The organism is Paenibacillus sp. FSL H7-0737 (assembly GCF_000758545.1).
GTDB lineage: Bacteria > Bacillota > Bacilli > Paenibacillales > Paenibacillaceae > Paenibacillus_AQ.
In genome coordinates, this window is sequence record NZ_CP009279.1 from 230,686 (window position 1) to 346,028 (window position 115,343).

Below are 115,343 nucleotides of genomic sequence, written 5' to 3' on the forward strand. Positions count from 1 at the left end.
ATTAAGCTGGCACCTAACACGGAACTCCAACCCAGCTCCCCGCCGCCACTAGCGGCATAAATACTGACAATCGCACCAAGCGGAACATAAGATGGACCTTGCGCGATAGGAAGCTTCATACAGAAATAAGTCTGCACAATCGTTGCAAGTCCAGCAGCAATAAAGGTAGATTGAATCAACGCGCTTGACTGATTCGGTTGTAAGCCGATTAACATTGCAATCAGGAAAGGAACCACATAAACGTCCATTGCCAATACATGTTGAAAGCCTAGGATGATGGATTTACCGAAGGAAACTTTTTCATCGGGTAGAACGGTTAATAGTTGTGACTTCAATGGCGCTTGATCTTGTACGTTTGCTTGTGTTTCCACTCAGATGCCCACCTTATATTTTCTAGTTTTATCGATCCTTAACGTGAATGAACCTTTTCACCCTGTACCCAGACTTCACGGATATTCTCAGGTCGAGCTAAATACATCATCTTTTGAAACACGTCCTCTAAATCTTCATTCCCATCAAAAATAGGCAATCTAGCCGATGGTAATTTCGTATCAATAATTTGAACATCCCATGTATAGCCTTCTAGTATCCGACCGATAGGTAAGCTTAAACTTTTACCACCGCCAGCAGTAGCAAGATAGAAAGCTTCATCAATCTTAATCCGTGATCCTAGTAATCCACGCTCTTGTGCAGGAAGGGAAGGATTAACGCCATCCTCTAGCATTCTTGAAGACATTACAGCCTGTCTTATGTTATCGAAGAGACTAGGTGAAAAACCGCCAGAAATATCAGACCCTAAACCAATCTCTACACCTTTGGCGTGGAAATGAGCGATAGGGATGACACTATTGGCAAAATAAGCGTTTGATATTGGACAATGCGCAATAGCCGTTCCTGTCTCCGCAAATAACTCTACATCCTCTTCTTCTAAAAAATTACAATGTGCCATTACAGATTTATCACGGAGTAGACCGAAATCATGCAAGGCAAAAGCATCGTTCTTCTGGAATCGTTCTTGTACATAACCATGTGCCCAATCACTTTCACTACAGTGCGATTGAATATGAGTATCATATTTGGCGGCTAAGTCTCCTAGACCTTGCAAAGCCTCATTTGTACAGCTAGGAATGAACCTAGGTGTCACTACTGGATAAACACCTTGCTTAGTAGATTTGGCTAGTTCTTTTACCGCTAGTATAAATTCTTCTGTATCTTTAATTGCGGTGTCGGTGTCAGTGTCGCGATAGTATTCTGGATTTCCTTGAGGGTTGTCCATTACCACTTTTCCAACGAGTCCGCGTTGCCCTTTATCCGCACATATTTGGGCTAATAGTAAACTGGCTTCTTTATGCACCGTTGCAAAATAAAGGGCTGTAGTAGTTCCGTTCGCGAGTAAAGTATCAACCGCATCAGAGTAGACCTTTTTAGCAAAATCCAGGTCCGAAAACTTAGACTCCAGTGGGAAGGTGTACGTATTTAACCAATCATAGAGTGGAATATCTAATGCAGTTCCAGATTGAGCCCACTGCGGGGCGTGAACATGCAAGTCGATAAAGCCAGGCAAAAAATACTGACCTTCAGCTAATCGATGGAAGTTGTCTTGGTCTTGATAAGTAGCTAGTAAAGTTTGATAGTCGGGTTCTTCTGGTGAAACGATCTTTTCTATCATTCCATCTGTATTAATGCAGTAGAGATGGTCTTTTAAAATTTGAATTTCCTTTGGTGATTTGCTTGAAAATGAAGTGCCTAGGAATATTTGCATATATTCAGTCATGATTTCCGCCTTAATGTTCGTCTTTTGGTGTTCGTTTGTTATTATAATCCGTAAAAAATGATAAGTCTATACCTAAAGTCGAACGAACAAAGGGGTTGGGCGCTGAATTATGCTCTGATTAGATCAAAATTGTTAGGATTACGTAAAATGTATGCGGTTACTTACTTATGCTATAATACATATAGATAAATAAGGTTAAGCGCTTAAGAAAAATGGGTTAGGAGTGTTACTGAAATGAGAAGATATAACTTTTGGCGTCCGATCATGCTAATTATTGTCGCGTTGCTTACGAGAAGCCTGGTGACTAACGTATGTATTTTGTTTGGTATGCAGACTGAAGTAGCGAGTAGTATAGGTACGCTGGGCATGGTCATCGCCGGTTTAGTGATGTATAATCGCATGAACATTCGTCGTCGAAAATAACGAACAGATTTCTAGAATCCGATCTATTTGGTTAATTAATAAGATATGAAATTAGCGCAGGAGCATTTGCTGACCCGTTATACATAAAAATAAATCCATCGGGATTTGTTTTTAGGACATAGCCAGTATCATAGAAAATAATGAAAAGGACACCCTTAAGGGTGTCTTTTTTGGGTTGTTCAAGTAACTATACAAAATAATTATAGTCATTCTTTCATCTTTACCACTGTAAATATATGTGAGTAAATAGGTGGGTAAAGAAAGGGGAGAAAAAGAATGCCATATGTTGATAAACTTCCCAAGTCTATAGAAATGCAGCTTACGGAACAACCGTTATTCCACTTTGGATCTGATTTAATGAAAGATGGACAGTTCGGTGAGCAATGGCTTGTATTGACAGAGAAGGAAGTGTCCGTTTGGGGAACGGACGGGAGAATGGTTTCGAAGTTTTTTGTTTCGAGCATAACCGATGCTCGAGTTGTAGGTGGGGTAGGAGGCGGTTCGTTACTTGTAGATACTAAAGAGGGTCCAATCATTCTTATACGTTATACCGCATCGCTTACCTCTATATTTGGATATGCGTCTAAATTAATTGCTGCTGTAGCTAAAGGGGAGGAGCGGCCAACGGCTTCTGAAAAAGAATTTCCAAGACATTGTCCGAAATGCCGCAATCCGCTACCTGACGATTCTCAGACCTGTCCGGTGTGTAAAAGTAACGGCAAGGTTCTATTTCGAATGTTAGGTTACGCTAAGCCGTATAAAATCCAAATGATCGCAGCAGCGATTATGCTGATTTTCACTACATTGATAGAGCTTGTTCCACCTTTTTTGACGAAAATGATTGTAGATAACGTGCTAACAAAAAAGGACATGGGTTCAACGTTGCTATGGATTGTAATTGGGCTTGCAGCCACCTCTCTGGTGGTTACTCTAATGCAGACTGTACGTGGACTTATCGGAGTATGGATTGGCTCAAAAATTATGGGTGATCTGCGTCATGATGTGTATCATTCCTTGATGAAATTGTCGTTATCTTTCTTCGATCGAAGACAGTCTTCGCAATTCATTGGACGGGTAAATAATGACTCTGAGGCGATGCGGCAATTCATGACAGATGGCGTAATATGGGTCTCGGGTGAATCATTAAGGGTGATCGCAATCTTCGCCATTATGTTTAGTATGGATTGGAAGCTAACACTGCTAGCCATGCTGCCTATGCCGCTTATGGTCGTACTATCGACTGTATTATGGCCGATGATTGGCAGACGGTGGTACCAGCAGTGGAGATCTATTTTTAGACTAAACGCTCTGGTTGGCGATTCTTTGCAGGGGATTCGTGTGGTTAAAGCATTTGGTCAGGAAACTACGGAAATGTCACGTTATACTGTCGCTAATAAGGAATTGGTGCGGCACAATATCCGGATTGAAGGCTTGTGGCAGGGAATGTTTCCCGCCTTTGCGTTAGTTGCTGGCGTAGGTACGCTATTAATTTGGTATTATGGCGGCAGAACGGTGCTTGATGGACAGTTATCTATTGGTACACTAATCGCTTTGGTGACTTACCTCGGGATGCTCCTCGGACCTTTGCAGTGGGTAAGTCAAATGATCAATTGGGCCAGTCATGCGATTTCAGCTGCAGATCGGGTTTTTGAAATTATGGATACACCATCCGATGTGCCTGATACTACGAACCCAGCTGATATTGGTCGTGTTAATGGTGAGGTAGAGTTTAAACAGGTCACTTATGGATACGAAAAGCATCACCCTGTGCTCAAGAACGTGGATTTAAAAGTAGCTGCAGGAGAGATGATTGGTCTGGTCGGACATTCAGGTGCTGGGAAGTCGACCTTCATCAACATGATTTGCCGATTCTATGACACAGATGAGGGTACCATCACCATCGACGGGGTGGATATCCGAAATATTAGCCAGTCTGACCTTCGGAGTCAGATCGGTGTAGTGCTGCAGGAGACATTCCTGTTCGACGGCACGATTGCTGAGAATATCGCTTATTCTAAACCGGACGCTACAGAGCTGGAAATTATGCGTGCTGCTAAAATTGCCAATGCACATGACTTCATCGTTCAGCTACCTGATGGCTATGACACAAGGGTAGGTGAACGTGGGCATAAGTTATCCGGAGGGGAGAAGCAGCGAGTGTCTATTGCCCGAGCAATAATTCACGATCCGCGGATTCTAATTCTGGACGAAGCAACGGCTTCTGTGGATACAGTGACTGAGCGGCAAATCCAAGAAGCGATCTCGCGTCTGGTTAAAGGTAGAACGACATTCGCCATTGCTCATCGATTGTCCACTTTAAGAAATGCCAATCGGCTCGTCGTGCTGGAACGCGGTAAGATTATTGAGGTGGGTACGCATGAAGAATTGCTAGCAGTAGAAGGGGCTTACTTTAAACTGGTCGAAGCACAGAAAGAAATGTCCCAGATCAAGGGGGTAGAAGTGCATGAGTGATCCAATCAGCGTCAGTGATGAATTGAAAGCTCAAGATAAAGATCCCTATGAAATTAACATTTTTGAACCGGGTCTGATTTCCTTTAGCCGTAGTCAAGGTGGGGTGTTTCAAGGGGTAATAGAAGGTAAGGTTTATGAAGAACTAATCCTTTTTCGTATATTTCCTTTTCAATACAACACCCAGTATATTTCTGTGAGAAATTCTAAGAGTGAGGAGATTGGTGTCATTCGTGACATTGATCAGCTGGATGAGGAAAGTCGGGGGGAAGTGGACAAAGAATTGCAGCTGCGATACTTTCTTCCCGTTGTGACCCGAATTGATTCCATCAAACAGAAGGCAGATATGTGGATTTGGGAGCTGCAAACGAATCTGGGGCAGACCCGTATCGTTATGCGTAACCTGCATGAGCATATGCAATACCCGAGTCTTTACCGCATCATTCTTACTGACGTCAACGGAAAAAGATGCGAAATTCGTGATTATTCCACTTTGGATATTCAGAGTCGGAAAAAGCTGAAAGACGTTTTATAGTGGAAGAAGCAAAGTGCTTGGTAGTTTATACTACTGAGCACTTTTTTGAACTGTGTAAACATCCGCGGTTATCCCTTCTTTATGATGAGGAAACGCATTAGATTGGAGCAAATTTGTCACTAAACTTCCAGTATATGTGGTAATATATTACAACTAGATGATTACAATATGGGAGGTATGTGAGTGAAGCATAAATGGATGAACTCGCCGTACACCTTTGCTTTAGGGATGTTTGCGATGATGGTTCCCAGTCAGGCTTTTAGTTCTTTTTACAGTTATTTTTATGTGGAGAAATTGGGCTTGGGCATTGGACTTGCTACACTGGCCAGAACAATCTTTCTGATCTGGGATGCGGTGAATAATCCGCTGTTTGGATACTGGTCAGACCGCACAAATACCCGCTATGGTCGGCGTAGACCCTGGGTGTTCGGCTCGATTCCGTTATTTATGCTGGCGTTTGTGCTGGTGTTCTCTCCTCCTGGCGGTTTATCCGAGAATGGACTCTTCACTTGGTTTCTAGTGACACTTATTTTCTATGAGGCTGTCGCTACGGTCTTGTGGGTGAACTATGGCGCACTGCTTCCGGAGCTGTTCCGTGGAGATCGTATTCGGGCAAAAGCCTCGGTGATTCAGCAAGGGTATCAAGTGGTTGCTCTGTTAATCGGTACGGCTCTAACGCCAAAACTTTTCGCAGCAATTAACTTCTCTAATATGGCTATTGTGTATGCCTGTGTCTTCGGCGTGTTTATGTTTTTATGTATGATGAATGTCCAAGAGAAGAAAGAGACCACTAAGACTGAACCGTTGAAGCTCATCCCGGCTTTTCGGGAAACGATTCGGAATAAGAAGTTCTGGGTGTTTAATATTTCGAACTCTTTTGCCCAAACGGTTAATGGACTTATAAGCTCGATGATTCCCTTTTATGCAAAATATGTTCTACATATTTCAGAAGCACAGGTATCTATTATGCTCGCGGCTGTCTTTGTCTCGGTCATTCCATTAGTGTTCGTGTGGTATTGGATTATTCGTAAGATGGATGGGGTCAAGGCATGGCGGCTATCGCTTATCCTATATGCTTTATCTGTCATTCCGCTATGGTTCGGTTATGATCTTGTAAGTGGTGTGGCCGCTGGCATTGTTGTTGGTTTCGGACTAGCAGGATTTCTAGTAACCCCGGCAATCGTAGGTGGCAAAATTATTGATGAGGATGCGGAGAAGACAGGTCTGAGAAGAGAAGGCATCTATACCGCGGTAAGTGGATTCATCACTCGCTCGAGCGGATTAATCTCGGCGCTGGCTTTTTTCATTGTAGGGATGATCTTTGGTTACAAGAGTGGCGATGACCCAGGGTCTGATCCAGAAGCAACGTTCCGGTATTTAATAAGCGTGGTGCCGTTATGTCTGCTAGCGATATCTGTTGTCATATCTTTTACTATTAAATTTACATTTACGGGGCAATTGAGAGGTGATGCTGACCATGATCAGAAAATTAATCATCAATTGTGATGACTTTGGGCAAAGCCCTGCCATGAATCAGGCGATTATGCATCTATTAGAAGAGGGAAAAGTATCTTCAGCGACGATCATGGCGGTGGCCCCTGGATTCGAGGAGGCAGCTAGATGGTGTAGCCGTAGGCAACAACAAAATGTGGGCCTTCATTTGACGATGACTAGTGAGTTTGAGGCTTTACGCTGGAGCAGCCTGACGGGGGACTCTTCACTACATGACGATGGCGGGCATCAATATAAGACGGTAAAAGAGTTTGAGCAGGGGGCGCAGACAAAAGCTGTGCTGAAGGAGATTGTTGCGCAGTATGAGAGAGTGAAACAATCGGGAATAGTGATTAGTCATGTAGACAACCATATGGGAAGTTTATATGGCATGGAAACGGGACGTAGCTTGCTCCCGCAGACGTTGTGGAGAATTTCGCGCTGGGGATTGCCATCACGGTTCTTTCGATACATCCATCCAGAGGATCCTCTTCTGGGATCGCTGAAAAATATTGAACGTCCTGTTGCACTTGGATCCGGGCTGGCCGATACACTTGGAGTCCCGATTCCTGATTACTTGTTGTCGCATCCTTTTGGTGTGGAAGAGGGTGAGACGTACGATCGTTTCAAACAATCCATTATTGCCAAGATGTATTCGCTACCTGATGGTGTTAGTGAAACCTATATTCATCCCGGAATCGACGATCCGTGGATGCTTGCAAATATACCACATTGGGAGAAGCGAGTCTGGGAATACCGTCTACCCTTTGATGATGATTTTACCTATGCGATTCGTGATGCTAGTGTTGAATTAACGGACTATCGCTATGTACAGGAGCATTTAAAGCGCCCACGAGTAAAATCTGCGGGGAGACTGTTGAAGAAACTGATAAGTTCATGAGGAAAAATAAAAAGACACCTTGAGGGGTGTCTTTTGACTATCCCATTAAACCCTTCAGTCCATTCAAGAATGGGGAAATAGATTTAATCATATTGTAGCCCATTTTCACAACCGGCATTGTTCTTTGGATCATCCCTACGAAGCCCATAATTCCACCGAATCCTGAAGCGCCTGAACTTGCAGACTCGGCAGCCCCTGCAGCTCCTCCTCCCATTCCGAAAAGTGAGCCGAATAATGGCATGAGTCCTGATACGTTCGCTTTCCGGGAGCGGGAAGAAGAGTGTTTTTTTGATTTTTTGTTTTTATTTTTATTTTTACGTGGTTTGGAGAGGGTCAATCCATCCTTATCGAGGCCAGTTATCCATCCTACATACGTACGTCCATCATGAAGCGTAACGCACACAGGTCTACCCTTGAGCTGTTCAGCTCGCTTGCGAATTTTTGCTCTGTTTGACATTTGTGGATCACCTCATTGGTCTATTTAATTATATATTACTCAGATATTCCGGTGTTGCTTGTGCGGGTTCATCATTAATATGAAAAGAAAGTCCAAAAAATTGGATGAGGAAACGACGTTATACATAAATATCGATTTCCAAGTATCTCTCGTGAAAGTCCATTGCTTTTATAAAGGTGTTCTTCCGCTTATACGATTCGAATACCAATTAGTGAAGGGGGTGGAAGGATGTTATCTGCATGGATTGGGAGTATTACTTTTGCGGGAGCGGCGATTCTTTACATATTACTGTCTTTAGGATTACCTTATGGTGAATTTGCAATGGGTGGCAAACATAGAATCATGCCCTTACAGATGAGGATTGCGTGTGCGATCTCAGTTGTTATACAACTGATTGCAATCTTGTACTTGTTGCAGGCAGGCAACGTGATTTCTATTGGATTACCTTTTGATAGAGGCGTATGTTACTTTTTTACAGTCTATCTAATTCTCAATACCGTAATGAATATATTATCGAAGAGTAGAAAAGAAAGACTTGTGATGACACCTTTGTCTTTAATCACGGCAATTTGTTTTGGGTTTACTGCCATCATGAGTGGGTCTTGAGAGAGTTATTATCAGATAAAGATTCGACGTGTTTTGATTTTATGTATGCGCTTTCTTAGGACGCACCTATATAAGGTGTGTTTTTTTATATGTCTAGAGACTCTTGATCTAATAAAATAACAATGTGACCTAGGTCTTTCTTCACACGTTAATATATTTGACACGAATTTATATTAATTTTACAATCCTATACTTTTTCGTCATGTTTGTGTGATATAATATCACCGAAATTATGTAAAAATTACTAGGGGGAATAAATCTTTATGGGATGGAAGACACGATGGAACAAGCCTCTCGCTTCTGTACTAGCAACTGCAGTGCTTTCAGCACAGGTACTAGGTGGAGTCGTTTTGGGTACGGTTTGGAGTCCGGACAAAGCCGAAGCCGCATCTGATGCCACAGCCAAACTCCGGTTGATGAGCACTACGGACGTACACACCAATGTCTACGGCTGGGACTATTTTAAGAATGCAGCCTCTACAACTGTAGGACTCGATCGGACAGCTACGTTGGTTACTTATGCTAGGAGCGAATATCCTGATAATAATCTTCTGCTCGACAATGGGGACTTGATTCAAGGTACGCCATTGGGTACTTACATCGCGAATGAAAGTAATTTAGTAGAATCAGAGACTAAGCTACACCCTATGATTGCGGCTATGAATATTATGGAATATGATGTTGCGACTTTTGGTAATCATGAATTCAACTATGGGCTGGATTTCTTGAAACGTACTATTAAGGGCAGTGCTAATAATCCATTGAGTGGTGCCGACTTCCCCTATGTAAATGCCAATATATATATTGATGATAAAGATGGTAACCCAGACAATGACGTAAATGCTTTTAAACCTTATGTCATTCTTGATAGAGAAATAATGGACAGCGATAACCAACTCCGTGATATTAAGGTTGGTGTGCTTGGTCTTGTGACCCCTCAGATTATGGAATGGGACAAGGTTAATCTAGAAGGCAAAGTCATTGTTAAGGACATTGCTGAAACAGCAGCAAAATATGTTCCTATTATGAAGAGTGAGGGTGTCGATGTAATCGTAGCAATGGCACATACTGGCTTCGATGCAACTGCAGTTGCAGGTACTGGTGCAGAAAACGCTATCAATCTTTTAAGTAAGGTTGACGACATTGACGCGATTACCTTCTCACACACTCACAAGGTGTTCCCAACAGTTGATAATGCAACGCTTGATGCTTCTTTTAAAGATCCAATAACAAAGCTACCATATAATAATGCTCAATCCGTTGTTGATAATGTTTATGGGCATATTAATGGTACTCCTGCCGTGCAAGCAGGTTATGGTGGAGGTTATCTGGGTCTAATTGATCTTAATTTGGTAGAAGTAGGCGGCAAATGGGAAGTAGATAAAAAGAACTCTAAAGCCTCGACCCGCTCCATAGCCAATGCTATACCGGATACTGCTATTGATGCTGCTGTTGCGGCAGACCACCAGGCTACTATTGACTATACAGGCCAAGAGCTAGGCGTTACTACCGCTCCGATGAACAGTTATTTTGCAATGGTTCAGGACGATCCAACCGTGCAAATTGTTACCAATGCCCAGAAGTGGTATGTGGAGAAGTATATTGAAACCAATCTACCACAGTATAAAAGTCTTCCGATTCTTAGCGTAGGTGCTCCTTTCAAGGCTGGACGTAACGGTCCTTCTGAGTATACGAGTATTGAGAAAGGTCCGCTGACTATTCGCAGTGCGAGTGACTTGTACCTGTATGACAACACGCTGAAAGCTATTAAAGTCAAAGGCTCTGTTGTTAAGGAATGGGTTGAAATGAGTGCGGGCGCATTTAATACCATCGATGTGAAAAGTGCAGCTTCACAAAGTTTGCTCAATGGAGATTTTGCGGTTTATAACTTCGATGTCATTGATGGCATTAAATACACAATTGATGTAACTAAACCTGCAAAATATACCCCTACCGGAACAATTAACGATGCTTCATCGAGTCGTGTGAAGCAAATTACGTATAAAGGTAAAACTTTGGATCCAAACCAAGATTTTATTGTTGTGACTAACAATTACCGCGCAAGTGGTGGTGGGAACTTCCCGGGTGTGAAAGGTTCAGAGATGGTAGTCGATTCACAGGATGAGAATCGCCAGATCCTCATGGATTACATCAGAGAAGTAGGTACCATTGATCCTTCTGCGGATGGGAACTGGTCTTTGGCTCCTATTTCGGATGATGTGAATATCACCTTTACTTCGTCACCAGAAGCGGCAAAAGTTGTGCCATCCAACATTAAGGACACTGGTGCAAAAGATATTAAGGGATTTAGTATTTATAAACTGGCTCTCCCAGTTAAGGATGTAGAAGTTCACCTTCTGGGAATCAATGATTTCCACGGCCAACTGGATACAGTTTCTACAGTAAGCAACAAGAATGTGGGAACAGCTGCTATTCTTGCGACTTATCTGAAGGAAGCACGGGCTAAATATGACAATGCTCTACTCTTCCACAACGGAGATTCCGTAGGTGCATCTGCTCCTGTATCCTCGCTTGAACGCGATGAACCGACGATTGAGTGGATGAACATGATGGGATTTGATGTGGGTTCCCTGGGTAACCATGAATTTGACCAAGGTGTCGATGCACTAATGACGCAACTTTATGGCGGTGTGGACCCTAAAGACAGCGATGTTACCCACAAGGGTACGAATTTTGATTATGTTAATGCCAATGCGGTGAATGCCAAAACTGGCGACCCGATTATTAAGCCTTATGTAATTAAAGAAGTGGGCGGTGTGAAGGTCGGCTTTATTGGCCTTGTAACGAAGGCTACACCAGGCAAAGTTTCGCCTTCCGGCACAGCTGGCGTATATTTCCTCACTCCTGAGGAGGAAGTGGCGGCTGTTGAAAAATATGCTAAAGAGCTTCAATCTAATGGTGTTGAAACGATTATCGTGCTTGCGCATGATCCTGCCACAACTAAAGATGGCAAAACTACAGGTGAAGCAGCTGATCTAGCTAATGCGCTTCCTGCGAACTCCCCGGTTGACGTTATCGTTGCTGGTGATAACCATGCTCTGGCAAATGGAACGGTAAACGGCAAGCTGATTGTACAAGCATACTCTTACGGTACAGCATTTGAAGATATCAAGCTGATCATTGATCCTAAAACAGGTGATGTGAAGGAAAAGTCTGCTGTAGTAACCTCGACCTTCCATGACGGTGTAACACCGGATCCGGAAAGTGTAGCGCTGGTTAATACTTACCTTGAGAAGCATCCTGAACTTACTCAACCAGTAGGTACAACAGACGGAACTATCACTCGTACTGATGCATACAACAATGAGGCTGCGCTTGGTAACTTGATTGCTGACGCTATGCGTACTGCTGATTTCGGCGATGGTGCAAAGGCTGCTGATTTTGCCTTTATGAATCCAGGTGGTATCCGTGCGGATCTTCCAAAGGGTCCTGTAACCTTCGGAGACCTTGCCAAAATTCAGCCATTCGGCAATACGCTTGTGAAGCTGACACTGACTGGAGCACAAATTAAAACGTTGCTGCAACAGCAATGGAATGTAAAAGCTGATGGAACACCAGATATCAAAACGCTGCAAATTTCGGGATTGAAATATACAGCAAACATGTATCTTCCAGTACCTGACCGCATCGCGAGCCTCACATTAACCGATGGAAAAGCAATTAATCCGACGCAGAAGTATACAGCTGTAGTAAACAACTTTATGGCTGCAGGTGGGGATAATTACAAGGTTCTGACTGAAGCTAGTGACTCATTGGCTGGGCCTATTGATTTGGACGTATTCTACGACTATATTGTGAACACATTTGATAGAAAAGAGATTAAAGCAGCTATTGAAGGTCGGATTGTTAACAATTTGAAGGAAGTAAATCCTACGCCGACACCTAGTCCAACGGCAACACCAACGCCAACAACGGCACCAACAACGGCACCAAAACCAACAGTAACACCAGCGCCATCGACAGCACCAACAGCAACACCAGCGCCATCGACAGCACCAACAGCAACACCAGCGCCAACTACTGCTCCAGCAGCAAACTTCAAAGATCTGGGTAAGGTAGCTTGGGCGCAAGAAGCTGTTCAAGCATTGGCTGCTAAGGGCATTATAAAAGGATTGGATGCAAATACTTTTGCTCCAACCAAAACAGTGACTAGAGCAGAGTTTATTACAATGCTGGTACGCGCACTGAATCTGACGGGTTCGGCAACAACCAGTTCATTCAGCGATGTTAAGCAAGGAGTTTGGTACACGGATTCTATCGCCCTTGCGGTCAAGGCCGGACTTGTAAAAGGCTCTGGAAATGGTAAATTTGAACCGGGTCGTGAAGTGACTCGTGAAGAAATGGCTATTATGATTGCTAATGCATTGAAAGATAAACTACAGCCGATTGATAAGAATGCAGCGCTGGGCAAGTTTGCAGACAAGTCCAGTATTGCTCCTTACGCACAGGACGCTATAGCACAACTGACCCAATTGGGGATTGTTAACGGTGTTGAGGGTGGTAAATTTGCACCTAAGGGCATAGCTAACCGCGCTCAAGCGGCAGTCATTATCTACCGTATGCTTGAACAAGCTTCATAATCCGATAGTTCTTCTAAAAAGTGTATCGATGATCCCTAATAGGGACTCGGTACACTTTTTCTTTTTACATTAGGTATTGCCCTTTGCGCTAATATATGATAATTTAGTTCTGCACTGCATGATTCTTTTATATTTTGTGCGGTCGTGGCGGAATTGGCAGACGCGCACGGTTCAGGTCCGTGTGGGTTAATCCCCGTGGAGGTTCGAGTCCTCTCGACCGCATACCTAAGTGCTTATAAATTAGCTGTACTTTTGAATTGCTCTTCAACCTGAAGAGCCTTTTTCTATTTATAAGGATATTTCAGATCTGGATAACTCTAATGTAAAAGAAGTGAAGCGAAGATGGAACCTAATGTAAATGTCAATACGAAGCGAAGTGTGCGGTTTCTTGAAAAATATTTTTCAGGAGAATCGTTAGATTATCGCCATATGATTGCTTTATTTATCCCTATTCTGGTAGATCAAGCCTTTATAGTGGGGCTAAATCTAGTGAACACGGCTATGATCAGTTCGTCCGGTGTGGCAGCTATCAGTGCGGTGAACATGATTGATTCCCTTAATCTTTTTCTCATTAGTGTGTTTATCGCGGTATCAACAGGTGGTACGGTTGTCGTAGCGCAGTATAAAGGCAGCGGTAATAGTCTTATGGTATCAAAAGCTACCGCAGGCGCGACTTCATCAGTTTCCCTTATGGCTTTTGTTATTGGTATGTTTGGTATTCTTTTTCATAATCCGCTGTTGAACTTACTATTTGGAGCAGCTTCACCCGAGGTAATGCACAACGCCCGAATCTATTTGATTGGAAGCTGTATCTCCTATCTTGGAATAGCTGTGGTAGAGGCAGTGTGTGGTGCTCTTCGGGGAATCGGAAGGACGAGAGCCTCGCTTGCGCTATCGCTCATTATGAATTTAGTTTACGTCCTCTTGAATCTCGTATTTATTAACCTTTTGCATATGGGCGTTCTAGGAATGACCATTTCTATAAATATAGCTCGATATTTGGGCGCGATATGCGCTCTGTATTATCTGTTCCGGATGGACAATGAACTGCATATTCGAATTCGTGACTTACTGGTGGTTCAATTCTCCATGCTCAAAAAAATAATGTTCATCGGTATGCCGTTTGCGGCGGAGCAGATGTTCTTTAATGGTGGTAAGATTCTGACGCAAGTCTTTATCGTCAGTCTCGGTACTTACGCGCTTGCTACAAATGCTATCGCCTCTTCCTTTGCGGGGATTATGCAAATTCCGGGTAATGCGTTGTCTTTGACGATTATTACAGTGGTCGGACAATGTATGGGAAGCAATAATGTTAAGGATGCTCGGAAATTTATTAAATCGTTTCTCGTAGCATCTTCCCTTTCCTTTGTGGTGATGGGATTGTTAGTTATGCCTTTCTTCCATCCGCTAGTGTCGATGTTTCATCCACCTGCGGAGATTGTGAGGGATATTTTCATAATTGTACTTATCAATACAATCGTACAAATACCGCTTTGGTCTGTTAGTTTCATAACACCGTCAGCGCTTAGAGCGGCGGGTGATTCCAAGTTCACATCCATGGTGTCTATGTTAAGTATGTGGTTGTTCCGTGTAGTACTCGGATACATCTTAGGTATTGTTCTCGATTTCGGTCTGCTTGGGGTTTGGTTAGCTATGAACTGTGAGTGGGGAATAAGAGGATTCATATTTCTACGGCGTTTCATGGGTAAGAAGTGGGTTCAGCATCGTGTTATATAGTAAAAGTAAAAGACACCCCATGTGGGTGTCTTTTTGTTTGCCATGCATGTAGTATTATTCTTTGATCTGTGAGAACAAATCATTCAAAGCTTCACTCATTGTAGGGTGAGTAAAGATATGATCTCTCAAAAAGGTAAAATCTTGCCCTGTTTGTATTGCCATGCTCACGATATTAATCACTTCGCTAGATTCCGCACAGAACAATGTAGCTCCTAGGATTTTATTGGTTTTTGCATCCACAATTGCTTTTAGGAAGCCCTCGGTTTCGTTAATTAAGCGAGCACGTGGAATAGCTGCTGCAGGCAACTTAGCGACTTTAATTTCAAGTCCTTGTTCGACGGCTGCTTCTTCACTTATTCCTACTCTGGATAGTGGGGGATCAATAAATACACTGTATGGAACAACGTCACGGTCATTTGTGGTATGGGAATGATCCCCGAAAAGGTCATTTCTTACAATTCTATAATCATCTAATGAGATGTAGGTAAACTGTAATCCGCCTTTGACATCTCCGAGGGCCCATATATGGGGAACGGTGGTTTTTAGGGAAGGGTCCACCTTAATAGCGCCCCGATCTGTAACTTCTACACCGGCTGCTTCTAAATTTAATCCCTCAATGTTTGGTTTTCTATCTGTCGCAACCAGAACCCCATCGACTTTCAATTCTTGAATAGCACCATCTATCGAAAAGGAGATAACTGTTCCATCTTTAACATCCTTCAGTCCTATAACCTTTGCATTCAGTTTGACCTCAATGTTCTTCTTGGTAAAGGTTTGGAGGACGGCGTCCGCGACATCGCGGTCTTCTTTAGGAATGAATTTCGAGGAACTCTCCAGCACCGTAACCTGTGCGCCGAATTGACTGTAGATCGATGCGAATTCCAATCCAATATAACCACCACCAATGATGGCTAGTTTAGTTGGGAGCTCCTTAAGATCCATAATGGATGTGCTGGTATATACGAACTTACTATCTTGTATCCCATCAATAGTAGGAATGATGGTTTCAGCGCCCGTATTAATGAAGATTTTATCCGCGGTTAAGATTTTCGTCTCACCGGCATCCTTTACTTGGACTTCGTGATCCGATAAGAAGGAAGCTTCACCATTGATAACTTCTATATTCTCGTTCTGATTTAGATTATCGTAATTTTTTTGGCGTAGACTTGAAATAAGCTGATCCTTATTATGGACCGCTTCTATATAATCTTCCCCTTGATGGGCTTGATAAGCTAAGGATTTCGTAGGGATACAGGCGATGTTAATGCAAGTTCCACCGTACATTTTCTTAGAGCGTTCAATCACTGCTACTTTCCATTTTCGATTAGCTAGTTCTGTGGCAAGGGTCTTTCCGCCTTTACCGAAACCAATAATAATAGCGTCGAACTTGTTCATTTTAATACCTCCGGGTCACACAGGATGTTTTAAATTATGCATTAAATAGCATGTTGCTTTATTATTACCCTAAATCCGAAGGCCATTAAACGAACGATAAAGAGATTTGAAGACGAAAAAGAGATCTCCTCTAAAGGAAATCTCTTGATGGTCAATATAGCTACCTTGCCGCCTTCTTTAACAATGAAAGAACTGAGTTCGAGGTACTCAGGAGGATCGCTTTTTGGTGTTCCGCTCGACATGAAACTGTCTAGGTAGGGGAGAGTGTAGGGAATCCCATGGTGATCACTGCACCGCCATCCTTACGGTTCCCTGCCGAAATCAGACCTCCGGAGCGCTCAACAATCGCACGGGATATGGCTAGTCCTAGCCCTGATTCGCCATCTTTTCCTTTTACAAATCGGTGGAACAGGTATGGAAGCAGATCTTCTGATATGCCAGGGCCATCATCACTAACGGAGAGCAGAACCTGACCATCTTTAACCGAAGCATGAATGTAGATATGCTGGTTGGCATAACGAGTTGCATTGGAAACTACATTAAGCAGCGCCTGCAATAGCTTATCTCTATCGGCCCGGATCGTAAGTGGCTCGCAGTCATCGTAGGATACATGTAGGGTCAGTCCCTTTTTCATCAAAAGGGGGTTCATGCGTTCAATTGTTTCTACGACTAAATCGTCCAGAGAAAGCTCGCTAGTTCTAAATATATCCTCCTCACTATCCAGCTTCGCAAGCAGGGTCATTTCAGTAACGAGCTTCTTCAGACGACTACTCTCACTCATGATAATATCCAGACCTTTATCGATCCCTTCCCCCTCGAAGATACCATCCTTAATCCCTTCAGCATACCCAGAGATAGACATTAGTGGGGTCTTTAATTCATGTGAGGCATTCTGGAAAAATTGCTTCTGTACGTGGTTAAAACGATTTAATTCGCCAGCCATGTCATATACCGACTTAGCGACAGCGCCAATCTCTCCGCCAGCTTTGATTAGCTTAACATCCGAAAAGTGGCGTTCCTTTACCTTTTTCAGCTCTTGCTGCAGCTTCATTAGAGGTTGGATTAGCTTTTTCGTGATAAACAGGCCAAATAGGAGCATGAATGCCCCTGCTGCACCGAAAACGATTAGAAGTCTTTTGAGCAGAGCTTGTTCAATCGTTGTAACTGCGCTCATAGGTGTAAGCAGAGTTAGCGTGCCTATCGGGGTGGACTTCACTTCCGTTATATATCTTGCATCTGTTCCATTCCATATGTTCTGGAGATCCGAGGTTTGACCTGCGACAAACTGCGTATTGGAGTTTACCGCGATTGAACTCATGTTCGATGAGGTGGACAATACTTTTCCTGTCTCATCGCTAAGAATGGCCTCGACGCCTGCGGTACCAACAGTAGAAGGCATGATTACGGGTAACGCATGGAGTTCAGTCCCCATGTCGCCCTTGTACGTGCTTCCCTCAATCATAGTGGCTGACATGGCAGAGCTAATGGTTCGCAATTCTGCCTTTTGTGTACCGACAAAATGATTGAGCAGTACAAAGTGGATCACGACAGCGGTAATAGACAGGAGCAGTACCAATACGATGCTAAAGGCGATATTAATCTGATGTGCAAGCTTCATTGATCTCCATTCCCTCCTCAATACGCATACGATAACCATGTCCCCAAACGGCTTCAATCGGCAGCAGGTCTAGTTTTTTCCGCATTCGTTTAATTAAATGGTCCACGGCGCGATCGCTCCCGAAATAGTCATCTCCCCAAACATAGGTTAACAGCTCATCTCTTGTAAATGCGCGGTTTGGAGAAGCTGCAAAAACTTTTAGAAGGGTGAATTCTTTGCTGGTAAGTTCAATCTCATTTCCGTGCCAGAACACACGTCTTTCCTCCAATAATAACTGTAGGTGGCTAACTTCAATTTGCGTCGATGGGTGTGGGGTACTAATTGCGGGTTCCACGGGATTACTCATTTTATACCAGCGTTGTAACTGGCGTTTAATGCGAGCAACTAGCTCCCGGGGGCTAAATGGCTTGACCAGATAATCATCACTGCCAAGCTCTAAGCCTAATATTTTATCCACTTCATTATCTCTTGCGGAGATCATAATAATCGGTACCTCGGCTTCATTGCGAATCCGCCGACAAAACTCGTACCCGTCCATGCCAGGCAACATTACGTCGAGCACCCACATATCCGGTGGGCTTGTCTGCCATAAGATCCATGCTTCCTCAGCGCTGCCAAGGCCGATCGTGCGGTAATTTTCTTTTTGTAAATAGGCTTCTACAAGATTACGTATATGCTGATCATCGTCTACTACGGCAATGAGATAGTTGGTATTCATTTCGTTACCTCCAGAGTATTCTTCTGCAATTATATCAATCCATAGGTGGGTATAGGGGTCTGCCATCGTTTTTCCACAAATTAACCAATGTTATGCCACACCTATTTTGTAAGCTTGTACTTGTAAGATCATTCAAATCGACGAGGAGTGTTGTATTTATGAATCAACAGATGATATTTAAAAAGTTAGCGTTGTCCGCCCTACTAGTGTCCGCAGTTGCCGCACCGACTGCAGTGAACGCAGCTAGTGGAGCAAACGATCAAAGTGCGAAGACAACAGCAGCAGTGGTTACTCCAGCAAATAGTGGATCACTTTCTGCAAGCTTAATAAGCTTTGATTGGGTAGATCCCCTGGAACTGGCTAAAACATACGCACCTAATACTCTGGAAGACTGGAAGAAGACCTTGGATCAATATTATAAGGCTGCTGGATTTAGTATTACCGCAGTTTCTGAGCTTGTACCTTCTGAGCAGGCGGAGGGAGTTCAATTATCGAAAGAGATTGGATCAGCTGAAGCTCTGCCCGTGAGTTACATTGAAGCGGGTCGCAGCGTTGATATCCAATTACCTGAAGCTCAGAAGATGGAGAGTGTTGTCTCTACTTCAATTAAAGGTGTAGCGGCAATTGCGGCTGTAGAGGCGACTGGAGCTACGATTTCAATTCAAGAATTTAGTGAGGCTGATAAAGCCTTCTTCAAAGCCCAAGAGGATCTGAATAGTGCGGCTAAAACCAAAGATTCTACTGTGATTAAGGAAGCTTTAACTAAACTATTGGATCAATATAAAGAGAAAATCAAGGCGTTAGAAACGTCGAAGTAACAGTGATAACCGCAGCTTGATACAGAATAGAGAGAATGAGAAGGTAAAAGCAAGAAGACACCTCGAGGGGTGTCTTTTTGTTACGTAAATGTATCTAGTCCAACCCAATTTCGCTTTTTGCTTGAACCCTTGCCCTTTTCCGCCAATTCACTCCGATCACCCCGGCAATGATCATCACCGTGCCGGTCCAATGATACCATTCCAGCTGTTCATTCAGCAGGAGTACACCGCCAAGAATAGAGACAACCGTCGAAAGACTGCCGAAGATACTCACGCGTGAAGCCTCCATTCGGGATAAAGCATAGTTGGAGAGGAAGGAGGTCACGAGGGAAGATAGCACACCGAGATAAATCATGGAGAATATGAATTTTGGCTCCTGAAAAGGTGTGAAATATTGATTCAAGGTTCCTGCCGAACCATGTTTAATGATCGACAATCCATTAAAAAATATAAATCCAAATAAAGTAATCATATAAGTGAGCTCTTTAGGACTCCAAGTTCGTGTCAGCTTTCGGGCCGCAACATTATAGCCGGCAAGGGATAGCGCTGAGATAAGGATGAGTAAGACGCCCCACAGACTAGAGGAAGAAATACTCACGCCTGGAATGGCAAAGATAAGAATGATGCCTGCAACCGAGATTAAGGTGGAGATCTTCTGGAATCCGCTTGTAGTTTCTTTCAAGAACATCGCTGCTAAAATGATGGTAAAGATGGGCATGGTCGCCTGAATAATGCCCGCTACAGCAGATGTTGTATGCAGAAGTCCAAAGGCTTGAAGTGTAAAGTACAACGATGGGTATAGTAGAGCAAGTGGGATTACCACTGCTGCCTTGGAAATACCAAACTTCACCCGCCCCCATCCTGGAAAAGTAAATAATGAAGCGGCAAGGAAAGATAACGTGAAGCGGTGAGCTAACGTATCGAATGGGTCCGAGACGGTTAAAGCCATTTTTACAAATATAAAAGAAAACCCGACAATAATAGCATTCAAGACAGCAGCTACTATCGCTTTTTGAGTAGAAGATGTATTCATCTATAAGACCTCCAAAGTGTTGCGCGCATTTAGGACCGGTCCTGTTATGCTCTTTATTCTAAGGCTAGAACAGCTGTGCTACAATGTAATTATTGTTCATCTGTACCGGTACAAAATAGACTCGGAGGTAGGTGAAGGGCATATATAAGTATTCGGAGTTAATCAACGATCTGGAATTACAAATCGCTGAAGATACATATCGTGAGGGCGACAAGTTACCTTCTATTCGAGAGCTAGCGCTACGTTATGACTGCAATAAGAGCACGGTTATTCGAGCACTCCAAGACCTTCAGGACAAACATCTAATCTATGCCGCGTCAAAGAGTGGATATTATGTCATGAAACGCAGTGGGGAACAAAAAGAAGAGGGGGCGCACTGGATTGATTTTACAGCATCTGCACCGGACCCGGATATTTTTCCGTATCTAGATTTTCAACATTGTATTAATAAGGCGATCGATATGTACCGTAAGGATTTGTTTATCTATGGAACGCCGCAAGGGCTGCCGTCTCTGATCCGTGAAATGCAGCGGCAACTGGCCTCTTATCAGGTATTTGCTGATTCCAAACAGATTTTTATCACCTCTGGTGTGCAGCAAGCACTTGGACTCTTAACCCGTATTCCTTTTCCGAATGGCAGGGAGCGTGTGTTGATTGAACAGCCGAGTTACCCACTGTTTATGGAGTATTTGAAGACGTACGACATCGAGACAGAGGGGATACAGCGTTCGGATGACGGGGTAGATTTGAATGAATTAGAGCGGTTATTTAAGACGGGCGATTTCAAGTTCTTCTATACCGTGCCGCGGTTTCATAATCCGCTTGGCGTTTCCTATACCCGCAACCAGAAGAAGGCGATCGCCCAGCTTGCAGCTAAATACGATGTGTATATCGTTGAGGATGACTATATGGCAGATCTGGAGCAGGATACGAAGCAAGATCCGATTTATGCCTATGATAATACATCACACGTTATCTATTTAAAAAGCTTCTCCAAGATTATATTCCCAGGTCTGCGCGTTGGTGTGGCTGTACTTCCTGAGGTGCTCTGTGAGTCCTTTAACCGATTCAAAAGACTGATGGATATAGATAGTTCTATGCTGTCTCAAGCTGCCTTGGAGTTGTATTTAAAAAGTGGAATGTTCGAGCGCCACCGAAAAAAGATGCGTTCCTGCTACGGAAAAAGGTCCATGCTCCTCCATGATTCGATTATGAGGGAGGCAAATGCAGCGTCTGAACAGCATTATTCCTATGTTCCTGCCAGTCAGCTGGGCGTGCATACGTATCTGAAATTGGAGGATAACTTTAGAACAGAGCAGATGATCAAACGGCTGCAAAAAAAGTGCATTCGAGTGGAGATGGCGGATAGTGGTTACCTTCCCTATTTTGCGAAAAAAGAGAGAATTCTAAAGCTCAACGTATCTAGTGTAAAAGAGCCTGATATTTCTTCTGGCATTGCACAGGTGATTCGAGAAATACGATAATGCAATAGAAGCTACAGCAAACTTGAGGTGAATAAAAAAAGCCTGCTTAATTTAGCAGACTTAAGGAAATACATTATATCTTATTGATCTTCTACTATCTCTGACTGCCAGCCTAACTGTCTGCACATCTCGCTCATTTTGCGAATATTCAGCCTAGCCTCAATCCGGGTTAAGCCCAATCTGATCGAAGTATCCGCAGCCCAGCGAAGCAAATATACCAAGGTATCAGCCTGCGCTTCTTTAGCCGCATAATCTAATAATACAAGGGTATTGTCTACGACACCGGCGCGTACATATCCCCAATAGCTGCCATCAAATTGCCGTATGGTAAACAACTCGCGATCCTCTGTCACTCCAACCTCTTCTAGTGGACTCTCCAGATGCTCCAGCCACTCCTTTTCAGAAGTGAAATGTAGTGTATATTGCGGAATGTTCCACTCAGTTGTCTGGGTCGCGAGGTCGGCAAGCTGCTTACTATTTTCTAAAGGGATCCAATTTTCCAAGGGATGATCTAACTCTGCGGGAACGTCTACGACTATTTTCCAGGGTCTGTGGTTTACTTCTACGCCAATGGACCCAAGGATCTCAGGTATGCCGACACTTTCCAAGCCTCTTTGCTTGGCGATCCGAATAAGTGCTCTCAGTGCATCCGGTGAACCTTTTGCAACATCATTACTATGCATGACTACAATGGTTCCATTCTCAAGCGTAGGTTCAACTCTGGCAACGATCTCTTCAGCAGTAATACCAGACCAATCTCCGCAATCAAGGCCTTCAATATCTAGATAATCGCCCCATTCTGTCAGCCACTCGAGATTTTCTTCCCGGAATGAGCAATATGGAAAACGCATGAAATTGGGAGAAGGGAGACCCGTTGCGTCCTGATAGGCCAGCTCAGTCAGCTTCAACTGCTCTAAGAATACCGCCTTTGGTACTTGGGCCATTCGCCGATGATGATACGTATGCGGAGCAAGCACATGACCCCGGGACAGGATCAATCTCGCCTTCTCTGGATAGCGATCCATCCATTCCCCAGTGAAGAAAAAGGTGCCGACAGCACCTTCCTCCTCCAAAACATCAAGCCATAATTCAACCGGAAGCTGGGAAGGCCCATCATCAAATGTAAACGCGCAGATGGCTTGGTTCACATCGCCTTTCCAAACCGCTTTAGCTGACATATTGACGCCTCATCTCTATAGTTATTTAGTAAAAAAGTTCGGCAAGAACTCTTTATTGGCTTCCAGCATTTCATCCAGCATACGAACCGCCACATCTACAGATGGAACGAGTGGATGATGCACCATTGCCTGAAGGGCAAGCGCACGATCACCAGTCACAGCGGCATCAATGGCTAGCTGCTCGTAGGTTTTGACAGCATGAATAAGCCCTTTGGCCATCGGTGGAATCTTAGTCAGTGGTAGAGGTAGTGGTCCGTTCTTGGTGACAACACAGTTCACTTCAATGCTTGCATCATCTGGCAAGAAGTCCAGTATGCCACGGTTAGCAACATTCAAGGTCTGGATGTCGTTTGAACCGTTATAGAGCGATCTCATGAGATTAACTGCTGCTTCTGAATAGAAAGCACCACCGCGTTGTTCTAGCTGTTTCGGTTTCTCGCTCAGCTCTAAGTTGGCGTATAGCTCAAATAGCTCTTCTTCTACGCGTTTGACGACTTCAGCGCGGTTGATACCTTGCTTAAACGATTCCATCTGCTCTTCGAGCATGGCATCCGTCATATAGAAGTATTTCAAATAGTAGGAAGGCACGGCGCGAAGAGATTTTAGGAATTCTGGATTCCACTCTCGGGCTGGCACGTTCTTGGCACTGTAGCCCTCTGTGAGCATATCATCCAGCTTATCTTCACCTTCAACGTCGATTCGAGTAATCCAGTGTAAGTGATTCAGACCAACGAATTCGGCATAAACACGGTCGGCAGCTACGTTATATTTGGCGGATACTTGTTTGATCAGACCGATAGGTGCATTACAGAGACCGATACTCTTTACTTTGGAGTATTTCAGAACAGCCTCAGTGACCATTCCTGCAGGATTGGTGAAATTGAGCAGCCATGCGTTAGGAGCCAGCTCTTCGATATCCCGGCATACATCCAGAATGACAGGGATCGTACGTAGTGCTTTCATCATTCCGCCAGGACCTGTCGTTTCTTGACCAATGACACCATATTTAAGAGGAATCGATTCATCACGTGCGCGGGCATCAAGCATACCGACACGCATCTGAGTGCTGACGAAGTCTGCACCTTCGATAGCCTTCCGGCGGTCTGTTGTAAGATGAACTTCAATCGGAAGCCCGGATTTCTCAACCATGCGTTTAGCGAGATTTCCAACGATATTCAGCTTGCGAAGTCCAGGTTCGATGTCTACGAGCCATAGTTCACGAACAGGAAGCTCCTTGTAATGAAGAATAAATCCCTCTACCAATTCGGGTGTATACGAAGAACCCCCACCGATAACTGCGATCTTTAATCCTTGATTAGTTGCCAAGATCAACCACTCCTGTCTTTTTTGTTTGTTGGATCGATTCATAATCTTGAAATTGCCGCATGGTCTCATACGCTTCATTACTAAGGGTCAAACCATCTTGATCCATCGCGGACCATACGGCACCTACTACAGGCTCTGTGGCAAGAGTCACCACAGTTGCTTGTGGAGCTGCGGCTTGTACAGCTTTCTCAATAGGTCCGCGAATCCAGCCGCGATCCCCACGGGTTAGCAGACTTCCCGCCAGAACCACATCGAAGGTGTCCTGCTCCATCCCAAGCTTGTGGATGACTGCAGCAGCGGACTTCCCTAACTCAACGCCTTGCCGATTTAGAATCTCTAAGGCTACAGCATCTCCTTCAGCTGCTGCTTCGAAAAGCAAACGAGCAGCATGAACAGGGACCCTTTTCCAATGATTGAGGAAATCATTAAACATATCTGCAACTTCCTCATAACCTAGCAAGTTGAGTAGAAGTCCGGTCAAGAGGGTGGGTTGCTCCCGTCCATCCCAAGCTCTTATGACAGAACGAAAGACTTCAATGTTGAGTGCACCGCCACCGCCGAAGTCACCGTACATGTAGTCAAAGCCACCACACTGATAGTGCTCTCCTTGCGTGTTTCTGCCTGCCGAATTGGTGCCTGTGCCGCAGATTAGTGCAACTCCATAAGGGCGAGTCGTCCCTGCACGTAATCCGATCATGGTGTCACAGTTAATGGTGTAATTGATAAATCCGATCTCGCGAATCATTGGATGGAGAATGAGATAATCGGCCTCTCGGTCAGCACCGGCAAGCCCAAGATAGGTATGTTGGATGTCCTCCAATCGGAGTCCAGCCTCATCTAGTGCCCCGAATGTGGCCTCTCGAATGCTGTTGGCTGCCTCAAGTGCGCCTGTCTGGTGGTTGCCGTTACCGCTCCTGCCCTTACCGAGAACATTGCCATGTTCATTGCATAGCAGAGCATAGGTTTTGGTGCCTCCGCCATCGATCCCCAAGTAGTAAGTCAATGGTTGTCACTCCTTGTTTATATGATTTAATTAATTGGAAGTAGTAGATTCCCGTACAATTAACTCTGGGTCAATCTTTACTCCAGCTCCGCGCTTCATCTTTCCAGAGATACGCTTTAAGAGCATTTCGGCAGCTGCTAATCCAATTTTGTCCGAAGGCTGACGGATCGTTGTTAAATATGGATGAAGCTGTGAAGCAATATAATGATCATCATAACCAATCACAGCTACTTGTTCGGGTACCCGAATGCCAGCTTCCATTAACGCGTTGATGACGCCAAGGGCGATATTGTCATCGCCAGCGAATACCGCAGTAGGTAATTGTCCTTCGTTCAGCCAACGCTTGCAGGTTTCGTATCCCATTCCAATTTCGAAATCACCATGTACAATCTCAAATGGAGTAAGACCTTTTTCCTCAAGCGCTTGTAGGAATCCGGCACGCCGCTCCCGCGTACTACGGAACATCTCCTGTCCACATAGATGAGCAATTGACGTATGACCGAGCGCTAACAGATGACTGGTAGCCATGTAGCCACCTTTGAAGTTATCAATCGTGATAGAGTAGGTGTCATTCTCGGGCTTTTGGTTATCAATCAGCACATAGGGGATGCCGCGCCGTTTTAATTCCACAATATAATTATCCTCTTCCATCGGAGAGAGTAAAAACAAACCGTCTACACGATCCTCCTGGATTAAATAATGGCTATCATCCGATTCGATGCCTGCTGAGATGGAGATGGCCAAAAAATAACCATGCATCGCTAAGACTTCATTCAGCTCTTTGACCACTGCGTCAAAAAAAGAATCCTGCAGGGTCGTGACAATAATCCCGATAATTCCCGTCTTACCGCTTGCCAGACTGCGTGCAGCTGCATTAGGGCGATAATCCAGCTCTTTAATGGCCTCCAGCACCTTCTGGCGATTATTCTCGCGTACCGATTCGGCCCCATTTAAGACCCGGGATACGGTTACAACCGATAATCCTGATTTTTTGGCTACATCAAAAATACTCACTTTCATCTCTAGTTCTCCTCGCGGCAGATTTTCCGATCCTGTTTTCTACCTTTAGTATACAGGGTTGGCAGACTGTCCGCTAAACGTATGATTTCAAACAGGTATACCGTCCCTAAAGGGACGGCATATCTGCCAAATATTAACGATGAATGATCTCCGTAACTTTTTTCTGAATCGTCGTCATCACCTCTTCCACCGTCTTATGTCCAGTTTCTACTGGCTGCAATTCATTAATGAACATGTCATTAATTTGCGAGTAGTTGGTGATCAAATGGTTGTAGGATTCGAAGCCATAGTTCACAGCACCCTCGTAGACATTTTTGATATCTTGTGGATCGATGCCATCAAAATGTTTATAGTAAGCTTCAGCAGCTTGGGTGTTGACTGGCGGGTTACCGCCACTAAGCTCAATGGATTTCTCCTGCACTTCGGTAGTGATCAAATATTTGATCCATTCCAAAGCTTCCTTCGGATGTTTGGAGTCCTTCAAGATCAGCAGCGGATCGACGTAAAGTGTGCTGCGTACCTTATCGTTGCCTCCCCATGGTACAGCGGCTACACCGATTTTGAAGGGAAAGTCATTCGCACCTGCAAGGTTCCATGAGCCACCGATAGACATCCCGATTTTACCTGCAACAAAGGGATCGCCGTTCTGTCCGGCTACGCTTTTGCTCCACTCGGAGGAAGGAGAGACTTTATCTTTGAAGACCAGATCAAAGAGTTTGTTGTAGGCAGCAATCACTTCAGGGGAATCAAAATAAGTCTCAGAAGGCACGCCGCCATTCGTCCATGTATCCTCTGAATAAGGCTGCGCTCCAAAATATAATGGCCGCATATCGCGTTCAGACCAGGTGAAGTCTACGCCATATTGTGTTTTGGCAATATCATCGGAGACGAGAGTCATTTGTTTAGCCTGGTCGACCATCTTTTCAAACGTCCAGCTCTTATCTTCATAATCGCTTGTTGGGTAAGTCAGTTTGGCAGCATCAAACATGTCTTTGTTATAGAGCATCAAGGTGACATACATATTAACTGGGATACCATATGTGTGATCTTTAACCTTATAAATGTTCATCAGGTTCTCTGGGATGTTGTAATCCGCTGCCTTGAAACCATCCTCTTTTAAAAGGTCGGTCAAATCGAGCAGCATATCCTTGTTGTAGTATTCTGCGAAACCTCCATAACCCCAGTGACTTGTCACATCGGGTGATTTGCCACCGGCAATTAGCGTTTGCAGCTTGCTGTCGAACTGCTCATAAGGTGCTTTTTCCACTTTTACTTTAATGTTCGGGTGCTGCTTTTCGAAATCAGGAATTAATTTCTCAACAAAAGTCCGGTCTTCTGAATCTATTGTGTAATGGGTGATGGTTACCGTTTCTGCTTTGCCTCCTGAATTGGTCGAGCCACCATTTCCTTCAGATAGAGTGTTACCCGCCGATTTGCCGCCGCTACAGCCTGACAATGCCAGAACAACAAGCATGGTTGTTGCAAGTAAAAGCGCACTACTTTTCCTGTTCTTGTTCATTAGCTAAACCCCCATGATTTCAAGTATATTTGGCCGCCCGGATGGCGGATTATTACTTAATCCCTGTAAGTACAATCCCTTCGACGAACTGTTTCTGTGCTACAGCAAACAGCGTTACGATAGGAACCATAGCTAGAACCGAAGCGACCATCAGCAAATGCCAAGGTGGAATGCGGAATCTCGATGAGGTGAGAGAAGCCATCCCGACGGGTAGCGTGAACTTCTCTGACGAGCTTAGGTAAAGCACCGGTGTAAGCAGATCGTTCCAGTTGTAGATAAAAGCAAAGATAGCTACAGTTGCAAGGGCGGGTTTGGAGAGTGGGAGTGCTATAGTAGCCCACATCCGTATTTCGCCGCATCCATCAATGCGTCCGGCATCAAATAGCTCTTCAGGCAACGTGGAGAAGAATTGGCGCAGCAGGAAAATGTTATAAGCTGAGCCGAAAAAAGCAGGCACAATCAAGGGTAGGAAGGTGTCGATCCAGTTCATTTGCGAAAAGAGTACGAATTGCGGAATCATAATGGCTGGATAAGGCAACATCATTGTGCTCAACAATAGGATGAACCATATCTGATTCCCTCTACCTCTGAATCTGGCGAATCCATAGGCGACCAGTGCTGAAGAAATCAAGGTGCCTACAACGCTGAGGCCGGCAATAATTAAACTATTTTTGTAAAGCGTACCGAACTGCAGGGTATCAAATATTTCTGTGTAATTACTCCACTGCCAGCTCTCTGGAAGAAAGGTGGGTGGGAACTTCAGCATCTCACGTTTGGACTTAAGTGAAGTGGAGACCATGAAGAACAAAGGAAGCAGCATCAGAAATGTTGTAACTACTAAAGTAATAAAGCTAAAAATCTTAACAGGCTCCACTTTCCGGCGGCGTTTGGTTCCTTTAGTCTGGGGGCTTAGCGCTCTGACTGTACTCATTTGCGTCCGCCTCCTTCGTAGTGAACATAACGGTTAGACAATTTCATAATTAGTGCGGTGCACAGCATAACTACGATGAGGAGCACCCATGCCAAGGCTGAGGAATAACCGGCACGATATTCTTTGAAAGCACTGGTGTAGAGATTATAGACATAGAACCAGGTAGAGTAATTTGGACCTCCTTGAGTCATAACAAAAGCTTGGGTAAAGACTTGGAAGGAATCGATCAGTCCCATAATTAGTTGAAAAAGCAGCACGGGAGAGATCATCGGTAAGGTAATGTTCAAGAAAATTCTGAAGCGTCCGGCACCGTCAAGGTTAGCGGCTTCGATCAAGCTAGCTGGTACGCCTTGCAGACCTGCGAGGAATAAAATCATTCCTGAGCCTGCTGTCCAGAACGTCATGATGATCAAGGCATATAGTGCAGTGTCGGGGTTCATCAGCCAAGCCGGTCCATGAATACCGAACCAGGAAAGGATGTAATTGAAGAGCCCGATCTGCGGGTTGAAGATCCAGTACCATAGGAGGGACATGGCCACGCCGGATACCATGCTTGGAAAATACATGGCCGTTCGGAAAAAGCCGCGCAGGGGAATGGTCTGGTGAAGCAATAGCGCAAATCCAAGACCGAGAACAAGCTGGATAGGTACACCGATGAAGGTATATCTCAGCGTGACAACCACCGATTTCCAGAATAGGTCATTGTGAAACATCTCTGTGTAGTTAGCGAGCCCGATAAACTTAGGTGGGTGTATGATGTCATAATCAGTAAAGCTGAAGTAAAGCGATGATAAGATAGGATAAAGGGCGAATACTAGGAAGCCGATAATCCAAGGAGAAATGAACAGATACATGTAGAAAGTCTGCCGCCTGTTCTCGCGATTGATCATGACACACCAACCTCTCATTTTAAAGTATAAGCGCTTTAACTTTTGGTCGTGCTAATACTATTAATTAGCAATAATAATAGATACCTTGGTATTAAAGTTTAACCGCTTTAACTTTTTGGTTCGCTTGATAAGCTTATCATAGAGGATGATCACTAAATAATCAATACTTATTTTTAACTATAAGAGCGCTATCAGTCATTAAACATAACATTAACCTTGTTATTTTTTTGGAAAGTCCCTCGAAAAAGATTTCTAAGGTTTTGATGATAGTAATTATAACGTATGAATGTTATTTTCGATTGATATTTCTCATGCTATGATTAGGTTTGGTCATATTTTGTTAGAAATGAGGAAACTGAATGACGACTAGACCTTACTTAAAAATGATCCAGCATTCTGTTACAACCTCAGGGATTACCTTTGAGGAAGTTACACCGAATTTCGTATATAGAGCTACGGATGGATTGAAATCATTTGTGATGGTAGACGCTGAGATCGGACTAAACAACAGTGCTTCTACGATCATTGCTATGAGTAAATCTCTAACTTATGACGTTTTGTATAAGGTGAATATCCCCGCGGTAGAACATATCTATTTGCCACATCCTGACTCCAAATTTAACAACTTGAATCCTTATTCATTGGCTGAACGTTATTTCCAAACGCTCAATGGGGTGGTAGTTATGAAGCAGGATAACGGGGCACAGGGAAATCATGTGTACAAAATTAATGAGATAGCCGATCTGCACGAAAAGCTGGATTTATTATTTTCTTTACAGCTTAATGGGGCAATAGGTCCCTATTATGAAGCGGAGATTGAGTATAGAATCGTAACTTTTAATCACCAGGCGCGTGTATTCCTTGGAAAAAAAAGAGTTCGCTCTTGGAAGCACAATTTGATTAACGGGGCTGTTGCTATTGAGGTTAGCGATCAGGCCAAACGAGCGGCGCTTGCGGCGCTTGCTTCCGAGACCTCTAAAGCGATGGGCCTTGATTTTTGCTCCGTGGATATTTTAGAGACAGATCAAGGCCTCAGGGTGATCGAAGTGAATCATAAGGTTATGCTAGATGAGTATTGTAAGCAGAATCCAAGTGAAGTGCCAGCGCTATCTGATCTTTATCAGGAAGTCATTCTCCAGCGCTTTGAGAAGCTATAAGCCGATATCGAGCAGCGATTGCCCGAATAATCTTTTGGCATTTCCGATAAAGGTTTGCGTGCCGACAATTACAATAATCTCGGAAGACGAGCGAGTTTGTATGTGCGTTAGAGCGTCCTCTAAATAGGGGAACTCGTAACTTTGTTCGATAAAACGTTTGGCAACATGGAGTGCATCTGTAGGAAAAGAAAGATGACTAATATCGGGCTTTGTGATGATTAATTGATCCGAGACCGAACTCATCACTTCGATAACCCCTGGGTAATCTTTATCTTTAGGGACACCGATAATTGAAGTTACAGCTCGGCTGCGGTCAGGATTCACCAGTTGAATAAGCTCAGCCAAATAGCCTGCCGACTCTTTATGAATTGCTCCGTCAATTATCGTTAATGGATCATGGCAGATCACTTCACAGCGACCCGGCCATTGCAATTGTGCAAAGCATTTGAGAACGAGTTCCCTATTCAGAGGACCACTTGTAATATCCTCACATAGTGCGACTGCAGTGGCTGCATTTAGAGCTTGAAATTGCCCCAATAACGGAATCGTTAAGGACGGGTAAATTGCTTGATTTGTCTGAACATTAAAAGTAGTTCCAACGGGTGTTATTGCAATAGAGTCAGCCCAGAACTGCTCCTCATAATACTGGACAGTGTTGGAAGTGAGGTTCGCTTTTATAGTCGCAAGTACGCTCGATTTCTGTTTGCTAATATAGACGTTAGTAGCCTTGTTTTTGACGATACCCAGTTTATGTAGTGTAATGCTGTTCAGGTCAGGTCCCAAATTAGCTACATGTTCCTCCATAATCGGAGTAATGACAGCCCAATTATTCTTCAGGACATTCGTGTCATCAAACCTTCCGCCTCTTCCACATTCAATTACATTGAAATCGGTATGATTCTCCTTGAAGTACAACGTCGCAATCGCCAGACCCACCCCAACAGGACCTTGATACTCATCAGCGGCAAGCTGATCTTCAATCGTTTGAAATCCCTCGCGAACCACATTTCCTAATCGTACAAAATCCTCTTTGGATATGGCCCGCCCGTCAATCCGTATTCTTTCGTTGAAATCTACCAGATGAGGGGAGGTGAACAAGCCCACTTTATAGCCTAGGTGACTTAACAAAGAAGAGATAAACCTTGAGGTGGAGCCCTTACCTTTACTGCCTGTGACTAGTATGTATAGTTGATCTCGATCCGGATTTCCGACTAGTTCCAGCAATTCTCTGGTTAATTCCGGTCGTCTAACTTGTCCATCCAAAGTTTCTGTGATGTTGTTAATGGCTCTTAGATAAGAGCTGTAGATCATTTCTTCTACCTGGGCTTGTGAAGTGAATTCCACGATCATCGCTCCATTTAGTTAATTTTTGCTCGTTCTTCAGATAGCGTCGTGTAGATGATTATCGGAAGTAGTATCAGAGAAATAGCAACGGTCAGAGCGATGCTCCAGCTCAAATCCTTATACAGCTGTACTACTGTAAACAATAGAGCAATTACAGGCAAGACCAGCTTATTTAAGTGTTTTAAGAATAGGGAGTTCATGCTTCTCTTTACGGTAACCGATGTGCCGATACTGGGGATTTCTAGTTCATTTCGTGACAAAGCGGTGATTCCGATAAATAAGTGGCTGTCGATAAATTTGAGCTGATCATCCTCCTCATTTAGCTTGATCAACTGGGCAATATGCTCAGTGTCTATATCTAAGATGGGGACGGTGATTTCTTTGTTGTTATAGGTGACGACGATTTTGTCGGTCTCTTCCATACCCAGCAGCTTTCTAACATTGGGGTGAATTCGGCATAGATTTTGGTGCTCATCAAAAGGGTAGGGATGCCCTACTCTTAGTGTAAGCTCTCTTTTGCCAATAAAAAGATTTCCTAATGCGGTTAAGGGCCGTTTGATTCCCAGATGTATAAGTTTATGTATGCCTGGCTTGGACTGAGGACTTGTTCTTGCACGGGTAATAATTAGTTGATCATCCTCAGTGGCATGAGTCTCAAGTAACAACATGATATATCTGTTGAAATATAGTGCGTTCGGCTTGGCAGTGTCATCCTCTTTTAACGTTAAGTTTACCCGAAAGCCATTCTTAGGATTAATCAGCTCTACATGGTTCGAATACTTGCGGACGAGCGTTGGACAAGCTTTGACATAAGGTTTGGCAATCTCGTCCACTTTAGGAATTCCCCGAAGAATCGTGTTGTACTCAGGTTTAGTAATGGTTAATCCTGTTATGGGGCAATCTCCTAGCTTGTCCTTTGCTCTTTTAGATAATTGAATACTGCCTCTAGGGATATCACTTTTAGATAAAAGCAAACAGCTAACCTGAGCATCATTCTCTGCTTTAAGCTCGACAAAGATATGGTGGACTAAGCCTAATTCATCCAGCTCATCGGGGTTCATCGTGAGTTCTTCCCGGGCAGTATAGCTTTGTTTGTCCAATAGGGTGAAGGTCTGCTCGATATTTATGTTAGGCACCTCCCAATTGATTGATGATTTGTTCGAGGGAATGAATGGTTTTTTGGAATAAATCAAATGATTTCGGGTTACGATAATTTCGATTAATTTCAATTTGAATACTTTGAACTAACAGCTCTTTGGTGGAATACGATGTGACCGTTCCCGGATGAGATGCAGAAAATGTATGGTTTTGATAAACATTGGTAATACCATTATTGAAAAAAATACGTACGACTTCATTTATATTATTTTCTTGTATGGAAGTTCCGTGTAATGTACCTAAATCAATATCAAATTCCCTATCCTTAGAGGCACCATGCAAGTCTATAACAAAGTTAATTTGATGTTCTTTGACAATTGTTCCAAGTGCAGTCTTATATTCTCCGCCAAGGATGTAATTGGGGTCTTCTTTGGAGAAGCTATTGGAATAGATACAGTGACAATTGGTGAGCTTTTGTAACAGCAGCGCAAGAGAACCTGTATACATGTCCGCAGGTTTTACTGCATGCTCTCTATAGTGGTTAATGGCATGCGGAGCAGACACAAGGACAGGAAGAGTACCTTCTACAATGGAGTAAGAGGGCTCTACCCCGATATCGCCAAAATAATTATTATTAGAGAATTGTAACTCATACTTTTCGATCAGAGATAAGATATGCCATCACCTATTCATAGTTATTTTAAAAAATATAAGAAAGTCGAAGGCGTTTATACTTGTCTATTATAACGTTTGAAGATTTGTAATGGCGAGTTTCTGCAATAAAATGGTTATTGAAATGTTCCAAACGGTGTGCTAATATTTCAATTGAAAACGTTACCGATAAGGATACCGGAAAAAAGCGGAGAATATTTAAGTGGAATGAAAACGCTGACATTATTCTCGGTGAGCAAGCTCGGAGACGTCTTTAAGAGAAGTAATTTAATAAAAAGTTCGAGGGGGAAGAAAAATGAAGAATATTAAAAAATATCTAGGGCTCATGTTGGTAATGTCTATGGTTGTAGTCTTGGCAGCAGGGTGTGGGAATAAAGAGAACAATACAGCAACCGATGGTGGAAACGCTTCATCTGGTAAAAATGGATCGGTTTACTTTTTAAACTTCAAGCCTGAAATTGCAGAAATATATGAAAAAATCGCTAAGGATTATGAAGCGGAGACAGGCGTTAAAGTAAAAGTCGTAACAGCTGCAGCAGGTACTTACGAAACCAAATTGAAATCCGAAATTTCTAAGTCCGATGCACCTACGATCTTCCAAATTAATGGACCTGTTGGTTTCCAAGCGTGGAAAGATTACACCTTGGATTTGAAAGATACTAAGCTATACAGCTACTTGTCCGACAAAAGCTTGGCTGTAACTGAAGGCGAAGGCGTGTATGGTATCCCTTACGTAGTTGAAGGATACGGTATTATCTACAACGACGCCATTATGAAGAAATACTTCGCTTTAGCTGACAAAGCTGTTTCGATCTCTTCCACAACTGAAATCAATAATTTCGAGACTTTGAAAGCAGTAGTAGAAGATATGACCGCTAAAAAAGATCAACTGGGTATCAAAGGCGTATTCGCCTCGACTTCCCTCGCTGCGGGTGAACAATGGAGATGGCAGACTCACTTGGCTAACTTGCCACTGTACTATGAATTCAAAGACAACACTGAGTTTGATAACACAGTTCTTGCCGGTCTAGCTTCTAAGGAAGTTGAATTCAAATATAACGATAAATTCAAAAACATCTTTGATCTTTACATCAAAAACTCTGTGACTAAAGAATCCCTTCTGGGTAGTAAATCTGTAGCGGACTCCATGGCTGAATTCGCACTGGGTAACGCAGCGATGGTTCAAAACGGTAACTGGGCTTGGTCACAAATCAATGATGTAGATGGTAACGTAGTTAAAGCTGAAGACATCAAATTCTTGCCTATCTACACAGGTATGGAAGGCGAAGAAAAACAAGGTCTAGCTGTAGGTACAGAAAACTATTTGGCAATCAACAGCAAAGCCTCTGCTGAGAACCAACAAGCTTCTATCGCATTCTTGGAATGGCTGTTCTCCAGTGAAAAAGGTAAAGCTTATGTAACGAACGACTTAGGTTTTATCGCTCCATTCAACACGTTTGAAGACAGCGAAAAACCAGCAGATCCACTTGCTAAAGAAGTATCCGCTTGGATGGAAAAAGATCTGACTTCCGTAGCTTGGACATTTGCGGCATTCCCAAGTGAAGAGTTCAAAAATGTCTTTGGTGATGCGCTCTTGCAATATGCTCAAGGCAATAAAACCTGGGATGAAGTTGTAACCATCTTTAAGGACACTTGGAAGGCTGAAAAGGCAAAATAATAAATGCATGGAAAAATGATTGAATAACTCTCAGTTGTTATAAAGATAAAAGCTTAGTGCCACTGGATTCCTGTTGGAATTTCAGTGGCACTAAGCAACAATTCGAGTGAATTCATCTGTTTCATCATTTTCCATCCTGAGATAGGAGAAGACTCCATGGAAAAATCGATAAGAAAATATTTTGCTCTTTTTGCATTACCGACCATAATAGCCTTTGGGATCGCATTTGTTGTACCTTTTCTGCTAGGTATATATTTATCCTTTACAGAGTTTACTACCGTTAATGATGCAAAATGGATAGGGTTTGGCAATTACATTAAAGCATTTTCAAATCAAGAATTTCTAAATGCACTAGGCTTTACTGTTAAGTTTACAGTTCTATCTGTTCTTACGATTAATGTATTCGCCTTCATACTGGCGATGTTGTTAACTAGAAAGCTAAAAGGGACTAACGTATTTAGAACTATTTTTTTCATGCCTAACTTGATAGGCGGTATCGTATTAGGGTATATCTGGCAGCTGATCTTTAATGGGATTCTGTATAAATTTGGAGTTACTTTGACCTCTGACGCAACTTATGGATTTTGGGGATTAATCATCCTTATGAATTGGCAATTGATAGGTTACATGATGATTATCTATGTTGCAGGTATTCAAAATGTGCCTAAGGATATAGTAGAAGCCGCAAGAATTGATGGAGCTTCACGTTCAAAGATTTTACGTAATGTGACGATTCCACTCGTAATGCCATCCATTACCATTTGTTTATTCTTAACGTTATCGAATTCATTCAAATTGTTTGACCAAAACCTAGCGTTGACCGCTGGTGCTCCTTCTAAGCAGACCTCGATGTTAGCACTGGATATCTACAATACCTTCTACGGAAAAACAGGATGGGAAGGTGTTGGTCAAGCGAAAGCCGTCGTATTCTTTGCACTGGTAGCCTTAATCGCCTTAGTACAACTTGTCATTACTAGAAGAAAGGAGGTTGAGAACTAATGCAACAGACTAGAGCAAAAGACTATTCCATATTCACTATTTTGTTGGTCTTGGCCATTGCGTTCTTATCTCCGATCTTTATTGTTCTGATGAACTCCTTTAAAGGTAAGTTCTACATTAGTGATACACCTTTCTTATTCCCTAATGGAACTACTTTTGTTGGTTTGAAGAACTATACTAGCGGTATAGCGAAGATTGATTTCTTCAGTGCTTTTGGAATGTCCTTGTTTATCACGGTGTGTTCGGTTGCTGTAATCGTGTTATTCACTTCCATGACCGCATGGTATATTACTCGGGTGAAATCAAAATTCACGAACTTGATGTATTACGCATTTGTGTTCTCGATGATCGTACCGTTCCAAATGGTTATGTTCACAATGACTAAGACAGCCAATGTACTGCATCTCGACAATCCGATTGGGATAATCTTGATCTATCTGGGATTTGGATCAGGGCTATCGGTATTTATGTTTAGTGGATTTGTGAAGTCCATCCCACTGGAGGTTGAAGAGGCGGTTATGATTGATGGATGTAATCCACCGCAGGCGTTCTTTAAAGTGGTATTGCCCATCCTTAAGCCTATAGCTGTAACCGTAGCGATCCTTAATGTAATGTGGGTATGGAATGACTTCCTGTTGCCCGACCTACTGATCGGTACTGAATACAAAACCATTCCTATTGCGATACAGTACCTAAAAGGTGGATACGGATCGATTGATATGGGAGCTATGATGGCGATGCTAGTTCTAGCTATTGTACCCATCATCATTTTCTACCTCACCTGCCAAAAATATATTATCGAAGGTGTCGTTGCAGGAGCCGTTAAGGGTTAAATAGAATATGTATGTAGAAGCGAGTAGGGTGCTTTTCTTGTGGAGTCTTCTCTTCAAGAATCCCCTACTTTCTTATTTAACGTGTAAAGGAAAGGTAGAAATGGAGAGATTGACTATCATAGATATCGCCAAATTATGTGGGGTTGGCGTGACTACAGTATCTAGAGCTATAAATAATCATCCGGATATTAATGAAGAAACAAAAGCGATGGTTATGAAGGTCATCAAAGAAAACCATTATGTACCGAATAACAGTGCCAGAAATTTAAAACGTTCCGATTCGAAAACGATTGCAGTATTGATCAAAGGGATATCAAATCCATTTTTCAGCCCGATGATTAAAGTATTTGAAAAAGAGATCCAGCGAAAGAAGTACTCCTTTATCCTACAGCGAGTCGATGAGAATCAAGATGAGATCGAAGTGGCAATTGAGCTGGAGAAAGAAAAGCGCCTGAAGGGAATTGTGTTCCTGGGGGGATTATTCTCACACTCTCAAGAAAAATTACAGCAATTGACGGTTCCATTTGTCCTCAGCACGATTGGGATGACGGAAGAGTTTGATCTAAGTAACTATTCCTCCGTATCTGTAGATGACTTTAATGAGAGCTATAAAATTGTAGACTATTTATGTAATCTGGGACATGAAAAAATAGCAGTTATTACCGCGCCTGAAGATGATGTGAGTATCGGTAAATTAAGATATGAAGGATATAAAAAGGCTCTTTCTGATCATGGAATAGCTTATAATGAACGGCTAGTACGGCGGATGAAAGAGAATATTGACAGCTATAGTATGGAAAATGGATATGCGGTTACAAAAGAGTTGCTAGAGTCAGGGGAAGAGTTTACTGCTATTTTCACCTTGTCAGATAGTATGGCCATCGGTGCTTGTAAAGCCATATTTGAAGCAGGCAAGCGAGTTCCTGAAGATTACTCTGTGGCAGGTTATGACGGACTGGATATTTCCTTCTATTATAATCCTTCTATTACTACCATCAAACAGCCAGTAGTAGAAATTGCGGAAGCGTCGATTAAGATTTTGTTTGATCTCATTAATAAGAAGGTAAATCATGCGCATCAGATTTTCCCTGCAGAATTAATCGTTAGAGAATCTACGAGATCTATATTGTAGTGTCAAAAAATTTTATAGGTTTATGTTTATTTACGAATCGGGGTGGGGAGATAGAGCCGCAAGAGATTAAACTTAATGAATCAGCAACATCACACGGTCTCTCGCCGCATTCGGTGACCCTACTCGGATTCGGATTGATATGTTATATGGGTTTAGTCTCATTGTTAAGTTAACCAGGCATTTACCATGTCGGCTACTGGTTTATAGATAAATATCATCCAGCCTAAAGGGTTAGAGACTGGGATATGGAATGCGTTAATTACGCCAAAAAAGGTTCCCAACAACAGAAGAAATGAGAACACCCACAGCTCCTCGATTAATTTTTTCCTCCACATAAGGGGTACTTCAACAGCTATAATAACAGCCACAACGATGAGGATCACTACTAAATCCAATATTTACGACCTCCCAAACCATCTTTAGTTTTGAGATTTCAAGTCCTTACTCAGTGCTCTTCGAAACATTGCCACACCTAACAACACCAAGGGTAGAACTAACCCGAAGGTTATAACATAATACACCCAATAATTATCGAAAACTGTGTTGTAATATGTGAAATTGGGGGCAATAATAGGCGCTAGTGACACCAAAATCAACCCTGTGGGTAAGGTTAACACGCGATACTCTTTTAATTTTAATAATTGGGATAAACCCAGAATGAAAGCATAGAAGAACAAAGTTACTTTTATAAATAGGGTTAACATCCACTGTAGAGCTATCAGGGCTTCCACCCGCTCGAAAAACCCACCAATGGATATACGTCTTGCTATGTTGTAGCTGGGATATATATCTCTGGTCGTCAGATCCGGACCTAGCACTAATATGGAAACAGTCAGTGTCAGGAAGATGATAGTACCACCTAGTAAACAGCCCAGTAGTAAGCCTTTTGTTATCTTCTGTTGTTGGCTTACATAAGGGAGTACCATTAGAAAGACAACCGGTTCTAAAAAGGTGTAAGCCGTAATGGAGATAGATCCTCTCAGTACTGGTTTTATTCCGTCCTCCAAAATGGGCAGGATTCTGACAATATCCATCTGAGGAACAATGGCAACCGTCAGGATCAGGAATAGGATTATAATCATTGGAGTAAAGATCTCACCAGTTCGTCCTAAGACCTCAATACCAAGTCGCGTTGCCATAATCACGATAAGTATAAATAGGGTTAAAATGGGCGGAATAGGGGTTCCTGGCAACATTTCTGCAATCACAAAATCACTGACCTCACGCATACTTCCAACGGTAACGATAAGAAAAAACATTAAAGTCATAAGCGATAGAACCGTACCTAGCCATTTTCCAAAAGCCTTTTGAATAGCCTCAATAAGCGTTAATTTGGGATATAACTTTATGAACCTACTGTACATATAGATGGCTAGCAAACCTATTACCATCCCAATTAAAGTGGAAATCCAAGCATTTTGTCTGGCGTAGTGTGTAGTGGAAGGGGGGATTACGAGAATGGAATCCCCGATGGTAAGAAGCATAACCAATATGGTTAGCTGACGAGTACTTAGTTTACCTTTTTCGAGCATAGCTTCGTTCCCTCCAATGTATCACTTCATCTCTTCTAAGAAAGAGTTAGTCACTTTCCCTAATTGTCGAATCTTAATGTCCGTCTTTACGCTTACAGGCAGGTTTACAAAGGTTTGATCCCAATTGTCTTTCAGTTTCTTCCATGCCTGTGGGTTTGAGCGATGTATGACCTCACCGAAGCCAAAAATATCGGATTTGAATTCTTGTTGTACTTTTTTAATCGTAGTTTCGAATAAATGTACTACTTTCTGGTTAGCGATTTGTTCTAATTCGGTGATGGTCTTTGGATTGGTCAGGTCTAGATTTCTACATTGAACCTCTCCTATATCTGATTCTATATGTTGCTCAATACTGATTTCTGGGTTGTCATTATGCATGCTGCCTTTTATTTTGGAATGGGCTTCAAATACATCAAGCGAAACCTTTTTTCCTTCGGGACATTGGATATAGAAAACGGTGCTCTTTACCTTATTGGTTAAATAGTTATACACTTTTGATTCCTCTGGATTTAGCCAACCAATTAATTTGTCCTCTTTGAATACAGCCAATCCGGAGTATTTCAATTCTGTTGGAGAGTCTACCGTTTCAACATTCTTCTGGGTTTGTCCTACATCTACATTTCCATTGATGACAACCCCTGTTAAGACTGGATTCTTACCCTTACTCACAAGTTCTGTAATTAGTGTTCCTAATGTCACAGTAGAGGTGGGTGCCCATTGCTTCTCCGATGTTTCCAGACTAGAAAACAATCGCACAGCAGGAATCTTTTCAAGGCTGGTTAATATTTTCAGAGTGTCTTCTGCTTTGGTATCCTTTGCCACCACAATAAAGTAATCGTTTCGCGTATCGGTATCTCTTGACATGAAATCAAGAACACTGCTGATTCCCTCTTTAGCCAAATCTTCGCCGAGGACCAAGATTCGCAGATGAGAGATGTAAATTTTACGTGGACTAAGGGTCGTGATTTTCCTAAGAGCTTCATATACGGTATTTCCGGTTGCTTTATAAAGGTTTACGGGTGATTGAGGAGAACCACCCTTTGAGCCTGCGATTTGACTGGGTAATACGACTTGAGCAGAAACTTGATATTGATCTCCGATTTTGTCGATTCCGATTCCTACAGCAATCGCAAGATCGTTTAATTCCCGGCGACTCCAGCAGCCTGTTACGAATAGTTGTATAAGTATAACTACACACAGCAGAAGTGCTCTTCGTTTCATAGTTTATTCCTCCGTTAGATCTCCCGGTTTTTCCGGTGGTGTACTCTTTACCCGAACCATATTTTTTTGATTGATCAGCTTAGGGCGGGTAAACATAGCCCAACGGGGCATTCGGAAAAAGGTGTCCTTTTGATCAGCAAGATTAAACGGAGCAAAGGGGCTCATATAAGGAACTCCAAAGGAGCGCAAGCTACACATGTGAAGCACTATTGCGATAACACCAATGATGATACCGAACAATCCAAAGGAAGCCGCTAGAAACATCATTGGGAAACGAAGCATTCTGACCGTCAAGGCGAGATCAAAGGCCGGCAGAACAAAGCTGGAGATCGCCGTAACAGCAACGACAATGAGCATGGCGGCAGAAACAATGCCAGCATCTACTGCAGCTGTTCCAATGACTAGCGTTCCTACTATAGAGACAGATTGGGCTATGGTTTGGGGCATGCGTACACTAGCTTCTCTTAGAATCTCAAAAGCAAGCTCCATTAAGAGGGCTTCAATAAATGCTGGAAGCGGTACGCCTTCCCGTTGAGCAGCTAAGCTAATAAGTAGGGTTGTAGGCAACATCTCTTGATGGAAAGTAGTAATAGCTACATATAAGGATGGGGCTAGAAGAGAAATGAATATACAGAAATAACGGAGCATCCGAACTAAGGTACCAACATCTGCACGTTGGTAGTAATCCTCAGCGGTCTGCATGAAGGAAACGAATGTAGTAGGAACCGTCATGACTATAGGCGTTCCATCTACTAAAATAGCTACTTTTCCTTCCATTAGCGCAGCTGCAATAACATCAGGTCGTTCGGTATGATGGATCGTTGGAAATGGAGTATAGGTTTCATCCTCGATTAATTCCTCGATATAACCACTCTCCAAGATGCCATCGATGTCGATTCGATCTAAACGTGTATGTACTTCTTGTACAATCCCATCATCTACAATTCCTTTGATATACATAATGGATACATCGGTTTGGGTTATACGTCCGATTTGTTGTGTTTCTAACCACAGATTTGGATCTTTTATTTTCCGCCGGATTAATGCAGTGTTGGTACGCAAGCTTTCTGTGAAGGCTTCCTTAGGTCCGCGGATCACCGTTTCGGTGGCACTTTCTGATACACCTCGATCTTTCCATCCACGCATGCCAATCGTGAAACCCTTAGCGTATCCATCTAGTAAAAGGATCACATCTCCGGATAATAAGGAGGTTAACAAAGAATGGAACTCGGTCGCATCTTTGATATCACCTACGGTAAGCATGTGATTTTTTAATAAGGAATAGTTGTCATTCTCAGGTACTAAGCTCAAATCTGGAATTTCTAAGACAAGAGACTCCAGAATGAAATCCTGAATAGCTTTACTGTCAGCAAGTCCATCCGTATAGAAAATAGCGGCTTTAATCTTATGTTTGGAGCCAATGAAGAAATCTCTGACCACAAGGTCTGTGCTATTGCCGAGCGTCTTTTTTATATGTTCAATATTATCTTGAAGGTTTTCTTTGAGAGGTTCTTTAGGTAATTCTCTAGTGGGGTTGGGGTGCCCTAATGTAGGGTTTTTGAATATTTTAGTTATTGTTCTGTTTAGAAATCCCATAGTTGTTATCCCTCTTCCGCAAACTGCTGTGAAATTAGCTATTACCAAAATGCGGTGGGATTATTCTTTGAATAGTCAACTGCAGGTTTGGGGATGAACATGCAAAAAAGCCGTCGAGAGAATCTCGACAGCTAGGGTTAGAACTAGGTATTTAAGAACTTTAGGACGTCCAGTCGTTATATAAATGTTTCTCAGTTAGGATGGACAACAACTGGATACCGACCTCATTATGGCCACCTTCAGGGATGATCAAATCGGCGTATTTTTTGGATGGCTCAATAAAAGCTTCGTGCATCGGTTTAACCGTGCTCAAATATTGATGATGGATCGATTGAATGCTCCGACCGCGTTCCTCGATATCGCGGAGTACCCGGCGGAGGATGCGTACATCAGGATCAGCATCAACAAAGACTTTGATATCAAGCATATCGCGGAGGTTCTCGTCGGATAGAACATGGAGTCCCTCGATGATTACAATATTGTTGGGTTTCAGTTCTACAGTCTCCGTAGTGGAGCGGGCATGAACTGTAAAGTCATACACCGGTGCATATGCAGTCTGATCTTCTCGCAGACATTTAAGATGCTCAATAAGCAGCTCGTTATCGAAAGCGAAAGGATGATCGTAATTGATGGATTCACGTTCAGCGAAGCTGAGGTGTGAATGATCTTTATAGTAGTTATCTTGAGATATGAAAGTTACCTTTCCCGTTCCAAGACGGTCAATGACGGAGCGGGCTACGGTTGTTTTTCCCGAGCCGGTGCCGCCGGCGATACCAATGATGAGCATGTGATTCAATAACCCTCCCTAAGATTGCCGTTGCAATTCCAATATTGTAGCACAGCGCTCATGTTTTTTCACCTTAGATCGGGTAAAATTAAGATGGGATTTTTTGAAATTCGTCTATATTAGGGACAAGGCAAACACGGAAGGGGCAATTCTACCAATGAACGGAAAAAAATCAGTGCAAGAGGCGTTTAATGAAACGACTTATCGAATCGTAGGACATGGAGATCGAGATGTTCAAGTCTTGAAGGAAGCCTTTGAAGCTGTGGAGAATAGTACACCATCTGATATTTATGGATCGGGAAAGGTGATTGAGGATTTCCAGTCGGAAATGGCGAAGCTTTTGGGAAAAGAAACAGCAGTCTTCTTTCCGAGTGGAACGATGGCACAGCAAATCGCTTTAAGAATATGGTGTGATGAAAAAGGACTCAAGAGCGTCGCCTATCACCCTCTATGTCATTTAGAGATCCATGAGCAGGATGGGTTGAAGGAAATGCATCATATTGAGCCTGTCCTACTTGCGGATAAGAATCGACTAATTACCTTGGATGATGTATTACAAATGAAGGATGATATTGCTTGTCTGCTGCTTGAATTGCCACAGCGTGAGATTGGCGGACAGTTACCAGAGTATCAGGAGCTTGAAGCGATTTCTGCACATTGCCGTGCTCGGGGAATTAAGCTGCATTTGGATGGCGCAAGATTGCTTGAGACGCTTCCCTATTATGAAAAGACGGCTGCTGAGATCTGCGCCCTCTTTGATAGTGTTTATATCTCACTGTATAAAGGAATCGGAGGAATTGCTGGCGCGATTCTTGCAGGCAGTGAGGAGTTTACGAAGCAATCGAAGATATGGAAACGGCGGCATGGTGGCGACCTAATCAGTCTGTATCCATACATTATTTCCTCTGATTATTACTACCAGCAAAGAGTAGATAAGATGCAGCAGTATTATGAAGGGGCTAAAGAGCTTGCTGCTTTAGTTAATCAATGTCATGCGGTGACTACGTTACCTGCTGAGCCTGTCTCCAACATGTTTCATATGCATTTTCAAATGTCTAGGGAGAGCATTGAACCGATCCTGTCTTCTGCATATGAGGCAACAGGAATCGGTTTAAGCGCAGCGATAAGACCAACGGGAGAACATAGTTCTTATTGTGAGATCAGTATTGGAGACAAGTACGCCGACATCCCTAAAGAAGAGGTAAAAGGATTCTTACTGCTGCTCGATAAGCTAATGCGTGAATCATCTTCCGAGCAGCGTCCGAAGTAATGAGATCCGTAATAATTGTTTTTTAATAAGCTTTGTACGGAATTCATTTCTTAATTGATTGTAGATCGGCGGGCAATGGTTAAGGGCCCAATGATACATGAATTTAAAGTCTGTGGCGTCTTTCGCAGAATTTAATAAATAGTATGAGATCGTATCATATGCATTATGGTTAAACCATTCCGTCATTTCCTGCTCGTGATAGCCATATTTCTGAACGGCCATATTCTTAATTAACAGCTTCTCCTCCAGATTCTCAATTAAGAATCGCTGACTCAAATTAAAAGTAATGTTGTCCCCGTGTAATCTGTACACACCGGCAAGGGTATCTATGAAGCCAGCATCACCGATGAGCAAGGAACGCAGATAAATAGAAGCATCGTTAACCATGTTCATATTCAGGATATCCATAGCCATTAAAGCCTCACGCTTAAAGACAGTTGTTAAGGTGGAGGAGGGCTTCGGATATCCTTTTTTCTCGAAATTCATGAAATAATCCTGCTTCTTAATAATCCTGCTTAGCTGTAGGCTACTGATCTTCAGTTGCTTGGCCTTTGAAAATTCAAGAAACACATTAGCAGCCACAAATGATATTTCGGGATGGTGATTGTGAAAGTCCACAGCCTTACTTAAATAATTCATATCAATCAGATAGTCATCATCATCGAGAAAAAGAACGTACTCCCCATCACCATGAGCAGCAAAAGCCTTACGGCGATTATTTCCCGGGCCGCTATTCTTTTCGTTCCGCATATATATTACCCGTGACTCGCTTCCGAAGCTTTGATGCATTAACTCTTCCGTGCCATCTGTAGAGCAATCATCAATAACTGTGATCTCTATATAAGGATAGTCTTGCTTTAAGATGCTTTGGATCGCTTGATATAGAAATGCCTTTCTATTGTAAGTAGTGATAATGACACTAACCTTGGGATAATCGGCAAAGGAAAGGAGTGCTGAGTGTGAAGTATCCGTATGGGAGGACTGATGTTTGATTGCAACGATCCCATGGATTAACCTGTCAATTTCTTCGTTCACAATACTGAATTGCTCTGACAGATAGAACCTTAATGCATCTTCTGAAGCTCTCCCTGTGAGATAAGCACGGATCACCTCAGATAAGATTTCTAGATAGGTTTTAACTTGCGGATTTTGTTCTTTAGCTATGATCAGGCGGCATCGTTGGAATATCTCTTGATCATCCAATTGAAGGGCAGATGAATGGTTGATTTCATCATTAAGGTCATTTAGAAAGACGTAACAGGCTTGCTGCAAAACCTCGCTATGATCCATTTGGGTCCTCCTAATGTGTTATTTGGATAAACTACTTACCTCAGGTCTAGCAATAACCTTATTTTTGAGCTTTGTTCGGTATATTTTGAGATGCCCCCACGTATACAGGAATACTTCCCGTTCCATCAAGGAGGCGATTACGAAATAAACAGGCAAGATCACAAGTCCTAGCAGTACACCCCACAACATAATTCCTGCATAGGAATGGATGGGGATATTGATAGCGCTAGAGATCAGAATAATGCCCACAAAAACCACTGCATTCGTTAGCCATCTTTTAAAGGTGACCCAAGGACTCCGATTCAGCAGATGTCTGCTAGCATAGACCACGATATCTATGGAACGGTACAAGAGAGCGGCTATCGTCCCCATCAATACACCGTAAATCCCCATAAAGATAACGAAGACAATAGAAGCGACTAGATTGATAGCGGATTCTAGAATGGAACGGTTCTGTGTGTTCTTGAAATGTCCGGCGATCGTAATCACATTATTGGAGGAAGCTCTGGCATTGGTTAATAATTTGATGACTACGAACAGGATCGGCAGCCACATATCGATATAATTCACGTCATTTACACCAGCAGTATACAGTTTCATAAAAGGTAGAATTAGAATGTAAGCTACCGTTAGAATCGAGAAAATGAGCCCCATAAAATACACTTCGTAAGCATCATAAAATTTAATAAAGGCTTCTTTACTCTCATGAAAGCTCTGGCCGAGAGCAGCCTTCACGCTTCCGTTTATGGTTTGGACGATGTTATCTACAATCGTAAAAATCATGTTGTACATGACATAAATGCTGACGATCTTTAAGTTCGTAAATATAGTCAGGATCAGCACGTCGGTATTTCTAAACACTAAGTAGGAGATCTCATGGACTAAAACAGAATTTTTTTGACCAATGGCTTCATAGTCTGGTTTAAGATTTAGGTTGATCCATTTGTAATGCTTATTGATATAAATATAGAAGACGACGATTTGAAGTATGGTCAATATGAAATAGGAAGCTTGCACAGCAATGATGTTAACGCCTTGAAGTAATAACAGAATCCGAATTACATTGTTCAGAATATTAGCTACGGTGACTATAGAAGTCTCTACATAGCTTTTTCCCTCTGCAGCGAGAAGCACTTTGAATTTCCCTTGGAAATAATAATTGATCGCTCCGCCCATTCCTGTGAGTAAAATAATGAGCATAATCGATAATCGATCGATGTCAGAAGTGATCACTAATGGATACACGGTGGCGATTAAAAGGACGGCGAAGAAATAATAAATGCCTGTTTTTTTATAATAGCTAGAGGTGGCGGCCAAAATAGAGTTGATGTGGTTCTTATCATCCGAAGCTACTGGCTTATATAGGGCTTGGATCGAAGCGGCGCCTACGCCGGCTTCCAGCAGTGCCAAATAACTAATAATTTGTACAATAGAAGCGATTAAACCATTGGCCTCTGAGCCATAGTTGACCATAATCAGCCGGGGGATAAAAAAACCGAGGATGATCGTAATGAGCTGACTCCCAAGTCCAAAAGATAAGTTAAGAATGCTCCGCTTGGCTCTCATAACGTATCCTCCTTTCGTAAAGCGATAAATACGTATCCAGATGCTCGAAATGCCTTTCGGCATGTTTGGCTTGCGGCGTGACATCCATATAGTGAGTAGTCATACTTTCAAAAACCTGCGCAGGCTGGAGCTGCTCCAGTGTAGTGAAATCGGTATATAGCCCTTTGAACTGGGCATCTTCCATTACATTGATCATTTTTTTGCTGTAAGCGACGGGAAACACTGGTTTACCTAATACCCAACCCAGGATCATCGCATGGAATCTTGAAGCTACGATGAAGCTGGAATGGGCTAGAACGGCCAAGACCTCTTCCATATTCGTTTTGTATAAATGCACTTGGATGGAATCCTCATAAGTGGGGCCCATAAGACTCCGGATTTCCTCAATCGCCAGCTGATCTCCTTCGTGTTCGCAAAATGACATAAAATGAACAGCGTAGCCTTTTTCAATGAAATAAATTGCGATTTCTTTCATTTTTTCATAATAGAGGTTGTCAAAACCGTTCAGACCTTTAGCAGAAGGCTTAATGACGGATAAGACGATATAATCCTCTGGTTCGGTTTGAAGATCTGACGGGTTAAGCTGAAAAATAATATCGGGTGCTAAACGGACATTGTTCAGATCCTCAAATAAATCATAAGAGTACTTTTCTCTGAAGCAAATATCTGTATAGTCCGTGAAGATCCGCCTATGTCCCTCATAGTATTCATCGTCTGTGTAAGGACCAAAATTCGATCCTAATAAATAGTAGGGCTTATTCTTATTCCGAATAGCTTCTGCGTTCTTGAAATGCTCTTCCCAATGCTCTGCCTGCATAAAAATCGATCCGCCGATATGAACAACGCCATCGGAGTGGTCTGCCATATATTTTTGCACCAGATTATGTATCTTTAATCTTCTGCAAATATAGGCAATACCTCTTAAGAAAATGGAATCGGAAGGAATCACTTTGAGATTCTTGATCTCTTTGAAGCATAGCTTGTATAGGCGTGGAGCACAGATTCTGAATTCGGTATCCGGATACCTTTCACACAACACCTTTATGAATAAATCATCGCCCAAATTAAATTCGGTATAGGCATAGATCAGCATCTTTTTCATATTCTAGATTCCCTTCGCTTGAACCTGGATAAGCTTCTCTCCACAGAAATGAATCTGTGATATAGAAGCGGGGAGATTAAGAATGCTCGGATATAAAGGGCTAATCTTCGATCATTGCCCCTATAACGTCTTATGAGTTCATACATTTCTTGATTTAGTTCAGGATAGGTATGATCGATGTCGCGAAGTAACTCCTGAATGCTTACCCCTTCTGTCTCATTTAGACAGGTCTTTATGTTGAAAAAGTAATTCTCGATCAGCTCACGATTTCTTATATAAGGGGATATCGTATCCAACTGCTCAAAGGGATGTGCCTGAAAGTAGGCATCGACCCGTTTGAATACATCGACGACATCAAATTTTTTCACATTATAGCTGTTGGAAATTGACGTGTTTCTTTGTAAATAAAACGATAGAATATCCGGAAGCGTGACAACTCTGGCGGCTCTGGATAAGGCTTTGTAGATGAATTCCTGATCTTCTCCATTCACACAGCATTCCGTATATTGGAGATCATGAAGGAGTAACAATTCCCGTTTGTACGCAATGCTCCCTGTCCATATTCGTAAGCTTTTGTCCACAAAAATATGAGTCAGCGCTTCACTGCCTGTTATGTCGCTATAAGCGGATGTATAACTCAAAGTAGTGACTCCATCCTCTGAAACATGGTTATAACCCCAGCAGATAATCTCGGGGCCAGCGTCATGGATATAGGTATGAATGGTCCGCACTAAGTCTGCAGAAATATAATCATCTCCATCCAGAAACAACACATAATTCCCTGTGGCTTCTGCTAGGCCTCTATTTCTAGCCGAACTAACCCCCTGATTCTCTGTTCGAATGACTTTGCAGGAAAGGGTGGGGTGAATTGCGAGAATATTTGCTATAACGTTGTAAGTGTTATCCGTAGATCCGTCATCCACGATAATAACCTCGAAATGCGGTTCACTTTGGGTAAGGAGTGAATTAAACATAGGGGTTATATAATGTTCTATATTGTATACTGGGACCACAATGCTTAGATTCATGTGCTGCTCCTTTCCTTGGTAGAACTGGATAAATAGCTATCTTAAGCTTACCCTCCGTCTCAAAAGATTGTATATACTACTTTAGTTTACTTATTGCTACCTCTATTTTGTTGTAACATTACGCGAATAATAATTATTACAGTATGTAAAATGACAATCATATCGATTGGTATAACATATATAGAAAGTCTATAAAATCATGAACGCTCGAAGCGGAGGGACCTATGATGCAGCTGCAAAAAATATTCGTGAACGGTGAGAGATTAAAGAATACGATTGAGACATTTGCGGATTATGGGCGTACAGATAACAACGGCGTGACCCGGTTATCGCTGACGGAAGAGGATCTTAAGGTTCGGGATTATTTTTGCGCTTGCTGTGAAGAGCTGGGGATGTCTGTGAAGATGGACGACATGGGCACGATGTACGCTACGCTTGCGGGTGTAGCATCTGGGCCTCCTATTGTGATTGGTTCGCATATGGATACTGTGAAAAAAGGCGGCAGATTCGATGGTATCCTTGGGGTAATCGCTGGACTAGGGGTAGTCCGCACACTCGTGGATCACGGAATAAAGCCGAGGCTACCAGTGACCATTATGAATTTCACAAATGAAGAAGGGGCTCGCTTTGAGCCTTCGATGATGGCTTCTGGTGTGCTGGCCGGTAAGTTCGACAAGGCAGAAATGTTGAATAAAAAAGATCCGGAGGGCATTACCTTTGGCGAAGCGCTGGAGGAGAGCGGCTATAAGGGAGACGCGAGCAATCGTATTACCGAAGCCACTGCTTATTTGGAGCTTCACATCGAGCAAGGTCCCGTGCTAGAACAAGAAGAACTGTCGATTGGTCTGGTGGACTGTGTAGTCGGCATGGCCTGTTATGAGATTGAGGTGATGGGGGAATCCGATCATGCGGGCACCACGCCTATGGCAATGCGCAAGGATGCCTTGTTCGCTGCCACGGATTTGATCACGGAGCTTAGAAACAAGCTTAGTGGACTCGATTCTGAACTGGTGTATACCATGGGCAGAATGAATGTGTTTCCTAATATTCATACCGTCATTCCCAATAAAGTGATCTTCACCATTGAGGCTAGACATAAAAATATGGAGATTGTTCGTGAGGTGGAAGCTATTATTCATAGCTTGCCGGAGATGCTACTGGACTGCGGAGTAAGTAAGACCAAGCTTTGGGGTAGAGAGACTGTTTGGTTTGACCGGGGGATATGTGATTTAGTAGAGCAAGCGGCACAAGCCTTGGGTTATTCTAAACGGAAGATCGCAAGTGGCGCAGGGCATGATGCTCAGTTCGTAGCCAGCTTTCTGCCATCCGCGATGGTGTTTGTACCTAGTGTGAAGGGAAAAAGTCATTGTGAAGAGGAGTTTACCTCCTATGAAGACTGTGAAAAAGGGGTAAATGTAATCTTAGAAACGGTGATGTTATTGTTGTCAAAGTAATACGCGTTACTAAACATAACATTCCAATATGGAAGTAGTGCTTTAATTTCATACAAAATCGTCAAAAAGACACTTTAAGCAGTGTCTTTTTTTATGAGATAATGATTAGGGTTGTGTTGGGTACCAAATGACATAAAGTTACTGGGCGGTTTAAGTCGAATCCTTTGTGTAAAAACACAATGATGATAGATAATATTTTAATTTTTTACCAAATTGGGAATACTAAACGTATGTTATCATTCTTTACATAAGGGATCTACATTAGACGGGAGAGATGAATGATGATTATCGGAGTGCCTAAAGAAATTAAAAATAATGAGAATCGTGTAGCCATAACGCCTGCGGGTGTAGTTAGCCTTATTAAAGAAGGACATCAAGTGCTGGTGGAAGCTGGGGCTGGTGTGGGAAGTGGATTTCCGAACGAAGAGTATGCTTCTGCCGGAGCGAAGCTAATTCAGGACGCAGCTACGGTCTGGAGCTCTGCCGAAATGGTGATGAAAGTGAAAGAACCGCTGGAAAGCGAGTACCCTTATTTCCGTCCAGGCCTTATTTTGTTCACATATCTGCATCTTGCGCCTGAACCTTCTCTGGCCGCTGCGCTCAAAGACAAGGGTGTCTTTGCCATCGGGTATGAGACGGTTGTTCATGAACGTACCTTGCCGTTATTAACACCGATGAGTGAAGTAGCGGGCCGGATGTCTGTTCAGCTTGGCGCTCAGTTCTTGCAAAAAAACTATGGCGGACAAGGGATTCTTCTCTCCGGTGTTCCCGGGGTTAGTCGTGGCAAAGTTAGCATTATCGGCGGTGGAGTAGTAGGTACAAACGCTGCAAAAATGGCTATCGGTTTGGGTGCTGATGTTACAATTGTTGACCTCAGTGCTGAAAGATTGCGTCAATTAGATGATATTTTTGGGGCACAGATCAATACGCTGATCTCTAACCCTTATAATATTGCCAAAGTGGTAGCTGAGGCAGACCTGTTGGTAGGTGCGGTGTTGATTCCGGGTGCGAAAGCACCGAAGCTGGTTACAGAAGAAATGGTCAAGACCATGAAGCCGGGATCGGTGATTGTCGATGTGGCCATTGACCAAGGTGGTATCGTAGAGACGATCGACAGAGTGACAACACATGATAATCCTGTATTTATCAAGCACGGCGTGCTGCATTATTCTGTTGCTAATATGCCGGGCGCTGTGGCCAAAACTTCGACGATCGCTTTAACCAATGTCACCGTTCCATATGCCCTGCAAATTGCCAATAAAGGCGTGATCAAGGCGATTCAGGATAATGCCGGCCTAAGAAGCGGCGTAAATGTCGCCAACGGTAAAATCACCTGCCAAGCCGTGGCTGAAGCGCTTGGCGAGAAACATTTTACGGTAGAACAAGCTATGGAGCAGACGTTCACGATGAGCTAAATAGAGCTAAATTGAGATGAATAGATGCGTTCCAAGTGAGTGGTGATATTTAGGGACAATAGACAGCGAATTCCCGCTATGGGAGTTTGCTGTTTGTTGTTTCTGGGAGTAATATTTTTGGCTCCTTTCGATGTGGGGGAGATCCAGCAGAAATCTACTAGTTCGGTGTTAAAGGCTGTAGGACTGCGTTATGAAGATCGTTGAATCGGGTGGATGTTTGTTGGTGTATTGTTAGAAGTAGTTAAGTTGTATTTGGTATGGTTAGGTACTGTTGATGTTGCCAGCGCGACGCTAAAGGTGGATAGACAACGTAGAAGTTGGTTTGAATTCGATCAAAACTAGCAAGTTTCAACTATGTGTAGCCTGATTTGGCTAGTTACAGCTTGATTAGTTAGTATTTGGTTTTTTGTTACGGTGAGAGATTTGTTGAAGATGAATTTTAGGGAAATCCTCCCTATAAATTACGCGAAAATAGCTTAAAACGCTATTTTTTAGGGAATTTCTCCCTATAAATACGAAGAATATCCCCGATTGTGCCTGAATTGGAGGAATTATAGGGAGTTTTTCCCTAATTAGTAGTAAACCAAGCCTTAACCACAGAATTTTAGGGAGGAATTCCCTAAAAACTATAAGGGGGCTCTCTCAAGTAGCGGTTTAAGTGTTGTCGCGCCACTCCGTCACCTCGCTTCCCGTAATCCGCATCAACGTAACCTGCAACTCCGTCCCACGCCACTCCATAACCCCGCCATTCCGCAACCAGCGTAACCTGTACTCAGCAAATACGCCCCCACGCGACTCTATAACCTCGTAACTCCTCCACCCGGCGATCTCAAGGTCCCGCCAGCTCGCCCCCATCCCATTATCTTATAGTCAGCTGGGAGCACGCATACTATAATAAAATCACTCTAGAGTACAAGGTTCGGCTATTTTTTCAGGCAGGGGTGGGGCTAGTGACGGAAAAGGATCCATTGTTTGATCGTTTCTTCGATAGTATGGAATCGTTGGCGGATGCGATTAGTGAATCTCTTCAATCCCAAGTTACGATTGAGGACAGCAATCACCATGTGATCGGATACAGCTCCCATCAATTTGAGAGTGATTCCGCGAGAATTTCGACCATTATTGGAAAGCGCGTGCCTAACGCTGTCATTATTGGCTTGCGCAAGAAGGGGGTTATGCAGCAGCTTGAGAGCGCTACACGTCCGATTCGGATTCCTGCGGTCATGGAGGTAGGTCTTGGCCCCCGACTCGCTATTTGCATCAAACATCAGAAGGAAATTCTCGGGTACATATGGGTAGTGGATGCAGGCAATCTAGTTGAAGGATACGCAGAGAATATTGTAGAGAAAGCGGCGGCCATCGTTGGTCGTTATATATTGAAGCAACGGGGTTGGAAGACGAAGCAGGAGAAAACGCAGGAGGATTTTTTCTGGAAGCTGCTCACCTCCCATTATGACAATGAAGCGAATATCAAGCAGGACGCGGAAGTTTGGTCGATTCTTTTGCCGGACAAATATTATATTAGCGTGTTTGAGAGTGACAAGGTCATCAAAGACCACTTCGTACTTCGGTTTCGGCAAACTATGACCTCCTATCCGGGGCTGAAATTATTATTTCTGACTGCTGAGCACAATCGGTTAATTATATTGTTTTCATTCAGCTTTCGCATGGAAGGGACGGGTGGTCTGTATTCGTTCATGCACAAGATTATCGAGGATATGCGTAAGAGTGAGAGCTGTATGCTGGCTGCAGGCTGTAGCCTGGATTACACTGAATATATGTCGGCAGCCATTGCGTACTGGGAAGCGGGTTCCATTCTGGAAATCAAGAAGCTGCTGCCTTTTCATGGCCGAGAGTTACTATTGTATGAGGATATTGGATTTTGGGCGTATGTTCCGGCTATTATAGAGCAAAAACGTAGTCGGACCCGTAAAAGTCCTTTACTGTATCCGCTAAAAGAGCATGATCGCGAGCATAAAAGTGATTTTCTAAAAACGATTGCCGTTTATTTATCACTCAGTGGAAACTTGAAGGAATCCGCCGCTTTTTTACATATTCATACCAACACATTGCTGTACAGATTAAATCGCATAGCAGAGATTACGGGAAAAAGCTTAAAGGATACGGGATACCGCACTTCTATATATTTGGATATTTTGACGGAAGAGACCAGGCAGCTCAATCAGTGGTTTGTTGAGTCAGGGGAATAAAATGAATTAAGCACCAACTGGGCAGCGAACACGTACAATAACCTATATTTAGAACCTATAATATTGGAGGGACTAAGCATGGTGAAGGAAGTTCGTTCACCCGATGCCCTTGACTTTGAACGGAAAATGAGAGACAGCATCGTGGAATCGGCGGAAGCTTTAAATAACAGTGGAGCGGATTTTGCAACATTTGATGAGTCGCGCTGCAACCCGCAGTTTTGGACGCGTACAGATATTGGAGGACTACAGCTGAACGCTGGTGTGGCACCTTCGGTGGGGATTAAAGACATTTTTCAGAACGGACATTTATATGCCTTCGAATGCGCGACAGCGATGGTCATTGTTATGTACAGGGCGACAATTGAAGCTATAGGTGAAGAAGCCTTTAATAGGTATTTTACGGATTTATTCTTATGGGATTGGAACTACGACGAGAATCTGCGCTTAATTACGAACTATAATAAGGATCAGATGCTGCGGGGAGATATTGTGTATTTCAGGAATCCAGATCATGCGCCTAGCAAGCCAGAATGGCAGGGTGAAAATGCTGTTAAGCTTGAAGAAGACCTGTATTATGGCCACGGCATTGGGATAACCACTGCAGAAGTCATCATAGCCTCTCTTAATGAGGAAAGATCGCCCGGAAGCAATACCTCAGCTTTTCTTACGAATGAGTCGATACATCCTGATTTTAATTATTTACAGCGACTATCTACAGGCTCTGTCTTACCCATGGCGGAAAATAGAGGCTCTGAGTGCACTGTGTTTTCAAGAATAGGGACTAGAAGCTATATTTATAAGATTTAACAGCTAAGAGAGTGCTAAGAAGAGCTATCTTCCTGAAAAAAATTCCGGACCTCCGATAAGGTCCGGGATTTACTATGTCCAATAGCCTAAAGCTCAACAAAGTCGTTGCGGAATTTCTCGAAATCAGATTTTCTACATTCTAGCGCAAGCCGTGTGCCTGTTTCTTCATAGCTAGTGGATTGAACATGGGCATGCTCGTTGAAATAGGAGACCACATTGCCGCGATCAAATGGAATCAGAATTTCACACTGTACATAATCGGTAAACACATGGCTGCGAATCAGATCTGTAAGTTCAGCTATCCCGCTATTTTGTTTGGCAGAGAGATAGACATTGTCACCCTCAAGGTGAGGGTAAGGCAAGTCAGTTAGGTCAGCCTTGTTGTAGGCATAAACCGTTGGAATTTGGTCCGCGCCGAGCGCTTTCAAAGTCTCATCAGTGACGGCCATATGCTGCTGATGCTGCGGATCGGAAATGTCGACTACGTGAATCAATAAGTCAGCTTCGGTCACCTCTTCGAGCGTGGAGCGGAAGGCTTTGACCAGATGATGGGGAAGCTGGCTGACGAATCCGACGGTATCTGTTAACAAAAAGGTTTTGTGATCCGGTAGCTCAATGCTCCGAACGGATGTCTCCAGCGTAGCAAATAACATATCCTTGGCGAACACTTGCTTATTAGAGCCTGGATGATACGTCTCCACGATCACATTCATTAAGCTGGACTTGCCGGTATTCGTATAGCCGACGAGACAGACGACCGGAACCTCATTCTTATGCCGCTGCTTCCGCTGAATTTGGCGCCTTGCTACTTGCTGTTGAAGCTCAACTTGTAACGCTGAAATACGTTCTTCAATTCTTCTGCGATCCAGCTCCAGCTTCGTTTCACCAGCGCCTCTGTTCTTCAGCCCAGCACCACCGCCTTGTCTTCCGAGGGATTCTCGGAGACCTGTCAGGCGGGGCAGCATATACTGCAGCTTGGCTACTTCTACTTGCAGCTGTGCTTCTTTGGTTTTCGCTCTTTCTGCGAAAATATTCAAGATCAGAATCGTTCGGTCAATGACCTGACGGCCTAGAGAAGACTCCAAATTGCGAATCTGTGAAGGAGACAGCTCATCATTAAAAATAACAATAGGAGCATCATGCGCTTCTAAGAGCGCAGATAATTCTTGGATTTTGCCTGTGCCGATATAGTGGGAAGGGTTGATCCGGCTTGCCTTCTGACTAAGTTCTCCGACAACTTCTAGGTCACAGGCAGCTGCCAGATTAGTGAGTTCTTCCATCGAATAATCGAAGTTTGTTTCGTTTTGTAGCTGGACACCGACTATAATAGCTTTTTCTCGTAGTTGTTCCATATATTTATTCATCCTCCAATAGTAAATAGTAAACGCAAAAAAACACAGGACATCTGCCTGTGCTTACGGTTCGTTAGAGGACGTCAGAACAAATGTGTAAGGAGAAATCTCCGTTACGACATTAGGGTCTTCCATAGATATATCGAAGCAAACAACGGCTCGGTCATAGGGGAATGATAAATTAATCCCTTACGAGTAGCAGTTGGTTTAAATTATAAGAAAGTATAAGTTTCACGATATACTTTATCCTTATAATTCTCACATAAACGCTACCGTCCTTATAAGGACGCCGAAGGCGTTTTAGTTTGTTGGCTTCTATGGAGTTAAATGGGTAGACCAATCCTGAGTCCTCTGCACATGGGCAGAGCTTTAGCGCTATTCAATTAGCCGCGCAAAGTTCTAACTCGGATAAAGTCTATCACACGTAACCCTCCGTTCATAAAAAGTTAAGTCGAGTTTACCACATCCTTTATTTGGTGGCAAATCTGTATTTTATGCTCGGTGAAGCACTTCTCTATTTTAGTATCATCCAAGAATTCTAAAAAATGATTGCATACCATATATATATAATTTGATATGAATAGGAGGTGTGAAGACATTGCCTGTCCTCTCTACAAACACCATCATTAATTTACCTGTCGACGGTACTCGTCCAATAGATCAAGTTGTGATCAAAGTGGTTAACAATGGATCAGCTGGCGCGGCTTGTTATTTAACGGGTTTAGCCAATAGTGCAAGTCCTCAGACAGTCTTTATTGAAGAATTATTTGAGCTGCAATATCGGGAAACGTCAAGCAAGACCTACACTATTGTAGAGAATTTATTCCAATTTAATTTTGTGTATTCACAGGAACAATTGAAGATTCAGGTTTTTCTTGTGGATGTGAACGGTGTCTGGACAGCTGTTAATCTGGAAGTGTTTCAAGTAAGCCGTATAACCTCGGAAATCCGTGATAACGTATCGGTTACATCGACTGACTTCGCGGCGATTAGCTTTATGAGGAGTTCTACCTTTACTATTCCACAAGGTCTTGCGGCTGAGATTAGACCGGCGGCTTTAGATATTCTATCCAAAAGACCTGTGCGATATATGGTCGTCGCAGGTGGCACTCTGGATGGGACATTCGAAAATTTCCCAACGCCAACTACGGATATTCCTGTCACGGACACGGCATTGCTGGTGAATTACACCTGCACTACGGTCACGGGTGGAAAGGTGATTATGCAAGGTACAGGATCGGGAATCTCCGGTGCTTATGCGAATTTGGCTGTTAATTTGCTTAACGAGCGACTTTCTTACGAGCTTCAGAATGAGCCGGTTACTCTGGTGGTTAACTCACTTTCAGGTGATGATGATCTCGCAGTCACCTTTAAGATGTCCGAGCAATGGTGAGCGTTCTTTAATCCAGTAATGAAGATAAATTCTAGTGATTGAAAAAAGGAACATCCGCGTAGATGCGAATGTTCCTTTTGATGGTCGTTGCAAGCGTTAAGATTAGTCTGTTAAGCCTCGCCGTAATGTAAAGAGGTCTTTCAAAGCCTCAGTAGACAGCTCGGTAATCCAGCCTTCGGAGCTGGAGATGACATTATCGCTTAGCTGCTGCTTACTCTCCAGCATCTCATCAATCTTTTCTTCGAGCGTCCCGAGAGCGATGAACTTATGCACCTGTACATCACGCGTCTGGCCCATCCGATAGGCGCGGTCTGTCGCCTGATTCTCAACGGCCGGATTCCACCAGCGATCGAAGTGAAATACGTGATTGGCTGCGGTTAAGTTCAGACCGACACCTCCGGCTTTGAGAGAAAGGATGAATACATTCGGCTGATCAGACAGTGGTGCATCTGGACGTCTGGACCCTTCGTCCGCGGAAGGCGCAGGCGTCTGGAATCGCTCAATCATTCGGTCGCGCGCCTGTTTGGAGGTGCTTCCGTTCAAATAAAGGACAGGCTCCCCAAGCTCCTGCTGTAGAACAGCCTGAAGCATTTTTCCCATCCCGACATATTGCGTAAAGATGAGACAGCGCTCATCCTCTGCACGCAGCTCCTTAACCATATCCAGCAGTCTTTCAAGTTTAGAGGAACGGTTAATGAGTAGACTGGTATCCAGTTTGTTGTCCGAATCCGTTTCAGGGAGGGCCTCCTTAGTTACAAGCATCGGGTGATCACATAGCTGCTTAAGTCCGGTCAAAGCCCCAAGAATAGCGCCCTTACGCTCAATACCTTCCAACTTCTGCATACGGTCGAGCAGTCCGTTTACGGTCTGGTCATAGAGCGCAGCTTGTTCAGCTGTCAGATGGACATAGGTCTTCATCTCGTTTTTATCTGGAAGATCGAGCTGAATGTTAGGATCCTTTTTCTTACGGCGTAGCATGAACGGCTTCACGAGATTCTGTAAGTCCGCTGTACGCTTCTCATCGCGTTCCTTCTCAATGGCATTACTGAATCGGTCGTTAAAGGCTTTGGCGCTGCCCAGATAACCTGGGGTTATAAAATCATAAATGGACCACAGCTCGGATAATCTGTTCTCTATAGGTGTTCCTGTCAGCGCAATCCGGTGTAAAGCCGGGAAGCTGCGCACAGCTACCGACTGCTTCGTTTGAGCATTTTTGATGTTCTGTGCTTCGTCCAGACAAATCGCCGCCCAAGTGAATTCCTTCAGCAACTCCTGATCAAGCGCTGCAGTCGCATAAGAGGTGAGTACCACGTCAGCTTGCGAAGCAGCGCCATAGAAGAATCCTGCGTCCAAACGGCGACTTCCGTAGTGCAGCATCACATTCAAAGAAGGCGCGAAGCGCTGCAATTCCTTCTGCCAGTTGCCCAGCACGGAGGTAGGGCAGATGATCAGAGCAGGCCAACCCGGAGGGTCGGTCTGGCGACGGGATGAGCTAGGATCGGTATTTTCTTTGATATGAAGTAAATATGCGATGAGTTGGACGGTCTTGCCAAGCCCCATATCATCGGCTAGACAAGCCCCCAAACCGAATTGACGCAGGAAAGTCAGCCAAGCATATCCTTCATGCTGATAGGTGCGTAGCTCTGCCTGGAGTCCTGCGGGCACTGGAGGCTTCGGCCACTGTGAGCGCTGGCCGAGCTGACCAATGAGGCTGATCAAATGCTCGTTTAGCTCTACCTCGAGCCGCAGGCGCGCAGCATCCTCTTGAAGCTGCTCTTCTGTAGCCTCAGCATCAGCTTCCTCACTCGCTTGCAGCAAATGAAGCTGAAGCACATCTTGGAAAGACAAGCCTTGCGACTTGTCCATACCAGCCATGGCTCTTTGGATTTGCGCCAGCAGCGCGGGATCGAGCGAGACCCATTTGCCTTTGAAGCGGACGAGTCGTTCTCCTCTTGCGACCAGCTCGGCAAATTCAGCTTCGGTGAGGTCGACGTCGCCGATGGAGATTCGCCAATCGAAATCGATGATCGAATCGAGACCGAACAGCGACTCGCCGCCGCTGCGTTTGTCCTCGCCGGAGCTGATCTTGGCGCGGAGGCGCGGTTTTTTCCGGCTGGCGGCTTCCCACCACGCCGGCAGCAGCACTTGCCAGCCTGCTTCCAGCAGCCGCTGGCTCTCGGCGGTTAAGAACCGCCAAGCGATGGCATCGCTGAGCGGTTCGGCCAGCACGTCGCCGCCCGCCGCGAAGCGCTCGGGCGGCAGACTGCCGCGGAGGCGCTCCAGCCATCCCGCGGCGCGTTCGTGCACGTGGGCCGACCATGCTGTCGGCCACAAGCCGTGCGGCTCGCCATCATCGGCGAGCCTGATGGGAACAAGCGCGGATTCATCGCGCTTGTCCTGAAGGATCAGCTGCAGCCGCCAAGGGGATTCATCCCCTTCCGGCTCCAGCAGCTGAAGTGCAGGCCGGAAAGGCGCGGTATCCGCCTTCCAGCCAATGGCGATAAGCCATGCAGCGGTATCCATGCCCGCTGCAAGGGCCCCGCTTCTATCGAATAGAAGCGGGTACTCGCTCCGGAGGTCGCCTGCTTCGGCCTCCGTGCTGTAATACCTCTGCGATACGGCGGCGGAGAACGCCGCGCGTAACCCACGGCTAAATTCGCTGCCGCCATTTAGCGCCTCAAGAGCCCCTTTGGCAGTGTCATTCTCCACTGCCACCTGCGCAAAAGCGCCCTCATCCCAGGTCCATTGCAACCTCCCAGCGCGATAAGCGGAGATATCTGGAATATACTGTTTGTTCTCCAGACATATAGTCAGAAGTGGCGCCAGTTCAGTCAGGTGAGCCGCATCGCCCTCCCAGTTCCATTCGATATGCGCCAGCAGCTTCTGCTCTGTAAAGAAAGGGATGACCTGCTCTGCAGGTAGAATCACTAGCTCTACACCTTCGCCAGCTGGTTGAACCGTTAACTCCGTTCCATAAAAAGACGCCTCATGCCAGGCGAATAACCGCTGTTTAAGCTGCAAACCGGGCAAGAGATCTTCTCTTTCATTCATTCCGTATATTAAAGCGTCGCCATACTGGCTTAATGCAAGCCGGATGGTCAGCGTGCGCAAATGCATGTTCATGGTATTAGCTTTCCTTTCCGAAGCTCCTCTTGCAGCGCACGGAGTCTGCTGTGCTTTGTGGTGAAGGCAATGAGGAACTCTTCCCACCGTTCTTCTTGTTTCATTTTTTTATACAGCTTGGATAATCGCTTCAATAGTTTCACAGCCGCCTTGTAGCTATGTCTATTCTTATCCAGCACAAATCTTTCGACGGCCTGATGGTAGAAGGGGAGCAGAACTTCAGGTGCGTTTTTCTCCATAGGCTGGAGGTCTGTAACACGAAATTCGGAAGGCAGCTTACCGATGGACAGTTGATAATCCATCCATATCTGCCATTTTTCATAGATAATTAACTTCTCTTCGTATACTTCTCCAGAGATAGGTAACATGGTGGCTAATGTATTCCACATTTGCGGCTCAGCTTCAGGAAGATGGCGAACGGCCTCTTCCCATCTGTTCGAATAGTTATTCAGATTATAGAGTCTGCTGCTCAGCAGTGGACCGATCTGAGCAAGCCAGCCCACCAAGCGTGACCATTCACCTGCATCCAGAAGCGGGGAGGTGAAGCTCATAAGCTCATCAGGATGGAGACCTGGGCGCTCTGCAGCCTTATTCAGTAATTCCCATGCCTTTGGGTCATCCTTCAGATAAAAATACATGCGGCTCTGGGCTAACAGCCACGCATGGCGTGACAGGGAAGCGCCTAATTCACTTTCTGCCTGCTGAAGCTGTTTGATTTCATCCAGATAAAGCTTAGTTCCACCTGTATTCGGATAAATCCAGTTTCTCCACAGCAGGTCATAGCACAGTGAAAAAGAGGGCTGATCACGCAAGCGATCGCGCGACTCCGTCAACATCTCACGTCGCAAGTAGGAGAGGGTCTCGACGATATGCGGCCAAAGATCGTATTCCTGCTCTTGCTCGGGAGACAGCGGGAGTGTGCTTTTTAACAGACGTGTGATTGCTTCCTGTAGCTCAGAGACCGCTATTTGCGTGTAATAGCCGAGTGATGAGGTGAAGGCGACCTGACCGGGTAGATTGGCGGAAGGCTTAGCCAGCTTTTCTAGAAGAAAAAGATGGGCATGCAGGGTAAATAGCTTGTCCATTTCCGGTGATAACTTCGGCTTAAATTTAGTAATGGAAGATAATGCTCGATCCACATATTCAGGATTCCGAGTGGTATGTGCCAGAGGCGTGATGCAGAACGCAAAATACTCGCGCCACTCCGTGATGCCTCCGTCAGCGATCCGGCTGGCATGTTCTTTTAGCTGCTGCTGGTGCTTTCCATCGGTTCCGACAGGTGAACTACTTGATGTTTTTGGGAGAAAAGATGCGGCTTTGGCGTTAGCTAGAACTTGTACAGACCTATTCTGTTGTTCAGCAAAACTGAGCAGCACAGCGGCCATATGCTTGCAATGACCTGAAACAGGGCAGTTGCAATGGCACCGAGTGAAGCTGTCCAGATCAATAGTAACGCGGTAATCCTCTCTACCTTCAACAAGGGCATTGATCTTAGATGGCTCCGTCATAGTGAACGAACGAATACGGCTTTGCTTATAATATTGGAACCCTCGTTTGAGGGTGAGGTCATCGAAATAATAGGCGACATTCTGGATGAGCTTACTCCACTGCGTATCATCCATAGTATAGGTTGGTTGCATACAATTGGTCTCCCGTAAGAAAAATGGTCGTTATTTGACCTTCATTATATCATTTCTTTTTGAGTAGGATGTTTTGGCGTTGTAATGAAATCGAAATTGCTGGCTTGTATGGAACGTGGGGCCTAAACATATACTAATCGTGCTGAATTTTGAAGTATAGATCAAACAAAGGTCAAAAAAGGTCAAAACATTAAAAATATTAAAATTTGTAGCATTAAATCAGCTGATTTGCCTGAATTTGACCGGAAATTCGCTTAAATCGGTTTTGTTATTCCTCTGATAGGGGACTATAATAAGGTCATAGGTCAAATAAAGTCAAAGTCAATGAGAGGAGAATGGATAATGTTTGATTTGGTTCCTTTTGGTAAACGTAGAGATGATGCTTTTGGTATGCTGGCTAAGTCTTTGAATGATGTTTTAAATGATGATTTTTTTGCACCGATCAAGAGCTCCACGATGTCCTTCAGAACGGATATTCGCGAGAGTGAGCAGGCTTACCTGATTGAAGCTGAACTTCCTGGCTTTAAAAAAGAAGAAATCGACATTGATTATACCAGCCCTTACTTGACGATTAAAGCGGTGCGGAAGGAAGAGAATGCGGAGGAGAACAAGGATCATCAAATTGTACGTAGAGAACGTCGATATGGTGAATATGTTCGCAGATTCTATGTTCAGGATATTGCAGTGGAAGAGATTCGCGCGTCTTTGAAAGACGGATTACTGAAGTTGGAAGTTCCAAAACAGCAAAAACCACAAGGGAAACGCATTGAGATTCAAGACGGAGATTCTAGCGTTTCGCAGTCTGAATAAGCATAATTTAGGCGGTAATAGTTTCCGCTCAGCATCTTAGAGATAGGCAGCGAGCTTTTAATATAGTGTTATGAATAAAAGGCGCATTGTAGTGGAGGATTCCGGCTATGGTGCGTTTTTTCTCGGAATCGTACGATGAGTTGTATTTAATAAAGCGTTGAAAGGAGGAATTAGAGTGGCTAACAAAAGCTATTATGATGCTTTGGGCGTGAGCAAAACAGCAACTAAACAGGAAATTAAAAAGGCTTATCAAAAGCTGGCCAAGAAGTGGCATCCCGATGTGAATAAAGCCTCTGAGGCAGAGGCGAAATTCAAAGAAGCGGCTGAAGCCTATGAAGTGCTGGGCAATGAGGAGAAACGCAAGCTTTACGATGAGGAGCTGCTTTATGGGGCTCAGCGTGGTAGAGCTGGTGGAGGTGCGTCGAGCGGGGCCTCTTCGTGGGATTCAAACTTTGGTGGAAACTGGAACGGTGGGACTTATTCTGCAGGAGGTTCTGGCATTTCGGAGGAAGATTTGTTCGGAATGTTTTTTGGGAATCGGGGATCGGCGGATCGCGCTGGCTTTGATTTCTTTTCTAGTAGTAGTAGTAGTGGGCGTGCGAACGGCAATCCATGGGGTGAGGCGCGCAGTACGACGCAGGCGCAGCTGGATATTACATTGGAGCAGGCCTATAAGGGAGCAACTGTAAGAGTGCAGATCGGTGATAAAACTGTGGACGTTCAAGTTCCGCCGGAATCTAGTGAAGGCACGATTTTAAAAATCGCAGGAACCACTCAGAGTGGCATAGCTCCGGGTGGCGATATACTGCTGGCACTTCATATTCTTCCTCATGATATATACGAGCTTCAAGCTGGCGATTTATACGGTGTAGTTGAAGTTGCTCCATGGCAAGCGGTATTGGGTGGTGAGGTGAAGGTTCCATTACCGGGTGGCGGTGCTGTGAAATTGAAGATTCCTGCAGGAATTCAAAGTGGTAAAACGCTGCGCATCCCAGGCAAAGGTTTGAAGCGTGAGAATGGTGCGAACGGTGATATTTTATTTGGTATTGAGATTGTTGTCCCTGAGCCAACCAGCGAAGCGGAGAAGAATTTGTACCGTAAACTGGCTGAATCCAGCCATTTCGAGGCTAGAGCTAAACGTCAAAGCGCTAGTGCGCAGCGCCCGAAGGCAAAAGTGGGTAATTAAATAGGTAGGTAGAGGTAACTTTGTATGTTCGTGATCGATTTTGGCTGGTGAATATGGTGAATAGAGTGCTAGTAGTAGAAAAGTAACTTAATTAGAAACTAACTATAGAAGAGACCTGTAAGAAGTATCGGGAAAAGGAAGGGTAAAAGTGTTCTAAAGATGCCGAATTCGGCTCGATGAGTGAAAAGAGGGGTGAAAATACCCCAGAATGCGTGGATTTCGGCTCGATGAGCGAAAAGAGGGGTAAAAGTACCCCAGAATGCGCCGGATTGAGCTCGATGAGCGAAATGAGGGGTGAAAATACCCCAGATCGTGCCGAATTTGGCTCGGTGAGCGAAAAGAGGGGTAAAAATACCCCAGACTGCGCCGTATTGGGCTTGATGAGCGAAAAGAGGAGTAAAAATACCCCAGAATGCGCCGGATTGAGCTCGATGAGCGAAATGAGGGGTGAAAATACCCCAGATCGTGCCGAATTTGGCTCTGTGAGCGAAAAGAGGGGTAAAAATACCCCAGAATGCGCCGAATTCGGCTCGATTAGCGAAAAGAGGGGTAAAAATACCCCAGAATGAGTCGAATACGGCCCATCCGTCCAAATGAACGGTATTAATCCCGCAGATAGCGCCAAATGCGGCCCATCCGTCCAAATGTACGGTATTAATCCCGTAGATAGCGCCAAATGCGGCCCATCCGTCCAAATGTGCGGTATTAATCCCGTAGATTACGCCAAATGTGGCCGATCACCCGAAATGAACTGTATTAATCCCGCTAAATTAATCTATCCCGGCCAAAACAGCCGATCCTATATAACATTCCTAAATAGAAAGGTGAGAGAGCTATGGATTTCAATAAACTTACTCAAAAGCTGCAGGAAGCAGTGGCTGCGGCGCAGTCGCTGGCTTCAGAAAGCGGACATCAGGAGATCGATAATCTCCATCTGTTAAAAGCGTTACTCCAGCAGCAAGAAGGCTTGCTGCCAAGATTGCTGCAAAAGATGAACGTCCCCGTAGCTGAGCTGCTGCGCAGCACGGATGAACTGCTTGGGCGCAAGCCGAGCATAAGCGGATCAGGAGCAAGCACAGTACGGCGTTATGCCTCGCAATCGCTGATCCATCTGCTGGAACAGGCGGAGAAAGAAGCGGCGAAGATGCAAGACGAGTTTGTTTCGGTGGAGCATGCCGTGCTGGCCATGGTGTCGGATTCGAGCAGGGATAATCGTGAGCTGCGTGATCTTTTTGTCAGTCGTGGATTAACACGCGAGAAGCTGATGTCTATACTTGCTGAGATTCGTGGGCATCAGCGTGTAACGAGTCGGGAGCCGGAGGCTACTTATGAGGTGCTGGAGAAATACGGACGTGATCTTGTAGCAGAGGTTCGCGCGGGTAAGATCGATCCAGTCATCGGACGTGACGCTGAGATACGTCGTGTGATCCGAATTCTGTCCCGTAAAACGAAGAATAACCCTGTGCTGATCGGTGAGCCAGGTGTAGGTAAAACAGCGATTGTGGAAGGCTTGGCTCACCGGATTGTACGCAAAGACGTACCAGAGGGGCTGAAGGACAAGACGGTTTTCTCGCTGGATATGAGTTCCCTTGTAGCAGGCGCGAAGTTCCGAGGTGAATTCGAGGAACGCTTGCAGGCGGTACTTAGGGAAGTTCGTGAAAGTAACGGCCGTATTATTCTTTTTATTGATGAGCTGCACACGATTGTAGGGGCAGGTAAAACCGAAGGCTCGATGGATGCGGGCAATATGCTGAAGCCGATGCTGGCTCGCGGCGAACTGCACTGTATCGGTGCCACAACGCTCGATGAATATCGCAAGTATATTGAGAAGGACCCTGCGCTGGAGCGCCGTTTCCAACAGGTGCTGGTCAGCGAGCCGGATGTAGAGGATACGATCTCCATTCTACGCGGTCTGAAGGAACGGTTCGAAGTCCATCATGGAGTCAAAATCCATGACAGCGCCCTCGTCGCTGCAGGCGTTCTGTCTAACCGCTACATTACGGATCGTTTCTTGCCGGATAAAGCGATCGACTTAGTGGATGAAGCCTGTGCCATGATCCGTACGGAGATTGATTCCATGCCGGGTGAGATGGATGAAGTGACCCGCCGTCTGATGCAGATGGAGATTGAGGAAGCAGCGCTAAAAAAAGAAACGGATGACGCCAGCAAACGCCGTTTGGAAATCTTACAACGTGAACTCGCCGATCTCAAGGAGAAGCAGCTTGGGATGACCGCACGTTGGGAGAAGGAAAAGTCAGCGATTCAAGGCATCCGCGACCTCAAAAAACGGCTGGAGCAAGCCCGCAAGGATTTGGTCGATGCACAGGAGGAATACGATCTTAATAAATCAGCCGAATTGAGCTACGGCATCATTCCTGATCTGGAGCGGCAATTGAAAGCAGCGGAAGAAGCGGCACAGCAGGATCAGGATACAAGATTATTGCGTGAAGCTGTAACTGAGGAGGAAATCGCAGATATTGTATCGCGCTGGACGGGTGTGCCGGTTAGCCGACTGGTTGAAGGCGAACGGGATAAGCTGCTGCGTCTGGAAGAAACGCTGCATGAACGAGTTGTGGGCCAAGATGAAGCTGTCAGCTTGGTGGCCGATGCCGTGCTTCGGGCAAGAGCCGGGATCAAAGATCCGAATCGGCCGATCGGTTCCTTCCTGTTCCTCGGTCCGACTGGGGTAGGGAAGACGGAGCTGGCTAAATCACTCGCGGTCTCTCTCTTTGATCGCGAAGATGGCATGATCCGTATCGATATGTCGGAGTATATGGAGAAGCACAGTGTTTCTCGCCTAGTCGGTGCACCTCCGGGATACGTTGGATATGAGGAGGGCGGCCAACTTACAGAAGCTGTACGGCGTCAGCCTTACACAGTAGTGCTGCTCGATGAAGTGGAGAAGGCGCATCCCGATGTATTTAATATTCTACTGCAGCTGCTTGATGATGGACGTCTGACCGATTCGCAGGGCCGGATGGTCGACTTCAAGAACACGATCATTATCATGACCTCAAATATCGGTTCACCACATCTGATTCAAGGCACCGATGAGAAGGGTCAGCTTACGGAGGCTGCCAAGGATAGCGTAATGAAGGAACTAACTGGTCATTTCCGACCAGAGTTCCTGAACCGGGTTGACGATATTGTGATGTTCAAGCCGTTGACCCTGGGCGAGATTGAGAAAATCGTGGACAAACTGGTGGACGGATTACGTTTACGTCTTGCTGACCGGGAGATTGGTCTTGAGTTAACTGAGCCCGCGGTACGTTTTATCGCTAAGGAAGGTTTTGATCCAGTGTATGGGGCGAGACCGCTGAAACGCTTCATCCAGCGAAGTCTGGAGACCCGTGTGGCACGTGCGATCATTGCTGGAGAAGCCGCAGAAGGTACGGTGATTCAAGTAGACGAATCCGGCGGCGGCCTGACGGTGAGCATTATAAAGCCAGATGTTGATACTATGTAAAAATAAAAGGCGTCCACAAAGCCACTAAGGTTTTGTGGACGTCCTTTTTATGATTACCCTCATTCCACCCAAGGTATTAAATGAGGGTGTTCATCCAGAATGGACAGGTATTGCTCCTTCCAGCCGTATTGGCCATCGGGATCAAGGAGCATGTAACGCAGATATTTTTCTAAGCGGAATTCTGCCTTCGACCAGCCTAGATGCTTGAGTCGCAAGTTGCTTAGCTGGTGGGGAAGCTCGAAGACATTCTCCGGGAATCGCCCACAATGCTGTGGAGATTCATTCCATACATAGTTGAAGTCTTCTTTATAACGAAGCAAAAAAGGACGGTAATTCAAATGAGAGCGCCAGTAAATATCTTCTCTGTAATGGGTGGCGTTCCATAAATCATAGAGACGGAAACAGAATAAATCGACCTCGTCAGCGTACAGCAGGGGTTCGATATTTACCGCGAAGCTCGCTTCAAAGATTTCGTCTGCGTCCAGACTTAGAATCCACTCGGGCTTCGTCTTCAGAACCTCTTCCCATTGCTGCTTTCGCAGCTCGATTTCATTGCTGAATTTGGATATGGTATTGTGCACGAGATGAACGGGAATGCCTTCAAGCACCTCCAGGCAGATAGCTGCTGAATTATCGGTGCTGCCATCATCGATAATGACGGCCTCGTCGATGTATTTGCGATGCTCTTCCAGAACCTGCCGCAGAAAGCGTCCACTTTCATTTTTCACAACCATGGTGAGGGTTAGCTTGGGCCGCTTTCTGGCTGGGGGGACTGTCTCCTTGGAGCTTTCGTTGTCTGGGTTGTCTGTGGTGGGTGTCGGCATTACTGATGCAGGTAATTCGTCCGTAGATGAACTGTTCTCAGTATCAGTGGCTTCAGCTTTGGTCTCCGTAGTTTCTTTGATAAAATCCTCTACTTTACTCAAATCACTGTCTCTATACAAGTGTAGCGCCGGATAATGGGTATCGACGAACAAGGGGATGCCAAGGGCAGCGGCACGAATGCAGAAATGACGGTCTTCTCCCCAGTATGAAATGTTGCGAATTTGATTATAGCTGACTCCAGCTTTTATCGCATGCTGACTAATCAATGTACAAGCCCCGAGTCCGCCTACCTCATAGATTCCGGGAATCCGCATCTTTGCTATGAATTCATGAAATCTGCGATTAATCTCCTCTGGTTGCAGTTTTTCACCGGGCAGTAGCTCCCACTGATTGTATTCGTCGTGCATCCATACCTGCGGCTGAAACATAGTCTCTGGCTGCCACTGTGTCCAGAACACCTCTGAAATAATATCCTTGTTCGTACCTATTAGATGTCTGAGGGTATCAGGATGGAGGATGAGATCAGAGTCTATAAGGAATAAATAATCATAGTTCAAGGTTTGGGCGCGGTTGATCATGAGATTTTTAAAATTGGCTACTTTCCAGACTAAGTTGGTATTCCAAAAGTGGGTAGTATCATTGCGAATATACGCATCGTGAAAGCCGGAGCTCTGAAGATAAATATGATCACCCATGCTTTGGAATTCCTGGAGCAGCCGACTTGACTCCTCATCATCATTATCATCAACTAGATGGAAATCCAGCTCAATATCGGCAATATTCAGACGAAGCAGGGAATTCAGAAATTCTTTTAAAACCATAGGCTTCTGGTGGATTGGACTGCCAATCAATACGCGAACCTTGTTTTCCGTCATTGCCGCCTCCTTGGGGAACGCCCCTCTTTCCTTGGATGATCCTTATGTTCTCAATATATTTACAGGAGAGCGGCAATAATCCTTATTTTTCAAAGTTCTGTAAAGTAAATGAGTATTAGATGTATTAATTCGTAACGATCTGCTGTACAATAACCGAATAATTAGATGACAATATGAACAGCAAAGGATGAGCGCTATGGATAAACCATCAATCGATTCCCTCAATATTACATTAATGTGAAATGCTATCCATTGTAATTCCTAGTATTCCGATATACAATATAAAAAACACAAGCAACGCAGAACATAGAATACGGGGGAGAAACTTATGCGTAAAGGATTATCTGGAGTTATTACTTTGATTTTGTTAACATTTTTGATTAGTGCGTGCTCCGGAGGGAACACCGCCACTTCTACAAATAAAAATCAGACACCTGCTACTAATGATGGAACGACAGCAAGCACTGAGATAAAAGATGGAGGCAACTTGATTATTGGAGTCGCTGCTGATCCTGTTATTCTAAATCCGAACTACGCGGGTGACCGTGTCAGTCTTACGATTGACCAAGCGCTCTATGCTCCACTGTTCCAAGTAAATGATGGTAAGAAGACCTTCTACTTGGCAGACAGCCTGACCCTTTCAGAAGATAACCTGACTTATACGTTGAAGCTGAAAAGCGGACTGACATGGCATGACGGAGAAAAGCTTACTGCTGACGATGTCGTGTTCACGATTGATAGCATCCTCGATGAGAAGCAAAACAGCATGTTGAGAGCGAACTTATTCATCGGTGATAAACCCGTTAAGGCCGTTAAGGTGGATGATCTGACCGTAGAGTTCAAGCTTCCGCAGGTCAGCCCAGCTTTTGAAGCTACACTAGTGCAAGTATTTCCGATTCCAAAGCATATTTTTGAAAATGAGACGGATCTAGAGAAAAGCACCAAGAATGCTAATCCTGTTGGATCTGGACCATTTAAATTTAAAGAATATAAAGCGGGCGAATATGTTACATTAGAAAGATTTGATAACTACTTTGGTGGCAAACCACATCTTGATTCTGTTACGTACCGGATTGCTAAAGATACGAATGCTGCGAATCTCGCACTTCAGAGTGGTGAGATCAACATTAAATATCTAGATCCACAGGATGTTGGAACGATTGAAGCTTCGAACAATTTCGAAATTCTTCCTTATAGTGAAGGCCGATTGTCGTACCTGTTGTTCAACGCGAACAGCGATAGAGGTGCTCTTGCTAAAAAAGAAGTTCGTCAAGCCTTGTCTCTAGCACTAAGCCGTGATGAAATCATTCAGGCTGCTTATTCCTCTAGCGAGTATGCTGACCCGGCGAAGTCATTCTTGACTCCGGATGCATTGTTCTATACTAATGACGTACCTTCTTTCGATAATGATGTGGAAAAAGCGAAAGAGCTTCTGCAATCGGCAGGGGTTAGCGATCTGAAATTGAGATTGATTGTATCGAGCGGTAATAAAGCTCAGGAAGCCATTTCACTATACGTGCAGCAAAAGCTAAAGGCCATTGGCGCTGAAGTTGAACTGCAAAATATGGATGCCTCGGCATATGGTCAGAAGTTCAGTGATATGAATTCAACAGATTTTGAACTTGCGATTGCAGGTTATATTATGGGTTACGATCCTGATGCTTACAGAATTTTGTATACTTCTACTGCTGACTCTAACTACTCGCATTATAATAATGCTGAAGTCGATAAGTTGTTCAATGAAGGTGCAGGAGAAGCAGATGTGACTAAACGTGGTGAGATCTATAAGAAGATCCAAGAGATCATTGCTGACGATGCACCGATTTATCCAATTGCTAATACTAAGACTATTGTAGCTGTCTCCAAGAACTACGGCGGTCTGGAAGAAGCAGTCTTGAAGCCTGTCGTTATTTTTGAAGATTTATCGAAAATCTACCTTAAATAAAAACGGGAAAAAGTAAGCTGGGTTATCCAGCTTACTTTTTTACCGATACAGAACTGGGAGAATAAACGTATGAGACAACTTATCGTCCGAAGATTACTGCAAACCCTGCCGATGTTGTTTTTTGTTTCGGTTGTGTGCTTTGCGATGATTAAGCTGGCTCCGGGGGATCCGGTATTATCCTTCGTTACGCCGAATATGCACGCAGATGATATTGAGCGCATCCGGCATAACCTTGGGCTGGATAAGCCAGCCTACATTCAATATTTAATCTGGATTAAAGAAATATTGCAGGGGAATTTCGGTTATTCCCTAGTGAATCATCAGCCAGTATTGGATCAAATTCTAGAACGCCTGCCTGCAACGGCAGGTTTGATGGGTTCTGCGATCGGTCTCGCTGTTTTGCTGGCGATTCCACTCGGTCTTATTGCTGGAGCAAACCGGAACCGCTGGGTAGATAAGCTGATTAATTTCTTATCCTATGTCGGAATATCCGTGCCTTTGTTTTGGCTTGCCATCTTACTAATGTACTTATTCGCGATTAAGCTGCATCTGCTTCCTATTATGGGGATGCGAACGATTGGTGTGGAATCGGCGTTTGATGTATTCAAGCATGGTATCCTGCCTTGCACCGTGCTTGCTTTTGGATTCTTGGCTGGTTATGTGCGATACATTCGCTCTAGTACCATTGGACAGCTAAAAGAAGAGTACGTGCAGATTCAATATGCTTTTGGATCTAACAAGACAACGATTCTGTTTCGTCATGTAATGAAGCATGTGTTGCTTCCTGTAATTACATTGCTCGGGATGTCTATGGGTGATCTGGTGGCAGGTGCAATTGTTACAGAAACAGTATTTTCATGGCCAGGTATTGGCTCTTTGGGGATGACTGCAGTTAAAGGGATGGATTACCCCGTGATTATGGGAATTACTCTATTCTCCTCTTTAATGCTGATCATCGGTAATCTGGTCGCGGATATTCTATATAGCTTCGTGGACCCACGAATTAAATTAACGAGGTGACCTCATGAATCGCAGTAAATGGAAAAGTGTTGGAGATGAGCTATTTACGAATAAATTGGGCGTCGCAGCCCTCATTACTTTAATCATCTTCTCACTGGGCTCTATATTTGCTTTTTTATCTGGACATGATCCGAATGCGATGGATGTTCTGGCACGTCTGAAATCGCCGGGAGCCGATCACTGGTTCGGGACGGATGACTATGGCCGGGATTATTTTGCCCGCGCATTATATGGTGGCCGGGTATCACTGCTAGTTGGCTTTGCTTCAATGATCATTGCTACAGGCATAGGTGTGACGGTGGGCGTAATCAGTGGATTCTTTGGCGGATGGGTTGATAATCTTCTCATGCGGATGCTTGATGTAGTGCTGTCCATTCCTTCTTTCTTAGTTCTGCTGCTGCTTAGCGTATTTCTGAAGCCGAGTGTTGGGAATATCATCATTATTATTGCTCTATTAATGTGGATGAATATCGCCCGTGTCATTCGGGCAGAGACGATGACGATTAAGGAACGCGAATATGTACTCTATGCAAAAGCCTCCGGACAGAGCAATTTCGGAATTATTTGGCGTCATATTCTTCCGGGGCTAGTGCCTGTTGTCATTGTAGGTGCGACGAATAATATCGCTTCGGCGATAATGATGGAGTCGTCCCTAAGTTTCCTCGGGTTCGGGGTACAGCCTCCGAATGCGACTTGGGGCAGTATGCTTAACAATGCGCAGGGATATATCGCTCAAGCGCCATATCTGGCTTTATTCCCTGGATTATTGATACTATTAACGGTACTGAGCTTTAATGTTTTGGGTGATATTTTGCGGGTAGGCTTTGAACCGAAGCTGATCCGAAGATAGGAGTGTGAAGACATCATGACGGAACGGCTATTGTCTGTCGAGGATTTGAAGGTTTCGTTCCATACAAGGGACGGAGAGAATCAAGCAGTTCGCGGCGTTAGCTTTCATATAGATGCTGGTGAGACGGTAGGAATCGTCGGAGAATCTGGTAGTGGGAAGAGTGTAACTGCCAAGGCGATTATGTCGTTAATTACACCTCCGGGTAAAATTATCGGTGGAAATATTAATTTTCGGGGTGAGAATTTATCGAACCTTTCGGAAAAAGAGTGGAGAAAGCTACGCGGCAATCGTATAGCAATGGTGTTTCAGGACCCCATGACCTCTCTTAATCCTGTAAAAAAAATCGGCCAGCAGCTTACGGAAGTCATCCGTCGGCATCGGGGTTTAAATAAACAAGAAGCGCTTAAAGAGGCAGCAAGCATCTTGCGTCAGGTAGGAATTAATAATCCTGAACAGCGGCTGCAGCAATATCCGCATGAATTCAGCGGCGGGATGCGCCAGCGGGTCATGATCGCCATGGCTCTTTCCTGTAAGCCAGAGCTATTGATTGCGGATGAGCCGACAACTGCGCTCGATGTAACAATACAGGCGCAAATTCTCGATCTTTTTAAAGAGTTGAAAAATAATACCAGTACAGCTGTAGCGCTCATTACCCATGACTTGGGTGTGGTAGCACAGGTATGTACACGGGTTATCGTAATGTATGGTGGACTTGTGATGGAGGAGGGCACGGTAGAGGATATCTTTTATCGCCCACAGCATCCTTACACGAAAGGTCTGCTTCGCTCGATTCCAAAACGTGACGGCAAGTCGCGGGAACGCCTTGTCCCTATCGAAGGCACACCTCCGGATTTGCTGGATCCCCCTTCGGGCTGTCCATTTATGGAACGTTGCCCTAATGCTTTTGCTCGTTGCAGCGAACGTCCTCCGGTCATCGAATTATCGCCTGGCCATCGTTCGATGTGCTGGCTGGCAGACGGTGTGCAGGAGACTCCAGCCGTAGCTGGTGTTGAAGGGAGCGGTTCTGTTGAGTGATAATAAGATTCTAGTGGACGTAAATAATCTGAAGAAACATTTCTCCAAAGGCAAGGATATATGGGGACGTAACACATCAGTGCTTAAGGCGGTAGATGGCGTAAGCTTTCAGATTCGTCAGGGGGAGACCTTTGGACTGGTCGGAGAGTCGGGGAGCGGCAAGTCCACGGTTGGACGCTGCTTGCTGCGATTGTATGACTATACAGATGGTGAAGTGTCTTTTGACGGGCAGCCGCTGAGCAAGCTTGGAGAGAAGCAGCTTAAGCCTTTTCGCAGACGGATTCAATCGATCTTTCAAGATCCATATTCCTCGTTGAATCCAAGCCTGAATGTACTTGATCTGATCAGTGAGCCTATGAAAATCCACGGGATCCACGAAGGCGACGAGCGTATAGAGGCTGTTGCGGCACTGCTGGATAAGGTGGGTTTAAAAAGAGAGCATCTTTATCGCTTTCCTCATGAATTCAGTGGCGGGCAACGCCAACGGATTTCGATCGCTCGGGCATTATCTGTGAAACCTGAATTCGTAGTGTGCGATGAACCAATCTCAGCGCTGGATGTATCTGTTCAGGCTCAGGTAGTGAATATGCTGGAGGATTTGCAGTCGGAATTTGGGTTGACCTACCTCTTTGTTGCGCACGATCTGTCGATGGTACGGCATATTTCGGACCGGATTGGCGTGATGTATGGCGGTCGTCTCGTAGAAGTAGCCGAAAGTGACGAACTATACGAGAACCCTATTCATCCTTATACGAAGGCGCTGCTATCTTCGATTTTGGAGACGGACCCTAAGCGGGCTAATCAGAGAATTATTTTAGATGGATATTCGGCAGAGTACGGCAGGGCTGAGACCTCTACATTGCAGGAAGTTAGTCCGGGTCATTATGTTGCTTATGATTTCACGGAATAAGTAGAATCTATATACAGGTATGGGGGGAATCAGGATGTCAGACAGTTTGAACCGGGTAAAGTTATCCCAGTGGGATGCTTTACTGGTAGAATCACTTCGCGCTTTGGGCTGGTCCAATGAGGATATTCTTCGTAAAGTGGCGGAGGGCGATTTGCCCGTTGACGAGAGTGAATACGAATTTGATTATAAGCAGTTGACCACTTTACAAGCGGAGCAGCCAGAATTGTTCGAGCAAGCGGTGAAGACAGGCTATCAGATCAAGTACAACACGATTCGTGGCATTCGTAGCTGGATATGGGTTGTTCTTGGTAAAGAGGCAGAGTTGGAGCTTGAAGAGGGTAAAGAAGCCATAGAAATAGTATTGACGACAGCCGAGAAGAACCGGCTGGAATCTGTGCTGTCATTCGGCTGGCAGATTCACGGTGGAGCCGGCGTGGAAGACGGTGCCAGCGCTAACGCAAGCTACCGGATCGAGCCGATTCAACGATAGCCTCTCCGAGCAGAGAAGAAATAAAGAAAGAACGCCCTTACCTTTTCCTCATGGAAAGGATAAGGGCGTTCTTGGTTAGTTCACTTCAATCCGGCCACGCCGGAAGCTGATTTCTGCTTTGCCGGTGTGCAGCTGCCACATATGCCAGAATACAAACGGAACAATCATAATAAAGTTGATGATTCCCCAATAGTTCATGACGTCTGCATTGTACCACGATGAAGCATCCATTAGTGTCGGGAACAGGCTAACGAAGCATGCACGTAGAAGTAGATGTGCCGCTAATGTATAGACCCGCGCAATGATGTAGAGTTCTGGGCGGCGTTTGATGATGGGATAGAGCTCGGCTGCGAGAAGAATGCATAGCGAGCTTGCAAAGAACTTCGGACTCTCGGCATAGACGAAGGCTGCATTCCAAGTTGTATAGAGGAAGTTCCAGCCGATTGTCGTATATGCAATGAGATCGCCGTGTGATTCTGTAGAAATTTTCCAATATTTTGGCGCAAAAGGGATGGTTATACATAATAGGAGGCCGGTAAGCGCATTGAACGTATTCCCCATCGTAAAGTCTTTAATGGTCGCTTCCATGATATTAAGGAATAGAACGCCATATACGAACCACAATACCCAATCCTTCTGTAACCCATTCCAGAACGGTCCTTTTCGTTTCTCGTAGTTAGCAATACGAATGAATCCAACAAATATCGTAGGAAGAATTACACTTAAAATCTTTGCCCACCGAAACCAGCCTTCTACACCGCCCATAAGCCATAAGGGAAAGGTTAGTAAAGAAGCAATCCAGAACCAGTGGGCAAACTTATAATGCTTGCGCATGATACTGACAACAATAAGAAGCAGAACTATGTAGCCGATCATACTAACGCCGTACTGCCATGCAGGAATATCCATGATAAACCTCCTTTTTTGTGAAAGCGTAATCAATTTGTGCCGATACTGAGCTTCAACCCTACAAAGCTTGGTTAATTCATAAACATAACAACTGTTCGGTTTTATTGTATTAGGAATTAATTGGTTCTGTCTGTGCTAATTAACACACAAAAAACAAAGTAGATTCAGTACTCTTTTCATATAAAAATAATTCGCAACAAGCGATTTAGTTGGGCGGGGAGTTTATGTCTGAGGATAAAAAATTACATATTATTGAGGCGACGAATCGTGTTATCTATCGAATGGGTATTGCGGGTACGACTATGCGGAGAATTGCCGATGAAGCCGGGCTTAGCACGGGGGCGTTGTATCATCATTACAATAGTAAAGAAGAGATTCTTTATGATGCGATGGATCGCAGTCTATCCGTATCTACGAGAATTGCCGAGGAGGTACAGCAAGGGAAGTATAGCCGCGGGGAAGTTATTGAGCAAATCAGCGAGAATGTGAAAGATCGTTTTAACAAAATAGATGACAATCGAATGCAGTTCTATCTTGCCCAGGAAGCGATACTCGGGAACGAGGAAATCTCCAATCAATTGAAAGTTAAGTATAAGAAATGGATTGGTCATACCGAGGAGCTGTTACAACGATTGTACGAAAAACAACCCGGGAAATACAATAAAGCCATTGCCTCATTGCTGATTGGAGCTATTGACGGGATCGTTATGCAGACGCTGCTGGGTGTGGCGAATACGGATGATATTGAAGATATTTCCGAGGTATACCACAAGCTTCTTGTAGAAGGCATTCCGAAGCTGTTAGCAGCATGGGATGAATAACGCAGAGCGTGGCGGTACGGCTAATCCTTCTGCGTGTAATTCACAGAATGAAACTCCCCGCAGCTTGCTGCGGGGAGTTTCATTATACGTTTACTGCTGTATAAGCAACCTCATATTGTGCAGCTTCAATCCAGGTTCCTGTCTTAAAGTCTCTGCCCCGGACAAGCACTTTATCTCTATATACTTCCACATAGAAGCCTTGGCTGCCTGTCTTATGCTTATCTTCGTTTGTCCAAAGGTAGGCGACAGAAGCAGCATTAAACATCGTTGCCATCTCTCCATGGCCAGGGTGCATAGTGTTGTCTACCTCTAGCTCCCAATGGGTGTGACCAGTGAATAACAAGGTCTGGGGGTGTCTCGAAAGAATCTCTTTTAATTCCTTATCTTGAGTGACACCATACCAATCTTGTGATTCTAACGATCCAGCTACTGTATCTTTAAGCGGTTGATGCAGGAAAAGAAAGATAGGCTGATCCGGTGAAGCTTGCTCCCCAAGCTTATGCTCCAGCCAATCAAGCTGCTTAGAGGAAAGATGACAGAATTTAGGCAATCCTTTTTCTGTACCTAGAAAAATAAAATGATAGCCATTAATCCAGTGATCATGATAGGGTCCAGACATTCCAGTCTGTGACGTATACATCCCTAAGCGAGACTTCCAAATCCCGAGGCCTACATCATGATTACCTAAAGTGAAAGTAATGTCGGGCAAGTCAGCCTTATGTTGATTAATGATACGAAGCATTTCTTTATATTCAGCAGAAAAACCATGGTTTGTGACATCACCGATATGCATAATCCCACTGCTGCCTTTTCCATGTGCGGCTATATCACGGAGCGCCAGCTCAAAGTTAAGATTGTACTCATGATTTCGGTCAGCGGTGACATGCGTATCCGTGATGATCTGAAAGGTAATAACAGGCTTCTCTTCAGGTAATGTGTTCGCACTCATGTTTAGGCATCCCCCTTCATCGTATGAATCTATGAAACACTCTTGCTGTTCACTAGTGCGTCTTCCCGCTAATGTTCAGTCCTATGATCCCGGTTATGATAACGGCTATCCATAGTAGGGAGGACAGGGTTAGCTTTTCTTCGAAAAATAGGGCTCCTATGAAAGAAATGAGGATGATTCCCGCCCCTGACCATATCGCATAAGCAACGCCTACCTTAATAGAGGTGAGGGCATAATTCAGGGAGGTGAAGCTGGCTCCATAGAACAGGAACATGAGCACGGAAGGCCAGAGCTGAGTGAACCCCTGAGATATTTTCATTGAGATGGTCCCTGAGAGTTCGAACACAATCGCTAGCATCAGAAACATCCATGTCCAAATTCCTTCTATTTTCACAGGGAAGTAACCTCGATGCTGAGTTCAGCGTAAGATCGCACAATGAGATCTGCATCCGGGAGAATATGCGATGAAGCACTAATGTCTTCATTTTCAGTGATACCTATAGCTATCTGCACACCCGCTGCTTTAGCCATTCGCATATCCCCATTAGTATCACCGATAACTGCTGTGTGCGCGGGTTCAACGGCCAACCTTTCGCAGGCAAGCTGCACCATGTCGGGGAAAGGTTTACCCTGATCCACAAGGTCTGTTCCAATTACCTCGGAGAAATAGTGCCGTATGCCGAGCCATTGGAGATGTTTCTCTGCAGCATCTGTTTCATCTGCGGTCACCACGGCGAGAGGGATACCAGCACTCGCACACTCATCGAGAAAACGATGAATACCCGGCAACGAGTGAACGGGGCGTTTCTTTTCCAACATAACATCCGCTTCCAGACGGCACTGATGAACAAGCTCCATGGACTCCGCCCACGATAAACCTTGCAAATAACCCTGCCATGACAGGATGGCATAGAGATCACTCATAGTCCCCATAGCCAGGGGTCCGTTCCGATCATAATCGGTAATGCTTCCTTGGGAATTGTGTATAGTTCCCATTAATGCAGGGAGCTGTTCTTCTGGAATCTGTAGTCCTCTTTGCTTCATATCCTTCGTGAATCGCTCTAAAAAACACTCGCCCCAGCTGCCCCAGAGGGATACGAACTGGAGCAGCGTACCATCCTTGTCGAATAGAATAGCTGCTACAGCGTATCTGCCTTGTGGCGTGATGAGCTCAGACATGAACTCCACCGCCTTTATTTTAGTTTATCAAGCGCTGCTTGCGCTGTTTCCTGTGCTTCCTTAAGTGCCTGTGCTGCAGGAATATTCTCAATTTGCACCTTATCAGCGGCGATTTTCAGCGCATCGTTGATTTTGCCGCCAGTAGGATCTTGGAATGGTGCAGAGCCATGAGAAGCTTGCATCAACGGAACCTTAATCTGTGGATTGCTTTCACTGAATGACACAAACGCCGGGTCTTGCAATGCGGATTGGCGCACCGAAATATATCCAGTATTAATGGACCAAGAGGCAGTATTCTCGGCATTTGTGAAGTAGGTTAGCCATTTCATAGCCGCTTGTTTCTCACTGTCGCTTGCTTTAGATAGAATGCCGGCCATCAGTGCTTGGGCTACGGGTTTGCCCTCGCCAATCCCTGCCCAGCCTGGCTGCTCCATAGCAGAAACAATGCTAAAGTCGAGGTCACCTTGATCGCCACTGGAGCCGGTGTAGCCTGCGGATTGATTCTTCATTACATCATCAATTGTTTTGTACCAATATTCCCAGCCTTGACCCCCTGAATGAATCCGCATGATCTTATCCTCGTGGATCCATTTGCGGAACAAATCCCAGGTTTCGATCCACTCTTTAGAGTCGATCATGACTTGTTTCCCATCCTCGCTAAGAATAGTGCCTCCTTTGCTGAGCGCGGCATCAATCATGTTCCCTGAACCCCACATAGGCTCCCAACCGAAGAAGGTGGTTTTGCCGCCGTCTTTCACGGTCATTTTCGCAGCTGCGGCAGCTAGGTCTTCCCAAGTCTTCAATGTGCTCGCATCAATTCCGTTCTTCTCAAAAGCATCTTTGCGATAGTACATAATCTGTGTTGTTCCATACATCGGCAGGAAGTATTGCTTGCCATCAACCTGGCCCTGATTTAGAAAGGTTTGGACAAAATCCTCTTTATTAAAATCTGGCTGCAATGCCATAAGCTCATCTATCGGAGCGAAATATCCTTTGCGGGCCCAATCTACATTTGAGGAGAGAGCAGCAGCAGGCACTTTTCCTGTAGCAATGGCCGCTTGCAGCTTCTGCTCGGTTTCAGTGTAGTCTGCCTGCGCGATACCTTTGACAATGACCTCTTGCTGGGAGGCATTAAATTTCTGAATCAGTGCCTCCATATTCTCACCAAGCTTACCGCCGAGACCATACCAGAACTCAATCGTTACCGGTGCATTTTGTGTAGGTGCAGCCTCTGCGGAGGGGGAGGAAGAAGCTCCATTTGCCGCTGTAACATTATCTGTACTCGCATTTCCTCCACAAGCTGTTAACATTGTAAATCCGGCAACCAAAGATAGGGCGGACAGTCTCTTCAATACGTTCATCATCATTCTCCTCTTATTAAATAGAATAGTTAGCTTATCCTTTGCTGGAACCAGCGGTCATGTTGACGCTTTGCATGATCGTTTTCTGAGCTAGTAGAAATACTAGCAGCAACGGGGCGATGGTGAATGCGCTAGCGGCCATGATCAGCGGCCATTTCAATCCATAAGCACCTCCTTGAGTGAAGAAACTACGCAGACCGGCCGAGACCAGCTGTAGATTAGGATCTTTGGTGATGAGCATTGGCCAGAAATAGTTATTGTACTGATCAATGAAGGTGATCAGGGCTAGCACAGCAAAGGAAGACCGTGTAATGGGTACAAGAATGGTCCAGAGAATCCGCATATGCGAGGAACCATCCACTTCTCCAGCCTCTACCAGCTCATGGGGAACCTGAAGGAAGGCTTGCCGAATTAGAAAGATGGAGAAGACACTTACACAGTTAGATAGAATCAACCCGGCATATGAATCCAGTAGATGAAGCTGGGACAATACCAGATATCCGGGAAGATAAACGGCGGTGGCAGGGACCATATAGCCGAAAAGAATGACACCTGCGAACAGCCCTCTGAAGCGGAATTTCATATGCGTAAGCGCATAGGCCATCATCCCGGAATTTATCACCTGCAAAATAACAATAGAGACGGCGACAAATACGCTATTGCCCATATATCTAAAGAAAGGGGCTTCGTGCCAGGCGGCTGAAAAGTTACCCCACAGCGGCTCTTTCGGCCAGATCGTCGGCGGAGACTGCCAGATTTCATCATTGGTTTTTAAGGCGCTGGTGACCATCCAATAGAAGGGGAAGGCCATGATCAGTGCAATAGCTGCAAAAAATAGATGGCGGGCCAGTTTGCCCACTCGTACGGTCGTTGCATTCATCAGTCGATCTCCTTTACAGCAGTAGTTATTGATAATGGGTTGTCCGTTTACTAACCTCTAGTGAGATTACGGAGAGCAGCATACATATAAATACCAGAATCATTGCGACACTAGAGGCTTCTCCAATCTGAAAGGCTTCAAAGGCAGACTGATAATACATATAGAGCAGGGTACGTGTTGATCCCGACGGTCCACCTTGTGTGAGTACGTTAATCTGGTCGTATGCCTGTAAGGCACCGATGATCTGTACGATGAACAGAAACAGTGTCGTTGGCGAGATTAGCGGTAAAGTAATACGGCTGAATTTTTGAACAGCATTTGCTCCATCCAGTTCAGCGGCTTCCAGCAGATCGGTAGGGACATTGCGTAGTGCCACCAAGTAAAAAATCATCGCCCAGCCTACCGATTTCCATATCGTCACGAGCAGAACGCCGAGCAGTGCCCATTTAGGATCTTGAAGCCAGCCGATTTTTTCTAGACCGAATAGATCAAGTACAGTATTGGCAAGACCGATTTCAGGTTCGTAAATCCAGGACCAGACAATGGATACCGCCACGGTCGGCGTGACCCAAGGGGAGAAAAGAAGTACCTGATAGAGGGTGGAGCCTTTCAGCTTCCCATTCATCAGGAGTGCTAGTCCAAGTCCGATCAGAATAACGGGCAGTACACTTCCCGCACAGAATAACAAGGTTACTCTTAGCGCTTTATAGAAGGCGGGATTGCTGAACAGATCCAGATAGTTGGTTAGTCCGACAAAGGTTTTCTCGGGGCTCATGAAGTCCCACTCAGTAAAGCTGAGATAAAATACATAAAGTAATGGCGCGAGCCAAAATACCACGAATGGAATCATTGCCGGCAAGGTGAAGAGCACCGGTTTCAACTCACCTATAAATCTTGTGCGTTTCATTATTCTGTCGATACCCCATTCCATCTTCTGTTTTTTGCGGTATAATTCTGAGGAAAGCTCCTCCGTTCAAAAAAAATTGTACACTCATCGAGCAGCTGCGTGGTCAAGCGGGCGTAAAGATCGATGCGAGATTATGTAAAAATTTAAGAGATTAGCGAAAGTAGTTGCTATTTTGTGTAAAATAGAAGGTAGATTCTAAGTGGAATGAAGGTGCAGCTATGAAACAGGTAGCCTTTGGTGAAGAGAATAGAGACTTATCTCCACGCGAGCAGCTGCTGCGTCCGATGATTGATGCAATTGCTCAGACGATGGACTTATATGGTGCCAATTACTCATTCGGGCAGCTGTATGGAATTATGTTCTTTGAAGACCGGCCGATGACGCTTGAAGAGATGAAGAATGTGATGAATATGAGTAAGAGTAATATGAGCTATGGAGTCCGATCTTTGATGGCTTCCAAAATGGTGACCAAGCTGGAGGAGAAGCGGGAGCGAAAGGATCTGTATGCAGTGGAAACAGATTTTTTTCAGACCTTTAAGAACTTTTTTGGAATGAAGCTGCAGCGGGAGATTGATGTCATGAGGCAAGCCTTGGATGTTGTTATTCCTGAGCTGGAGGGATTGGTTCATGCCGTGGATACGCCTGAGGAGGAGCGGCAATTCTGCCTGAAGGATCTGGAGAAGCTGGAGCATGCCGTTCAATATTATGATTGGCTGCAGCAGTTTGTGGACGAGCTAGGGGAAGAAAATTACTTTGTAGACAAGAGAAGGTCCTAGACCGTCTACAATTACACATAGATGTACATAATTATATATAGATCTCCATGTGAGGGAGGTGTTCCTTAAGCCAGTTCAGGCTTAGGGTTCGCCTCCTATTTTTATGATAAGAAACAAAATAAAAAAGAAAATGTAACCAAAAGTAGGTGGAACTGTCACCAAATATGTAGTTACATAGTGAATAAAAGATCTTTTTAAGGAGATTCAGAGATTGCATACGAAAAAATATATGATACTTTTAGTCATTGTTCTGCTAATAAGTCTTGCTGCTATTTTCAACAATCAACACGAGTCTTCTGCAGTTACTATAGATGTGAACGGTCAAATCATTAAGACAGTAGCTACATATCCGGGCTCGCCTGATGAGCTAATGATTCCCAAGGCTGCAGCAGAACAGGCCCTTAATATGCATATCGGCTGGCAGAAGCAGGGGGCACTTCCGAAAGGTATTTACTATAGAGACCATGTAGCTGTGCTGATGTACCATCATCTTTCAGAGAAGCCAATGCCGCAGTTTCCTTGGATCTTATCTGCCGATCGGTTTGATGATCAAATGAACCTGCTGAAGCAAGAAGGGTTTCACGTGATTACGATGGAACAATACCGTGAATTTATGCTGAATGGAGGCACGGTTCCAGATAATGCGGTGCTGCTGACTTTTGATGATGGATATGAGAGCTTTTATGAGTTGGCTTTTCCTATTCTCAAAAAATATGGCTATACGGCAGTGAATTTTGTTATCGTATCTACGATTGATCACCCAGATCCGAATAGTGTGCCGAAGCTCAATTGGGAGCAGATGCGGGAAATGAAGCGGGACGGAATGGGATTCTATAGTCACACGTACGATTTACACCATTATGGTATCGTGGATGCTGAGGGTGGGGAGCGGCCAGCCGCCAGTGCTTTGTTATATATCGATGATGAGAACAGAAACGAAATGAATACGGAGTACTACAGCAGAGTTACTCGTGATTTAGCCAAGGCGGAGCAAAGACTGAAGGAAGAGCTGGGGAATACCGATTCAGCGATTGCCTTTCCTTATGGATCATACAATGACCGATTGCTATCGGCATGTGATTCACTCGGAATTTCGCTAACATTTAAAATCCAGGATGGGATCAATGCGAGAACGGACCGGAATGCCTCCCGGATCAACGGGGGAAGTCAGAGTCTAACTGCAGTCCAAACTCTTGAGCAGGTTAAACATATAGATTCACCTATGGAATTAACCTTGAATAACCAAAGAGTAGCTCTGATAGGAAGTGCGCCCGAAATGAGGAAAGGGACCCTGATGGTTCCGTTTATACAATTATGCAAGGATCTACATATTGATCTCAACTACGATCAGAAGAGTCGAATCGTTAAGTTAATGAACACAACGGGAGGCTCATAAACGGCTAAGGAAATGTATGGAATGGATATCAGCTTTCCCTATGTTCATTAGGAGTTTACAAAAAGTGAGAAATTTCGCCAATTTGGGCGAATCACTAGTTGCTATAAGTGAATTCCTTACTGTAGACTATAATTAGAGTACTAATTGGTAGGCGAATGGAGAGAACAGATGGAAGTATTTAAGCGTTATTACGCGAATTTAACGGTCCGGCGTTTTTTTATTTTGGGGCTGGTTGCCCTGCTGCTATTCAGTATTAGAGATATGCTCAATTTAGTACTGTTAACATTTCTGATTGCTTATGTAATGAACAGCTTTCAGGTGCTGCTCACGAAGCGAATCAATAAATATGTTGCGGTCAACAGTAAAGTCATTATTGTTATTTTGTATTTAGCTCTGATTGCTCTGATCGTAGTGACCTTAGTGAATTATTTACCGAAGGTCTTCACACAGATAAAGCAGTTAACTAATTTTCTGACCAGTTTAACCCCTGCAAACATTCCGCAGAACGAAATCGTGCAGTATTTATTTGCCCAGCTTAAGGATTTGAACTACCAGTCTTATGTGAAAGATGGTCTTGAATACGTCCTGAAAATAAGTAATTGGGGCACAAGCTTCGTATTATCCACCATTCTGAGCTTTGTCTTTATCCTTGAGAAGAACAGAATTGTCAGTTTCACTGCCCGTCTTAAAGAGAGCAAGATTTCCTGGTTCTATGTTGAGCTTGAGTATTTCGGTAGAAAATTCATCTCATCGTTTGGTAAAGTGATCGAAGCGCAAATTCTGATCGCGCTGTTTAATACATGCTTTACGGTGATTGGACTCTGGATCTTAGGTTTTCCGTATCTATTCGCCTTATCGATTATGATCTTCCTGCTTAGTTTGATTCCAGTTGTAGGCTTTGTGATCTCCTTAATACCACTTTGTATTATTGGTTACAACATTGGTGGTATAGCAATGACGATATATGTATTGGTTATGATCGCCATACTACATTTTGTTGAGGGTTACTTCTTAAATCCAAAACTGATGTCATCCAAAATGAACCTGCCTATGTTCTACACTTTTATCGTACTTCTCTTCTCTGAGCACTATATGGGCGTATGGGGTCTAATTCTCGGCATTCCAATTTTTGTATTCTTCCTGGATATACTGGAGATCAATAGAGATAACAAGATAGAGACTTAGGAATTCAGTTTAATAGCGTTGAATATACGAAGAGGGTGATCCGATAGCCATTCAATGGCTTTCGGATCACCCTCTTTATTTAAATATAAGAATTTATAATCTCCAAGCTATATATTATCCTTATATTTCTCGCATAAACGCTTACCGTCCATTAGGGACGCCCAAGGCGTTATAGCTTGGGCGCGGAGAAATGTTGTACGGCCAATGTATGTATCTTTCTTAGCCGAAAGAAGTGAGAACGCTCTCCGTAACGATGTCCCTCAGCTCCGCTTTGTGTGCTGCATACTGCTCGGCTGTAATATTTCCGGAAGCTAGTCGTGAATCTAGCTGTTCCGTTAGCTGGGTTACCTGTAGATCGATCACATCTTCAATATCTGTGTTTTGTTCTATTGCAATATCTTGAAGTGATTTGCCGTCATATAAGGCATCGTACAGATCATCATCTGTGGGTTGGTTAAGGGCTTTCAATAATAATTCGTCTTTATCCGCAACACTTGTGGTGGACCATTGAGTTGACGAGCTTGCGTTAGCAGTAAGGCTACTCCAAGCATTTCCGAAAGACATTACTATAACTACGGTTCCTACTATAATCACTCTTTTTATATCCATTAGAGTCCTCTTTTCTTATTTTACGAATAACGTTCTATGGTTTCTGTTGAAAGTGTCTGTGATGGTTGTGGTTTAACTTATTTCTATTATAACCCGGAAAGCTGAGCTGAAGCTTAAACAATATTTAAGATAACCTAAAGATTTAACATTGAAATGATATAGCGATAATATACCCCTAGTATAATTTCCAGATGATCTAAATTGCATATTTATGCAGAAGGGTCACAATCAAACTTACGGGGAGTGTTCGGAGTTTTGAGAATAACAGCAAAAGCTAAACGTTTTCTATCCAGCGTAATTGCAAGTAGTCTGATGTTGGGGATCATGGTTCCAGCAGGATATGCGGAAGAACAGCAGCCGGATACGGAGCAGACATCTTCCGAATTAGGAGCACATTTTGATGAACAGGTTGAGCTCAACACGCTTTTAAGTCAACCGACTGTAATGACAGATGTATACGCGACACCAACCAATCCAGGCTCTTTACTTATTACAGAGGTTGTTCCAGATACTAAAAATGTAAAAGGCGCGGATGGTAGCTCTATAGATGGTTACGAATTTGTTGAGGTTTACAATAATACGGACGAGCCGGTTAACTTTAAGGATTATTATTTCTTTTATAATGACAAAGATACTTGGACACCAAACGGCGATGCGGTCATACCGGCGCATGGAAATATCGTCTTCTGGATTATGAACGGCAATAATCTGAGTGTTCCTGCCGAGGATTTCATCAAAAACTTTAATCCTTCTGCATCTCTTCAGGAAGGTGTAAACCTGTTCCGTATTAACGGTGGCGGTGGTATGGCCAACGCTTCTGCGCGCAACTTACAAATTAAAAGTAAAGCAGGAGATGCTCTTATTGTCTCTGCTTCTTATGGAAAAGAACAGGTGAAGGAAAACAACGGGATTTTCTATAAGTATTCGCAATCCGACAGCTCTATGATGAGTCTCATGGCGATTTCGGGAACGGTTGCGGCTACACCAGGAACCGTAGATCCAGAGCAACTGCCTGAGCTAGTACCTGGAGACAAGCAACCGGTAATTGAACACCACTCGCAGAGCAGTGTGGATCCAGCGGATCTTCCCGTCACCGCGAAGATTACGAACCTAGAGATTGGACCAGACGGAACGCTACCGGTAGTGAAGTTGCAATACGGCTCTCCTTCTCAGGTGAAAGATACGGTAATCACCATGACCTCAAAAGGCGAGGGGGAATATACGGCCGTGATTCCTGCGGCTGCACTGGAAGAACCAGAACTGCACTACAGCATTCGTGTAAACAATGTAACAGAGAGCTATTCTGTTCATGTGAACCTGCCTGCATTCGATTCGAGTAATGTGCCGCCGCTGTTAATTACAGAGCTGCTGCCAAATTCGACGAATGTAAAAGGTACGAGCAGCGATGCTTTTGAATTCATTGAGGTATATAACAATACTGATGCACCGATTGATTTTAAAAACTACAAGATCTATTATCGCTATCCTGATAAAGGCAATGCTTCCGATGTGAAGTGGCCCTCTACGAAAGAGAGTTTTGTAATTCCTGCACAGCATTCCGTAGTGTTTTGGGTTATTAATAGTGCTAACAGTACATACACCGCTAGTGATTTTAATGCGGAATTCAACACTAATTTGATGGATGGCACGAATCTCTTTCAAATCAAAAGCGATGGGATGGCCAACTCTGGCCGCCGGGCCGTCGTAATCAAAAGTAATACCGAGAAAGAAATCTCCTCTGCGTATTATGATGCTGATCTTACCTATGATGGTGGGGCTAAAGGTGACGACACCAAAGAAAATAAAGCCCTTCTATACAAGTATCCTGTGAATGGGCAAAGTAAAATGCTCAAGATTAGCACAGGATCAGCGGTTCCGTCACCAGGGCAGGTAGATGTTGCACTGCTTCCTAACACACCGATCCATGTGGATCCGGATACCGAAAATCCGACGGTAAATGATCTGACTGCTGTAACGGAGATTGATCAGTCGATGAGTCTGGATTTGAAGGCTTTCGCGGATGACAATAAAGCTGTTACGTCTGTAGAAGTAAGGGTAGCTTCGGATAAGCAGCCTGATTTTGTCAGCCATAATTTATCCCAAGACTTTAACGATAGCTTGTATCATTATAAATTGTCGTCTGCTGATTTGATCGGCAGAAATGAAATACAGTATTATTTCGTCGTTTCCGATGGCACAAATGAGACTGAATCTCCGGTAATGAAAGTGAAAATTACGGGTGGTCCAGATCAATCATCACTTCGTTTGAATGTGAAGGATGGGCAATTCATTAATGGCTCTATGACGGTAAAAGGAACCTCTGCTACCGCAAAGGCTGATGAAGTGGGCCTGAGCATCGACAATAAGGTGCTTGGCAATAACGAGGTATATGCCGCGCTTGAGAATGATGCTTACTTTGTATTTGATGCGAAGAATGTAGATTATTATTTCAAAAACGGTATCACCATGGGACCAGAAGAATTAGGGGATGCGAGTATTCTATACACCTTTATGGACCCGATTACTACGTATACGACATTGACCTTCCCGATCTCCTCTGCCGCTTTGCAAGTGGGCAAGGATAATGTGATCTACATTCGGGCGGGCTCTAAATCATCGCCTTTTGACCCTCGTCCCGAGGAGAATAAAGATGATTTTGAAGTAAAGAATGTGCGCCTATTACTTGCAGACGGTACTGAAGTTTGGGACCCTGCTTATGCAGAACGTGATAAAGAAATTAAGATGGGGGACAGCGCAGGTAAGCATGAATCCATCGGCTTCCGGTTCGATCTGAAATCTGATTTGTTCCGTTCGAAGGCTTATAACTGGAATACTACAGAAGTAACGGACGGAGAACATAAAGTAACAGTGACCGAAGGTGGATCCAAGGTATCGTCAAACGTAGTTGTAGACAACACGCCACCATCTATTAAAGCATCGATTGAAGATGGAAAAACTTATCGTGGTAATTTCGTAATTACTGCTGAGATCAAGGATACTTACGCAGGTGTAGATAAAGTTAGCGTGAAGCTGGACGGCAATGTTATTGAACTGCCTTATGCTACTTCATCCGGAAAGTTGTCCGGTGGAGACCATACGCTTTCTATCACCGCATTGGATAAGATAGGTAATCAGGTGGAAAAGGTAATTACATTCCACGTACCGAATGAAAATCCATTTGCACCACTCCTGATCTCACCTCAGAACTGGGAGATTGGTGTGGGCACGAATCCAACTTTGAAGGTTAAGGTTGAAGATCCTAATCAGGATAAGATGGATGTTACCTTCTATAGAGGCTTCAAGTACGATGGTAACCATCCAGAGCAAGGTTTTACTGGATTTAAGAACGCATCGGATACAGAACCGCCGAAGCAATCCGTTCCTGCGGGCGAAAAAGCGCTTAGCAGTGACGAATACAGCAAAATAAGTGCAGTTGACGGACAGTACTTAATTAACGATGCGGTTGAGCAATTCCCATATCAGCGCTATGAAATTAAGCTGGATGAATCGGTGAAGGCTTCAGATCGTGTGGATATTGAATGGAAGGGTAATTCACTTCCAGGTCGTAAAGTAAGTCTCTACGCGTGGAGTCCTGCTGAAGAGAAGTGGATACTGCTGGATCATTTGATTGCTGGTACTGAGGATTTTGAACTGAAATCTACGGTGACTGTTGGAGAATTCGCTAGCGGACATAGCATTGCTGTCATGGTTCAGGATGAGATTGCGTCCGCGACTAAGACTGCACCTACAGTTACGCAGGATACCTATGATTTTTCTTTTGTATGGATGTCTGATACGCAATATTATTCTCAAAGCTACCCTTACATTTATCAGAAAAATGTAAAGTGGATTGCCGACAATAAGGATAATTTGAACTTGAAATATGTAATTCATACCGGAGATGTAGTGGACAAATCCTATCAGGAATATGAATGGGAAGAAGCCGATCGGGATATGAAGGTACTTGAGGATGCAGGTATTCCATATGGTGTTCTTGCGGGTAATCATGATGTAGGCCATCAAACCGGAGATTACACGAAATTCTGGCAATACTTTGGGGAATGGAGATTTAAGGACATGCCAACCTTTGGCGGATCCTATGACAACAACCGGGGCCATTATGATTTAGTATCTGCGAACGGAAATGACTTCATTATCGTATATATGGGCTGGGGACTGGCTGAAGAAGAAATTGAATGGATGAATGAGATCGTTGCTCGTTATCCAGAACGTAAAGCGATTCTTTGTCTTCATGAATACCTGCTCGTATCTAATAACCGCGCACCGATTGCCGATACGATCTTTGAAAAGGTTGTAAAACCTAACAAGAACGTAATCGCAGCTTTGTCCGGTCATTATCATGATGCGGAGCTTAAGGTAGATGAGTTGGATGATAATGGAGATGGCATTGCGGACCGCAGTGTATATCAAATGCTGGCAGATTATCAAGGTGCCGAAGAGGGTGGACTTGGTTATATTCGTCTGCTTCAGTTCGATATAGCTAACAACAAGCTTCGTGTGAAGACTTATTCGCCTTACTTGGATGATTATAATTATTATGATGAAAATGAGTTCCCTGGCAAAGATGAGTTCGTACTAGATCTCGATCTGCAGCCTGTAACCAAACGTGTAGCTACCGATTACATTGGAGTTAAGGTTTACAGTGATCAGACAATCGCGACCCAACAGCAAGTAGAGAGCGGTACGGAGACTCAGGTCACTTGGAGTAAGCTTAATCCAGAAAGCTACTACCAGTGGTATACAAAAGTCGAGGATGATAACTCTGGTAGTGTGCTTTCAGACATTTGGGGCTTCTACACTGGAAAAGAGGATGTAAGACCGACGCCGACCCCAGAGGTATCGCCATCGCCAGAAGTGACGCCGACACCAGCACCAGAGGTGACATCGGCACCTCCAGTAGTTTTACCAGTGCCAACAGTGACTCCAACGCCTACAGCCACACCTGGAGGGGGAAAAGGAAACATTGAACTGGCATTAGGAAGTAATGGAACGTATACAGCTGATCCGTCAGCCTTGAAGAAGCTGATTGAGGAAGCTACGACAGGTGGAAATATCAAGATTAGCTTAGGCGGAGGAGCTTTGACTCAAGATCAGTTTAAACTTGCACTTGATGCAACGAGCATCCAACAGGCTGCCGACAAGAAGCTGAATCTGAATATTGTATCTTCCAGCGTTACATTAAGCGTACCAACAAGCTCTTTACCAGCGATCCCGGCCGGAAGTGACATGCTGCTGCTGAGCGTTGATACAACTACGACAGCTGTACAAAGCAATGTCGCTGGAATGAGTCCATCCAAGACAACCGTGACGCTGAACCTCAGTACCACAGCAGGCGGCAAAGAAACGGCTATTCATCAGTTTAAAGGTGCTGTTACGATTACCCTGACGCTGACGAAGGAACAGCTTGCTAAGCTTGATACAGATTTTGCGGGTGTCTATTATGTAAATGGCAGTATCTTGGAATATTTGGGTGGAGTGTTTAAAGGCAATACCGTTACCTTTACAACAGATCATTTCTCTTCCTTCGCGGTACTGGAATACCATAAGCAATTTAGTGATACCGCTGGTCACTGGGCAGAGCCGTACATTTCCAAGCTGACGGCTAAGCATGTGATTAAGGGTATCGACGATACGCACTATGGTCCACAAGCGAATGTAACCCGTGCAGATTTTGTTACACTAGCCATTCGTTCACTCGGATTGAATGAGACAAGTGAAACTACGGGGAATGGTGCTTTTGCAGATGTATCAGAAGATGCTTATTATGCATCATCGATAGATAAAGCTGTCCAGCTTGGACTTATCCAAGGCAGTGATGGCAAGTTCCGTCCTAAAGATGCAATTACACGTGAAGAAGCGGCTGTTGTCCTGCAGAAATTGATACAATACAAAGCTGGAGTGCAGTCTTCCATTGCTGCTACTGCAAGCTTTAAGGATATGAACAGCGTATCAGAGTGGGCGAAGCAAGCGGTAAGTGAATTGAAAGCTAAGGGAATCCTTGACGGTAAGGGCGACAATCATTTCGATCCTCGTGGCAAAGTAACCCGTGCTGAAATTGCAAAACTGTTATATGGAATAATCAATTTATAAGAATAGTATGGCAAAGGCAGGCAGAGGTAACTCTGGCCTGCCTTTGTCATTTTTTGCACTCTATATTCCTTTTCTTCTAGCAAAGCAGGAAATTCTTACTATTCATATGATTTTTCATATATAATATTTTTGAATAAATTTTTAATAGACATAATCTAGCTTCCTGCTGGCAGTCATAATGATATCTTTCGTTGTTACACTAGTTATTCACGATGATCCGGCAGTTATTCTCCTTGTTTACGGCACTTCTTCCAATTGGCGCAGGAATGGGTATTCATCCATGATTGCTTATATTCCTTATTCTGTTATCCACTGCCCCCTTCTTCTTTGCTTATCAATTACCAACGTATTTGAACGCTTATTATAGCGCTGGCTCGGACTCATTCCATAATACATAGATTGGAGAAACGAACCTTGAGAGTAAAGTTAGCACATATTTTGCTTCTACTTACGGTGATTTTTGCGGTTCTACTGTATAGAGGGAGTCTTGACTCCATTGATCATCTGTTACAAGACCGCGTGATGCAGCACGAGCGGTCTGTGGATACTACGATTGCTATCATCGGGATAGACGATCAGAGCTTGGAGGACTTTGGCAGCTGGCCGTGGAGCAGAAATGTTCATGCACAGCTGTTAGATACGCTCTCCGAGGGACATCCAGCAGTGATCGGTTTTGACCTTACGTTCCCTGTAGGCTCGGAGGACCCGGAGGCGGATACAGAATTCGCTGCGGCTGTGGCCCGTGCGGGGAATGTAGTTTTGCCGGTATATGGCACATTTGCGCCAAATACCGAGCAGGGAAAGATCGAAGCGCTGGAGCTATCCCAGCCGTTTGAGGCTTTGCGGAAGGCTGCGGCTGCAACCGCCCATATCAATACTATTACGGATACTGATCGAGTGGTGCGTAAGGCTCTTTATTCTTTTGACTATGAAGGGGAGTCTATTCACAGCTTGTCATGGACGGTCTACCAGAAATATCGAGAGGCGATGGGGGACACTGCTGATCCGCAGAAACTCCCACTGGATGACTTTGGGCGCTTTTATATCCCTTATTCAGGTGGCAATGGCGACTTTGAGGAGATTCCTTATTCGGCGGTTCTTAGCGGAGAGGTTCCACCATCTTATTTTGAGAATAGAATTGTGCTTATAGGGCCCTATGCTACAGGGTTTAAGGATGACTTCCTAACACCAATTAGCGGAAAAAATACGTTATATGGTGTGGAAATTCATGCAAATATCATTCAATCTCTACTGGACGATAATTATAAGCGGGTACTGGATTGGAAGTGGAACGAGGTAGTGTTGCTTTTTGTTGCGCTCCTAGCCTATCTACTATTCCGTAAAGTGAAGATGCTATATTCCTATGTGGTCATTGTGGTCATCATTGCCCTTCTTATCTTTGCAGGTCGTTTTTTCTATGACCAAGGGATAGTAATTTCACTGGGTTATGTGATTCCCTTTCTAATCGTTAGTTGTATTATCGTAATAGCTTTTCAATATTTAGAAGAACTGATGGAGAAACGTAGAGTTACGGATATTTTTGGTCGATATGTTGCCCCGCAGGTTGTCGATCAAATTCTCAAGAACGGTAAAGAAGGGCTGAAGCTGGGAGGAAGCCGCAGAGAGCTAACCTTGTTATTCGTTGATATTCGCGGGTTCACTCCGTTGTCGGAGGCTGCTGAACCAGAGGAGATTGTTGAGATTTTGAATGAGTATCTGGATCTGACTGCGGGTTGTATTTTTAAGTATGATGGCACGCTGGACAAGTTTATCGGGGATGCCACGATGGCGATCTTTAATGCTCCATTGCTGCTGGAGGATCATCCAATGCAAGCGGTGAAGGCGGCGTGGGCGATGAAGGAAGGCTCGGCTGCGGTGGAACAAAAGCTGTTCGAACGGTTTGGTCTTGTAGTGAAATTCGGTATCGGGGTGCATACTGGTCCAGCTGTATTCGGGAATATCGGCTCCAAGACCCGGATGGATTATACAGCGATTGGCGACACCGTCAACACGGCAGCCCGTCTGGAAAGCAATGCGAAGCCTGGACAAATCCTCATCAGTGAGGCTACCTACGCTTTTGTAAAAGATAGAGTATCAGCCGTTTCATTAGGAGAGATCAAGGTAAAGGGCAAGGAACAAGGAATCAGTGTCTATGAACTGGAGGGATTGAGATGAGGTCGTTAAAGCTTACACTGTCGTTTATGCTGTTGTTCAGTATTCTTTGGCCAGCAGTTGTCACAGAGGCGAAGGATAGCGTCAAAGTTGGGAAAATAACTGCGGTCTCAGGCAAGTCTGAAGTGAAAAAGAGCGGTGGAACGAAGAAATTCAACGCTTTTAAAGGAATGGCGATTATCCAAGGTGATACGATTATAACAGGCAATGATGGGCAAATTAGCCTCGATCTTGATGCTAACAAAGAAGTTACGATCGGAGCTAGCACTACGCTTACCATTAGCCAATTAGTAGAAAGCGCAAAGGCATTGGGTGGGAAAACAAGCCTGAAGCTGCAAAACGGGCAAGTCCTGATCAAGGTGAAAAAGAAACTGGATGGCGATTCTCGCTTTGAGATTGAGACACCAACGGCTATTATGGGCGTTATGGGTACAGAGTTTTTTGTTAGCGTTAATAGCCAAGGTAACGTAGTCCTTAATAATGGGATAGGGAATAACGGCGATTATCTGGGAGTTCTGGAAGGAACAGTTCATGTAGTTTCGACTATTGATCCCACGCTGATTGAGCGTATGATAACAGCCTCCCAGCAGTTAATTATGGAGAATCAACAATGGATAGAGTCGCAGTTGTCCCTAAATGCATTACCACAATTTGCGCTAGAGCAGCATTTGAAATATCTGAACGAAGAAGAGGTATTGGAATTCGAATCGGCTAAGAAAAAAATCGAGCAACTACTCGAGCAAATCAAAGCCACTATGCCCGTTCACTCAAGTCCGCCTATTCCAACAATTCCACCTCAGATTCACTATGATCTATCTAGTTCAGCTCCCTTAGATATGACGAGACCAACACCGCCGATGAGACCTACACCAACGCCGACACCGGAGCCGACGTCAACACCGACGCCGGAGCCAACAGCAACGCCGACGCTGGAACCAACACCAACGCCGACACCAACGGCAACGGCAACGCCAACACCAACACCAACGGCAACGGCAACGGCAACACCAACACCAACACCAACACCAACACCAACACCATCGCCGGTACCAACACCGGAGCCAACACCAAAGCCACTAGGTGCGCCTGAGTTAGACCAGCAGGAATTTAGAGAACATATCTATGACTATCTCGTCCGTGATAATGAGATTGTTTTGCCGTTTACTGCACCATTAGTCTTTAATATCACAGATGACTCTAATCCTAATGCTGCGAGGGATGGGGTGAGTGTTACTTTGAATCAAAGTGAGGACAAGCTCGATTTAGGTGAGGTATATATTCGAGAGAATAAGCTTCACATTCAGCTGCGTGAATCACTTCCTTATAGCTCTTTCGTTCAAATCAAGGTGAACGGCGGTTTGTTAAAGAATGCCCTTTCCGGGGGTGAAGTACAGGAAGAGGATCAACTGATAGCAGATGGCGGTTTTACCTACAAGGGAATGATCACTCCGAGTTATTTTAACCATACTGGCCCTATAGGTGAAGGTGAAGCACCAGAATTTATCATCCATTCGCTGGGTTATGATGTAGGGGAGATTAGATATCATTATGAATATTCTGAGGGAGATCCATCTTCACTAGAAGATACAGATTATGTACTGGAGCGGAACGGTGAGAATACCTTTGTGCTTAAACTTACTCCGGAGTTCTTGAATGGATTATTTCCCGAACCTTATATCGTTACCATTCCTCTCGTGAGGAATGAAGATACAGAAAACGGCCCTGTTGAGGTAGTAGTAGACAACCTCCAGATTAGATTATCTTTGTTATTTTAAAGGCGCAATAACCTTCGAGAGGAGAACAAACATAATGAAAAAGGAACTCATCTCCATCGTTTGTGGATTTATGCTCATAAGCGCAGTGCCATCTAGCATCGTTACCGCAGAGGCAGTACAACCCGTAAGCGGCAACGTTCAAGGGAGTATAAATCAGAATATCTCTTCTAACGCTGTACTCTCTCTTAAACAGCCATGGGGATTGACTGCTGTATCTGGCAGCAATGATCTCATTATCGTACAGTCCGGAAGCGGTACTATCAGCAAGTGGAGTAATGGTGAGCTGCAGACAGTGGCTGGACAAGGTGCAGAAGGATATATCGATGCGAATAGTGCAAAGGCCTTGTTTAATCATCCGACGTATACCGCTGCTGACAGTAAAGGCATTATCTATATCAGTGATACCGACAATCATGTCATCCGTAAAATTAAGAATGGAGAAGTATATACCTTCGCAGGAACGGGAGCGGCTGGCTATAAAGATGGACAACCCAATACCGCGCAGTTTAACGCGCCGGGTGGATTGGCAATAGACAATAATGACAATGTATATGTAGCCGATACGCTGAATCATGTGATTCGCAAAGTTACACCGGAAGGTATTGTGACTACTTTTGCAGGTCAGCAGGGTAATATTGGTGCTTATTTAGATGGTTCGGTAGCTTCGGCCAAATTTAATGAGCCCGTGGGTCTTGTGTTCGATGAAACCGGTAATCTCTATGTGGCTGACAGTGGGAATCAGATGATTCGATTGATTAAAGGCAATATGGTTGAGACCTTTGCGGGCAAAGCAACGACAGTTGATCCAGTGACTGGATATATGGCTGGAGGGTTCCGCAATGGAGATCGTCTGTCTGCGCTGTTCCATCGTCCTCGTGGACTCGCCTATGCCGATGGAGTCTTGCTGATTGCTGATAGTCTGAACCATAGGGTTCGGGCCATTCAGAAAGATGGAAGAGTCATCACAGTTGCAGGGCAGGGCACCTTGGGAGATCAAGTTGGAGCATTGGATAAAGTGATGTTTAATCAGCCTTCCGGTGTTGCGTTTGCTTCCGGGAAATTGTATGTGACGGATACGCTGAATAACAAGCTGAAGGTATTGAGTCTCGATTTGCAAGCCCTTAAGCCACTGCGTAGCGAGGGTGATCTGCTCGATGCAGTCTCGCTACTACCAGCGGGTAAGGACATGCAAGTATGGTTGGACGGAGTACAGGTGAAATTGAATACTAACAATCTACCACTTGAGCAATCCGGCAAAATTTATTTACCGGTTAGAGCGCTATTTAGCGCATGGGGAGCGGACATTCGTTGGGATTCGGCAAGCAAAGAGACGATGATTAGCAAAGGGGAGTGGACACTTTCCCTAAAGCCAGATGCAAGCCTTAATGTGCAAAACATAAAGGGCACTTTATATGTGGCAGCTGAATATTTGCCGACGGTTTCAGCTTTTATGCAGGTTTATGATGAGGACAGTCACGCAATTGTACTGGAAAGTGGTCAATAATGGTTCGTTATTATAAAAGTTAAGGCTGTCGAGAAAAATCTCGACAGCCTTTTTTTATGACGACAATCCTTCAACGACTTTATCAATATTCCATTTAATCATCTTAATGTATGTGTCGCCTTCTTCGCCTTTCTTAGCTAAAGAATCGGTGAAAATCTTAGAATGTATCGGTACACCCGTTTCATTGGAGATGGTTTCCATTGTTTTCGGATTAACGCTCGTTTCCAAAAATAAAGCCGGCACTTGATTTTCATCAATGATTTTAATTATATTTTTCATTTGTTCTGGCGTTCCTTGACTATCGGTATTGATTTCCCAAATAAATGCGGATTCAAATCCGTAGGCTTTTGAAAAATATTTAAATGCCCCTTCGCTTGTAACCAAAATACGTTTCTCCTGCGGGACTTTTTTTACCGCTTCTTTTGCATATTGATCCAATTCATTAAGTTTCTTAACATATTCTGATTGGTTATTCAGATAAAATTCTTTGTTGTCCGGATCTTTTTCGATTACATGTTTAGTGATGATATCTACATATTTAATAGCATTCTGAACATCAAGCCAGGCATGAGGATCTTCTTGAGTTTCTTTACCTTTTTCTGTTAGGTACATTGGAGTTACTTCATCTGAGACGGCAAAAGCGACATCCTTTTTATTAGTGACATCAAGAAGGTCTTGGAACCACCCCTTACCTGTTTCCAGGTTCAATCCGTTATAAAAAACTAAATCTGCACTAGATACTTTACTTGTATCCTTAGGTAATGGATCGTACATATGCGGGTCTGTTCCGATGGGAACCATGCTATAGACCTCAGCTTTTTCCCCTACAATGTTTTCGGTCATATCCGCGATAATGGAGTAGGTTGCAACAATCTTCAATTTGTCATGGTCTGCTTCTCCCTCACTAACGGTTGAACATGCGGTAAATAGCAAGATGAACATTGTCAAAGAGAGCATCTTTATTGTTTTTTTCATCCTTGTTTAACCCCTTTTCTTAGAAAATTATTTTTGGGCGAGATAATAAATGATATAGCAAACAAACTTACCCCTACTAGAACAATGGTGGCACTTGTAGGTAAATTGAATCTGAAGCTAATGATCACACCTATAATTCCAGATACAGCGCCGATGGTGGAAGCCAGGATAATCATATGGATCAGCTTATTTGTCCAAAGATATGATGTAGCTGCTGGAATAACTAGCATTGCAATCACAAGCACAATGCCTACTTGAGATAATGAGGACACAGTAACCACGGATAACAGCATCATCAATAAATAATGATAGAATCCCGTTTTTAAACCAAATGCCTTAGAGACGACAGGATCAAACGAGCTAATTAACAGCTCTTTATACAACAATGAAATGATGGCAATAACAACAAGCATGATAATAAATGATTGCATTAACTCGGACTGCGGGACGGCTAAGATGTTACCGAATAAAATATGAGTTAGATCAAGCCCGCTCTTGGCGAAAGTGATTAAGACAATTCCTAGAGCGAAAAATGAGCTGAGAATAATTCCGATCGAGGTATCACTTTTGATATTGCTGCGACTTGTTATGAATTGAATGAGGATGGCCGCTAAAAGTCCAAACAATGAAGCTCCTACAAGAATGTTGATCCCTAAAATATAAGATAACGCCACACCTGGTAATACAGCATGAGATAAAGCATCTCCCATTAATGACATTTTTCTAAGTACAATAAAACTTCCTAAAACCCCTGAAACAATGCCGAGAATGATAGCAGACAATCCGGCGTTAAGCGCATAGATCGGAATGTTTAATAATGATGAGAAATAATCAATCATTTTCGGCGCCCCCCATTCCTTTGATTACAAGATTACCTAAGGAAGCCCCGTAAGCATTTAGGATATTGTCGGCTGTAAAGGTGTCTTTCACATCGCCAAAAGCAATAAGCTTTTTATTGAGAATGATTACTTTGTCAAAGTATTCTTCGACTTCATGTAAATCATGATGAACGATCAATATGGTTTTCCCTTCTTCGCGAAGCTGTTTAAGCAGTTTTACAATGATTTTTTCACTGACTAGATCTATACCGACAAAAGGTTCGTCTAAAAAAAATACATCCGCTTTTTGGGCAAGCGCTCTGGCAATAAAAACTCTTTGTAGTTGTCCTCCAGACAAATTACTAATTTGTTTATTTGCAAGATCACTTATATCTACCATGGCCATACATTCCTCGACGCGTTGCCGCTCTTTTTTCCCGGGGCGCTGGAAGATTCTTAAGTTTGGATAGGTTCCAGTTAGCACTGTATCGTTCACTGTGATTGGAAAAGTAAGGTCAATATCATTTTTTTGCGGTACATATGCGATCTTCCGTTTATACTCAGAAATGTCTTTTCCCTCTACCCTCACCGTTCCGCTTCTTTTCTTGATTACTTCTAACAATGACTTAATGAATGTCGATTTTCCTGCACCATTTGGCCCGATAATTCCGATGGTATACCCAAAGGGAATATCGATATTTACATTTTCTAGCGCTGAATTACCGAAATAATCCACGTTTAGGTTTCTAATTTCAATCATTAAAAAGCTCCTCGTCTTGAAATTTATTGATTTGTTTCCTATTGGAAACATTTATTTTAATTATCTAATTTGTTTCCCTAGGTAAACATTTATTCTTAGGTACAATATATTTAACAATGGGCAAAATGTCAATGGAAAAGCTTAAAATTTATTTGATTTTGAATTAGTACAAGCATGCGATCTGCACCGGTATTGGGGTGATTTTTTTAGAATTAAAAATACATACTTGACAGGTAGGAATAAAGGGTTATATGATATCAGCAATACTTAAACACTAATTAAATGAACAGTGAAATAATTTATCTGAGCCGATTGGACCGCCAAAGGCTCCCGCACTTTTCCCTTGCCTGGGATATGTGCTGGGAGTCTTTTTTTGTTGGCTATGGAGAGAGATGAGGTAAGAATGAGCGATACGTATTGGAGACAGCTGGAGGAGACGGACTGGGTATTCCGCAAGATGGTCCGCAGATTTGTAAAGGAACGGGATAAGGTTGCAGTAGCAGGCATCTCTTTACCCGGCATGCTGATTCTACATAAAATCATTCGCGAGGGTGAACAGCGGCTTGGGGATTTAGCAGATGAACTGGACTTTACGTCAGGTGCGATCACAGCTTTGAGCGATAAGCTTGAGGCAGGCGGATTTACTGTACGCAGACGTAAGGAAGGGGACCGCAGGACGGTGATGCTGGACATCACAGACAAAGGCCGGAAGATGGCAGAGCTTAACAGCAACATTGGGGAACGATGTATTTCGCTTCTGTTTGAGGGGTTCACGGAAGAGGAATTGGTGCAGCAAAGTCACTTTTATCAGCGGATCATTAGTAATCTCGAAGGATTCTCAGACATCTTGCTGAAGCTGGTGAAGGAGAATGCTGAGGCTGAAGCTTCTCCAAACCTTGAACAGAAGCCACGAGCAGTCACAAAGAAAAGTAATTATCTTAGCTATTAAAATAAATTAAATGTAGGAGAGATGAACGATGGGACATTCAACCATATTTCCAACTGGAGCAACCGTATATAATCCGAGCAAAGCGTGGAGTGGCTATACCGTATTTCAAGCGGGTGAAGAAGGTGTTGTACTGATTGATATGAACGGTAAAGAAGTGCATCTGTGGAAGGGGCTGCTCGGGTTTCCGGCTAAAATCTTCCCTGGTGGTTATGTGCTAGGCAGTACAGGAAGGAGAGATCCCAAATTTGGCATTCAGGATAATGTAGATCTGGTGCAGGTCGATTGGGACGGTAACATTGTATGGAAATATAACAGCTATGAACATATAGAAGATCCGGGTTATGAACCGCTCTGGTATGCCCGCCAGCATCATGATTATCAGCGCGAGGGCAATCCAGTAGGTTATTTTGCACCAGGGCTAGAGCCTAAGGTTGACGGTGGCAAAACCCTAATCCTCGCTCACAAAAATATCTACAACCACCAAATCTCCGACAAGCAGCTGCTGGATGACACGATTATCGAAGTGGATTGGGAAGGGAATATCGTTTGGGAGTGGGCTCCGAATGAACATTTTGCAGAGCTAGGCTTTGATGAAGCGGCGAAAAACGTCTTATTCCGTGATCCTAACTCACGCTCCTTCGGGAATCTGGGGGGCGGTGTGGGTGACTGGTTGCATATCAATTCAGCTTCGTATGTAGGACCTAATAAGTTTTACGATGCAGGCGATGAGCGTTTCCATCCAGATAACGTGATCTGGGATGCACGGGAAGCGAATATTATCGCAATTACAGATAAGCGTACCGGGGCTATCGTGTGGAGAATCGGTCCAGACTACTCACTGCCAGAATTGAAGCATATCGATTGGATCATTGGCCAGCATCATGCGCACATCATTCCGAAGGGCTTGCCGGGAGAAGGAAACCTGCTCGTATTTGATAACGGAGGTTGGGGCGGTTATGGTCTTCCCAATCCATCTTCACCCTTTGGGCAAAAAAATGCACTTCGCGACTACTCTCGAATTCTAGAGATTAATCCAGTGACACTCGAAATTGAATGGCAGTATACCGCGGCAGAAGCAGGCTTCTCCGTTCCGACGGATTCCTACAAATTCTACAGTCCTTATATCAGCTCAGCACAGCGGCTTCCGAATGGCAACACCTTAATAACGGAAGGATCTAACGGTAGACTTTTCGAGGTTACACCAGAGCATGAACTGGTCTGGGAATATATCTCACCGTATAACGATTCCAGAAATACAAACATGGTTTACCGTTCCTATCGTGTGCCTTATGCGTGGGTACCACAGCTGGAGAAGCCGGAAGAACAAGCGATTGAGCCGATAGATGTCACGCAGTTCAGAGTACCAGGAGCTGCACCTAAGGGATCGGATTCGGTAGTGAACGTGGCAACAACCCTGCCGTTTGTTGAGGGGGCTGCTTGTGTGGCGACGACTGATGAAGGTAGTAGCCGCAAAGCCAACTAATACATTTGAGGGGGATGTCGTTGTGAAAAAGTCATGGATCAGCTCAAGCTTTCTGCTCTTATCCTTATCCGTTGTTATCCTATTATCAGGTTGCAGCTCCAAAGGTGATGCGTCGTCCTCTAAAGATGGAGCATTGAACGGCAAAAAAGAGACATTGAAGATTAAAATCGCTGACATCAATACGAATCCAACCTTTCGTGTGGCATTAGATAAAGGTATCTTCGCCAAACACGGGATAAACGCCGAACTAGTCAACTTTGGTTCCCCGGCAGAAGGTGTAAATGCACTCTTCATTAAACAGGTAGATGTTGCTTTCGGGGCCGATTTTCCCTTGTTGAACGCAGTGTCGAAAGGAGATTACGCTATCATCGCCTCTGCGGGTCTGGCGACAGATGAAGCTTCTACAGAATGGAAGCTGTTCGTACAGGATGATATCAAGACAGCTGAGGAATTGAAAAGCAAGAAGCTGAGCTTTATTCGTGGAACCTTCATTCCGTACCTTTGGGATGAATATTTAAAAGAGCATAACATCGCGCTCAGTGATATGGAATTGATAGGGCAGGGAGCCTTTGACGAATCTTATATCGCTTTGAAGCAAGGGGCTGTGGATGGTGCATGGTTCTATGGTTCAGTTCTTAATGATAAGCTGGGTGCCCTTGCAGGCGTACATGAGCTGACGGATATGTCCAAAACAACCGTGCGGTTAGGGATGGGCATTGTAGCAGGGAATGATTTTGTAACGAAAAATCCAGAGGGGATCGCGAACTTTCTCGCAGCAGTGGATGAAGCAGGGGGCTATGCCCAGGCTCATCCAGATGAGGTTGCTGATTTGATGTACGAGGAAGTGAAGCAGCCTAAGGAATCGACGATCAAAGATCTTCCGAACAATCCATGGGCGCTCGGATTCACGCAGGCGGCCTATGACAGTCTGACGAAGCAGAAGAAATATATGGTCGACAATGGAATCATCGAGAAGGATTTCGATCTGGATAGCAAGCTGAATCTTGAACCGCTAACCAAAGCTTTGCCGGAAAAAGTCACGTATAAGAAATAGGAGGGTTCAGCATGTCATCACCTGCTAAGCAGCACACCATTCATATTGAGCAGCTTCGCAAGAGCTACAGTGAGTCAGCCGCTGGAGATGTTCATTATATTATTAAAGATGTGGATCTCGTAATCAAAGGCGGAGAGTTCTTCGTTCTACTCGGTCCAAGTGGCTGCGGAAAGTCGACGCTGCTGAATATGATCGCCGGATTTGTTTCCAAATCTGGCGGTAACCTTCGGGTGGATAACGAAGAGGTGAATAAGCCTGGCAGAGATCGGGCTGTTGTATTTCAGCAAGCAGATTCCTCTTTATTCCCTTGGCTAACGGTTCGAGAGAATGTGGAGTTTGGACTGCGAATGAAGAAAATCGCAAAGGCTGAACGGCGCACGATATCGGATAGGTTCATCGGACTTGTAGGACTGAACGGGCATGAGGAGAAGTTCCCGAAGGAGCTATCGGGAGGCATGAAGCAGCGTGTTCAGCTGGCACGGGTGCTTGCCAATGATCCAGCGATCCTGCTGATGGATGAACCCTTTGGTGCGCTTGATGCGATGACCCGGAGGACGATGCAGAAAGAACTGGTCAACATCTGGCAACAGACGCATAAGACGGTGATTTTTGTAACCCATGATATTCAGGAAGCCTTGCTATTGGGGGAACGGATCGGCATTATGTCTGTAGGCCCTTCCTCTAACATCACGGACATTTATGACAATACGCTGCCTTATCCACGGGACGTAGCCTCAGCGGAATTTTATTCGCTATACAACCAGATTCAGAGCCATTTCGAAGAATAGGATAGGGTGGGACAGATGATGAAATGGGTGGAAAAGAAATGGGTTTCTGTATCCATACTATGGATTGCCGCACTCTGCGTCTGGCAGCTTGGGGCAGTGATCTACGGTCCTGATGTGATCCCTGGACCCTGGAGTACGCTTAAGGGTGGACGGGAACTTCTAGAAGACGGAACTTTGATGCAATATATAGGGATAAGCTTTTACCGGGTGCTAATTGGCTGGGTACTCGGCAGTTTAATGGCGATTCCCGTAGGTCTGATTATTGGAAAGGTGAATGTGATTCGTATCTTTGCAGAGCCTTTTCTGAACTTTATTCGTTTTATCCCGCCGATTGCATTCATTACATTGTTTCTAGTGTGGTTTGGCATTGGGGAGCAGTCGAAGATTGCGTTGATTATGTACGCTACCTTTTTTATTGTGGTGCTGAATACCTTGACCGGTGTGATGTCCGTAGAGGAGGATAAAATCCGCTCAGCCCGTAGTATGGGCGCCAGTGAGTGGCAAATTCTGATTCATGTGATCGTCCCGGCGACGATACCGTATATTTTTACAGGCATCCGGTTAGCGATGGGAACCTCGTATATGGCGATTATCGGTGCGGAAATGATTGCTTCGAACGAAGGTGTAGGTTATCTGATTTGGAATTCCAGATTGTTTTTCCGGACAGATTGGATCTTTGTAGGGTTATTCTGTCTTGGCTTTATGGGCTTTTTCACGGATCGGTTATTTGGATGGTTCGGCAAGAAAGTGCTCTATAGATACGGCGTGGTAAGTGTGGCGGCGCGTAGAAGGTAGTATAGCTTTAAGCATAAACACGAGAACCGCCTGAGTGAATCAGGTGGTTTTTTGGTATGTCTTACTTTTTATTTACAAATATTCCTATCCTCCTTAATGCCGCGAAAATAGTACACGCCTATACTGCAATTGGGTGCCTAACAGTTGGAGCATAGAGAAGCCCGCAAATAAGAAATAGGAGTGAAGGGGAAATCATGAAAAAAGGGATCAAAAATCAATTATCGATGGGTCTAATGTTATCCTTGCTCGTCCTGTTGCTTGCTGCTTGTGGAAATTCGGCTAAGGCTGACGAATCAACGAATGGAAATGCTGGCACCAAAGAATTAAGTCTGACCGAGATCGAGAGTAAAGCTAAAGAAGAGGGCAGTGTTATCAGCGTGGGAATGCCGGATTCCTGGGCGAACTGGAAAGATACATGGAGTGATATGAGTAGTAAGTATGGTCTTACACATTCAGATACGGATATGTCGAGTGCGGAGGAAATTGCCAAGTTTGATGCGGAAAAAGATAAACCAACGGCTGACATCGGAGATGTAGGGATCGCTTTTGGATCGGTTGCCGTGGATAAAGGAGTAACACAACCTTATAAAACGACCTACTGGGATGAGATCCCTAATTGGGCTAAGGATAAGGACGGGAATTGGATTGTCGGCTATCAAGGGACGATTTCGTTTCTGACAAACACCAAGCTCGTGGCTAATCCACCGAAGAGCTGGGAAGATCTGAAGAACGGAAATTACAAAATCATCGTAGGTGATGTAACCAAAGCTGCTCAAGCGCAGATGGCTGTATTGGCCGCGGCGATTGCTTTTGGTGGCGATGAGTCGAACATTGAACCGGGGATTGCTTTTTTCGAAGATTTAGCTAAAAAAGGACGTCTCTCCAATGCAGAAGCTTCTCTTGCTAACATTGAAAAAGGGGAAGTAGAAGTTACCCTGCTGTGGGATTTCAACGCTTTGAACTATAGAGATCAGATCAACAAAGATGGCTTCGCGGTAGCCATTCCGAAGGAAGGCAGTGTGGTGAGCGGTTATGCAACGATCATCAACAAATATGCGCCGCATCCTAACGCTGCGAAGCTGACACGTCAATACATCCTTAGTGATGAAGGACAGATTAATCTTGCCAAAGGGTACGCTCGTCCGATCCGTGACAGTGTAATACTGCCGGATGATGTTGCGGCTAAGCTGCTGCCAAAAGAGGAGTATGTTAACGCTAAGCCTGTTGGCGATTACAAGGTATGGGAAGAAACAGCGAAGACCATTCCACAGTTATGGCAGGAACGTGTGCTTGTGCATTTGAACTAGAATTGTTCTTCCCCCAAAAAAGAAACAGGGCGCCTTCGTTACGATGCCGTAAGGTGCCCTTGTTCTATTCCCGCGACAAGGAGTGAGGAAGTTGAAACAGAAAAGCCGCGGTGTGATCCTGGCACTCATTCCGTTTGCACTGATGGTGTTGGCATTTCAGCTGGTGCCTGTATTGTCCATGCTGACGGGAAGTTTCCAAAAGGCCGATGGAACTGGACTTACGCTAGGCAATTACCTGCATGCACTGCAAAGTGCCTATTACATGCAGGCAATCAAGAACAGCTTGCTGATCTCTTTAACCTCAAGTCTGATAGGGATCATTGTCGGACTTTTTTGTGCATATTGTATTACTCGGTTCACTCCGAGGGTAAGGGACAGACTCTTAATGCTGTCGAATATGACCTCTAACTTCGCAGGAGTTCCGCTGGCTTTTGCGTATATTATTTTGCTTGGTAACAATGGAGTGTTTACGCTCTTATTCAAACAGTGGGGCTGGAGTGTTTTTACCGATTTTGATTTATATAGCTGGTCTGGTCTGATTCTGGTGTATGTCTATTTTCAGGTTCCATTAGCCTTACTGCTCTTGTATCCATCCTTTTACGGAATTCGTGAGCAGTGGAGAGAGGCGGCGTCCTTGCTGGGAGCAGGACCGTGGCAGTTCTGGAAGACGATTGGGCTGCCAATTCTAACTCCGGCGATCTTCGGCACACTGGGAATACTGTTTGCCAATGCGATGGGTGCCTATGCAACGGCATATGCTTTGGTTGGCGGGAATTATAATCTGCTGGCGGTACGTATCGGTTCACTGGTTGCTGGAGATGTGGTTACTCAGCCAGAAATGGGGAGTACGCTTGCTGTTCTACTGGGTCTGACTACGATTTTGGCCGTCTATTTGAATCATCTGATGGTTCGGCGAACGGAGAGATTTGGAGCTAAAGCGCTCAGTAAACCGGATGTGAAAACCAAATCTTCTCGGCGCTTGTGGACAGCAGCTAGTGAGGAGGTGGGGCAATGAATATACGTAAAGCAGGCTTCGCTCCGCGCACTTTCATGCTAATGCTCATGGTGTATTTATTACTTCCACTGTTAGCAACCGGTATTTATGCCTTCGCGCAGGACTGGCAGAATACCTTGTTGCCTCAAGCTTGGACACTGAATTGGTTTGGAGAAATGTTTAAGGATATTCGTTTTTTGGAGGCGCTTTGGACCTCGCTGTATTTATGCCTGATTAGCGTGGTGCTGAGTCTGGCCGTGATGCTGCCAGCTGTTTTTGTCATCACCATTTATTTTCCGCGCTGGGAGAGCTTTATGAAAGTGATTGTTGTTCTGCCTTATGCGGTGCCTGGTGTAGTGGCTGCGGTGGGACTTATTCGTACCTATTCCTCTGGCCTCTTTGATATCGCTGGAACAGCTTATTTATTGGTGGGGGCGTATTTTGTGGTCATTCTTCCCTATATGTATCAGGGCATTCGCAATAGTCTGTTGACCGTTAACGCCGTAGAACTGCTGCATGCCGCAGAATTGCTTGGAGCCCGCCGCAGAACGGCTTTTATGAATGTGATTTTGCCAAATATCTGGCCTGGCGTTATCGTCTCTACCTTATTATCATTTTCCGTTCTGTTCGGTGAATTTGTTCTTACAAACATGCTAGTTGGCGGGCATATTCAGACGATTCAGGTGTATCTATATCAAAGAATGGGCGAAAGCGGACATTTAGCCAGTGCGATTGCCATCTCGTATTTTCTGTTTATTCTAGTTCTTTCGATGGTACTAATGAAGCTTGGCAAAAAGATGGGAGGAGGCGTTAAGGGATGAACGATTATCTGAAGCTGCAGGGAATACTCAAAATGTTTGGTGAGACCTGTGTGCTAGACAATATAGATTTGGAGATACGTGAAGGGGAGCTTGTGACGCTGCTAGGACCTTCCGGTTGCGGGAAAAGTACGTTACTTCGCTGCATAGCTGGCCTTTCGGAGCTGGATGGCGGCAGAATCCTTCTAGAGAATAAAGATCTGGCAAATCTGCCGCCCCGTAAACGCGAGGTGGGGATGGTGTTCCAGTCTTATGCTCTATTCCCTAATCTGACGGTGAGCCAAAATATTGAGTATGGAATGAAGATGCGTGGTTTGTCCAAAGCCGCCCGACGTAGCCGCTGCGAGGAACTGCTGGTTTTAGTCGATCTAGAGGAGAAGCGGGACGTCTATCCGCAGTCACTCTCCGGTGGACAGCAGCAGCGGGTAGCGCTGGCCCGTTCTCTAGCCGTGCAGCCCAAAGTATTACTGCTGGATGAACCCCTGAGTGCACTCGATGCCAAGATCCGCAAGAATCTACGTGCTGAAATTCGTGATATTCAGAAGCGCTTTAACATGACGACTCTATTCGTTACGCATGATCAGGAAGAAGCGCTGATTCTATCCGACCGCATCTGCATTATGAATGGTGGACGCATCGTCCAAGATGGAACACCGGAAGGACTGTACACCGCGCCGCGCACAGAGTTCGTTGCCCGGTTCATGGGCAGTTATAACGTATTGACTCGGCCAGAGGTGATGGCGCTGTTCCACGGAATAGATAGTGGGATGGACAGCTTTGCTATTCGCCCCGAAGCCGTAACGTTACTGCATGATGGGGCGGGTCAGCAGGAGGCTGCTGCCGGAGCACAACTGGTGAATGGAGTGATTAAATCTGTGTCTGTGCTAGGCAATATTATTCGATGTACGGTTGAGGCTGAAGGAATCCGATTAACGGTTGATCTTTTAAATGATGGACGCTGGCTGCGGGTTGGAGAAGGGGACAAAGTCACATTGGCGTTGAACCCTTCCGAGCTTTTACATTTAGAGCGAGAAGGAGCGTGAGTAGATTGACGGAAATGACCAATAAACTCATTGTGGTTGTCTTGGACGGACTTAGATATGATGCTGCTCGCAAATACATGGGCTATCTGGAGCATCTTGTGGAGCAAGGATCCTTATCTTGTTATCGAGTACAGTCGGAGTTACCCAGTCTATCACGTCCGCTTTATGAAGTGCTCTTAACGGGTACACCCGTGTCCAAAAATGGAATTACGGCTAACCATATTGTGAGACCTAGCCATGAAGAAAGTGTATTTCATTTGGTAGTAGCCGCTAATTTGCGTACAGCTGCTGTCGCCTATCATTGGGTCAGTGAGCTTTATAATTCTGCACCCTTTGATCCACTGGCTGATCGCCATCAGCATAATGTGATGAAGCCAATTCAACATGGAAGCTTTTATTTCGAGGATCACTATCCTGACAGCCATGTATTTGCCGATGCCGTGTATTTACGAAGTGCCTATGATCCGCATTTTTTATACATTCACTCCATGAATATAGATGACGCCGGGCATCATTATGGGGGGGAGAGTAAGGAATATGAGCTTTCCGTGCGTAATGCTGACGGTCTGCTAGCCACTGTTTTGCCTATTTGGATGGAGCAGGGGTATAAGATTCTGATTACGGCAGATCATGGAATGAACGCAAATGGGTACCATGGTGGGGTAACCTCTTCCGAGCGGGATGTGCCGTTATATACGTTCGGAGTAGATGTATTACCACTAGAAAAAGAGGATCAAGCAATTCCCCAGTTACGGCTAGCTCCGCTAATGTGCCATTGCTTAGGGCTTGCACCTTCGGCTGCAATGAGCAAGGAAGGACTGCCTCCTTTTGTGCAAAATCAACCACTTCATGAGGTGAATGAACCTGTGATTTTAGGATGAAAATAAAATAGTAAATCACGATAAAAATCATATACGGGAACGATGGTTTTTTGTATAATAAATAGTATATTTTACCTATTGGGAGGTTGTCTTTTGAGCGCTTCTAGAGCTTTGAAATGGATTACAGGCTCATTTGAAATTATTTTAGCAATTCCAATTCTGGGTGCTGCTATTGTAATTGGCACTGGGTACTCCGCACTGGGATTGATGTTTATTCTTCACCTGGTTACTTTGATTTTATCTTCAAAGAACCAAGAATCTATTTATGGTTCAGTACTCGGAATTGTAACTTCTTTACTCGCTTGGATTCCATTCGTGGGATGGGTACTACACTTGATCACAGGGATTTTGTTGATGGTAAGCGGTGGACAGAAGACTCGTCATTCTTCGAATCATACATATCCACATTAATTCAGACATCCTAATACAGCCCGATTCGGACGTTTGTCCGGTCGGGCTGTATTCATGTTATAATGAGGGCACATTTTAGCATGAAGTACATGAAAGGAGGCACATCCATATGGAAGTAACAGCACAAGATGTAGCGGAATGGATGGTTAAGGAAATTCGGTTTACGGGTACCTTGTATCAGACCGCGGCGATTGAATATGTGAAAGAGAATTTTGGGGAACAATTTGTATTTGTGAATGAGAATGGCAATGCCTCACTGTCCAAGGAAGTAAAGAAAGCTTTCCGGAAGCTGCACGGCGGCAAAATCGCGTGGGATCGCGATGGATTTTTGTGGGCGTGGACTTAAGCTGGAGGTGAATATATGCCGGTTATCCGAAGTAAATTAAGTGTGGTCATGGAGAATCATGATCCCAAACTCTCTATACGAAAGCTTGCTAAGGATATTAATTATCACTTTGATTCGGTTCGCCGTATGTATAAGGATGAGATGGTACAGTATCCCAGAGACTTGCTCTTAAAGCTTTGTTTATATTTTAATGTACAGCCTGGGGAACTCATTGGAATCGAAGAGTTGAATGAAAGTGTTTGTACAATAGAAGAAGTGATAGGTGAACATGGTTTAAGTAAGCGTTAAATAAATTGAGAAAGTGCAGTTGGGAAGAGTTGAGGAATGGGAAGTTGAATTCACTCAAGTCTTCTTTTTTGTATGGAAAAGGGGAGATTTCTGCTAAATTTGACTAGATTATATGGTCATGTTATACTTAGACTGACAAGAATTTATGGTCAAAGAGAGCAGGAAATAAAAAATGAGTAAATTTATTCAATTAAACAAGCGTACTGGCGAAACAAAGTCCCAAAAGAAATTAGCGAGAAAACAGGGACGTATCCCGGCTGTATTGTATGGAGTGGGTAAAGATACTCTGAACGTAGAAGTGGATGAAAAAGAGCTGTTGGGTACTTTGAAAAAAAATCCACGGGCTATTCTGCAAGCAAAAACAACGGACGATGAAGCAATGCCGATCATTGTTCAGCATATTCAAAAGGATTCTCTGTCAGGTAAGATCTTGCATATTGATTTCCAGCATGTGAACATGTCTGTAAATATGGATAGTAAAGTTACGATTCATTTTGCAGGGGAAGCAATCGGCGTGAAAGCCGGTGGCGTATTGCAAGTGGAATTGTATGAAGTAGAGGTTCGTTGTATGCCGGGCGTTTTGCCTACTTCTATGGAAGTAGATATTAGTAAACTTGATATTGGCGATCAGCTGCTAGTTTCTGACCTGATTTTCCAAGATGGAATCGAAGTGCTGACCGATCCGAATGCAGTAATGATTCAGATTAAGACTGTACATGAAGAAGTTGAAGAAGCAGTAGTAACTACAGCTTAAATATATATTTATATTAAAAAAAGCAAGTTTCCAGGGAAGAGGAAACTTGCTTTTTTTGCGTGTAAATCATACGGGAACTTCTCGCTGATCCTTTGCCATAGGTGAGCTGCATAAGGGGCAGGGCTTTGAGGTTAGATGATCCTCAGCTCCGCCAGCTTTCATGCGTGTCCAACCAGGACAACTGCTGCCCGTGCAGTTCCATACCGGAACGACATGGGTTTTTGTAGCGGCTGTTCGGCTGGTCGGCAAGGATCTTGTTGTCACGGTTCTACTCACCGTAGTTGCTGCTGTGGAAGAAACCGCTGAACGGAAGGCGGATAACATGAAGCGGGAGACCTCCGCTTTTTTACCCCGATGCTGTGCAGGTGAGCTGATGAATAGCTCCTCTCGGGCTCTCGTAACGGCCACGTACGCCAGTCTCCGTTCCTCCTCCAGTGCTGCTAAGCTTGAGGCTCCGCTGCTTCCGGCAGCAAGCTTGCGGTCTTTTAACCGGTCGCCCTCCAGTGCAGAGCTATGCGGAAGAATTCCCTCAGACGCTCCAATTAAAAAGACTACAGGAAACTCTAGCCCCTTTGATTTATGAATGGTCATTAATGCAATCCGATTGCCTTGCTCTTTAGTGCCTGGTTGGCGATTATGCTCGTTACGCTCCGTGACATTATCTATGAAATCAAGAAAGGCAGGGATGCTGTCGAAACGCGCCGCGGAGGATTCTAGCTCATCTAGCATTTCTTTTAACGTCTCTCGATGCAGCGTCGCTTGATGCCGTTCATTCGCTTCGATGAAATAATCATAGAATTGGGTACGAATCTGCCGGATTGCTTGTATTGGGGTCAGTTCGCGTATATTTCGGATTAGATCGAGTCGATCTCTTAGTTTAGTCCCTTTGAAGTCTTCCATGCCAGGCATAGACAATAGGTGGATTAACGGTCCTTGCTTGGGCTGTCTAGCTTCCATCTGGCGGATATGATTCATACCTTTTTCACGGTTCATATATAGTGTCGGCAGGATATTCTCCATCGCTGCAAAATTTCGCCGATTCAAGGAGAGTCGCAAATGATCCACTACCGGAGAGATCAGCCAGTGCTCGTACAATAATTGCCCTTCTCCGTAATCAATATAGGGAATATCGCGTAAAAGGAGCAGTTCGAGAACGGCCCGATTGCTGCTCGAGGCCCGGTACAACATGGCGAAGTCGCTATATTCTCTTTTGCCGCTAGAGACCTCGTTTAAAATATGCTCGATCATCTGCTCGGCTTCTTCATCTGCAGTTTGCGGACGCATATATCGTGGCTGACTTCCACTAC

Annotated in this window: 95 protein-coding genes and 1 tRNA gene (2 of these 96 only partly in view); 53 read left to right on the forward strand and 43 right to left on the reverse strand. The window is 44.4% G+C overall.

Features of this window, described 5'->3' with window-relative positions; all coding sequences use genetic code 11:
• Both H70737_RS01105 and guaD read right to left on the reverse strand, forming a co-directional pair.
• On the reverse strand, positions 1-371 hold the 5' portion of the coding sequence (locus H70737_RS01105; protein ID WP_042184073.1) for a uracil-xanthine permease family protein. The gene continues 982 nt to the left of window position 1, outside the view; only the first 371 of its 1,353 coding nucleotides appear in the window; it begins with the start codon at positions 369-371; the stop codon falls past the left edge of the window.
• 38 nt (positions 372-409) lie between these two features.
• Positions 410-1,774, reverse strand: coding sequence for a guanine deaminase (gene guaD, locus H70737_RS01110; protein ID WP_042184075.1), 1,365 nt, complete (start codon positions 1,772-1,774; stop codon positions 410-412).
• Between the two features lie 234 nt (positions 1,775-2,008).
• Here guaD and H70737_RS01115 point away from each other — a divergent pair, with 234 nt between their 5' ends.
• The 5 genes from H70737_RS01115 to H70737_RS01135 all read left to right on the forward strand — a co-directional run bounded on the left by H70737_RS01115 (position 2,009) and on the right by H70737_RS01135 (position 7,593).
• Positions 2,009-2,197: a hypothetical protein gene (locus H70737_RS01115; protein WP_042184077.1), complete on the forward strand. Its 189-nt coding sequence runs from the start codon at positions 2,009-2,011 to the stop codon at positions 2,195-2,197.
• Positions 2,198-2,473: 276 nt separating this feature from the next.
• Positions 2,474-4,669, forward strand: a complete 2,196-nt coding sequence (locus H70737_RS01120; protein WP_042184079.1) for an ABC transporter ATP-binding protein — start codon at positions 2,474-2,476, stop codon at positions 4,667-4,669.
• Positions 4,662-5,201: a DUF1854 domain-containing protein gene (locus tag H70737_RS01125; RefSeq protein WP_042184081.1), complete on the forward strand. Its 540-nt coding sequence runs from the start codon at positions 4,662-4,664 to the stop codon at positions 5,199-5,201. Before H70737_RS01120 ends, H70737_RS01125 begins: the two co-directional genes overlap by 8 nt.
• A 183-nt stretch (positions 5,202-5,384) precedes the next feature.
• Positions 5,385-6,707: an MFS transporter gene (locus H70737_RS01130; RefSeq protein ID WP_042184084.1), complete on the forward strand. Its 1,323-nt coding sequence runs from the start codon at positions 5,385-5,387 to the stop codon at positions 6,705-6,707.
• Positions 6,679-7,593, forward strand: a complete 915-nt coding sequence (locus H70737_RS01135; protein WP_042184085.1) for a polysaccharide deacetylase family protein — start codon at positions 6,679-6,681, stop codon at positions 7,591-7,593. The genes H70737_RS01130 and H70737_RS01135 overlap by 29 nt, the downstream gene beginning before the upstream one ends.
• A gap of 37 nt (positions 7,594-7,630) precedes the next feature.
• On the opposite strand, the gene H70737_RS01140 is transcribed toward H70737_RS01135, so the two are convergent.
• Entirely contained in the window at positions 7,631-8,050 is a 420-nt protein-coding gene (locus H70737_RS01140) for an LSm family protein (protein ID WP_042184087.1), read from the reverse strand.
• A 228-nt stretch (positions 8,051-8,278) separates the two neighbouring features.
• Here H70737_RS01140 and H70737_RS01145 point away from each other — a divergent pair, with 228 nt between their 5' ends.
• The 4 genes from H70737_RS01145 to H70737_RS01160 all read left to right on the forward strand — a co-directional run bounded on the left by H70737_RS01145 (position 8,279) and on the right by H70737_RS01160 (position 14,994).
• Positions 8,279-8,656, forward strand: a complete 378-nt coding sequence (locus H70737_RS01145) for a hypothetical protein (protein WP_042184089.1) — start codon at positions 8,279-8,281, stop codon at positions 8,654-8,656.
• A gap of 263 nt (positions 8,657-8,919) precedes the next feature.
• Positions 8,920-13,257, forward strand: coding sequence for a bifunctional 2',3'-cyclic-nucleotide 2'-phosphodiesterase/3'-nucleotidase (locus H70737_RS01150; RefSeq protein WP_042184091.1), 4,338 nt, complete (start codon positions 8,920-8,922; stop codon positions 13,255-13,257).
• 138 nt (positions 13,258-13,395) lie between these two features.
• A tRNA-Leu gene (locus tag H70737_RS01155) sits at positions 13,396-13,479 on the forward strand.
• 120 nt (positions 13,480-13,599) lie between these two features.
• Positions 13,600-14,994 carry an MATE family efflux transporter gene (locus tag H70737_RS01160; RefSeq protein ID WP_042184093.1) on the forward strand — a complete coding sequence of 465 codons (1,395 nt, stop codon included), beginning with the start codon at positions 13,600-13,602 and terminating at the stop codon, positions 14,992-14,994.
• 54 nt (positions 14,995-15,048) lie between these two features.
• Here the strand turns inward: H70737_RS01160 and H70737_RS01165 are convergent, their stop codons facing one another.
• The 3 genes from H70737_RS01165 to H70737_RS01175 form a co-directional block, all read right to left on the reverse strand.
• Positions 15,049-16,389, reverse strand: a complete 1,341-nt coding sequence (locus H70737_RS01165; RefSeq protein WP_042184095.1) for an FAD-dependent oxidoreductase — start codon at positions 16,387-16,389, stop codon at positions 15,049-15,051.
• Positions 16,390-16,639: 250 nt separating this feature from the next.
• Positions 16,640-18,007, reverse strand: coding sequence for a sensor histidine kinase (locus H70737_RS01170; RefSeq protein WP_042184097.1), 1,368 nt, complete (start codon positions 18,005-18,007; stop codon positions 16,640-16,642).
• Positions 17,985-18,725 carry a response regulator transcription factor gene (locus H70737_RS01175; protein ID WP_042184099.1) on the reverse strand — a complete coding sequence of 247 codons (741 nt, stop codon included), beginning with the start codon at positions 18,723-18,725 and terminating at the stop codon, positions 17,985-17,987. The genes H70737_RS01170 and H70737_RS01175 overlap by 23 nt, the downstream gene beginning before the upstream one ends.
• Positions 18,726-18,883: 158 nt before the next feature.
• On the opposite strand from H70737_RS01175, the gene H70737_RS01180 reads away from it, so the two are divergent.
• Complete coding sequence (locus tag H70737_RS01180) at positions 18,884-19,543, forward strand: hypothetical protein (protein WP_042184102.1); 660 nt, start codon at positions 18,884-18,886, stop codon at positions 19,541-19,543.
• Positions 19,544-19,637: 94 nt separating this feature from the next.
• Here H70737_RS01180 and H70737_RS01185 read toward each other — a convergent pair whose 3' ends face one another.
• A complete protein-coding gene (locus H70737_RS01185) occupies positions 19,638-20,576 on the reverse strand; it encodes a DMT family transporter (protein ID WP_042184104.1) in 939 nt (312 codons plus the stop codon).
• Positions 20,577-20,716: 140 nt separating this feature from the next.
• On the opposite strand from H70737_RS01185, the gene H70737_RS01190 reads away from it, so the two are divergent.
• Positions 20,717-22,060: an aminotransferase-like domain-containing protein gene (locus H70737_RS01190; RefSeq protein ID WP_042193107.1), complete on the forward strand. Its 1,344-nt coding sequence runs from the start codon at positions 20,717-20,719 to the stop codon at positions 22,058-22,060.
• Between the two features lie 80 nt (positions 22,061-22,140).
• Here H70737_RS01190 and H70737_RS01195 read toward each other — a convergent pair whose 3' ends face one another.
• The 7 genes from H70737_RS01195 to H70737_RS01225 form a co-directional block, all read right to left on the reverse strand.
• Positions 22,141-23,238, reverse strand: a complete 1,098-nt coding sequence (locus tag H70737_RS01195) for a polysaccharide deacetylase family protein (RefSeq protein ID WP_042184106.1) — start codon at positions 23,236-23,238, stop codon at positions 22,141-22,143.
• Positions 23,239-23,259: 21 nt separating this feature from the next.
• Positions 23,260-24,606 carry a 6-phospho-beta-glucosidase gene (locus H70737_RS01200; protein ID WP_042184108.1) on the reverse strand — a complete coding sequence of 449 codons (1,347 nt, stop codon included), beginning with the start codon at positions 24,604-24,606 and terminating at the stop codon, positions 23,260-23,262.
• Entirely contained in the window at positions 24,554-25,567 is a 1,014-nt protein-coding gene (locus H70737_RS01205) for an N-acetylglucosamine kinase (RefSeq protein ID WP_042184110.1), read from the reverse strand. The genes H70737_RS01200 and H70737_RS01205 overlap by 53 nt, the downstream gene beginning before the upstream one ends.
• Positions 25,568-25,597: 30 nt before the next feature.
• On the reverse strand, positions 25,598-26,587 hold the full coding sequence (locus H70737_RS01210) for a LacI family DNA-binding transcriptional regulator (RefSeq protein WP_042184112.1): 990 nt from the start codon (positions 26,585-26,587) through the stop codon (positions 25,598-25,600).
• Between the two features lie 133 nt (positions 26,588-26,720).
• Complete coding sequence (locus H70737_RS01215) at positions 26,721-28,106, reverse strand: ABC transporter substrate-binding protein (RefSeq protein WP_042184113.1); 1,386 nt, start codon at positions 28,104-28,106, stop codon at positions 26,721-26,723.
• Positions 28,107-28,158: 52 nt separating this feature from the next.
• Entirely contained in the window at positions 28,159-29,037 is an 879-nt protein-coding gene (locus H70737_RS01220) for a carbohydrate ABC transporter permease (RefSeq protein WP_042184115.1), read from the reverse strand.
• Positions 29,034-29,927, reverse strand: coding sequence for a carbohydrate ABC transporter permease (locus H70737_RS01225; RefSeq protein WP_042184117.1), 894 nt, complete (start codon positions 29,925-29,927; stop codon positions 29,034-29,036). The genes H70737_RS01220 and H70737_RS01225 overlap by 4 nt, the downstream gene beginning before the upstream one ends.
• A 359-nt stretch (positions 29,928-30,286) precedes the next feature.
• On the opposite strand from H70737_RS01225, the gene H70737_RS01230 reads away from it, so the two are divergent.
• On the forward strand, positions 30,287-31,084 hold the full coding sequence (locus tag H70737_RS01230) for an ATP-grasp domain-containing protein (protein WP_042184118.1): 798 nt from the start codon (positions 30,287-30,289) through the stop codon (positions 31,082-31,084).
• On the opposite strand, the gene H70737_RS29565 is transcribed toward H70737_RS01230, so the two are convergent.
• The 3 genes from H70737_RS29565 to H70737_RS01245 form a co-directional block, all read right to left on the reverse strand.
• Positions 31,079-32,428 carry a bifunctional folylpolyglutamate synthase/dihydrofolate synthase gene (locus H70737_RS29565; protein WP_052404107.1) on the reverse strand — a complete coding sequence of 450 codons (1,350 nt, stop codon included), beginning with the start codon at positions 32,426-32,428 and terminating at the stop codon, positions 31,079-31,081. The genes H70737_RS01230 and H70737_RS29565 overlap by 6 nt on opposite strands.
• A 14-nt stretch (positions 32,429-32,442) precedes the next feature.
• Positions 32,443-33,489: a hypothetical protein gene (locus tag H70737_RS01240; protein ID WP_042184120.1), complete on the reverse strand. Its 1,047-nt coding sequence runs from the start codon at positions 33,487-33,489 to the stop codon at positions 32,443-32,445.
• A gap of 67 nt (positions 33,490-33,556) precedes the next feature.
• Positions 33,557-34,090 (reverse strand): hypothetical protein, encoded by a 534-nt coding sequence (locus H70737_RS01245; RefSeq protein ID WP_042184122.1) that lies wholly within the window; start codon positions 34,088-34,090, stop codon positions 33,557-33,559.
• 403 nt (positions 34,091-34,493) lie between these two features.
• Between H70737_RS01245 and H70737_RS01250 the strand changes: the two genes are divergently transcribed.
• The 4 genes from H70737_RS01250 to H70737_RS01265 all read left to right on the forward strand — a co-directional run bounded on the left by H70737_RS01250 (position 34,494) and on the right by H70737_RS01265 (position 38,840).
• Positions 34,494-35,876, forward strand: a complete 1,383-nt coding sequence (locus H70737_RS01250) for an ABC transporter substrate-binding protein (protein ID WP_042184124.1) — start codon at positions 34,494-34,496, stop codon at positions 35,874-35,876.
• 156 nt (positions 35,877-36,032) lie between these two features.
• On the forward strand, positions 36,033-36,875 hold the full coding sequence (locus H70737_RS01255) for a carbohydrate ABC transporter permease (RefSeq protein ID WP_042184126.1): 843 nt from the start codon (positions 36,033-36,035) through the stop codon (positions 36,873-36,875).
• Complete coding sequence (locus H70737_RS01260) at positions 36,875-37,708, forward strand: carbohydrate ABC transporter permease (protein ID WP_042184128.1); 834 nt, start codon at positions 36,875-36,877, stop codon at positions 37,706-37,708. The genes H70737_RS01255 and H70737_RS01260 overlap by 1 nt, the downstream gene beginning before the upstream one ends.
• Before the next feature lie 100 nt (positions 37,709-37,808).
• Positions 37,809-38,840, forward strand: a complete 1,032-nt coding sequence (locus H70737_RS01265) for a LacI family DNA-binding transcriptional regulator (protein ID WP_042184130.1) — start codon at positions 37,809-37,811, stop codon at positions 38,838-38,840.
• Between the two features lie 164 nt (positions 38,841-39,004).
• Here H70737_RS01265 and H70737_RS01270 read toward each other — a convergent pair whose 3' ends face one another.
• The 5 genes from H70737_RS01270 to udk all read right to left on the reverse strand — a co-directional run bounded on the left by H70737_RS01270 (position 39,005) and on the right by udk (position 43,976).
• Positions 39,005-39,235 carry a hypothetical protein gene (locus H70737_RS01270; protein WP_052404108.1) on the reverse strand — a complete coding sequence of 77 codons (231 nt, stop codon included), beginning with the start codon at positions 39,233-39,235 and terminating at the stop codon, positions 39,005-39,007.
• Between the two features lie 24 nt (positions 39,236-39,259).
• Positions 39,260-40,372, reverse strand: coding sequence for a GerAB/ArcD/ProY family transporter (locus H70737_RS01275; RefSeq protein ID WP_042184134.1), 1,113 nt, complete (start codon positions 40,370-40,372; stop codon positions 39,260-39,262).
• Positions 40,373-40,393: 21 nt separating this feature from the next.
• A complete protein-coding gene (locus H70737_RS01280; RefSeq protein WP_042184136.1) occupies positions 40,394-41,593 on the reverse strand; it encodes a Ger(x)C family spore germination protein in 1,200 nt (399 codons plus the stop codon).
• A gap of 3 nt (positions 41,594-41,596) precedes the next feature.
• Positions 41,597-43,189 carry a spore germination protein gene (locus H70737_RS01285; RefSeq protein WP_052404109.1) on the reverse strand — a complete coding sequence of 531 codons (1,593 nt, stop codon included), beginning with the start codon at positions 43,187-43,189 and terminating at the stop codon, positions 41,597-41,599.
• 160 nt (positions 43,190-43,349) lie between these two features.
• Positions 43,350-43,976 (reverse strand): uridine kinase, encoded by a 627-nt coding sequence (udk, locus tag H70737_RS01290; RefSeq protein WP_042184138.1) that lies wholly within the window; start codon positions 43,974-43,976, stop codon positions 43,350-43,352.
• A 157-nt stretch (positions 43,977-44,133) separates the two neighbouring features.
• On the opposite strand from udk, the gene H70737_RS01295 reads away from it, so the two are divergent.
• The gene (locus tag H70737_RS01295) at positions 44,134-45,246 is read left to right on the forward strand and encodes a threonine aldolase family protein (protein ID WP_042184140.1); all 1,113 of its coding nucleotides are present in this window, start codon (positions 44,134-44,136) and stop codon (positions 45,244-45,246) included.
• Here the strand turns inward: H70737_RS01295 and H70737_RS29570 are convergent.
• Genes H70737_RS29570 through H70737_RS29575 form a run of 4 tightly spaced genes read right to left on the reverse strand, consistent with a single transcriptional unit; the run spans position 45,220 to position 50,232 of the window.
• Positions 45,220-46,536: a glycosyltransferase family A protein gene (locus H70737_RS29570; RefSeq protein ID WP_052404110.1), complete on the reverse strand. Its 1,317-nt coding sequence runs from the start codon at positions 46,534-46,536 to the stop codon at positions 45,220-45,222. The genes H70737_RS01295 and H70737_RS29570 overlap by 27 nt on opposite strands.
• A gap of 18 nt (positions 46,537-46,554) precedes the next feature.
• The gene (locus H70737_RS01305) at positions 46,555-48,102 is read right to left on the reverse strand and encodes an MATE family efflux transporter (RefSeq protein WP_042184142.1); all 1,548 of its coding nucleotides are present in this window, start codon (positions 48,100-48,102) and stop codon (positions 46,555-46,557) included.
• Positions 48,077-49,204, reverse strand: a complete 1,128-nt coding sequence (locus H70737_RS01310; RefSeq protein WP_042184144.1) for a polysaccharide pyruvyl transferase family protein — start codon at positions 49,202-49,204, stop codon at positions 48,077-48,079. The genes H70737_RS01305 and H70737_RS01310 overlap by 26 nt, the downstream gene beginning before the upstream one ends.
• Positions 49,201-50,232, reverse strand: a complete 1,032-nt coding sequence (locus H70737_RS29575; RefSeq protein WP_052404111.1) for a glycosyltransferase family 2 protein — start codon at positions 50,230-50,232, stop codon at positions 49,201-49,203. Before H70737_RS29575 ends, H70737_RS01310 begins: the two co-directional genes overlap by 4 nt.
• 227 nt (positions 50,233-50,459) lie before the next feature.
• Here H70737_RS29575 and H70737_RS01320 point away from each other — a divergent pair, with 227 nt between their 5' ends.
• The 4 genes from H70737_RS01320 (at position 50,460) to H70737_RS01340 (ending at position 56,118) form a co-directional block, all read left to right on the forward strand.
• The gene (locus H70737_RS01320; protein WP_042184147.1) at positions 50,460-51,686 is read left to right on the forward strand and encodes a Zn-dependent hydrolase; all 1,227 of its coding nucleotides are present in this window, start codon (positions 50,460-50,462) and stop codon (positions 51,684-51,686) included.
• A 281-nt stretch (positions 51,687-51,967) separates the two neighbouring features.
• Entirely contained in the window at positions 51,968-53,101 is a 1,134-nt protein-coding gene (gene ald, locus H70737_RS01325) for an alanine dehydrogenase (protein WP_042184149.1), read from the forward strand.
• Between the two features lie 950 nt (positions 53,102-54,051).
• Positions 54,052-55,311 (forward strand): PucR family transcriptional regulator, encoded by a 1,260-nt coding sequence (locus H70737_RS01335; protein WP_052404112.1) that lies wholly within the window; start codon positions 54,052-54,054, stop codon positions 55,309-55,311.
• Positions 55,312-55,389: 78 nt separating this feature from the next.
• A complete protein-coding gene (locus H70737_RS01340) occupies positions 55,390-56,118 on the forward strand; it encodes a hypothetical protein (RefSeq protein ID WP_042184153.1) in 729 nt (242 codons plus the stop codon).
• Between the two features lie 86 nt (positions 56,119-56,204).
• On the opposite strand, the gene hflX is transcribed toward H70737_RS01340, so the two are convergent.
• Entirely contained in the window at positions 56,205-57,470 is a 1,266-nt protein-coding gene (gene hflX, locus H70737_RS01345; RefSeq protein WP_042184155.1) for a GTPase HflX, read from the reverse strand.
• 589 nt (positions 57,471-58,059) lie between these two features.
• Between hflX and H70737_RS01350 the strand changes: the two genes are divergently transcribed.
• A complete protein-coding gene (locus H70737_RS01350) occupies positions 58,060-58,863 on the forward strand; it encodes a hypothetical protein (RefSeq protein WP_156113035.1) in 804 nt (267 codons plus the stop codon).
• 102 nt (positions 58,864-58,965) lie between these two features.
• On the opposite strand, the gene H70737_RS01355 is transcribed toward H70737_RS01350, so the two are convergent.
• Both H70737_RS01355 and H70737_RS01360 read right to left on the reverse strand, forming a co-directional pair.
• Entirely contained in the window at positions 58,966-61,986 is a 3,021-nt protein-coding gene (locus H70737_RS01355) for a DEAD/DEAH box helicase (protein WP_042184159.1), read from the reverse strand.
• A complete protein-coding gene (locus tag H70737_RS01360) occupies positions 61,983-63,626 on the reverse strand; it encodes an SWIM zinc finger family protein (protein WP_042184161.1) in 1,644 nt (547 codons plus the stop codon). Before H70737_RS01360 ends, H70737_RS01355 begins: the two co-directional genes overlap by 4 nt.
• Before the next feature lie 342 nt (positions 63,627-63,968).
• On the opposite strand from H70737_RS01360, the gene H70737_RS01365 reads away from it, so the two are divergent.
• Entirely contained in the window at positions 63,969-64,436 is a 468-nt protein-coding gene (locus tag H70737_RS01365) for an Hsp20/alpha crystallin family protein (protein ID WP_042184163.1), read from the forward strand.
• 175 nt (positions 64,437-64,611) lie between these two features.
• Complete coding sequence (locus H70737_RS01370) at positions 64,612-65,622, forward strand: DnaJ C-terminal domain-containing protein (protein WP_052404113.1); 1,011 nt, start codon at positions 64,612-64,614, stop codon at positions 65,620-65,622.
• Between the two features lie 98 nt (positions 65,623-65,720).
• Here H70737_RS01370 and H70737_RS30930 read toward each other — a convergent pair whose 3' ends face one another.
• Positions 65,721-66,317 (reverse strand): hypothetical protein, encoded by a 597-nt coding sequence (locus tag H70737_RS30930; RefSeq protein WP_042184165.1) that lies wholly within the window; start codon positions 66,315-66,317, stop codon positions 65,721-65,723.
• Between the two features lie 140 nt (positions 66,318-66,457).
• Here H70737_RS30930 and clpB point away from each other — a divergent pair, with 140 nt between their 5' ends.
• Positions 66,458-69,088: an ATP-dependent chaperone ClpB gene (gene clpB, locus H70737_RS01380; RefSeq protein WP_042184167.1), complete on the forward strand. Its 2,631-nt coding sequence runs from the start codon at positions 66,458-66,460 to the stop codon at positions 69,086-69,088.
• A gap of 59 nt (positions 69,089-69,147) precedes the next feature.
• On the opposite strand, the gene H70737_RS01385 is transcribed toward clpB, so the two are convergent.
• Positions 69,148-70,788, reverse strand: a complete 1,641-nt coding sequence (locus tag H70737_RS01385; RefSeq protein WP_042184169.1) for a glycosyltransferase family 2 protein — start codon at positions 70,786-70,788, stop codon at positions 69,148-69,150.
• Between the two features lie 328 nt (positions 70,789-71,116).
• Here H70737_RS01385 and H70737_RS01390 point away from each other — a divergent pair, with 328 nt between their 5' ends.
• The 6 genes from H70737_RS01390 (at position 71,117) to H70737_RS01415 (ending at position 77,038) form a co-directional block, all read left to right on the forward strand.
• Positions 71,117-72,733, forward strand: a complete 1,617-nt coding sequence (locus tag H70737_RS01390; protein ID WP_042184171.1) for an ABC transporter substrate-binding protein — start codon at positions 71,117-71,119, stop codon at positions 72,731-72,733.
• A 69-nt stretch (positions 72,734-72,802) separates the two neighbouring features.
• A complete protein-coding gene (locus tag H70737_RS01395; RefSeq protein WP_042123467.1) occupies positions 72,803-73,753 on the forward strand; it encodes an ABC transporter permease in 951 nt (316 codons plus the stop codon).
• A 4-nt stretch (positions 73,754-73,757) separates the two neighbouring features.
• Positions 73,758-74,603 (forward strand): ABC transporter permease, encoded by an 846-nt coding sequence (locus H70737_RS01400; RefSeq protein WP_042184173.1) that lies wholly within the window; start codon positions 73,758-73,760, stop codon positions 74,601-74,603.
• A gap of 15 nt (positions 74,604-74,618) precedes the next feature.
• A complete protein-coding gene (locus tag H70737_RS01405) occupies positions 74,619-75,638 on the forward strand; it encodes an ABC transporter ATP-binding protein (protein ID WP_042184174.1) in 1,020 nt (339 codons plus the stop codon).
• Positions 75,628-76,548 carry an ABC transporter ATP-binding protein gene (locus tag H70737_RS01410; protein WP_143759515.1) on the forward strand — a complete coding sequence of 307 codons (921 nt, stop codon included), beginning with the start codon at positions 75,628-75,630 and terminating at the stop codon, positions 76,546-76,548. Before H70737_RS01405 ends, H70737_RS01410 begins: the two co-directional genes overlap by 11 nt.
• A 34-nt stretch (positions 76,549-76,582) precedes the next feature.
• On the forward strand, positions 76,583-77,038 hold the full coding sequence (locus H70737_RS01415; RefSeq protein ID WP_042184176.1) for a hypothetical protein: 456 nt from the start codon (positions 76,583-76,585) through the stop codon (positions 77,036-77,038).
• 75 nt (positions 77,039-77,113) lie between these two features.
• Here the strand turns inward: H70737_RS01415 and H70737_RS01420 are convergent, their stop codons facing one another.
• Positions 77,114-77,947 (reverse strand): hypothetical protein, encoded by an 834-nt coding sequence (locus H70737_RS01420; RefSeq protein ID WP_042184178.1) that lies wholly within the window; start codon positions 77,945-77,947, stop codon positions 77,114-77,116.
• A gap of 224 nt (positions 77,948-78,171) precedes the next feature.
• Between H70737_RS01420 and H70737_RS01425 the strand changes: the two genes are divergently transcribed.
• The gene (locus H70737_RS01425) at positions 78,172-78,768 is read left to right on the forward strand and encodes a TetR/AcrR family transcriptional regulator (RefSeq protein ID WP_042184180.1); all 597 of its coding nucleotides are present in this window, start codon (positions 78,172-78,174) and stop codon (positions 78,766-78,768) included.
• A gap of 82 nt (positions 78,769-78,850) precedes the next feature.
• Here the strand turns inward: H70737_RS01425 and H70737_RS01430 are convergent, their stop codons facing one another.
• The 6 genes from H70737_RS01430 to H70737_RS01455 are packed head-to-tail and all read right to left on the reverse strand — an operon-like array spanning position 78,851 to position 84,044.
• Positions 78,851-79,717 (reverse strand): metallophosphoesterase family protein, encoded by an 867-nt coding sequence (locus H70737_RS01430; protein WP_042184182.1) that lies wholly within the window; start codon positions 79,715-79,717, stop codon positions 78,851-78,853.
• A 52-nt stretch (positions 79,718-79,769) separates the two neighbouring features.
• A complete protein-coding gene (locus H70737_RS01435; protein WP_442950246.1) occupies positions 79,770-80,111 on the reverse strand; it encodes a DMT family transporter in 342 nt (113 codons plus the stop codon).
• Positions 80,108-80,896 carry an HAD family hydrolase gene (locus tag H70737_RS01440; protein ID WP_042184184.1) on the reverse strand — a complete coding sequence of 263 codons (789 nt, stop codon included), beginning with the start codon at positions 80,894-80,896 and terminating at the stop codon, positions 80,108-80,110. Before H70737_RS01440 ends, H70737_RS01435 begins: the two co-directional genes overlap by 4 nt.
• A 14-nt stretch (positions 80,897-80,910) precedes the next feature.
• On the reverse strand, positions 80,911-82,257 hold the full coding sequence (locus H70737_RS01445) for an ABC transporter substrate-binding protein (RefSeq protein ID WP_081951003.1): 1,347 nt from the start codon (positions 82,255-82,257) through the stop codon (positions 80,911-80,913).
• 34 nt (positions 82,258-82,291) lie between these two features.
• A complete protein-coding gene (locus H70737_RS01450; protein ID WP_042184188.1) occupies positions 82,292-83,137 on the reverse strand; it encodes a carbohydrate ABC transporter permease in 846 nt (281 codons plus the stop codon).
• Positions 83,138-83,162: 25 nt separating this feature from the next.
• Positions 83,163-84,044: a carbohydrate ABC transporter permease gene (locus H70737_RS01455; protein WP_042193124.1), complete on the reverse strand. Its 882-nt coding sequence runs from the start codon at positions 84,042-84,044 to the stop codon at positions 83,163-83,165.
• A gap of 218 nt (positions 84,045-84,262) precedes the next feature.
• On the opposite strand from H70737_RS01455, the gene H70737_RS01460 reads away from it, so the two are divergent.
• The 3 genes from H70737_RS01460 (at position 84,263) to H70737_RS01470 (ending at position 87,401) form a co-directional block, all read left to right on the forward strand.
• Positions 84,263-84,820 (forward strand): GbsR/MarR family transcriptional regulator, encoded by a 558-nt coding sequence (locus tag H70737_RS01460; RefSeq protein WP_042184190.1) that lies wholly within the window; start codon positions 84,263-84,265, stop codon positions 84,818-84,820.
• A gap of 211 nt (positions 84,821-85,031) precedes the next feature.
• Positions 85,032-86,216: a polysaccharide deacetylase family protein gene (locus H70737_RS29580; protein WP_052404114.1), complete on the forward strand. Its 1,185-nt coding sequence runs from the start codon at positions 85,032-85,034 to the stop codon at positions 86,214-86,216.
• 168 nt (positions 86,217-86,384) lie between these two features.
• A complete protein-coding gene (locus H70737_RS01470) occupies positions 86,385-87,401 on the forward strand; it encodes an AI-2E family transporter (protein WP_042184192.1) in 1,017 nt (338 codons plus the stop codon).
• Between the two features lie 219 nt (positions 87,402-87,620).
• On the opposite strand, the gene H70737_RS01475 is transcribed toward H70737_RS01470, so the two are convergent.
• The gene (locus H70737_RS01475) at positions 87,621-88,010 is read right to left on the reverse strand and encodes a hypothetical protein (protein WP_042184194.1); all 390 of its coding nucleotides are present in this window, start codon (positions 88,008-88,010) and stop codon (positions 87,621-87,623) included.
• Positions 88,011-88,265: 255 nt separating this feature from the next.
• Here H70737_RS01475 and H70737_RS01480 point away from each other — a divergent pair, with 255 nt between their 5' ends.
• The 4 genes from H70737_RS01480 (at position 88,266) to H70737_RS29585 (ending at position 99,572) form a co-directional block, all read left to right on the forward strand.
• Entirely contained in the window at positions 88,266-94,121 is a 5,856-nt protein-coding gene (locus H70737_RS01480) for an S-layer homology domain-containing protein (RefSeq protein ID WP_052404115.1), read from the forward strand.
• Positions 94,122-94,535: 414 nt separating this feature from the next.
• Complete coding sequence (locus tag H70737_RS01485) at positions 94,536-96,296, forward strand: CHASE2 domain-containing protein (protein WP_052404116.1); 1,761 nt, start codon at positions 94,536-94,538, stop codon at positions 96,294-96,296.
• Positions 96,293-98,068 (forward strand): FecR family protein, encoded by a 1,776-nt coding sequence (locus tag H70737_RS01490; RefSeq protein WP_042184196.1) that lies wholly within the window; start codon positions 96,293-96,295, stop codon positions 98,066-98,068. Before H70737_RS01485 ends, H70737_RS01490 begins: the two co-directional genes overlap by 4 nt.
• A gap of 34 nt (positions 98,069-98,102) precedes the next feature.
• Positions 98,103-99,572 (forward strand): stalk domain-containing protein, encoded by a 1,470-nt coding sequence (locus H70737_RS29585; protein WP_052404117.1) that lies wholly within the window; start codon positions 98,103-98,105, stop codon positions 99,570-99,572.
• Positions 99,573-99,626: 54 nt separating this feature from the next.
• Here H70737_RS29585 and H70737_RS01500 read toward each other — a convergent pair whose 3' ends face one another.
• Genes H70737_RS01500 through H70737_RS01510 form a run of 3 tightly spaced genes read right to left on the reverse strand, consistent with a single transcriptional unit; the run spans position 99,627 to position 102,122 of the window.
• On the reverse strand, positions 99,627-100,547 hold the full coding sequence (locus H70737_RS01500) for a metal ABC transporter substrate-binding protein (protein WP_042184197.1): 921 nt from the start codon (positions 100,545-100,547) through the stop codon (positions 99,627-99,629).
• Complete coding sequence (locus tag H70737_RS01505; RefSeq protein ID WP_042184200.1) at positions 100,544-101,386, reverse strand: metal ABC transporter permease; 843 nt, start codon at positions 101,384-101,386, stop codon at positions 100,544-100,546. Before H70737_RS01505 ends, H70737_RS01500 begins: the two co-directional genes overlap by 4 nt.
• Positions 101,379-102,122, reverse strand: a complete 744-nt coding sequence (locus tag H70737_RS01510; protein WP_197071295.1) for a metal ABC transporter ATP-binding protein — start codon at positions 102,120-102,122, stop codon at positions 101,379-101,381. The genes H70737_RS01505 and H70737_RS01510 overlap by 8 nt, the downstream gene beginning before the upstream one ends.
• A gap of 406 nt (positions 102,123-102,528) precedes the next feature.
• Here H70737_RS01510 and H70737_RS01515 point away from each other — a divergent pair, with 406 nt between their 5' ends.
• The 14 genes from H70737_RS01515 to H70737_RS01580 all read left to right on the forward strand — a co-directional run bounded on the left by H70737_RS01515 (position 102,529) and on the right by H70737_RS01580 (position 114,036).
• Positions 102,529-103,074: a MarR family winged helix-turn-helix transcriptional regulator gene (locus H70737_RS01515; RefSeq protein ID WP_042193136.1), complete on the forward strand. Its 546-nt coding sequence runs from the start codon at positions 102,529-102,531 to the stop codon at positions 103,072-103,074.
• A gap of 28 nt (positions 103,075-103,102) precedes the next feature.
• The gene (locus tag H70737_RS01520) at positions 103,103-104,557 is read left to right on the forward strand and encodes an aryl-sulfate sulfotransferase (protein WP_042184203.1); all 1,455 of its coding nucleotides are present in this window, start codon (positions 103,103-103,105) and stop codon (positions 104,555-104,557) included.
• Between the two features lie 22 nt (positions 104,558-104,579).
• Positions 104,580-105,611 (forward strand): ABC transporter substrate-binding protein, encoded by a 1,032-nt coding sequence (locus H70737_RS01525; RefSeq protein WP_042193139.1) that lies wholly within the window; start codon positions 104,580-104,582, stop codon positions 105,609-105,611.
• A gap of 11 nt (positions 105,612-105,622) precedes the next feature.
• The gene (locus H70737_RS01530) at positions 105,623-106,399 is read left to right on the forward strand and encodes an ABC transporter ATP-binding protein (protein WP_042184205.1); all 777 of its coding nucleotides are present in this window, start codon (positions 105,623-105,625) and stop codon (positions 106,397-106,399) included.
• Positions 106,400-106,417: 18 nt separating this feature from the next.
• Positions 106,418-107,194: an ABC transporter permease gene (locus tag H70737_RS01535; protein ID WP_042184207.1), complete on the forward strand. Its 777-nt coding sequence runs from the start codon at positions 106,418-106,420 to the stop codon at positions 107,192-107,194.
• Positions 107,195-107,388: 194 nt separating this feature from the next.
• Complete coding sequence (locus H70737_RS01540) at positions 107,389-108,501, forward strand: ABC transporter substrate-binding protein (RefSeq protein ID WP_042184209.1); 1,113 nt, start codon at positions 107,389-107,391, stop codon at positions 108,499-108,501.
• Positions 108,502-108,592: 91 nt separating this feature from the next.
• Complete coding sequence (locus H70737_RS01545; protein WP_042184211.1) at positions 108,593-109,516, forward strand: ABC transporter permease; 924 nt, start codon at positions 108,593-108,595, stop codon at positions 109,514-109,516.
• Complete coding sequence (locus H70737_RS01550; protein WP_042184213.1) at positions 109,513-110,316, forward strand: ABC transporter permease; 804 nt, start codon at positions 109,513-109,515, stop codon at positions 110,314-110,316. The genes H70737_RS01545 and H70737_RS01550 overlap by 4 nt, the downstream gene beginning before the upstream one ends.
• Positions 110,313-111,356: an ABC transporter ATP-binding protein gene (locus tag H70737_RS01555; RefSeq protein ID WP_042184215.1), complete on the forward strand. Its 1,044-nt coding sequence runs from the start codon at positions 110,313-110,315 to the stop codon at positions 111,354-111,356. Before H70737_RS01550 ends, H70737_RS01555 begins: the two co-directional genes overlap by 4 nt.
• Before the next feature lie 14 nt (positions 111,357-111,370).
• The gene (locus H70737_RS01560; protein WP_081951247.1) at positions 111,371-112,237 is read left to right on the forward strand and encodes an alkaline phosphatase family protein; all 867 of its coding nucleotides are present in this window, start codon (positions 111,371-111,373) and stop codon (positions 112,235-112,237) included.
• Between the two features lie 93 nt (positions 112,238-112,330).
• Complete coding sequence (locus H70737_RS01565; protein ID WP_042184217.1) at positions 112,331-112,648, forward strand: hypothetical protein; 318 nt, start codon at positions 112,331-112,333, stop codon at positions 112,646-112,648.
• 109 nt (positions 112,649-112,757) lie between these two features.
• Positions 112,758-112,994, forward strand: a complete 237-nt coding sequence (locus tag H70737_RS01570) for a DUF6953 family protein (RefSeq protein WP_042123499.1) — start codon at positions 112,758-112,760, stop codon at positions 112,992-112,994.
• 15 nt (positions 112,995-113,009) lie between these two features.
• Positions 113,010-113,282, forward strand: coding sequence for a helix-turn-helix domain-containing protein (locus tag H70737_RS01575; RefSeq protein ID WP_042184219.1), 273 nt, complete (start codon positions 113,010-113,012; stop codon positions 113,280-113,282).
• A 172-nt stretch (positions 113,283-113,454) separates the two neighbouring features.
• On the forward strand, positions 113,455-114,036 hold the full coding sequence (locus H70737_RS01580; protein WP_042184221.1) for a 50S ribosomal protein L25: 582 nt from the start codon (positions 113,455-113,457) through the stop codon (positions 114,034-114,036).
• A 66-nt stretch (positions 114,037-114,102) separates the two neighbouring features.
• On the opposite strand, the gene H70737_RS01585 is transcribed toward H70737_RS01580, so the two are convergent.
• On the reverse strand, positions 114,103-115,343 hold the 3' portion of the coding sequence (locus H70737_RS01585; protein WP_042184223.1) for a UvrD-helicase domain-containing protein. Its footprint extends 1,057 nt past the window's final position; 1,241 of the gene's 2,298 nt are visible here — the last part of the coding sequence; its start codon lies off the right edge, out of view; its stop codon occupies positions 114,103-114,105.

Bases quoted from the DNA above. Each gene is read 5' to 3' on its own strand.
- H70737_RS01285 (WP_052404109.1), bottom strand. From the start codon at position 43,189: ATGGGATTTCTAAACAGAACAATAACTAAAATATTCAAAAACCCTACA.
- H70737_RS01455 (WP_042193124.1), bottom strand. From the start codon at position 84,044: ATGAAACGCACAAGATTTATAGGTGAGTTGAAACCGGTGCTCTTCACC.
- H70737_RS01535 (WP_042184207.1), top strand. From the start codon at position 106,418: ATGAAATGGGTGGAAAAGAAATGGGTTTCTGTATCCATACTATGGATT.
- H70737_RS01175 (WP_042184099.1), bottom strand. From the start codon at position 18,725: ATGAATACCAACTATCTCATTGCCGTAGTAGACGATGATCAGCATATA.
- H70737_RS01425 (WP_042184180.1), top strand. From the start codon at position 78,172: ATGTCTGAGGATAAAAAATTACATATTATTGAGGCGACGAATCGTGTT.
- H70737_RS01200 (WP_042184108.1), bottom strand. From the start codon at position 24,606: ATGAATCGATCCAACAAACAAAAAAGACAGGAGTGGTTGATCTTGGCA.
- H70737_RS01305 (WP_042184142.1), bottom strand. From the start codon at position 48,102: ATGAGAGCCAAGCGGAGCATTCTTAACTTATCTTTTGGACTTGGGAGT.
- H70737_RS01125 (WP_042184081.1), top strand. From the start codon at position 4,662: ATGAGTGATCCAATCAGCGTCAGTGATGAATTGAAAGCTCAAGATAAA.
- H70737_RS01320 (WP_042184147.1), top strand. From the start codon at position 50,460: ATGCAGCTGCAAAAAATATTCGTGAACGGTGAGAGATTAAAGAATACG.
- guaD (WP_042184075.1), bottom strand. From the start codon at position 1,774: ATGACTGAATATATGCAAATATTCCTAGGCACTTCATTTTCAAGCAAA.
- H70737_RS29585 (WP_052404117.1), top strand. From the start codon at position 98,103: ATGAAAAAGGAACTCATCTCCATCGTTTGTGGATTTATGCTCATAAGC.
- H70737_RS01430 (WP_042184182.1), bottom strand. From the start codon at position 79,717: ATGAGTGCGAACACATTACCTGAAGAGAAGCCTGTTATTACCTTTCAG.
- H70737_RS01570 (WP_042123499.1), top strand. From the start codon at position 112,758: ATGGAAGTAACAGCACAAGATGTAGCGGAATGGATGGTTAAGGAAATT.
- H70737_RS01560 (WP_081951247.1), top strand. From the start codon at position 111,371: ATGACCAATAAACTCATTGTGGTTGTCTTGGACGGACTTAGATATGAT.
- H70737_RS29575 (WP_052404111.1), bottom strand. From the start codon at position 50,232: ATGAATCTAAGCATTGTGGTCCCAGTATACAATATAGAACATTATATA.
- H70737_RS01170 (WP_042184097.1), bottom strand. From the start codon at position 18,007: ATGAAGCTTGCACATCAGATTAATATCGCCTTTAGCATCGTATTGGTA.
- clpB (WP_042184167.1), top strand. From the start codon at position 66,458: ATGGATTTCAATAAACTTACTCAAAAGCTGCAGGAAGCAGTGGCTGCG.
- H70737_RS01405 (WP_042184174.1), top strand. From the start codon at position 74,619: ATGACGGAACGGCTATTGTCTGTCGAGGATTTGAAGGTTTCGTTCCAT.
- ald (WP_042184149.1), top strand. From the start codon at position 51,968: ATGATTATCGGAGTGCCTAAAGAAATTAAAAATAATGAGAATCGTGTA.
- H70737_RS01185 (WP_042184104.1), bottom strand. From the start codon at position 20,576: ATGAATACATCTTCTACTCAAAAAGCGATAGTAGCTGCTGTCTTGAAT.
- H70737_RS01515 (WP_042193136.1), top strand. From the start codon at position 102,529: ATGAGCGATACGTATTGGAGACAGCTGGAGGAGACGGACTGGGTATTC.
- H70737_RS01140 (WP_042184087.1), bottom strand. From the start codon at position 8,050: ATGTCAAACAGAGCAAAAATTCGCAAGCGAGCTGAACAGCTCAAGGGT.
- H70737_RS01355 (WP_042184159.1), bottom strand. From the start codon at position 61,986: ATGAACATGCATTTGCGCACGCTGACCATCCGGCTTGCATTAAGCCAG.
- H70737_RS29570 (WP_052404110.1), bottom strand. From the start codon at position 46,536: ATGGATCATAGCGAGGTTTTGCAGCAAGCCTGTTACGTCTTTCTAAAT.
- H70737_RS01530 (WP_042184205.1), top strand. From the start codon at position 105,623: ATGTCATCACCTGCTAAGCAGCACACCATTCATATTGAGCAGCTTCGC.
- H70737_RS01275 (WP_042184134.1), bottom strand. From the start codon at position 40,372: ATGCTCGAAAAAGGTAAACTAAGTACTCGTCAGCTAACCATATTGGTT.
- H70737_RS01450 (WP_042184188.1), bottom strand. From the start codon at position 83,137: ATGAATGCAACGACCGTACGAGTGGGCAAACTGGCCCGCCATCTATTT.
- H70737_RS01395 (WP_042123467.1), top strand. From the start codon at position 72,803: ATGAGACAACTTATCGTCCGAAGATTACTGCAAACCCTGCCGATGTTG.
- H70737_RS01415 (WP_042184176.1), top strand. From the start codon at position 76,583: ATGTCAGACAGTTTGAACCGGGTAAAGTTATCCCAGTGGGATGCTTTA.
- H70737_RS01385 (WP_042184169.1), bottom strand. From the start codon at position 70,788: ATGACGGAAAACAAGGTTCGCGTATTGATTGGCAGTCCAATCCACCAG.
- H70737_RS01135 (WP_042184085.1), top strand. From the start codon at position 6,679: ATGATCAGAAAATTAATCATCAATTGTGATGACTTTGGGCAAAGCCCT.
- H70737_RS01475 (WP_042184194.1), bottom strand. From the start codon at position 88,010: ATGGATATAAAAAGAGTGATTATAGTAGGAACCGTAGTTATAGTAATG.
- H70737_RS01295 (WP_042184140.1), top strand. From the start codon at position 44,134: ATGAACGGAAAAAAATCAGTGCAAGAGGCGTTTAATGAAACGACTTAT.
- H70737_RS01240 (WP_042184120.1), bottom strand. From the start codon at position 33,489: ATGAACCCCGATGAGCTGGATGAATTAGGCTTAGTCCACCATATCTTT.
- H70737_RS01445 (WP_081951003.1), bottom strand. From the start codon at position 82,257: ATGAACGTATTGAAGAGACTGTCCGCCCTATCTTTGGTTGCCGGATTT.
- H70737_RS01150 (WP_042184091.1), top strand. From the start codon at position 8,920: ATGGGATGGAAGACACGATGGAACAAGCCTCTCGCTTCTGTACTAGCA.
- H70737_RS01340 (WP_042184153.1), top strand. From the start codon at position 55,390: ATGGTGAAGGAAGTTCGTTCACCCGATGCCCTTGACTTTGAACGGAAA.
- H70737_RS01420 (WP_042184178.1), bottom strand. From the start codon at position 77,947: ATGGATATTCCTGCATGGCAGTACGGCGTTAGTATGATCGGCTACATA.
- udk (WP_042184138.1), bottom strand. From the start codon at position 43,976: ATGCTCATCATTGGTATCGCCGGCGGCACCGGCTCGGGAAAAACAACC.
- H70737_RS01145 (WP_042184089.1), top strand. From the start codon at position 8,279: ATGTTATCTGCATGGATTGGGAGTATTACTTTTGCGGGAGCGGCGATT.
- H70737_RS01230 (WP_042184118.1), top strand. From the start codon at position 30,287: ATGACGACTAGACCTTACTTAAAAATGATCCAGCATTCTGTTACAACC.
- H70737_RS01575 (WP_042184219.1), top strand. From the start codon at position 113,010: ATGCCGGTTATCCGAAGTAAATTAAGTGTGGTCATGGAGAATCATGAT.
- H70737_RS01215 (WP_042184113.1), bottom strand. From the start codon at position 28,106: ATGAACAAGAACAGGAAAAGTAGTGCGCTTTTACTTGCAACAACCATG.
- H70737_RS01160 (WP_042184093.1), top strand. From the start codon at position 13,600: ATGGAACCTAATGTAAATGTCAATACGAAGCGAAGTGTGCGGTTTCTT.
- H70737_RS01265 (WP_042184130.1), top strand. From the start codon at position 37,809: ATGGAGAGATTGACTATCATAGATATCGCCAAATTATGTGGGGTTGGC.
- H70737_RS01490 (WP_042184196.1), top strand. From the start codon at position 96,293: ATGAGGTCGTTAAAGCTTACACTGTCGTTTATGCTGTTGTTCAGTATT.
- H70737_RS01120 (WP_042184079.1), top strand. From the start codon at position 2,474: ATGCCATATGTTGATAAACTTCCCAAGTCTATAGAAATGCAGCTTACG.
- H70737_RS01115 (WP_042184077.1), top strand. From the start codon at position 2,009: ATGAGAAGATATAACTTTTGGCGTCCGATCATGCTAATTATTGTCGCG.
- H70737_RS01210 (WP_042184112.1), bottom strand. From the start codon at position 26,587: ATGAAAGTGAGTATTTTTGATGTAGCCAAAAAATCAGGATTATCGGTT.
- H70737_RS01220 (WP_042184115.1), bottom strand. From the start codon at position 29,037: ATGAGTACAGTCAGAGCGCTAAGCCCCCAGACTAAAGGAACCAAACGC.
- H70737_RS01555 (WP_042184215.1), top strand. From the start codon at position 110,313: ATGAACGATTATCTGAAGCTGCAGGGAATACTCAAAATGTTTGGTGAG.
- H70737_RS01165 (WP_042184095.1), bottom strand. From the start codon at position 16,389: ATGAACAAGTTCGACGCTATTATTATTGGTTTCGGTAAAGGCGGAAAG.
- H70737_RS01505 (WP_042184200.1), bottom strand. From the start codon at position 101,386: ATGATTGATTATTTCTCATCATTATTAAACATTCCGATCTATGCGCTT.
- H70737_RS01180 (WP_042184102.1), top strand. From the start codon at position 18,884: ATGAATCAACAGATGATATTTAAAAAGTTAGCGTTGTCCGCCCTACTA.
- H70737_RS01250 (WP_042184124.1), top strand. From the start codon at position 34,494: ATGAAGAATATTAAAAAATATCTAGGGCTCATGTTGGTAATGTCTATG.
- H70737_RS01260 (WP_042184128.1), top strand. From the start codon at position 36,875: ATGCAACAGACTAGAGCAAAAGACTATTCCATATTCACTATTTTGTTG.
- H70737_RS01520 (WP_042184203.1), top strand. From the start codon at position 103,103: ATGGGACATTCAACCATATTTCCAACTGGAGCAACCGTATATAATCCG.
- H70737_RS01580 (WP_042184221.1), top strand. From the start codon at position 113,455: ATGAGTAAATTTATTCAATTAAACAAGCGTACTGGCGAAACAAAGTCC.
- H70737_RS01400 (WP_042184173.1), top strand. From the start codon at position 73,758: ATGAATCGCAGTAAATGGAAAAGTGTTGGAGATGAGCTATTTACGAAT.
- H70737_RS01365 (WP_042184163.1), top strand. From the start codon at position 63,969: ATGTTTGATTTGGTTCCTTTTGGTAAACGTAGAGATGATGCTTTTGGT.
- H70737_RS01280 (WP_042184136.1), bottom strand. From the start codon at position 41,593: ATGAAACGAAGAGCACTTCTGCTGTGTGTAGTTATACTTATACAACTA.
- H70737_RS01540 (WP_042184209.1), top strand. From the start codon at position 107,389: ATGAAAAAAGGGATCAAAAATCAATTATCGATGGGTCTAATGTTATCC.
- H70737_RS01195 (WP_042184106.1), bottom strand. From the start codon at position 23,238: ATGTCAGCTAAAGCGGTTTGGAAAGGCGATGTGAACCAAGCCATCTGC.
- H70737_RS01550 (WP_042184213.1), top strand. From the start codon at position 109,513: ATGAATATACGTAAAGCAGGCTTCGCTCCGCGCACTTTCATGCTAATG.
- hflX (WP_042184155.1), bottom strand. From the start codon at position 57,470: ATGGAACAACTACGAGAAAAAGCTATTATAGTCGGTGTCCAGCTACAA.
- H70737_RS01460 (WP_042184190.1), top strand. From the start codon at position 84,263: ATGAAACAGGTAGCCTTTGGTGAAGAGAATAGAGACTTATCTCCACGC.
- H70737_RS01360 (WP_042184161.1), bottom strand. From the start codon at position 63,626: ATGCAACCAACCTATACTATGGATGATACGCAGTGGAGTAAGCTCATC.
- H70737_RS01500 (WP_042184197.1), bottom strand. From the start codon at position 100,547: ATGAAAAAAACAATAAAGATGCTCTCTTTGACAATGTTCATCTTGCTA.
- H70737_RS01470 (WP_042184192.1), top strand. From the start codon at position 86,385: ATGGAAGTATTTAAGCGTTATTACGCGAATTTAACGGTCCGGCGTTTT.
- H70737_RS01225 (WP_042184117.1), bottom strand. From the start codon at position 29,927: ATGATCAATCGCGAGAACAGGCGGCAGACTTTCTACATGTATCTGTTC.
- H70737_RS01310 (WP_042184144.1), bottom strand. From the start codon at position 49,204: ATGAAAAAGATGCTGATCTATGCCTATACCGAATTTAATTTGGGCGAT.
- H70737_RS01255 (WP_042184126.1), top strand. From the start codon at position 36,033: ATGGAAAAATCGATAAGAAAATATTTTGCTCTTTTTGCATTACCGACC.
- H70737_RS01440 (WP_042184184.1), bottom strand. From the start codon at position 80,896: ATGTCTGAGCTCATCACGCCACAAGGCAGATACGCTGTAGCAGCTATT.
- H70737_RS01390 (WP_042184171.1), top strand. From the start codon at position 71,117: ATGCGTAAAGGATTATCTGGAGTTATTACTTTGATTTTGTTAACATTT.